The organism is Nocardia sp. NPDC051321 (genome assembly GCF_044455225.1).
GTDB lineage: Bacteria > Actinomycetota > Actinomycetes > Mycobacteriales > Mycobacteriaceae > Nocardia.
In genome coordinates this window covers 113,306-228,026 of the sequence record NZ_JBITEM010000015.1, presented here as the reverse complement: position 1 = coordinate 228,026, position 114,721 = coordinate 113,306, and the positions used below count along the sequence as shown (strand labels likewise).

The window sequence follows — 114,721 nt, the reverse complement described above, 5'->3', positions numbered from 1 at the left end:
GGCGCATCGACTCGAAATGTTCCATCGAGCTGATGTAGTCGGGATCGTTTCCGGTCATCGCGGGAGCCTCGATGCGACGGCGCGCAGGGCGGCGGCGTTGGCGGCGTCGGCTTCTTCGAGTAATCCGCCGCTGATCAAGAAGGCTTCTTTCATCCGGTAGGCGGCCTCGATGTAGTGATCTAGCAACGTAGCGGCATCCCGTGCTTTGTGATTGAACCCGGCCTGTAACTGTTGCGCCGACACGAATCCGCCGAATCCGCCCAGTTCCGCGGCGGTTTCGAGGCGCTGCTGGAGCTGGATCAGTCGTTCGGCCTGCTGGTCGTACATCTCGGCGCATCGTCGCGCCGCGGCCGGATCGAATTGGACGGTGCCTGCCTGGGCCGCTTGCTTGAACCGGACGATATCGGCTCGGCTGGTCTCGATCGTCATCGCACACCCCTGAGATGGTCGGTCAGCCTCAGACTAGCCCGTGGCCGCTGCCCGGGGCAGCAGTGGTTATCCGTCGGCATCGACGAACGAGTTCACGGCTGAATGCGTTTCTGCAGTTGCGCGCCGATCTGTTCGGCCGAGGCGGGCGTGATGTGTACTTCCTTGCCCGCCCTGATCAGGTAGCGCCCGTCGCCTTTGACGTCGAACCAGGTGTAGTGGATCGGCGGCGCGGGCGTCGGCTGGTCCAGCGCAGGCTCGATCCGGATATGCCCTTCCGCGCTGTGCGGTCTCAGCAGCAGCTTGCGGATGCGTGGCGCGATCGGCTGCCGCGCGACCACCGTCTCTTCGTCGCGCACGGCGTCCGTCGGCGCGACCCTGGCCGGTTCCCGCCCGGCCGGCGCGTCGGGCAGCAGGCCGGCGATGCGGGTGCCCAGCTTGCCACTGTGCCCGATCGAGAGCCGAACGCGCCCGCCGAAATCCGGCGTCGAGCCGGGCTCCTGCACGGCGAGCACGGCCCGGTCGAAGATCGCCGCGGCGAGCAGCCGGATCTCGCTGCCCGGCGTGTGGGTGCCGCCGATCGCGACGATCCTGGTGTGCGGCGCGGCGAGAATGCGCAGGCAGGCGCTGAGATCGGGGTCGGCGCGCAGCGGCAGCCGTTCGTCCAGTGTCGCGCGCAGCCGGTCGGCCTCGTGCTCGGTGCGCGGTGTCTCCAGTATCCGCAGCGGATACGGGTGCCGGTCCAGGTCGGTTTCGCGCCACAGGTGGGCGAACTCGTCCGGAGTGAAGGTCCAACTCACCGCCCGAATCACATCCTCACCGAACACCACCGAAACTGCTTTGTAGCTTAACGGTCATCGCGCACGGGGGCGGTTGCCGCACCGAGCACCTAGGATTGTGGGCTAACGCTGCGCTGAATTCTCGGATATATCCATACAACCCCCTATGTTGCTCGGCTCGACGTGCCGGAGCGCTGTGCTGCGACACATGATCACGGGGTGATGGGAGCATGCCGTGCAGGTGCTAGGACCGTGGACCGATATCGCGACGATCGCCGCAGTCGGCGGCGGTAAAGCGCGCGGTCTGCACCGCTTGCGGCAGTGCGGGTTTCGGGTCCCGGAGTGGACCGTGCTCGGCACCGAGGTCTTCGCGCGGTTCACCGCGGAGACCGATCTGCTGCGAAAAGTGACCGAGGTCACAGCCCTGGATGACCTGGGTAAAGCACTCGCGGCCGCTACCGCGTTGCGTGCCGAGATTGCCGCGACCGCACTGCCCACGGAGGTTCGCGAGTTGATCGCCGACGCCTACGCGCGGCTCGGGGGCCCGGTCGCGGTGCGCTCGTCGGTGGTCGCCGAGGACGGCCCTGAGCACTCGTACGCGGGCCAGTTCGATTCCTTTCTGAACGTCAACGGCATCGACGCGGTGCTCGACCGGGTGCGCGACTGCTGGGCGTCGGCGTTCTCGGAACGATCACTGCGCTATGCCTTCGCCAATAAGCAGCCGAGGGCGGGCGCGGTCGCCGTCGTGCTGCAACGCTTGATCGCGGCGCGGGCCAGCGGGGTGATGTTCACGGCCAACCCGATCAGCGGCGCCCGCGACGAACTGGTCATCAGCGCGGTCTACGGGCTCGGCGAGGGCCTGGTGTCGGGTGCCGTTGACGCCGATTCGGTGGTGGTCGACAAGTCCTCGGGCGCGGTGCTGGAGAGCGTGCTCGGCGACAAGGACCGGTCCTATATGGCCGAGGGCGATCAGGGTTGCGCGATCAGCGAGATCGACCCGGCGCGCCGCGAACTGCCCGTGCTGACCGATGCCGAGATCGCCGAGGTCGCCGAGCTGGGCCGCAAGGTGGAGGCCGAGTTCGAGGCCCCGCAGGACGTGGAATGGGCGATCGACGAAGGCGGACTCTGGTTCCTGCAGTCGCGTCCGATCACCACGGCCCTCGGTGCTCGACCCGGCGCGATCATCCGCGGCGCCGGCGAGGTAGTCCCCGACGGCGAACAGCGAATCTGGGACAACTCCAACATCATCGAAAGCTTCAACGGCCTCACTTCGCCGCTGACCTACACCACCGCCGCCGACATCTACGGCCGGGTCTACCACGGCTACGCGAAATCCCTCCGAGTACCCGTTGCGCAACTGCGACAGACCGAGCGGTGGACTCCGGTGCTGCTCGGTTACTTTCACGGCCGCGTCTACTACAACCTGCTGCACTGGTATCGCATGGTGGGCATCGCGCCGGGCTATCCACTGAACCGCAAGGTGCTCGAGGCCGCACTCGGCGTAGACGAGCCGCTGGCAGACGACATCGCGAAGACGTTGCGCCCGTTTACCTTCCGGAACCCGCTGAGCCGACTGCGGTCGCGGTCGGTGACCACGTTCACCTACCTGCGCCGCCTGTTCGGCATCGACGACATCGTCGAACAGTTCATGACCGACTTCTACCGCGTCTACGACGAATACGACGCCATCGACTACACCGCGCTGTCCGGCGCCGAAGCCTATGCGGCATACCGAAAGGTGGACCGCGACCTGGTCGAACGCTGGGGCCCGCTGATGGTGCTCGACGCCATCCTGCTCACCTGCACCGGATTGATGTTCCTGCTGACCAAGCTGCTGCTTCCGAAGGCACCGGAGTGGTTCCTCTACGCGGTGGTCGGTCCCGGCGCCGACGTCGAATCCGCCGAACCCGCCCGCGCGATGAAGGCACTGGCCGACGCGGCCCGCGCCGATGCCGGGCTGACCGCCCTGGTGAATTCGACAGCGCCGGAACAGATCTACCCGGCGCTCGCCGATCACCCGGACTTCCGGGACAAGGTCGACGCCTACATCGATCGCTACGGCTATCGAAGCCTGGACGAACTCAAACTGGAAACGCCGGACCTGCGCGAAGATCCGGCCAGCCTGTTCGTCATGCTGCGCAGCGCCCTGCCCGACGCACCGCTCGGCCACCACGACGAGGCCGAGCAATACCTGGACGCCCACCTGCACGGCTTCCGCCGTCGAAGCTATGAACGGTTGCGCGGCAAGGTTTCCCGCTGTGCCGCGCACCGCGAACGGCTCCGGTTCTGCCGGACCAGGGCCTTCGGCATGGTCAAGCGGATGATCCGGGTGATGGGCCGCGACCTGGCCGAGCGCGGCGTCATCGACGAGTTCTCCGACGTGTTCTCGCTGACCGTGCATGAGCTGCGCGGCTGCTACGACGGTGCCGACACCGCGGACCTGCGCGACCTCGTCGGCACGCGAAAGGCGCAGCGCGCCAAGGACGCCGGGCTGGTCGCGCCGGCCAGGTTCGTCACCACCGGTTCGACCTTCGGCCGGGCAGAGCTGGCGAGGCAGGGCTGGGTGCCGATCACCGATACGCCTGCTGCCGAGGCGGGGACGGTGCTCGCGGGCACCCCGTCGGCCTCCGGGATCGTCGAGGGGACCGCGGTCGTCGTGGACGAGCCGCGCGACGTGGCGGGTGGCATCCTGGTGGCATATCGGACCGATCCCGGCTGGGTGGCCGCGCTGCCCTCGGCGTCGGCGCTGGTCATCGAGCGCGGCAGCCCGCTCACCCATGTCGCGATCGTGGCGCGGGAGCTCGGGGTGCCGACGGTGGTCCAGGTCAAGGACGTGACCAAAAAGGTACGGACCAGTATGCGGATTCGGGTCGATGGCACACACGGAACCGTTACTGTGCTGGCCGAAGGAGATGTCCGCGATGGATCATGACAAAGACGTTGCGGCCGTACGTGATTGGCTAGCCCGCCCGGCCGGGCAGGCCGGCCTCCGCTTGGCCGACGAGGCCGACGGCTGGGACTATCGAAGCTACCCCGAACTGGCCGAACAGACCTGGTCGATCGCCGCGCTCATGCGCCAGCACGGGATGGGCAGCGGCGACGGCGCGTGCGTGATCATGCCGACCGGATTCCCCTGTGTCGCCACGTTCTACGCGGTCTGGGCCTGCGGCGGGGTGTTCACGCCGGTCGCGCCGCCGATGTTCGGTGACCTCGACCAGATCATCGCGCACATCGCCGCGATTCTGATCCAGGCCGAGCCCCGGCTGGTGGTCACCTCGACCGAATTCGAGCAGTTCGTTCGGCAGGCGGCGACGGCCGCGGGACGCGCCGATGAGCCGCTGGTGATCGACGCGTCGACGTTGCGCCCGTGCCCGCCCGGTGCGCGCGAGTTCGGCGAGCCCGCCGAGTGCGCGCTGCTGCAATTCACCTCCGGTTCCACCGCCGCCCCGCGCGGGGTGCGGGTGAGCTGGCACAACCTGGCCAACAACATCGCGATGATCTCCCGGCTGGTCGAGTGGCGGCACGGCGAGGCGATGGTGTCCTGGCTGCCGCTCTATCACGACATGGGTCTGGTCGGCGCGTTCCTCACCACCGTCACCAATCAGGGCGATCTGTATCTGATGCGCCCGGACCAGTTCGTCCGCGAGCCCGCGCGCTGGCTGCGGGCGATGGCGCACGCTCAGCATTCCCCGTCGCCGTCGTTCGCGCTCGGCTATGTGGCACACCGGGTTTCGCCCGAGGAGATCGCCGACCTCGATCTGTCCGGGTGGCGCACCCTCGCCGTCGGCTCCGAACCGGTCGAGGTGGCCGATCTCCAGTCGTTCGCGAACCTCACCGCCCCCCTCGGCTTTTCGATGAACGCCTACACGCTGGCCTATGGGTTGGCGGAGTCGACGCTGATGGTGACCTCCTCGGCGCGGCATCGCCCGATCACCGCCCTGCGCATCGACACGCCGACGCTGCGTTTCGGCGAACCCGTCACCATCCTCGACCGGGAGCTACTCGACGACACCCACCGTGTCGACGGCGCGGGCTGGATCACCGGCCTCGGCTACTCGACCCCCGAATCCACGGTGCGGGTGGTCGATGCGGACGGCAACGAGCTGCCCGACGGCACCCTCGGCGAGATGGTGGTGGTCGGTGACTCGGTGGCGCTCGGCTACTCCGACGACTCGGACGGTGCGTCGACCAGGATCGTCGACGGCACGCTGTACTCGGGTGATGCCGGATTCCTGCACCGCGGTGAGGTATTCGTGCTCGGCCGGATGGGGTCGAGTGTGAAGGTGCGCGGGCGTTCGGTGTTCATGGAGGACATCGAATCTCGCGTCGCGCAGGAAACCGGGATCACCAAGGGCAAACTCGCCGCCGTCGCGATCACCGAACCGGGTGCGCAGGGCATCGCGTTGTTCGCCGAGTCCGCACCCGGCGGCTGGATTCCCGAGGCGCGCAAGATTATTCGTGGCGAGTTGGGGCCCGCGCAGACGGTCACCATCGTCACCGGCCCGCGTGGCATCATCCGCCGTACTTCGAGTGGCAAGCCGCGCCGGCGGTACATGTGGGAGCAATTCCGCAGCGGGGCTTTGGCGGACGCGGTCGTGCATGAGGCGGACGGCCCTTCCGGTGCGGTCGTGACCCCCAGTTCTTCCGGCGAGGGCCGGAATCGATTGGCGCCCGACGTGTTCGACCTGCCTGAGCCGACGCTGGCCGCCGAACGCGTGCGTCAACTGCTCGATAGTGCGCTGGAAAGCGTTGCGATTCCAGCGGATTCGACCGTGCTCTTCGAGGGTTCACTGGCCGAGGGCTTCGGCAACGAGGGGTCCGACGTCGACTTCCTGGTACTCGCGCCCGGCGACGAGGAGTTACCCACGCTGCCGACCGTGCTGTTCATCGACGGCCGTCGAGTCGAGGTGCGCACCCGTTCCGAGTCCCAACTCCAGCGACAGCTCGAACAGGTGGCGAAGGCCGCGACTGTGACCGAGCTCGACGAGGATCTACTCAACCGATGCCAACGATTCCTGCGGGCAACGGTAGTCCGGCCCGGCGTCCTCGATATCGACGAATTACGCACGCTGCTTCCGCATTCCACGTTCACGACGCTGATCGCGGACTGGTGGACCGCCCGAGCCGAGCAGGCTCTGCGATACGCCATCGCGCTGCGCGCGCTGAAGGCGCGCGACGAGGCGATCGACTGGGCGCGCGACGGCCTGCTGCAGGCCATCAAGGGCTGGGCCGCACGGCGCGGCGAAAGCTATCTGGAGACCAAATGGCTGCCGCGGCAACTGGATCGGATCGGTACCGACGAACTCATCGACCGCTACCGCGATCTCGCTGATCCAGATGCCTGGGCAGGCAACGACTCGACGCGTTCCTACGGCGACGCCCGGCCCGGCGTGCTCGGTGCCGCGAAGGCGCGAGCGCTGTCCGAGCAGGCGACCTGGGCGCAGGTCTTCGAGCTCGCCAGCGACCTCGGCGTCCGGGACGTCGTCGACGATCCCGACCAGATTCTGTTCGCGCGGGTGCCCGGCGTCACCACCTGGGCGATCGGCGAGCGGGTGCACGTCATCCGGGGTGACAGCGACGTTTTCGTCCTCTCCGGCAGCGGTGCCCGCGCTTGGCGCTCGGTGGTGTTCCGTCATTCGCTCGCCGCGGTACTGGCCCGCCAACAGCACGACAGCAGCGCCGAACTGGCCGAGTTCCTCCGGCTCGGCTTCGTCGGATTGCAGTGGCGGCGAGGCGAACTCCTGACACCCGCACTCGCGATGTGCAAACCGGTGCGCCCTTACACGCCGGTGCCATCCGTGCTGGCACCCGCGCTCGGCGTGACCGGCGCCGCGCGCGATGACGCGATCGCGACGCTCTCGCCGCTGCCCGCGCGCCGTTTCACCGAATGCGCGATGAACCTGGTCTGGTCGAACATCGTGCTGGAGAACGCGCGCGAGGACCTGGCCGGTGCCGTCAAGAACGGTCAAGGCGCCGTCGCCGATATCGCGGCCCATCGGATGATCGCGATGGGTGTGCGGGTGATGTTGTCCGCCTTCGGCATTCACCCCCTGCCCGCCGATGTCGCACCGTCGGCGACCCTGAGCAGGCTGCTGCCGCCGCACGCACATCGCCGTGCCGACCTGCTCGCACGGCTGGAATCGGCTCGGCAAGTGCGGTTCTCGGAGACCGGCGACGCCATCACCGGCATAGCGGTTCTCGACGACTTCGTCGCACTGGTGCGTTCGGTCGCCGCGGACCCGGCCGCCGCCAACTTCCCGGCCTCGTTCGATTCCCGCGAACAGTGGCGGCGCACACTGGCCATCGGCTACGACTGGCTGCGCATCGCGGGCTATCTCGACACCGACCTGCCGCTCGACGAGGCCCGCGACCTGCTGGCCTCCGGCGGGCAGCAACCACACCTGCGCGACGACGCGGTGCCGTCATGACCGCCGAGGTGGCGCAGCGGGTGCGCACACTGGTGCACGCCATGGCACCCGACCCGCAGGCACAGACCGGTGACACCCAACGACTCATCGAGGACCTGGGCTTCGACTCACTGCGGTTGATGGAGCTGACCGTCGTGCTGGAGCGGTCGTTCGGCCTGCCGCGCTACCAGCCGGAGCAATTGGTCGGCGTGCGCCGAGTCGGCGAGGTCATCACCCTGGTCGCGACCACACTGGCCGCTGAGGGTCAATCGTGAGTGCGCGCGACACCGTATTGGTCACCGGCGCGACGGGACTGGTCGGCGCGGAGGTCGTTGCCCGGCTGGCCGCCGCGAGCCGCCCGGTCGCCGCTGTGCTGCACAGCAATTCGTCCATCGTCCGCAACGACGGCACCGCCCTCGGCGCGGGCAGCCCGGTCGCCGGTGACATCCGCAGCCCCGGATTCGGCCTGTCCCAGCGTGATTGCGCCGACCTGTCCGAACGCGTCGGCATGATCGTGCACTGCGCGGCCACCACGGCATTCGACGCCGGGGACACCGACTACCACGAGCTCAATGTGCAGGGCACCGCCAACGCGATCGAGCTGGCCAGGACCTGGGACGTTCCGCTCGTGCACGTCAGCACGGCCTACGTGTGCGGACGGCGCGGCGGCCCCATCGCCGAGGACGAACTCGACGCGGGCCAGTCCTTCGGAAACGGCTACGAGGAGAGCAAGTTCCGCGCCGAACAACTGGTACGTGCCGCGGGTGAGCAGGGCATGCGCTGGGCCATCGTCCGGCCGGGCATCGTGACCGGCGCGACCGGCACCGGCGTGATCCGTGAGTACAAGAACCTCTACACCGTCGTCAAGCTCATGGTCGAGGGCAAGCTGCGGTCGCTGCCCGGCCGCTACGACGCGACGCTCTCGCTGGCACCGGTCGACCACGTCGCCGATGTGATCGCCGCGGTCGTCCTCGATTTCGACTCGGCCACCCACCGCACCTTCCACGCACTCGGCCGAGACACGCTCTCGCTGCGCGAGGTGTCCGACGTGCTCGCCGAATACCCTTCGTTCGAGGTCGCGACCTTCGTGCCCGCGGCGACGTTCCGCGAAGACGATCTCGGCGCCATCGAGCGGGAGTACTACCGGCGCATCGGCTCGCTCTACACCAGCTATTTCGAGCGGCGACTCGCCTTCGGCACGGCGAATGCCGAAGTGCTGCTCGGTAAACCACCACCGTCGACCGGCAAGGAGTATCTGCGAGTGCTGCTGGACTACTGCCTGGAATCCGGCTATCTCGGCGTGCCGTTGCCGTCGATCGAGGAAGTGCTCGCGGGCAATGACACCGGTGGGGCGGACCGGTGAGCGCCCCGCTCGGCGAGCTACTCGCCGCGCTGACACCGCAGCGGGAGAAGGTGACGGCCTACGCCGACGACACCTACCTGCAGGAGACCGTCGACCAACTCGACCGCCTCGGCGTCGACGCCGCGAAGTTCGCCAGGGAGCACTCGCTGCTGCTGCTCAAGCCGGACGCGATCGTCGCCAGGGCCGTCGAGCCGACACTGAACTGGCTGGCGGACAATGACTTCCGCGTTGTCTGCGCCTTCCGGGTCGCCGTCGACCGGCACGTCGCCCGCGCGCTGTGGTATTTCGCCTGGAACATCGCCTCACCCGAACGCCGACGCCTGGCCGATCTGCTCGTCGGTATTTCGGACGTGCTGGTCTTCGTCGTCCGCGGCGCGGACGCGGAACTGCCTGTCGCCGTGCGCCTTACCGAGGCCAAGGGCGCGACCGACCCCCGGAAACGCAAGCCCGGCGAGCTCCGCTATCTGCTCGGCAGGCACAGCTATCTGCTGAATCTGGTGCATTCGCCCGACGATCCCGCCGATGTGCTGCGCGAGCTCGCCATCTACCTGGACGAGCACCGCCGGGCGAGGGTGATCGCGGAGGTAGGCGAGGGTATCGATCGCTCGTCCCAGGCTCTCGCGATCGCGAACGACCTGTATGCGCAGGCACCCGCGCGCAGCTTCGACCGTGCCGCCGCGGTCGAGCGGATACTTGGTGATCTGGCGGCGGCCGGTGCCCCGGCCGAACCCGCTTTCGACCCGGCGGCGGACGCGGCATGCGCCCAATTGCTGTATGCCGCATGGGCCGACGGGCGGGAACTCGATCCGTGGTCGGTGATCGTGCTCGGGTCCTATGTACTCCCGATGCGGGTCGGTACGCAGCCGCAGGCGCTGCGACCGGTGACCGCGAAAGACTGGCTGGAGGTACGACCGTGACGGCGAACGTGGAAACGGTGAAGACAGCGACCCATCTCCGCACCATCTCGCGTGCGCTGGCGCACCGGTGCGCGGTGTCCGAGGTGTTCGTCACCTCGCTGGACGCGGTGGCCGAGAACGAGTTCGTGGTCGGCGCCCAATTACCGCGGATGCACGCCTATTACAGCGACCACACCGGATCGCTTGCGCTGCGGCACGATCCGCTGTTGGTGATGGAGGCCGCCAGGCAGGCCGCCATCGCGCTGAGTCACGAGTTCTACGGCGTCCCCGCCGATATGGCGTTCGTCGTGCGCACCTTCAACGGCACCGGCGCGGACACCCCGGCGTGGGAAATCGGCACGGCCCCTGCCGATCTCGTGATGCGCGCTCGGGTGCCGCGGCGGCATGCGCGCGGCGAGACGGTGCACGGCGTGGACATGGTGCTCGAAATCGACTGTGGCGACGAATCTATGATGACCGTCGACGGCTCGTTCTCCTGGATGACGCCGCGGCAATGGACGGGGTTGCGCGCCGCGTTCCGGAAGAGCCTTGGCCTCGGGCCGTTTCTGGGTGCATCGGCGCTCGCCGACCGCGCGGTCTCGGCCGAGGTCGGGCGGGAGAACTGGCGCAATGTCGTGATCGCCGCGCCGAGCCTGTCCGGAACCATCGCCCGCGCCACGCTGGTCCCGGATCTCGGTCACCCGTTCCTGTTCGATCACGAGCTCGACCACGTTCCTGGCAGCCTGCTGATCGAGGCGTGCAGGCAGACCGCGCTGGCCATGGTGCTGCACCGGTCGCCCCGATTGGAATGTGTTGGAAGCGCTTTCGAGCGGTTTGTGGAGTTGGACCGTCCGGCGGAGTGTGTCGCGGAGATCACCGGGCAGCAGGCCGACCGCACGGTGATCCACTGCGAGATCCGCCAGTGCGACGCGGTCGCGGCCGAGGTCGACCTCGAATTCGCCGACGACGAGCTGGGTTTCGATGCCGAGGAACCGGAGGCCGCTCGCTGATGAGTACCGAACTGCTCACCACGACCCGATCGTTTCGCCGTCGTCTCGATCTGACGCGGCCGGTCGAGCGTCGAGACCTGCTGGAGTGCCTGGATATCGCGGTGCAAGCACCGAGCGGCAGCAATCGGCAGCCGTGGCGATTTCTCATCGTGCAGGACGGTGAAACCAAGCAGCAGATCGCCGACTACTACCGAAAGGGATTCGCCGCCAACTTATCCGGGCGCACGCCGCGGCCCGATCAGCTCGGTGATCTCGCCTCCGGCCGGTATCTCGCGGATCATCTGGCCGAGGTGCCCGCGCTCGTGCTCGTCTGTTCGCTCGGCCGCCTGCCAGCGGCGTCGTCGCCATCGCGGCTGGCGAGCTTCTACGGCTCGATCTATCCCGCGGTGTGGAACTTCATGCTCGCCCTGCGCGAGCGCGGCCTCGGATCGTGCCTGACGACCGCGCATCTGGCCTACGAGCGCGAAATCGCCGACCTGCTCGCTATCCCGTTCGACGAGGTGACCCAGCTGGCCATGGTCCCGGTAGCGCGGCTGTTGCCCGGCAGCGATGGACCGGCCCGGCGCGCGCCCGCCGCCGAGGTGACCATGTGGGATCGGTGGGCGTGACACATCCGCTGGTGTCGGCCGCGCGCATCGCCCGGTTCACCGCGGTGATGTACAAGCCGCACTATCTGCTGTACGGCGTGCTGTGGGTGCTTGCGCTCGAAGGCACGGCTTCGCTTGTGACGCGGCCTGATTCGGCATGGCGGCCGACCTGGTCCACCGTGGTCCGGATCGTCGTCGTCGCCTTCGTCCTGCTGTATCTCCGAATGGTCGACGAGCAGAAGGATCTCGAGTACGACCGCGTGCACAACCCGGACCGCCCGCTGGTGACCGGCGCGGTCAGCGCCGTCGAACTGCGGGTCGCCATGGGCCTCATCGCGATCGGCGCCATCACGGCCAGCCTCGCGCTTTCCGTGGGTTCCGCCGTAATGATCACTGTGGCAATGGCTTACGGGCTGGTGCTGTGGGGTCTGGAGCGGTTGTTCGCCGTCGTGCGCACCAACATCCTGATCAATCTGATTGTCACCTATCCGGTGCAACTGCTCGTCACCGGCTACATCGTGGTCTCCGCGATCGATACGGGTGAAGTCCGCGCACACTGGCAGGCGGCGGCGGTCGCTGGAATCTTCGCCGGTGCGTTCCTGCAGTTCGAGTTCGCCAGAAAGACATCCCGTGAACGTCGGCCGGATGCGTTGCTGTACTCGAATGCCTTGGGCGCCACGGGAAGTATCGCGGCCTCCCTGCTCTGCGCGGTCGCGGGGGTGCTGTGCGACCTGCTGCTCGTCCGGCCGTGGGACTATTCGCCGCCGTCCTCGCTGCTCGCCTGGCTGCCCGTTGCGCTGCTGTTGATCCCCGCCTTCGGCGCACTGCAGTTCCACCGCTCGGGCCGCACGGACTACCCACCCCTTCCTGCCGTCGTCTTCATCCTCGCGCTCTACCTCACGCTGATCGGCCAGGCGCTGACCTTGCCGTAGCCGACCTCGGCAAACGGTGGCACGGCCGCCGTGCGTGTCCCGCACGAGTAAGCCTCGTGTCTGGTGGAATAGCGCTGGGGAGAGACCTACCCGCCGATATGGCGACGCACCGGACGATGGATTACCGAATCGCGCTGAGGAAGGGATTCATGTGAGCATGCGGCGAATCGTGGGAGCTGGCGGCCTGCTCGTGCTCGCCTGCGGCCTGGTGATCGGTGGCGCCGATGCGGCGGCCGACCCCGGCGGTTGCTTCGTCGACCGAGGCCTGACCGACGCTGTCGCGCTCTGTCATGAAGGCTACGGATCCTCCATCCTGGAGGTCGAATGCCTCGGCATCAGCGTTCCCGCAACCCCGGACGGCCCGATTTTCGGCCCGTACTCCGGCTCCGATTCCGCCTCGGCCGCGGTCGGTCAGTCGATGCGCGCCTCCTGCGTGACGCGCACCGGGCTGGGCATCACTACCAGCGCTTTTGTAACACCCACTTAGCCGTAGAGACGGATGAAATCCTGGGTGGGATCCACGGCGGGCAGCGTGTAGGTCGAGAAGGTCGGGTCGATCAGGGTTTCCTCGACATACCGGGCGGGCTCAGCGGGGAGATGGCGCCACCGGGCGCGTGGATCGAGTACCGGGTCGTCGTCGTTCGACATCAGCCGCACCTTCCGAAAGTGTGTCACGCCAAGGATATCCGGAAATCGTGGACCGGGTCGGCGGCCCGTCGAGCAGGTCAGGTGGCGAGTCGTGCCGCCGTGACCATGACCGCCGTGTACTGCGCGGTGAAGCTGCCGCCCACTTCGTCGATGGCGTTGCCTAAACCGCCGAGCACGTCGTCCAGTGCGGCCTGCGGGAGTTGGGTGGCGACGCCCGTGGTGGCTGAGAATTCCAGCCACTGGTCGCGGGTGTATCGCTGCTCCCACTGGAATTGCCGCTGCTCGGGCTCACCGAAGCCGCCCGCCGCGCGGAGGCCGTCGGCGGCCTTGTCGCACCCTGCCAGGTAGATCCGCACCGCGTCGGCCGCGAGCCCTCGGGTGATGGGGGAGTCGGGGAGCAGTCGCCGGTAGACCTCCGCGAAGGCCGCCACGAGTTCGGTCGGTGGCTGCCCGGCGTTCCAGAACAAGGCCAACCGGCCGCCGGGCCGCAACACCTCGGCCGCCTTGGCCGCGCCGGCGACCGGATCCACCCAGTGCCACACCTGCCCGGCAACGACGAGGTCGAAGGTGCGGCCTGCGGGATCCCATTTTTCCAAGGTGGACACCTCGACTTCGGTGCCGTGGCGTCGCGCGAATTCGGCCATCCGTTCATCGGGGTCGACGCCGAGGACATTGCAGCCCGCCGCTTGGAACTGCCGGGCGACGATGCCGGTACCGGTGCCGACGTCGAGGACTTCGCGCCCAGGACTTGCTGCGATGGTCGCCTGCACCATCGCCTCGGGATAGCGGGGCCGGGAGCGGTCGTAGCGCGCGGCGTCCACGCCGAACGACTCCGCCATGGCGCGGGCTTGATGAGATTCTTGGTGCGGAGCCGACGAGGGCTCCGGCGGTAGAGTGGGCATGCGCCCACTATAAGTGGGCACATGCCCACTCGACAACCGATTCGGGCTCGACGACGCGAGGAGAAGTACACGGTGCCAACGGGAGTGGCCATGCGCGACGTGCGCGAGCAGTTGTTCGACGCCGCGGAACGCATTCTGCTGCAGGACGGGCCGAGCGCGCTGACCAGCCGCGCGGTCACCACCGAGGCAGGCTGCGCAAAGGGCGTGCTGCACCGGCACTTCGCCGACTTCGATGATTTCCTCGCCGAACTCGTGCTCGACCGCATCGCGCGGATCGACCACCAGGCCGCCGCCCTGTGCGCGGCCGCGGGCACCGGCACCGTCGTCGGCAATCTCAGCGGCGCGCTGACGGAGGTGTTCGGGACGGTCGCCGTCTCGATCGTCAGTCTCGTCACCTTCCGGGACGAGTTGCGGGCCAGGCTGCGTCGGACCAGGCCGACCGGCGTTCCGCTGCTGGCCGAGGCTACCCAGATGATCGCGGCGTACCTCGGCGCAGAGCAACAGCAGGGTCGCGTCGTCGCGGTGGCCGACGTAACTGTGTTGGCGCCCACGCTGATCGGTGCCGGGCATCTGCTGTTCGCCGACCGTAAAGGCACGCCGCCGGAGTCGGCGGCGGTCAGCCGGGTCGTCAGCGCGGTCGTCGCGGCGGCGTTGACACCTTAAGCGGGCTCGGCCTCCAGAATGTTGTCCGGTGAGACGGTCGGGACCACCCGACGCAGCCTGAACCCATAGCGCGCCAGGAACTTTCGGTACTCATCGACGGTGCGCTCCCGGCCGCCGGTATTGACCAGCATTTCCAGATCGATGAACTTGCCGGGGTGCGGCCGGGCGTTCTCCGGGACGACCAGTTCGATAATCAGCAGGCGGGCATCAGGTTTCATCGCCGCGCGAACCGTATCCAGGATCCGGCCAGCGTCGTCCGCCGGCCAGTCGTGCAGGATGTGTTTGAGGATGTACGCGTCGCCGCCCTGCGGGACCGCGTCGAAGAACGATCCCCGCTCGACCGTGCACCGGTCGGCCAAGCCGAGCTCGGCCAGCCGATGGGTCGCGGTCTCGGCCACCGCCGGCAGTTCGAACAGAATTCCCCTGGATTGTGTTGCGCGGCAGAGAACTTCGGCAAGCATCGTGCCCTCGCCGCCCCCGACATCGACAAGCGTCTCGAATCGCCCGAAGTCGTAGGCCGCGAGCAGTGGGGCAAGGCCGAGGCTGCCGATACTGGTCATCGCGTTGTCGAACAGCGTGCCGAGCGTCCGGTCCGTTTGCGCGTGCTCGAAGAACGACATCCCGTGCAGCGCTTCGCCGACCGGCTTACCTGTGCGTACCGCGTCGACCAGGTGCGACCAGTTGTCCCGATGGATCGGCGAGCCGAAGAACAGCGCCGCATCGCGCAGTGATACATCGGCGTCACGCCGCAGCGCCCGCGCCATCGGAGTCAGCGCGTACTGGCCGTCCCGGCGCCGCCTGAAGATGCCGTGTCCGATGAGCAGCCGCAGCAACCGATGCAAGGCGTCCTCGTCGGCGCCCACCGCCTGTGCCAATTCGGCTCCGCTACGCGGCCCTGCGGCCAGCGCGTCGGCCACCCCGAGCTCGGCGGCGGCATGAATCGCCTGTGTCAACCACCCGGCGGCAAGCAGCTCCATCACCGCGAGCTGCCCAGGAACCATCTTGCGATAAGCGACAGATAGGCCGTTGCGTACCAACTCGACCGCGCGAACCAGCCGTGGCGGGGGCATTCTCGGGTAGTCGGCTGCCACCGGGCGACTCCCCTTCCACTCGACGGTCGGCACTGTGCGCCACTCAGCAGGGTACGGGCCTGCGATGCGCCGCATGCCGAACCGGTCGGTGGATCCTCAGAAACGCCAGCGCGTCGCGCCGCCGGGCTCGACCGTGCCGAGGGCCATCGCGGTGCTCGCGGTGATGCGGTAGACGTGCCAGGGCGGCGGGCCCGCGGACGGGGCGCTGTACTCGGCGGTGAGAGCCTGGCCGGTGTCGTCGACCTTGGCGGGCCAGCCGTCCGCGGCGTAGCGCGCGGCGATCTCGGCGACCGCCTTCGGGTCGGTGACCTGCGCCGCGGTGCCGTTGACGGTGAGGTCGAAGTCGTGCACGGCAATGCTGATCGCGCAGCGCGGGTCGCGGGCGAGGTTGCGGCCCTTGCGTGATCGCGCGCCGGTGGTGAACCAGAACGCGCCGTCGAGCCACAGCGCGCCGAGCGCGGTCATGTGCGGGCTGCCGTCCGGGTTGATCGTGGTCAGCCAGTAGGTGTGGCGGTTCGGGCCGCCGGTGCCTGGGGCTTGGGGGATGTTCGCGTCGAGGGTCTTCCGGACGTTCGTCCAATCCAACTCCGGCAACGAATAGAGGTCAGCGAGATTCTTGGTGTCCATGTCTGTGCTGACGACCCGGCGGCGCGGAAATCATCGGCGGCGCCGTCATTCGCGCACCTGATGCCGGGCCTGCAGGACCACCGGCAGCCGGGACGGCGCGGCGACGAAATCACGGTTCGACGGTTTCACCCGGTAGCCGGGGTCGGCGACCGGCTGCCAGCGGGCGAACAGGGCTGCGGTGGCGAGCGTGATGGTGAGCAGCGCGAAGTTATTGCCCGGGCAGTGCCGGATGCCGACGCCGAACGGCAGGATCGCCTTCTTGTCGATCTCCTCGGCGCGGCCGGGAAACCAGCGATCGGGGTCGAAGGTTTCCGGGTCCGGGTAGTAGTGCGCGTTGTGGTGAATCATGTACGGGCTGAACACGACCATGGCGCCGTCGGGGAGCGTGGTGCCGCCCAGCGTGACCGGGCCGTCCGCGGTGTGCGTGCTCACCCACGGCCCCCAGAACCGCAGGGTCTCCAGCACGGCCAGGCGTAGATAGGGCAGCTGCGCGACATGGTCGGGGGTGACCGGGGCATCGCCGACGAAATCGTCCAGCTCGCGGCGCAATTCGGTAGCGATGTCCGGATTGCGCATGATCTCGTGCCATACCCAGCCGAGGATGGACGCGGTCGAGCCGACCCCGGCGGCCAGCATCAGCAGAAGTTCGTCGATGATCTCCTCGTCCGACAGCCGGGTGCCGGTCTCCGGATCGCTGTGCCGCACCAGGGCGGAGAGCACATCGTGGAAATCGCGGTCGGCGCGCCGGTATTCGGCGACAACGGCGCCGATCTCGGCACGCAGCCGACGGGATTTGGTGGTGAACCGGCGGTTGGCAAGCACCCGCAGGCGGCGCACCGGCGGCGGCAACGCGGCGCGCTGGATCACCTGGCCCAGCAGCCATGGAATGTTCTGCTGGACTTCCCGTTTCGCGTCCGCGCCGAACTCGGCGGTGAACAGCGTCGAGGAAATGGTGTCGAGGACGAGCCGGTGCGCCTCGTCCACCAGGTTCAACTGTCGGTCCGGCCGTAGCGATTTCGACCACGTGTTCGCGAGATCGGCGGCCACCACGGCGTATTCGTTCAACCGGCGCTGCCGTAGCGCGGGCGCGATCATCCGGCGGCGCAGCTCGTGCGGCTTGCCGCTGAGCACGTTGGACGCGCCGCGAATGACCTCCTGGATGGCCTCGCGTAGTTCCTCGCGATGGAATTCGCCTGCCTCGCCGAAGCTCACCTCGCGAATGAGGTCCGGGGTGGTGAGCACGTAGGCGGGGCGCGGCCCGAGATAGATCCGGACGATAGGCCCCACCTCGGCCAGCGACGTGACGAACTTCAGGCCGTCGCGCAGCGCCACCACGCTGTGGCCGAGCATGGGGAGCCGTCCCGGGGCGGTCGGTACGTTCGGAACAGACTGCGGCATAGCGGGTCTCGTACCTCCGATGAGGTCGGTGTAGATCGACAGGATCGAATCGGTGAGGCGTGACTGCCGCGCGGCATCGGCCCGGTCGGTGAGGATCTCGCGCATCGGCGCCAATTGTGCTGGGTGCGCGGCGAGTTCGCGCAACGAATCGGCGATCGCCGGCACCGATGGGTCGCGGGTGCAGACGCCGCCGCCCTCGGGCACCGTCTCGGCCAAGTCCGGATCGCAGTAGACGACCGGCAGCCGCATCGCCACCGCCTCCAGCAGGGCCATACCCTGGGTGTCGAAACCTGAAGAGGGAAAGAGCAATACATCGTGCGTCGCCATCGCGGCAAGGCAGTCCGCTTGACTGACCGCACCGTGCAGCCGGACACGATCGCTCAGTCCGCCTGTTTCGATCGCCGTCTGTGCTCGCTCGCGCAGGTCGCCGGTGCCGTAGATGTCGAACGTGCAGTTCGCTACCTGCCGCACCGCCTCGATGGCTTCGAGCAGCCGCTTCTCGCCGGACAGCCTGGCGCACCAGAGGATTCGCAGCGGGCCGCTGTGCGTCGCGCCGCGCTCGGTCGCCTGCGCGCGATCGAGCAGTTCGTCGTCGATGCCGTTGGAGATCACCTGAAGCGGCCGGTCCAGCCCGTGCGCGAGGATGCGCCCGGCGAAGTGCTCGGTCGGCACGATCACCCGATCGGCGGCCTGCGCCTGAGCGACCATCGTGCGCCAGGCGTGCCGCGCCGCGCGGGATTCGTTGTTGCGCGGCAGCTGTCCCCGATGGGAGACGAAGCGGCCGTGCATGGCACGCATGGTGAGCGCCGACAGATACGGGACAGGGGAGGTGTTGGCGATGAACACATCGTCGCGACTGTGCACGGTGTGCACGACGGGAATGCCGTGACGGCGCGCCGCGCGGAGTCCGGCGATGGCGACCCCGTAGGTGGTTTGGGTGTGCACGATGTCGAACGGGCCGCGCTCGGCGAAGGTCGCATCGATCAGGCGGTTGTTCGCCGGGGTCGGCAACACCATGGCGAAACCGTTCACCAGCACCCCGCCGAGTGCGGAAAGGACCACAATGTCCCGCTCGGATTCGGTAGATTCCGGCGTGGGCGCGGTGAACACGGTGACGCGATGACCACGCAGCTCGAGCCCGCGACGCTGGGCATGGACCGAGGTCTGGATCCCGCCGAGGGTCGCGGGATGAAAGTCCGTGAACAGCGCGACGTGCATGGGACCACGGTACGGACATGTGCGCCGCGCGCACGCTGGGAAGAAAGACGAGTCGCCGACGCGCGGCGCGACGAGCGCGGGGCGGCCCGCCGAGTACAGGAGCTGGCATGAGAGTGGCGATTCCGTTGACGGGCACCCGCGGCGACGTCCAACCCGCGGTGGCACTCGGCCTCGAGCTGCGCAGACGCGGGCACGACGTGCTGCTCGGCGCGCCGCCGAACCTGGTCGACTTCGCCACCCGCACCGGCCTGTCCGCCGTCAGTTGCGGTCCTGACGTGCAACAGCTCTACTCCTCCGACGAAGGCCAGCAGGCGCTGGCCGCGGGCAGCAGCTTCCGGCTGATGCAATTGGTCGGCAAGCAGATGGCCGACTACGCCGAGCAGATGAACCGCGAGGTGATCGACGTCTGCGCGAACGCGGACATCATCGTGTCGACGATGCTCACCGAGGATCGGGCCGCGTCGGTCGCCGAGGCGATGCGGGTGCCGTTGGTGTCGTTGCATGGTTTTCCGTGCCGGAAGAATGCCGCGTATCCGTTTCCCGGCGCGCTGCCGTCGCAGTGGCGGCCGCCGGGCGTGGTCAATCAGGCCACCTGGCTGCTCGCCGAGAACCTGCGCCGCGTCGTCTTCATGAAGTACCTCAACCAGCTCCGCAAGCAACTCGGCCTGCCGCGCTCGACCGCGAGTCCCGCCGCCGTGCTCGCCCGCGAAGGAGTGCCCGAGGTGCAGATATATGACCCGGCCCTGGTGCCCGGCCTGGCCGAGGAGTGGGGCGAGCGCAGGCCGCTCGTCGGCTTCCTGCCGCTGGAACGAACCGCGCGCGAAGCCCTCGGCGAGCTGGCCGCAGACCACGGCGAGGTGATCGCCTGGATCGCGGAGGGCGAGCCGCCGGTCTATTTCGGCTTCGGCAGCATGCCCATCCGCGACACCCATGCCGTGCTCGCCATCGTCGAGCAGGTGTGCGAAAGCCTGGGCATCCGCGGGTTGGTCAGTGCCGGCTGGAGTGATCTGGCCGCCGCCGACGCGGAAACCGGTGCGCGAGTCAAGGTCGTCGGCCCGGTCGCGCACGACATCGTCTTCCCGGTCTGCGCCGCCGCCGTCCACCACGGCGGTATCGGCACCACCTTCGAAAGCCTGCGCGCCGGTCTGCCGACGCTGGTCTGCTCGGTGTCGTTCGATCAGCCGATGTGGGGTGCTCAGGTCGAACGCCTCGGCGTCGGCGCGCATCTCGGTTTCCGCAAGCTCGACCGCGACGGGCTGGCGGCGGGGGTGCGCACCCTGCTCGAGCACGGCACCGCGCAGCGCGCGAAAGCTCTTGCGGGAGAGCTGCAATCGCATGCGGACGCGACTCCTCGAACGGCCGATATCATCGAGGCAGCCGCCGGGTGAGCAGGCGCGTGCTCAGCGGTGGAACCGCGGCATGAGTCCGCTGGCAACGGTGTACACCGATTCCGCCGTCATGTTCCGGCGCGCGGTGCGGCACACCCTGCGCAGCCGCGACACGCTGCTGATCTCGCTACTGCTGCCGGTGCTGATCATGCTGCTGTTCGTCTACGTGTTCGGTGGCGCGATTCAGGTGGACGGCCCGTACATCGACTACGTGATCCCCGGAATCATCCTGCTGTGCACCGGCTTCGGCGCGTCGATCACCGCCACCTCGGTAGCGACCGACTTACGCACCGGCGCGGTCGATCGCTTCCGCACCCTGCCGATCTACCGGCAAGCCCTGCTGGCCGGTCATGTGGGCGAAGGTGTCCTCCGCAACATGATCGCCGTCGCCATCGTGCTCGTGGTCGGCGTGCTGCTGGGATTCCGCCCCACCGCAAACCTTTTCGCGTGGCTTGGCGCACTCGCGATAATCGTTCTCTTCGTCCACGCGATCACCTGGATAGCGGTCGCACTGGGCCTACTGGCGCAAAACCCGGAGGCCGCAGGTGGATTCACTTACGCGATCATGTTCATCCCCTACATCAGCAGCGCGTTCGTGCCCACCGCTTCCATGCCGTCCTGGCTACGCCGCTTCGCCGAACACCAGCCCGCGACCCCGGTGATCGATACGCTGCGCGCGCTGCTCTATGGCACCGAGAGCGGCGCGCTATTGGCCGTGCTCTGGTCGATCGGCCTCGCCATCGTCGGATATCTCTGCGCCGCAATGCTCTTCGCCCGGCGATCACGCAACTGAGGCTCGTGTGCAGAGCCGCCTAAGTGGAGGTGTCGGGACGCGAATCCGTTCGGGCGCGTTCGCGTTCGGCCGCGGTGGCGAGGTAGTCGCCGAGTTCGTGGCGCAGGGTGACGTCCAGCGAGCGGGCGAGGGTGGAGTGCACCGAGGCGACAGCCAGCTCGCGCATCTTGCTCAACATTGTTGTGGTGTCGGCGATTTCGCTGCTGGTGTCGGGGAGCCAGCCGGCACCGTGTTCATCGATGATGTGCTGCTTGGCGGCGGTGATCATGATGTGGGTGATGTCGTCGATGCGGTCCGCGACCTTGGCGTATATCTCGATGAGAGTGCGCAGTTCCAGGCCGTACTCGTGCAATTCGGCGAACGAGGTGAGCAGCTGGGTTTCGGTGAACACCACGGTGTCACCCTCGAGCCGGACCAGTTTCATCTCGCGCAGGCGGTCGACGAGTTCGTCGGCCTCGGCGCCGAGGATGGTGCCGATCAGCTCGCGCGGGACCTCGAACGTTTCGTCCTTGGACCAGGACGCGGTCACCGCGTGCTGCAGGCCGAGCACCTCGGTGAGGTCCTTGCCGGTTTCCCAGCTGGTGATGAAGTCGCCGATATGCGCGGTGGTGAAACCACGCTGCAGCAGGGCGTCGATCAGCCGCAGTCGCTCCAGGTGCGAATTGTCGTAGATGCTGGCCCGGCCGTCCTTGCCGACGGGCGGGGGCAGCAGGCCACGTTCCTGGTAGGCGCGCACATTGCGGGTGGTGGTGCCCGCGGCGCGCGCGAGATCATCGATGCGGTACTCCACCGATTCCACCTCCTCGCCCACCGCGGCGCCGGATTGCCGACGGCCGAACAGCACGGTCAATGCTCAATTGCGGCGTGCACGGCCCTCGAGCTACCGCCTCCGGGCCCGTCGCTCACGCCGCGTGATCGACTGAGTCTATCGCCAAGGCCGTCGGCAACCGTCATCTAGGAAACCGCCGCGATCCGGGGCGTCCGTACGTTCCGGTCCGCCGCGACCACCGTGTAGTCGGCGAGGTCGACGGTCCGCAGCTGATTGACATACTGCGTAGCGAACCCCGGATACATGGTCGCGTTGAAGCCGTCCTCGGTGAGGTACCAGCTCTTGCAGCCCGAGTTCCAGGTGGTGCTGGTGAGCCTGCGTTGCATGCCCGCGTTGTAGCGGTCCTGCCGGTCCTTCCTGACGTCGAGGACGCGCAGATCCTGCTCCAGGATGGTGCCGATGGCACTGACCAGGTAGTCGATCTGGGCCTCCATGTACACCAGCGCCGAGTTGTGGCCCGGCCCCGAATTCGGTCCGAACGTGAGGAACATGTTCGGGAATCCCGACACGGCGACACTCTTGTAGGCGTACGCGCCGCCCGACCATTCCTCGGCGAGCACCCGGCCGTCCCGGCCGGTTACCGGGATCGGCGTTCCGGTCTTGGACACGTCGAAGCCGGTCGCGAAGACGATGCAATCGGCTTGGTGCTCAACACCTTCCGCGGTGCGGATGCCGCGCTCGGAGAGCGTGGCGATGGGCCAGGTGATCAGCTTGCAGTTGTCCCGTTGCAAGGCCGGGTAGTAGTCGTCGGTCATCAACAGCCGCTTGCAGCCCGCCCGGAAGTCCGGGGTGAGCTGGCGACGCAACCAGGGATCCTTGACCTGCCTGCGCAATTGGGCCTTGCCGACCAGCTCTACGACCCTGGTCAGCGGCGTGTTCCAGACGACGCCCAGCGCGACCGACTCGTGTCCGTAGAACCAGGCCTGCCTGGCAAGCTGTTCGGCGGCGGGCACCCGGCGGTAGATCTCCTTGGTCACCGAGTTGGTGCGCCGGTTGACCCTGGGCAGCACCCAGCCCGGCGTGCGCTGAAAAACCTTGACCGAGGCCGCTTTATCGACCAGCTCGGGAATGATCTGCACCGCGCTGGCCCCGGTGCCGACGACCGCGACCTTCTTGCCGGTGAAGTCGTAATCGTGATCCCAACGGGCACTGTGGATCTTGTGCCCGGCGTACTCCGCTATGCCTCGGATGTTCGGAAAGCTGGCGTTCGCCAACGGTCCGGACGCGAGCACCACGGCGCGGGCGCGCACCGTGCCCTGGCCGTCGATCGTGATCTCCCATTGCCCGGCCGCTTCGTCGAACACGATGCCGGAAACGTTGCTGCCGAACCGGAAATGCGGCCCGAGCCCGAACTCGGCCGCCATCGACTCGATGTAGCCCAGGATCTCGTTGCTGCCCGAGTAGGTGTGCGACCAGTCCGGGTTCGGCGCGAAGCTGTAGGAGTACAACCGCGACGGAATGTCGCACGCCGCACCGGGATAGGTGTTGTCGCGCCAGGTGCCGCCGATCGTGTCGCCGCGCTCGAAGATGGCGAAACCGTCGATTCCCTTCTGTTTCAGGCGAATCGCGGCGCCGATCCCGGCGAACCCGCCGCCGATGATGGCGACGTCTAATGTCTTGTTGCTCATATGCCTATGCCGCCGGCTCGTAGGTGACTTCCTTGACCCAGGTCGGGTCCTTGCGCAGCAGCGCCTTCGGCACCCTGGCGGTGATCTTCACCAGCGCGTCGGCGACCAGGTGGTACGGGTGGCCGCGGTCGATCACCCAGCCGCCCTGCAACTTCACCAGCTGATACATCGGCAGCCTGCGCGCGAATTCGCTGCGCTCACCGACATTGGCGTAGCGCTTGAGCGCCGAGTACAGCTTCTCCTCGTCGACGCCCATCTCGACGATGTTGTCGCGCATCTTGTTCAGCAGCGGCACGTAACTCAGCACGCCGATGATCAGCGAAGGCTTCAGCCAGCCGCCGACGAGATCGGTGGCGAGCTTGCGCGCCCGTGCGTGACCGAGCACATCCATCACCGCGAAATCGACGGCCAGATGCCGGGATTCGTCGTTGTTGATCTTCTTGAAGACCTCCTGGCAGACCGGGTCGTGGATCTCGTCCATGATGAACTTGACCAGCGCGCCGTCCAGCGCGACCTCGAGCATCGGAATGACGGTGCCGAGGAACGACAACGACATGCCGTCGGCGTACTTGTCCAGGAAGTCGATCACCAGCTTGACGTTGATGTTCGGCTGCGGGATCTCGTCGCCGTCGAGCATGCCCCAGCGGCGCATCAGCGCCAGTTCGGCATTGGCGTGCCGCTGCTCCTCGGCGTGGAAGTAGCGGTAGATCTCGCGCAGCGTCTCGGTGGGCGCCTTCTTCGCCATGGCGGCGAAGCCGCGCGCGCCGACGTTCTCGATCCACATCAGATCGGCCATGAACGGCTTGAGCTTGGCGTGCAGCTCGGGCGAGATCGTCTCGGCACCCGGTGCGTCCCAATCGATATCGGCAAGTGCCCACTGCCGGTCTTTGATCTTGGTGAGCATGTCGTCGAAGTCCATCGTGATGGCCATGTCAGACTCCTGTCTTGTCGGTGACCGAGGTGCGGTCGGTGGCGGGGGAGTTGTCCTGGGGCAGCACTCGATCCAGGAGGCCGAGGACATAGGTGTACTGGGCGGGGAAGTAGCGCTTGAGCCGCCAGACGACGTGGGCGTCCAGCTGCGGCAGCACATACAGCTGGCCGCGGTCGTGTGCGTCGAGGGTGTTGCGGGCGACGTATTCCGGGGAAAAGCCGGTCCAGCGCATAAGGGTGTCGGCCAGGCTCGCGGACTGCTGGGTGATCCGGCCGTCCTTGGCCACATTGGTCTTCACGAAGGTGGGGCACAGCACGGTCACCGCGACTCCGGTGCCGCTGAGCTCGGCCGCCATCGTCTCCGACAGCGACATCACGCCCGCCTTGGACACGTTGTAGACGGCCATCGAGGGCGCTGCGGCGAACCCGGCGGCGGAGGCGACATTGATGATCCCGCCCCGGCGCGCGGCGCGCAGCTGCGGCGTGAACACCTCGCACCCGTGCACCACACCCCACAGGTTGATGCCGAGCGCCCACTCCCAGTCCTCGAATCCGACCTGGCCGACGCGCTTTCCGCCGATGCCGACGCCAGCGTTGTTGATGACCAGGCTGACCGGGCGTTCGAACAGCGATTCGGCAAAGCGCGCAAGGTTTTCCACGTCCTCGCGGTGCGCCACATCGCAGCGGAAGGCGTGCGCGGTGCCGGGATGCTTGCGCTCGATCAGCGCGACGGTCTGATCGGCGCGGGTCTCATCGATGTCGGCGCAGATCACCTGGCCGCCGCGCTCGGCGATCTCCAGCGCGAAGGCCCGGCCGATACCGCTGCCCGCGCCGGTCACCACCGCTCGCGCGCCATACGTGCGCCGGGGCCGGTTGCCAAGGGGCAGCAGCTTTTCCAGTCCGAACATCGTCAGCTCACCTTCTCGGAGACAGTGCGGTCGGCCAGTGCGGCGCGCAGGAACTCGGCCGCGCGGGTCAGGGCCTGATCGGCTTCTGGCACCAGCGTCGGCAACGCCTGGAAGACGTGCACCTGACCCGGCCACACCTCCAGTTCGCAGCTGCCGCCCGCGGCGCGGACCATCTCGCACAGCGCTCGCGCGTCGGCCCTGAGCATTTCGGTGCCGCCGACCTGGACGAGCATGGGCGGCAAGGGCATTCCTGCCGGCACCGTCAGCCGCAGCCGGGGCAGGTCATCGGGCAGGCCCTGCGTGTACTCGCGCGGCATCCGGCTCGCGGCCTCGGCCGAGATGAGCGGATCACGGTGGCGCCGTTCCTGTTCGGCGGCCAGCCGCAGGGTGAGGTCGAACAACGGCGAGAACATCGCTACGGCCGCGGGCTGCGGGATGCGGTGGCGGTCGTTCTGGATGAGCAGGTCGAGCGCGAGGTGCCCGCCCGCCGAGTCGCCGGCGATCACCAGATCGTCGGCGGCATAGCCGCGTTCGAGCAACCAGCGGTAGCCCGCCTCGATATCGTCGGCTGCCGCCGGGAAGCGGTGTTCCGGCGCGAGGCGGTAGTCGGTGACGAAGACCGGGAGTCCGGTCTTGCGCGACAACTGCGCGGCCAAACCGCGATGGGTGCGCGCCGAGCAGATGACGTAGGCGCTGCCGTGGATGTAGTAGATGGCTTGCCTGCCGAAGGAGACCCCGGCGGCACGGACCCATTCGCCACGCACCGGCCCGGACCGAACCGGGGTGACGGCGGTGCCGCGGGGGACCGGACCGCCCACGGCCATGAAGGTGGCCACCAGCTTGCGGGCGAACCAGACGCCAGGGGCGTTCATCGGCACCGCGTTGTTCAGCGGACGTAACCCGATCTGGGTGGCCGCCGCGGCCAGCGTGGACCGTGCGGAGGCGGTGGTCGGTACCCCAGGTATCGAGGTCTTCGTTGACCTTGTCATGCGTTCAGCATCAGCGATGAATGTGCCAGTTGTCAATGGCACATTTGTTGCAGGCTCATCGCGATGCGGGTTGACCTGCGACGACGACCGCGGCATCAGCTGGGGTGCTGGTGCCGCGGTCGTCGAGGTTATTCAGTTATCGGTGGTTTACCGCGCTTTGCGCAGGCCCAGGTACTGCATGGCGGCGAAACCACCGACGGTCACCGCCTGTGGTGGTCATGGCAGGGGTTCCTTCGGTGAATAAGCTTGTGGCGGAGCGGGTTCGGTCAGGCTGCGGCGGGGACCTTGTCGAGGAAGCCGTACACGTTGGCGAACCGGCCGTCCTCGACGATGGCCACGTCGAAGCCGACGACCACGGCCGGGGCATCGGCGGGGCCGAGCTCCCAGGTGAACCGGACCTGATCGTGGTGGGCGTCCACCGGCCCGGCCAAGCGGAACGTCCAGCCGGGGAATTGTGCTTGCGCCGCGGCGATTCCGGCGTCGATGGCGTCGTGCCCGGCGACCGCCATCAGCGGGTCGGTGTAGCCGGCGGTCTCGGTGAAGACCCGGGCGACGGCGGCCTTGCGGTCGGTGGCGTCGGTGGTGTTCCAGGCTTCCAGGTACTGGGCGACGATGTTGTTCATGATGGGCTCCTTCGGGGCTGTGATCTGCGGTTTCGCTGTCGTTCTTGCTGACAGGAACTACGTTATGGCCGCAGGGGGGTGCCCCGAATCAGTCATCTATAAGTACTTTTCGCCGTCGGATACGTACGCCGGCGGTCTGGGAGTCAGTAGCCTCGGTCCGGATCGATGGGGGCCAGTAGGTCTTTGCCGGTGACGAACCGTCCGACGTTCGCGCACGCGTGGTCGGCGAAGGCGGCGAGCCGTAGCTGTGGTGGGTTCGAATCATGCGGCGTCACAATGGCATTCGGGAGCACCCAGAGCGGATGGCCGTCCGGCAACGGCTCCGGATCGGTGACATCGAGCCCCGCGCCCGCGATCGCGCCGGAGGCGAGCGCGGTGACCAGGGCGTCGGTGTCGATCAGGCTGCCGCGAGCGATATTGATGACCCACGAGTGTGGCTTGAGCCGGGCGAGCACGTCCGCGCCGATGAGACGGTCGGTCGCGGGGGTGGCCGGCGCGGCGACGACCACGTGGTCGGTGCGCGGCCACACCCGGGAAAGGTGATCGGTCGAGATCGTCTCGACCGTGTCGGGGATGCCAGGCCCGGTGACCGGTCGGCCGGACCGGTTGACCGCGATCACGTGCGCACCGAGCGGTGCGAGCATCGGAATCAGCGCCCGCCCGATGCCGCCGGCACCGACGATGGTGACCGTCTTACCGCGCAACGAACCGATGTGCGGGATGAAATCCTGCTGCCGCCAGCTGGCCGCCCGCAGCTGTTCGGGCAGATAGCGCACTCCCGCCAGCAACAGCATCAGCGCGTGCTCGGCCACGCTGGCCGCGAAAGCGCCTGCGGCCGAAGTGAATTGCACCCTCGGATGGGCGGCGATAATGCCCGCGTCGAACCACTCCTCTACCCCAGCCGCGGGCAGCTGCACCCATTCGATCGTCGCCGGCAACTCATCCGGGAACTGCCCCGGGGTCCCCACCCAGATCAACCCACGCGCCTCGCCCAGTCCGGCCACCCTCGCCCCGGCATCCGCGACCGCCTTCGCCAGCAACGCAGGAGGCGGATCAGCGGGCGCGATCGCTATCGCTACTGCCGGTCGGCTCATGGATAGACCTCCTTCGGAGCAGTACAGCGGGTGCGCAATGCGCTGGTGACAGCGCCGCAGCGACGTTATCACTGCCCCCGGTCCGCACCCCGCCTGCCGGGTGGGGTGGATCAGTCCTCGTCGAGGTCGGTTTCCTGGTCGAGGTCGGCGTCTACTTTGTCGCGGTCGGCCCATTCCAGTAGTTGATCTATGTCGAAGACCGCGTCGTCGATGCCCGCGTGTAAATCGCCTAGCTCGGCGAAGCGGGCGGGGACGGTTTTGATGGTGAAGTCGCGGGGGTCGACGTCGGGGATCTCGTCCCAGCGGATCGGGGCGGAGACGGTGGCGGTCGGCACGCCGCGGACCGAGTAGGCGGCGGCGATGGTGTGGTCGCGGGCATTCTGGTTGTAGTCGACGAACAGCATCTCGGGGTCGCGGTCCTTGCGCCACCAGGTGGTGGTCACGTCGTCGGGTGCGCGGCGCTCGACCTCGCGGGCGAAGGCGAGCGCGGCGCGGCGTACCTCCTTGAAACCCCAGTTCGGTGCGATGCGGACGTAGATGTGTAAACCCTTGCCGCCGGACGTCTTCGGCCAGCCGACCGCGCCGAGCTCATCGAGCACCTCGTGCGCGACACCGGCCACTCGCTGCACGCGCGACCACGGGCAGTCCGGCATCGGATCCAGATCGATGCGCCACTCGTCGGGGCTCTCGGTGTCGGCCGCGCGCGAGTTCCACGGATGGAACTCGACGGTCGACATCTGCACGGCCCAGATCACGTCCGCCAGCTCGTGTACGCACAGTTCGTCGGCGTGCCTGCTGTAGCGGGGGAAGAAGACGCGCACCGTGTTGATCCAGTCCGGCGCGCCCGCGGGCAGCCGCTTCTGGTGCACCTTGGCCCCGGCCAGACCCTTCGGGAAGCGATGCAGCATGCACGGCCGATCGCGCAGCGCGCGGACGATGCCGTCGCCGACGCTCAGGTAGTACTGCACCAGGTCGAGCTTCGTCGCGCCGGTCTCCGGGAAATACACCCGGTCCGGGTTGGAAATGCGGATCGTGCGGTCGCCGACATCCAGTTCGATGGCCGACGCCGCAGCCTTGCTGGCCACGCGTCCGACGATAGCCGACCCGGCACCCCGCCCGCCGTGTGAAAACGCGCTTCACAATATGCGGCACTCTGGTATGCATGACGGTATGAGTAAGGCGACGCGCGTGACCGTGACGCTGGATCCGCAGGTGGCCGAGTGGGCGAAACAGGCGGCCGACCAGCAGAATCGCAGCCTGTCCTCGGTGATCAACGCCTCGCTGCGCACCGCGCTCGTACACGACAGCCTGGCCAAGCTGGCCGTCGACGATGCCGCCGAGCAGAGCGCGGCCTACGACGACTTGAACGTCACCGAGGCGGCCGAGACCGACGCCCGCGGCGCCGCATGAGACGCGGTGAGGTCTGGCGTTATTCCCCGGCATTGCGCGACGGCACCCCGCTGCCGAGACGCATGTCGGTGGTTCTGGTTTCCGACTCCGCGGTGATCACCTCGCCGTACCGCTGGCTGCACGTCGTTCCGCTGCGCGACGCCGACCCCGGCCACGTGCTTGCCACATTCACCGAACACGGCTGGGCCGACACCCTCGAACTACATCGCGCCTACCGTCCCTGGCTCGCCGAGCAACTCGGCGAACTGACGACCAGCGAATCCGAATCACTCGACGCCAGGTTGCGCGCCACCCTCAGCCTGTAACTTCGCTCCTCGCGAACACCATTGTGACCGCCCGTCCGGCGAGCACACTGGACCTCATGAGAAAACTATTGCGAGCCATCCGAAGATTGTTGGGCGGCAAGGTGACCCCCGGCGGCGGTCGACCTGGACGCGAAGGCGGCGGCGGCACCGCAGGCGTCCGCGAACCCCGCCGCCCCCTACCCCCAGACAACCACCTGAGCGCAACCCGACGAATCGAACCCGACCCACCAACCATCACCCTCCCCGACCCCCGCCGCTGACCCGCACCTCCGCCCGGCACCCGAACCACAAGCAGGTGTGCGAAGAAGTCTCGGTTCAACGGGCTCAGGTTACCGACGCGAGGGCGAAGGGGAGTACGGCGTCGGCGCCTGCGGTGCGGAGGGCGTGGGCGGCGAGGGTTAGGGTCCAGCCGGTGTCGGAGAGGGTGTCTACCAGCAGGATTGGGCCCTCGATGTTGGTCAGGTCGGGGACGTCCCAGGAGTCGAACAGGCCTGCGACGCGGTGTGCCGAGTTGGCGGCGGACACCGGGGGGCGGTCCGGGCGTTTCGGTAGCGTGCCCAGGTCGTTGAGGCGGCCGATCTCGGCGAGACCCGCGGCGAGGGTGGCGGTCAGCACGGGGTAGCGCGCGGATTCCAGGGCCATTACCGAGGTGGGCCGGGTGGTCCATTTCCAGTCGCGCAGCACGGCGACGCAGGCTTCGAAGACCTTCTCGGGGATCGGATCATCGGGGCCGTCGAGCAGGGTGCGCAGGCGCTGACCCCAGCCGAGATCGGTGAGCCTGCCGAGCACGCGACCGGTCTCGGCACCGTTGGTGATCTTGCCGGACAACGGGATACCGAGCTTCGCCATCCCGGTGGGCCACTGCTTGCGTGGGCTCAGATCCAGTCCGGGACGGTCGAGACGGGCCCGGGTGGCGGCGACCGCCTCGGCGTCCACCGAGACGTCGGGCCGGGTGCCGGTGCAGTTGTCGCAGCGGCCGCAGCCGGGCGAATCCACTTGCCCCGCAGGCAATCCCGGGTCGTCCAGCTGGCTGCGCAGGAACACCATCCGGCAGGCGCTCGTCGACTGATAGTCGACCATCGCCTGCTGCTCGACCTCGCGGGCCTCGGACAGCCGCGCATAGCGTTCGGTGTCGTAGGTCCACGGCTGGCCGGTGGAGATCCAGCCGCCGCGCACCCGGCGCACCGCACCGTCCACGTCGAGCACCTTGAGCACCATCTCCAAGCGGGAGCGGTTCAGCTCGACCAGCGGTTCCAGCGCGACCGTGGACAAGGCCCGGTCGGTGTCGAGCGCGTCGAGCACCGAGCGCACGATGTGTTCGCGCGGAAACGCGACGGAGGCAAAGTAACTCCAGATCCGCGCGTCCTCCGGTCCGGGCAGCAGCACCACCTCGGCGCGCTCGGTGCCACGGCCCGCACGACCGACCTGCTGGTAGTAGGCGATCGGCGAGGAGGGCGCGCCGACGTGCACGACGAAGCCGAGATCGGGCTTGTCGAAACCCATGCCGAGCGCCGAGGTGGCGATGAGCGCCTTCACCTCGTTGTTCAACAGCGCCGACTCCAGCGCCTCGCGTTCGGCGGGATCGGTCTGGCCGGTGTAGGCGGCGACGGTGTGTCCATGCGAGTTCAGCACGTCGGCCAGGTCGTGCGCGGCCGCGACGGTGAGCGTGTAGACGATCCCCGAGCCGGTGAGCGTGCGCAGGTGTCCGCTGAGCCACGCGGTGCGTTCCACCGCGTCGTCGAAGCGCACCACCGACAGGTGCAGCGACTCGCGGTCCAGCGTGCCGCGCAACACCAGGGTGTCGGTGCCGATCTGGGTGGCGACGTCGGTGACCACCCGGTCGTTCGCGGTCGCGGTGGTGGCAAGCACCGGCACGTCCGAGCCGAGGTCGGCGATGAGCGTGCGGATCCGCCGGTAGTCGGGCCGGAAGTCGTGACCCCAGTCGGAGACGCAGTGCGCCTCGTCGATCACCACGAGTCCGGCGTCGGCGGCGAGCTTGGGCAGCACCTGATCGCGGAAGTCCGGATTGTTCAGCCGCTCGGGGCTGACCAGCAGCACGTCGACCTCGCCGGACGCGACCTGGCTGTGGATTTCGTCCCATCCGGTGACATTGCCCGAATTGATCGTGGCGGCAACCACACCCGCCCGTTGCGCGGCGGCGACCTGGTTGCGCATCAGCGCGAGCAGCGGCGACACGATCACCGTTGGCCCGCGCCCGGCCCCGCGCAGCAGCTTGGCGGCGATGAAGTAGACCGCCGACTTACCCCAGCCGGTGCGCTGCACCACCAGCGCGCGGCGCCGCTGCACCACCAGCGCCTCTATTGCCGTCCACTGATCCTCTCGTAGCCGAGCATCGGGCCCGGCCAGCTCGCGCAGCAGGTGTTCCGCGCGCTCGCGAAGGTCGGGTGCGGTGAGGTCGATCGCCGGGACATCGGTCGCCGTGGTCATGCGCTCCATCGTGCCCGACGGTACCGACAGCAACCGCGCGCGTCGCGCCAACCCGCCCCGGCCGTGCTTGTCGAAATCGATACCGGTCGGACTCTCGGTAACCGCCGCGATGTGTCCTACACTGCGTGAATCGCCGCGATGACACCGTGATCACCGGCTTCCGCGGCGGCGTTCACCACAAGTGAGCGCGGTTCGAAACGATTACGAGGGTTCCTGGTCGACGCCGAGGACGAGTCGAATGACCGAGCGTAGCGAGCGAACGATAGACACAGCCGAGCACTCGCTCGGCCCGGAGCCGTGGGTGACCGGGGCGCGGTCATGAACGGCTACCTGCGATTACTGCGGGATTGGTGGCAGGACGGCGTCGACTACCGCTGGGTGGTGAACGCCCTCGCCGACCGCTCGGCACTCGGCGTGGTGAAGTACGCCATCGGACTGTGCGGACTGGCGACGCCGCTGATCAGCGTGCTCACGGTGACGTCGTCGGCGGGTCCGCAGCACGTGCTCGGCCGGGCGGTGCTGTGGTGCATCGTGGTGGCGGCGGTGCTGTGGGTAGTGCGCTGGTGGTTGCTGCCGTGGCCGAGCAGAGTGGAATCGCTGACCTTGGTCGCGATCGGTGACGTGTGCATCACGCTGGTCTGTGTGCTGAGTCCGGGCAATGTCGTCCGGTCGGTCGGGATGATGCTGCTGCTGATCGTCGGCATCTATGTCAGCGCCTTCCACAGTCCGCAGGTGCTTGCCGGGCACACGGCGTGGTCGTTGGCGTCGGCGGTGGTGCTGTCGATTCCGCTGTTCGGTGTCGGCGATGCCGCGTCGGCGGTGATCATGATCCTCGGCATGGTCGCTGCCACGGTGGTGCCGCCCGGCCTGCAATTCTGCTACTGGGTGCTGCGCAGTGACATGCTCTCCGATCCGTTGACAACGCTGTTGAGCAGACGCGGATTCGAGTACCACTCCGCGATGACGGTCGGTGGCTCGGGGCCGGTGCCGGTCTGCGTGATGATGGTCGATTTGGATCGGTTCAAAGGGGTCAACGACGCGTTCGGGCATGCCGCGGGCGACAAAGTGCTGGTTCACACGGCGGATCGGTTGCAGCGCGTGGCCCCCGAGCACAGCATCGTCTCCCGGCTCGGCGGCGAGGAGTTCGCGATCGTCGCGCGCTTGCCCGTCCCCACCGCTGTCGATGCCGCCGAGCGACTACGCGGCGCCGTCGCCGAACCCATCGGATCGATTTCGGTCACCGCCAGCATCGGTATCGCCGTCGCCGACACGGGTGCCGACGGCTACCGGCAGAGCCGCCAGCTGGTGCAGGATCTGATCAGGTGCGCCGACAGCGCGATGTATCAGGCGAAGCAGCGGGGCGGCAATACCGTTGTGGTGGAGCACATCACGGTGCTGCAGGGTATCGACAACCATGACGTGACGCGGTCGGCGTGAGGATTACGCTCCGCCACAACAACATCCGTCAGTGCGTTCAAGCCGGTGCGGTCTCCGCCGCGAGGATGATCAGCCGGGCCCGGATCAGGTCGGGGCGTTCCTCGGCGATGAAGTGACCGCAGTTCGCCACCCGCTCCAGCGTGTAGTCATCGGCTTTCGCGGTCTCGGCGGCGGCAAGCGAGTGGTGCACGGCACTGTCGTCGACACCGAACAGGGCTCGGATCGGGATGGTGGCGCGGCGGGTTTCCCCATGACGGGCACCGCGCGGAAGTTCACGAAGCAAGAAGGTGCGGTATGTATCGACACCGGCGCGTGCGACGCCCGGGTCGCGGAACCGATCGGCATACGCGCGAACCACTTCCGGACCGAACTCCGCGCGATTCTTGACGCCCTTGGCGAGCATCACCTCGAGCAGCCGGGTGCGCTGCAGGTACTGCCCGAACGTGGCGACGACCGGTTGGTAGACCAGGAACCGCCACAGATGCGGTAGAAAACCGCGCGGCGTCTGCCACGGATGAGCGATATTCAGCACCAGGTATCCGTCGAACCGCTCGGGCTCGCGCAACACCATGAGGTGTCCGATGTAGCCGCCCCAATCGTGGCCGATCAGCAGCACGCGGTCGAGCCCGAGTTCATCGAGCAACGCCAGTACGTCGGAGGCGACATCGTCTTTGGCCCACCGGTGTGGCGCCGGACCGGACCAGCCATAACCCGGCAGGTCCGGCACGATGATGCGCAGTCCCGCAGGCGGATCGGCCAGCAGATGGCGATAGGCATAGTGATGCTGCGGCCACCCGTGCAGCGCGAGTACCGGCCGACCGTCCGAGGGCCCGGCCTCGGTCACATGGAAGTCGACGCCGCGTGCGGTCGCGAAGTAGCGGCGAACACCTGGAATGGCCGGGGGCTCGGTGGCCGTCGCGGTGTGCGTTGTCGAGCCCGAACCTCGTTGTTGCTGGCGCATACCCGATGGTAACCAGACCTGACGTGCACGTCTCTCCGATCTCGTCGGAAGCGCGACCGCAACCGCCCCGGCGCGGCATTCGACGCGAAATGACCATGAACGGCGGACAATAGGGGCCGAGAGGATCCCCGACAGTGGGGTCCGCGCAGGAGGACAACCATGTCGAGCCAATACCAGCCGCCGGCGGGCTGGTCGCCGCCGGGCTCCCAGTTCCAGAGTCGCAGCGGCTTCGGCCGCACGCTCACCGGCACGCTGATCTCGCTGGTGATCACCCCGATCGGGATCGGCCTATCCGCGCACGGCGCGCTCGACACCAGGCAGTGGGTTATTTTGGGCAGTTCGGCGGACCGCTGGGGTTCGAACTTTCAGATCATCGGCGGCGCGGTGTTGCTGTTCCTGGTGGCGGCGCTGGCCGCGTTCTCCCCGGTTGGCACGGCGATCGCCGGCCTGGTGTGGGGCGTGATCCCCGGGATCCTGCACATTGTCTTCCCGGACGACACCTACCGGCAGATCGAGAACCTGCCGGAGCTGTCCGACGATTTCCATCTCGCACTGCACAATTGGATACTGAACGGCTTCGCGCTGCTCAGCGGCATGTTCTTGCTAGGCGCGGCGTTCGCGGCCACCTTGCGGCGCAAGTGAATCGAGGCCGCGCCCATCGGTGGCGGGCGCGGCCCGAAGTCAGCCCTTGACGCAGAGCACCTGGCGCAGCGTCGCGACGACGTCGACCAGGTCGCGCTGTGCGGCGATGACCTCGTCGATGTCCTTGTAGGCGGCCGGAATCTCGTCGACAACGCCCGCGTCCTTGCGCGACTCGACGCCCTCGGTCTGCGCGACCAGATCGGCGACGGTGAACTGCTTCTTCGCCGCGTTACGACTCATTCGCCGCCCGGCGCCGTGCGAGGCAGACTGGAACGAGGCCGGATTTCCCTTGCCGCGCACCACATATGAACGGGTGCCCATCGAACCCGGGATCAGCGCGAGATCACCCGCGCCCGCCCGGACCGCCCCCTTGCGGGTCACCAGCATCGGGATGCCGTCGATGAGCTCCTCGGCCACATAGTTGTGGTGGCAGCTGATCGGCTGATCGAAACGCACCGGGCGCTCGGCGAATTCGTCGCGCACCGCACGGCAGACCAGGGCAAGCATTACCGCGCGGTTGCGTGCGGCATATTCCTGTGCCCAGGTGAGGTCGCGCCGGTAGGCATCCATTTCCGGTGTGCAGGAGAGGAATACGGCTAGATCACGATCCGGCAGATCGACGTTGTGCGACAGCGTCCGTGCCACGGCCATGTGCCGCTCGGCGAGCTCCTTGCCGATATTGCGGCTGCCCGAATGCAGCAGGATCCACACCGCGTCGTCCTGGTCGAGGCAGACCTCGATGAAGTGGTTGCCGCCACCGAGTGTGCCCATCTGCTTGTGCGCCTTGGCCTCTCGGTTGCGCACGCCATCGTCGAGCGAGGCAAACGAGCCCCAGAAGGTGTCCCAGCCCGCCCGCAGCGTCGCGGTGCTGGCGCCCAATGCGGACACTTCGCCGCCGAGCTTGGTCACATTGACCGCGCTGTCGTGCGCGCTGAAACCGACCGGGACCGCGGCCTCGATCCTGGACCGCAGCGAACGCAGGTCGTCCGGGAGATCCGCGGCGGTGAGGTCGGTCTTGACGCTCTCCATGCCGCAGCCGATGTCCACGCCGACCGCGGCCGGGCAAACCGCGTCCCGCATCGCGATCACCGAGCCGACCGTTGCCCCCTTGCCGAGGTGCACGTCCGGCATCACGCGGACGCCGTGGACCCATTTCAGCGCGGCGATATTCCGCAGCTGCTGCAGCGCGGACTGCTCGACCGCGTGCTCTTCGGCCCACATAAGCGTCTGCGCGCGGGTGCCGCGCAGCTCGACGGGAAACATTGTCGATCCTTTCGTTGGTTTTCCCGATCAACGGTAAAGATCGACGCGAATAAGCGCACTCGAATAAATACGCGGGCAGCTCGAGTATTTTCCCGTGGTGTTACTTGCTGCCCGGGTACGCGTCCTCGGCGTTGATGTGGGCGACGCCGGTGGCCAGGCGTTCGGCGTCGGCGGTGGTGATCAGGTCCTCGGCGATCCATTCGTCGAGCAGCCTGCCGAGGCCGCGCCGCCACCAGAATGCGCCGAGGAAATGCAGTTCCGGCAGGCCGTAACCATCGGACGAATAACACAGCGAACGGAACGGGGCGAGTTCGAGCGTCTCGGCGAGGACCGCCTCGGCGCGGTGTCCGACGTACGGGACGGTGAGTCCGATATCCATCCGTGCATGCGCGAAGGCGTGCGCCAGGTAGGCGGCATTGCGGTGGAACGGCCAGCAGTGCAGCAGCATCACGGTCAGGCCGGTGTTCGCGGTTTTACGGAGAAAGTCGGTGAGCAGCAAGGGATCCGCGCGATGTAGCCGCAGGTCGGTATCGCCGAAGCCGGTGTGGAATTGCAGGGGCAGGCCGCATTCGGCGCCGATGCGCGCGCCGAGCCCGACCAGCCAGCCGAGCAGATCCGGGTCGGTGAGGCGGTGTTCGGGGAACACGGATTTCGGTGGTCGATCGCGCAGCGGGAAATCCAGGCCGCAGCGGTAGGCGACGATGGTCTTGAGTCCGACGGCATTTCGGGCGCGTTCGCGCAGCCGGGCCTCGATCTGATCGAACACCGACTTGCCCGCGCCTACCTCGGCGATGACCTGTTCGGCGACCTGTTCGATCCGCACCACCTCGCGCACTTCGCCGTCGGTGAGCGGACCGAATTCCGCTGTGCCGCCGCCGAATCCGGTGTCGAGGAACCAGCTGGTCGTACCGGTGGCGGCCAGCAGCCGGACGGCGGCCTCGCGCCAGCCGAGCTCGGCTCGGTGGGTCAGGTAGGCGTCCGGGCCGACGTGCGGCGGCAGGTCGAGGGCCGGTGCGCACCAGCGGCGGACCGCAAGCCCGATCGCGGAATCGAAGGTACCGGTGGGTCCTTCGCCGAGGAGCCGCTCGAACCCGGCCCGGTCCAGATCGTGCGGGACGACGCCGTGACAGTGGTGGTCGGTGAGCGTCAGACCGTCGGTCAGCACTCAGAACCGCCAACGAGTCAGCGCCACAAGTTCTTCGGGGCTCGTGTGCTGATAGCGCTCGGCTTCGGCGCGGCGCACGGTGATCAGCGCGTCATGCAGTTCGGGACCCATGGCCTCGGCCAGTACCGCGGAGTCCGACAGTCGATCAGCGGCCTCGGCAGGGGTCGTCGGCAGCCTGCGCACGCCGGACATCAGCAGCTGTTCGGCGTCGAATGCGACCGGGTCGCCGCTGATTTCGGCGGGCAGCCGCAGCTGCTCGGCCACGCCGGCCAATCCGGCGGCGATCACCGAGCCCACGATCAGATACGGATTTCCGGTCGCGTCAAAGCATTTGACCTCGGCGTTGGCCGCCCACTCCTCGGTGCCGCGCACGCCGGTGATGAAACGCAGTGCCGCCTCCCGGGTTTCCCTGCCCCAGCATTGCCAGACGCCCGCCCATCGTGACGGCACCAGGCGCAGGAAGCTCGCCGGATTGCCGGCACCCACCGCGACGAGCGCGGGCAGCTCGCGCAGTATCCCGGCGAGGAAGGCCTCGCCGGTCCGGCGCATGCCGTACGGGCCGTCGCCGGTGGCGAATAGCGGGCCCTGCTCGTCCTGCGCCGAAAAGTGCAGGTGCGCACCGGAACCGGTGCCACCTGGTTCGAGACAGGGCGCGAACAGCGCGCGCCAGCCGTACTGCAGGCTCGCCTGGCGGATCGTGTGCCGCACCAGTACCGCGTCGTCGGCGGCGCCGACCGGATCGGACGGTTGGACGGACAGTTCCAGTTGGCCCGGTGAGTATTCCGGGTGGAACTGGTCGACGCGGATGCCTTGCCGATCGAGTATCGCGACCAGTTCCCGCGCGTAGTCGGCCACCTGCCCGAGCCGCACCAAGCCGTACGCGGGCCCGTAGGCGGCGGGGGTGAAGTCTTGTGTGTCGCCCTGCCCAACCGCCCATTCGGTCTCGAACGCCATGGACAGCCGGAGTCCGGCCTGCTGCGCCGCCTCGGCCTGCCGGGTCGCGAACCCGCGCTGGCAGGCGGCGAAGGGCGTCCCTTCTTGGGTGTATTTGTTGGTAGGCGCCCACGCCCAGCCCGGCTGACAGGCGAGCTCGGTCAGCGCCGACAGATCCGGGACCAGCCGCAGATCACCGTCCGGCCCGCCGAGGTATTTCCCGGCCGTCATCAGATCATCGAAGGCGAACGTCTCGAAGCAGGGCGACACCCCGACCCCGTGCCGCGCCGCCTGCGCGAGCCGCCGCATCGGCACCGTCTTCACCCTGGTGATTCCGGCGTTGTCGACAAAGGTCAGTGCCACGATGTCGGCATCCAACCTGCCGATGACCGCGTCGTTGTCGTCGTCGGACGGAATGCGCTCCGGCATGGTGGGCATGAACATCAACGATAGTCGGCGGGTTGCTGTTCGGCGTGAACTTTCACCGGCGGCGGTTCATCGTGCTGCTGCGGGATGGTGAACCGACAAGGCACTGGCCGCCGAGCCGATCCCAGTGCGCGCCATCGCATTTACGCAATGGTCAGGAAGGCGCGACTCGCGGTACGGGTGTTGCGGCGATCGCTAGTTCTCCGGGAGGGCGGCGCGGATCTCGTCCTCGGTGGGGATCGAGGTGCTCGCGCCGAGCTTGGTGGTGGCCAGTGCGCCCGCGGTGCCTGCCCAGCTCAAGGCGTGTTCGGGGCCATGGCGCCAGGCGGCAGCCAGTGCGCCGGTGAAGGTATCGCCCGCACCGGTGGTATCGATGACGTCGACCTCGGGGCTCGGCTGGGACAGCCGTTTGCCCCCTGGCCCGCGATAGGTAGCGCCATCCGCGCCGCGGGTGACGACCACGTGGGCGACCGGATCGAGGGCGGCCCCGAGCTGATCGGCCTCGCCCGAATTCACCACCGCCACATCGACATTCGCCCACAGGTCGGCGGGTAGCTGCTGGGTGGGGGAGGGATTGAGCAGCACCGTGGTGCCATTGGCGCGCGCGTGCCGTGCCCCGGCCAGCACCGTGTCGATCGGAATCTCCAACTGGCACAGCAGAATATCGGCGGCGGCGATGGCGTCGAGGTCCGCCTCGGTGAGCTCGGTCATCCGAGCGTTCGCCCCGCCGACCACGATGATGCTGTTCTCGCCGCCACCGTCCACCACGATCGCGGCGACCCCGCTCGGCCCGTCCACCGTTCGCAGCCGCTCGACATTCACCCCCGAATCGGTCAGCGCACGCCGCAATTCGGCCGCGAACACGTCATCGCCGACCGCCCCGAGAAACCGCACCGCACCACCGGCCCGCTGGGCGGCGATCGCCTGATTCGAGCCCTTCCCGCCGGGCACCATCGCGAACCCGGTACCGAGCACCGTCTCACCGGGTACCGGCCGCCGATCGGTGGTCGTCACCAGATCCATGTTGATACTGCCGAGCACCGCGATCGAGGGAACGTCCGTCTTTTCGGCCATGCCGTCCAAGGCTAGTAGAGGCGCCGCTGCGTCTGCGGTGTCCACTGCTGCCCGTCGAACCAGCGGACGAGGTTCGGATCTGCCGGGTCGGGATACCAACCCGGACCCGGGACCGGCGGTGGCGCGGGCCGGGAACCGGACTTCACGGCGACCACGAGGACACTGGCGAGCACGACGATCAGGACGAAGGCCACGACCCCGAGCAGACCCAATTCCATCACCTGAATATGTGACCACGAACCGGACGGCGGGCGATGTGCGGTGCTGGATTATGCCTTGGACCGGGTCAGTAGGCTGTACCCATGACGGTAGGAACGACGACCGAGCCGGATGTCCGCGAGCTGGTGCACGATGCCGCCCGCAAGGCTCGGGTCGCGTCGCGTGTGCTGGCGCAGCTGACCACGGCGCAGAAGAACGAGGCGCTGCATGCCGCGGCCGACGCGCTGCTCGCCGCGGCCGACGCGGTACTCGACGCCAATGCCGAGGACGTGCTCGCGGCGCAGTCCGCCGACGTCGAGGAATCGCTGATCGACCGGCTGCGGCTCACCAAATCGCGGATCGACGGCATCGCCTCCGGCCTGCGCCAGGTGGCCGGGCTGCCCGATCCGATCGGCGAGATCGTGCGCGGCTCGGTGCTGCCGAACGGCCTGGAAACCCGCCAGGTCCGGGTACCGCTCGGCGTGCTCGGCATGGTCTACGAGGCAAGGCCGAACGTCACCGTCGACGCGTTCGGGCTCGCCCTCAAGTCCGGTAACGCCGTGCTGCTTCGCGGTTCCTCCTCGGCGTCGCACTCCAATGCCGCGCTGGTCGCCGTGCTGCGGGAATCCCTTGCCGCCCAGGGACTTCCGGCCGACGCGGTCCAGTTGCTGCCCAGCGCCGACCGGTCGAGCGTCACCCACCTGATCCAGGCCCGCGGCCTGGTCGACGTGGTCATCCCGCGCGGCGGTGCGGGCCTGATCAGTGCCGTGGTCCGCGACGCCACCGTGCCGACCATCGAGACCGGCACCGGCAACTGCCACGTCTATGTGCACGCGGCGGCCGACCTGGACATGGCCGAGCAGATCCTGCTCAACGCCAAGACCCGCCGTCCCAGCGTCTGCAATGCCGCCGAGACGGTGCTCATCGACGACGCGATCGCCACCGTCGCGGTGCCCAAGCTGATCGAGGCGCTGGAACGGCACGGCGTCACCGTGCACGGCGACCTGCCCGGCCTGGTACCCGCGAACGACAAGGACTGGGGCGAGGAGTACCTCACCCTCGATATCGCGCTCAAGGTGGTCGACGGCCTCGACGCGGCCATCGAGCACATCAACACCTGGGGCACCGGGCACACCGAGGCCATCGTCACCGGTGAGCTGGCCGCGGCCCGCGAATTCACCAGCCGAGTCGACGCCGCGGCCGTCATGGTGAATGCTTCAACCGCGTTCACCGACGGTGAGCAATTCGGCTTCGGCGCCGAGATCGGCATCTCCACTCAGAAGCTGCACGCCCGCGGACCCATGGCGCTACCGGAGCTGACCTCCACCAAGTGGATCGTGTGGGGCGACGGCCAGATCCGGCCGGTATAGGTAATAGGGAGCGAGCGGCGCTCGTTGCCAAGGAAGGACTGCACGTGGCCCCCACCCCCGAGACGACCCAGGAGCCGATCTTCGCCTCGGTCGACGATGTGATCGATCAGCTGGCGACCACCGGCTATCTCGCCGACAAGGCCACCGCCACCTCGGTGTTCCTGGCCGACCGGCTCGGCAAGCCGCTGCTCATCGAGGGTCCGGCCGGTGTCGGCAAGACCGAGCTGGCCAGGGCGGTCGCGCAGACCTCCGGCGCCGAACTGGTCCGCCTGCAGTGCTACGAGGGCGTCGACGAGGCCCGCGCGCTCTACGAGTGGAATCACGCCAAGCAGATCCTGCGCATTCAGGCGTCCAGCGAAAACGATTGGGAAGAAACAAAAGCTGACGTCTTCACCGAGGAATTCCTGCTGTCGCGCCCGCTGCTCACCGCGATCCGGCGCAGCGATCCGACGGTGCTGCTGATCGACGAGACCGACAAGGCCGACGTCGAGATCGAGGGCCTGCTGCTCGAGGTACTCAGCGATTTCGCGGTGACCGTTCCCGAACTGGGCACCATCGTCGCCACCCGTAAGCCGTTCGTGGTGCTGACCTCCAACGCCACCCGCGAACTGTCCGAGGCGCTCAAGCGCCGCTGCCTCTACCTGCACCTGGACTTCCCGGACGAGGAGCTGGAGCGCCGCATCCTGGCCAGCCGGGTGCCCGAACTGTCCGCCGCGGTCGCCGCTCAGCTGGTGCGGATCGTGCACGTGCTGCGCGGCATGCAGCTGAAGAAGCTGCCCTCGGTGGCCGAGTCGATCGATTGGGGTCGCACGCTGCTCGCGCTCGGCATGCACGACCTGGACGATTCCGCGGTGCGGGCCACGCTCGGTGTCGTGCTCAAGCATCAGAGCGATCACCAGCGTGCGCTGGCCGAGCTGAAGCTGGCCTGAGCCGTGGCAGCGCGATCGCAGCCCGCGCCGGATGCGGAAATGACCGCGCCGCACGGTCTGCCCGGTCATCTCGTCGGGTTCGTCGAAGCGCTGCGCGAGCGCGGCATCCCGGTGGGTCCCTCGGAAACCGTGGACGCGGGCCGGGTGGTGACCGTGCTCGATCTGCTCGACCGGGACGTGCTGCGCGAGGGTCTGGCCTGTTCACTGTTGCGCCGGACCACCCATCGTGCGACCTTCGATCGGCTCTTCGATCTGTGGTTTCCGATCGCGATCGGGGAACGAAGCGGTGCTCGCGATGAGGTCGAGATTCCACGGACGCCGACGGGCGAGGTGGACATCGCGGCACTGCGGGAACTGCTCGCCGAGCTGCTGACCCAGGAAGCGGGCGATGCCCGGCTGGACGCGCTGGCCGCTCAGCTGGTCGAGCAGCTCGGTCAGTATCAATCCGCGAGTGGGTCGTCGTTCTCGGCCTATCAGGCGTTGAAAGATGTTCAGCCGCAAACGTTGCTGGCCAAGATCCTGGCCGGACTGGCGGCCGGGCCGGACACCAGCGCGTTCGACACCGAGATCGCCCGGCGGGCCGCGCGCGGTCGCATCGACGCGTTCCGCGCGTCGGTCGAAGCGGAGACCCGCCGGCGGGTGGCCGAGCGGATCGGCAAGGAACGGGTCGCCAGTTACGGCGTGCCGCGGCAATCCGAGGACGTCGACTTCCTGCGTGCTTCGGAATCGGAGCTGATCGAGATGCGGCGCAGCACCCAGCGACTCGCGCGCATTCTGGCCTCGCGACTCGCGGTGCGGCGCAGGCATTCGCGCCGCGGTGAGATCGACCTGCGCAAGACGCTGCGTAAATCGATGTCGACCGGCGGCGTGCCCATCGACCTGGTGAACCGCAAGCCGCGGCCGGGTCGGCCGGAGCTGGTGCTGCTGTGCGACGTGTCCGGCTCGGTGGCCGGGTTCAGCAACTTCACCTTGCTGCTGGTCAGCGCGTTGCGCGAACAGTTCTCGCGGGTAAGGATTTTCGCGTTCGTCGATCAGACCGATGAGGTCACCCAGTTCTTCGATCCGCGCACCCAGCTGGACAATGCGATGAACCGGATCTTCACCGAGGCGCGCGTCGTCGGGATGGACGGGCACTCCGACTACGGCAACGCGCTGGCCGGATTCGCCAGGGACTTCCCGGATGCCGTCACCGCGCGCAGCTCGCTGCTGATCCTCGGCGACGCGCGCACCAACTATCGTGACCCGGAATTGGCGACTTTGCGGTCGCTGGTGCGGACCGCCAAGCACGCGCACTGGCTCAATCCGGAGATGCAAACCAACTGGGGCTCGGGCGATTCCGCCGCCGACAAGTACCGGCAGGTGATCGAGATGCACGAATGCCGCTCGGCCAGCCAACTGACGGCAGTGGTGTCGATGCTGCTGCCCGTGTGAGGAATAGACATGAATGGCAAGCAGCTGCTGAAGTACTGCCTCGCGAAACCCGGTGCCTGGCAGGACGAACCGTGGGAAGGCGATGTAGTCGCGAAGGTCGGCGACAAGATTTTCGCATTCCTCGGGGAGACCTCGGTCGGGCTCAAATGCGGGCGCACCCGGGAGGAGGCCGACGAGCTGATCCGGGTGTATCCGAACGATGTGACGGCCTCGGCGTACATCGGGCGGTATGGCTGGAACGGCGTCAAGCTCAACGGCGCGATACCGGACGACGAGGTGCGCGAATTGATCGATCAATCCTATGCGGCGGTGGTCAGCAGGCTGCCGAAGTCCAAGCGGCCGCAGGTCTGATCGGCGTCATCAGCGATTGTTAAGCGAACCATTGGGGCGTGCGGCAAGGATTGCGCACCATGGTGGAGCGAACGCCCAATGGTGTGGCGGCGGTGCAAGACAGCTATACGTTTCAGGTGGATCTGCGGGGGATCGTCGACTTACTCTCTCACCACCTGTATTCCAGCCCTCGGGTGTACCTGCGCGAGTTATTGCAGAACGCGGTGGACGCCGTCACCGCGCGTGCCCAGCGTGACCGTTTGGCGCCAACCGCGATCCGGATCAGCGTCGACGCGACCGGCTTGCGGATCGCCGACCCCGGGGTCGGCCTGACCGAGGCGGACGTGCACCGCTTCCTGGCGACCATCGGCCGATCGTCGAAGCGCGACGACATCGAAGGCGCGCGGCGAGAGTTCCTCGGGCAGTTCGGCATCGGACTGCTCGCCTGCTTCACCGTGGCCGAGAAGATCCGCGTGGTCACTCGGTCCGCCGACAATCCCGCGGCCGCGCCGGTCGAATGGCTGGCCGCGGCGGACGGCACCTACTCGGTACGACTGCTGGAGCCGGTGGAGTATCCGGAGCCGGGAACCACGGTGCACCTGACGCCGCGCACCGGCGCCGAGTCGTGGTTCGCGCCGCGCCGGGTGATCGAACTCGCCCGTGAATACGGTTCCTTGCTGCCATATGCGGTGACGGTCGAGTCCGACGGCATCATCGTGCCGGTCACCGACGGCCCGGCCGTGTGGCATCGGCACTACCCGTCCGCCATGGAGCGGCGCGAGGCACTGCTCGAATTCGGTGAGCGTACACTCGGATTCGATCCACTCGACGTCATCGACCTGGACGCGGAACTGGCCGGCGTCAGCGGCGTCGCGTATGTGCTTGCGCAGCCGGGCAATCCGGCCGAGAGCAGCGCGCACCGGGTGTATCTGAAGGGCATGCTGCTCGGCGACGCGGTGCGCGGACTGCTGCCGGACTGGGCCTTCTTCGTGCGGTGCGTGATCGACACCGACTCGTTGCGGCCGACCGCGTCTCGCGAGGGGCTCTACGAGGACGAACGGCTCGCCATCGTCCGCGAGGTGCTCGGCGACCGGGTGCGCGACTGGCTCACCGAGATCGCGGCCGAGCAGCCGCAGCGGCTGGCCGCGTTCCTCGCGGTGCACGCGCTCGGCGTCAAGGCGATGGCCAGGCATTCGCCGGAGCTGTTCCGGATCATGCTGCCGCACTTGACGTTCGAGACCACCGACGGGCGCGTCCCGCTGACCGAATTCGCGCGAAAACACCCGGTCATCCGGGTGACCGCGACGGTGGAGGAGTTCCGTCAGGTGGCGTCCACCGCGGCGGCGCAGGGAATCGGGATCGTCAACGGCGGCTACGCCTACGACCGAGAACTTGCCACCCTGCTGCCGCAGCTGCTACCCGGCGTCGAGGTGATCGACCTCGACACCGACGCCATCACGGCAGCACTCGACCCGGTCGATCCGGCCGAGGAACTGGCATTGACCCCGGTCCTTTCCATTGCCCGCGCCGTCCTGGATCCGCTGTCCTGCGACGTGATCGTGCGTGCCTTCCACCCGGTTTCGGTTCCCGCGCTGTACCTCGAAGGACGCGGCGCGCGCAATGAACGCACCAGGGCGGAGACCGCGCTCGGCGCGAACGAACTATGGAGCGAGATCCTCGGCGCGCTGGACGCCGCCGCGCCGCGCGCTCAGCTAGTGCTGAACCAGCACAGTCCGGTCGTCCGCAGGCTGACCCGCATCAACGACCCAGCCTTCCTGAAGACCGCGGTGGAATCGCTGTACGGGCAGGCGCTGCTGATGACCCACCGTCCGCTGCGGGCGACCGACACGGCGCTGCTCAACCGCGCGTTCGGCGAATTCCTCAGCTGGGCAACGCAACGTGCCGCGGGCACCGGCGAAGAGACGGAGTGAGACGTGGACCCCGTCGAGATCGATCATGCGCTGGCACAGGTCTACTCGTTGCCGCACGGCCGACTACGCGTCGAGCGGTTGGAAATGCTTGCGGCGGCGGCGAAGTCGGGCCCGAACCGGAATCTGGAAGGACGCGTGCTGCTGGAACTCGCCGAGTCCTACACCTACGCGGGTGAACGCGACCTGGCGCCGGTCGCCTACGGCAGGCTGTTGCGGATCTATGACGAGTTCCCCGCCGAACTCGGCCCGCTCACGCATTCGCTGCACTGGTACCTCAAGTGGATGACCTGGGGGCTCATCGACAACCCCGCGATACCACTGCCGACCGTGTACCGCTGGTTCGACGAGCTCGAAACCCGTTACCGCCAGCGCGGTTACAGCCTGCGGCCGGTGCTGGCGCTGCGCGCCCAGCTGGCGCGGAAGCTGGGGGATGTCGAGGAGGGTGCGCGGCTGCAGGAGGAAGCCATCGGTGCGCCGCGCGACGGCCTGTCCGACTGTGAGGCGTGTGAGCGCAACGAATGGGGCGCCAGCAGAGCGGCTTTGGGGGATGACACGGATGCCCTCGCGCATTGGCAGGTGGTCATCGACGGCGATCGCACCTGCGCGGAAGAACCGCATCGGGTACTGGCCCAGGCGCTGCTTCCGTTGCTGCGTACCGGACGATTGGCCGATGCTCGCGGCGCGCATCTGACCGGGTACCCGCTGGTGCGGCACAGCGAAAGCTTGCGGCCGTCGGTCGCCCTGCACATCGAGTTCTGCGCGCTGACCGGCAACGAAGGACGCGGGCTCGAGATCCTGTCCGAACACGCCCGCTGGCTCACCGACCCCGGCGCCGACGTCGGCGCGCGCCTCGCGTTCATCACCGGCGTATGCGTGCTGCTTCGCAGGCTCGTCACCCTCGGCCTCGGCTACCTGCAGGTCGCGGGCGAGACGGTGGATTCGCTACTGGCGGAGCTCGATACGGAGATCGCGGGACTGTGCGCGCGATACGACATCCGCAACGAGAACGTGGCGGTGAGCACTGAAGTCGCGACTCGATTGGCGAGACAGCCTCTAGTGGAACGACTTCCACTCGGTCTGCGCAGCAGACTGCCGCAAGCCACCGGGATCACCGGTGTTGATTGCGTTCCTGCGGATACGGCCCGTGCCGCCACAGACGGTGAGATCTCGGCATCCAGCACCGCTTCGAACGGTGTAGGGGTAGCAACCAGCGATGGAGTCCCCGCGGGCACTGACGTGGCTGCGGGTGCTGTTGGACCATCTGCGGCAGCTGCCGTTCCTAAGGGCGATACGGCTCCCGGGGCTGGTTCTGCTCCCACCGGCGCTGCCTCATCCACCGGAGGTACTGCTTCAGCGAATGGCGCTGACGCCAGTGGTGAAGCTCGTGCTAGTGGTCCTGCTCCGGCAGCCGAGGGCGATGGCGTGGCTTCCGCGGCCAGTGGACTTCGTTTCCTCGCCACCGCACGCGGTGCGGTACTCACCGCCACAGTGGGACGAACGGTGGCCACCTTTCCTGAGGAGTGGCCCGAGAGCGTTGCCTCCGACGCGGACCGGATCGCCGAGGTGCAGCGGCTGGCGGAGCTCGGCGCTGCCCGGCTGGCGGATGCGCCGGAGCATGCCGAGGCGAGGCTGCGGGAGGCGTTGTCGGTCGGTGCCGGAATCCTGCCCGCCGAACAGCTGGCGCGGCTCAGTTCGCAGTTGGTCATCGCGATCGCCGGACAACCGGATCGGGAGCTCGACCTAGCCGATGCGGCGGTACGTGCCGCCGCGCGGTGGGAGGGGTTGTCCGAGCCGGATCTGCTGCACCACACCGTGATTGCCGCGCGAGCGTTTCATCGCGCGCGACGGCACGGCGAGGCCGCCGCGCTCTTCGAGGAGGCGATGGTGGCGGACAAGGTGCCCTATCCGCCCGCCGAACTCGCCGCGGTCCGTGCCCAATTCGGCGAATCATTAAACGCGCTGCACCGATATCAGGACGCCGCACCGCAATTCGCGCTGGCAGCCCAACTGGTAGAGCACGATCTCGACCGACGTGAACTACACGCCGATCTCGCCATGGCCGCAGCCACCGCACTCGGCTACGGCGATCAGGACGCGGCAGCGGTGGCCGCTTATCACCGAGCCGCCGAATTGTTCGGCGATCTCGGCAACGTGGTGTCGCGCGCCCGCTGTGTGCGGTCGGCGGCGTGGCTGCAGTTGTGGGGCTCCGACGAGGGGCCAGGCCGACCGTGGGTGAGTGCGATGCAGGCGTTGATCGCCGAGTTGGCGGATAACGGCTCGTCGGCCGCGATAGCCGAGGAACTCGCCCAGACTCGCAGGGAGCTGAGCGAGATGCTGGACGCGGAAGATGGGTACGGGCTGGCGGGCGAATAGCGGACCAGGCGCTGGTGGGGCGGTCCGCGGCAGTCGAGGTGACACTCGGCTTGCCGCCCCTGGCCGCCTGAACTCGACCAGTTAAGCTCGGCACTCATGCAAGAGACAGGTCGGCGCGGCCGCAAACTGGGCGTGATGGGCGGCACCTTCGACCCCATCCACCACGGTCACCTGGTCGCCGCCAGCGAGGTCGCGAATCGGTTCGCGCTCGATGAAGTGATCTTCGTCCCCACCGGTCAGCCCTGGCAGAAGGCCGATAAACAGGTCAGTTCGGCGGAGGACCGATACCTGATGACCGTCATCGCGACCGCGTCGAATCCGAGTTTCTCGGTCAGCCGGGCCGACATCGACCGGGAAAAGGTCACCTACACCGTCGACACGCTGCGGGAGATGCGCGACCGGCATCCGGATGCCGAGCTGTACTTCATCACCGGAGCGGATGCGCTGGCCAACATCCTGACATGGCAGGATTGGGCCGAACTGTTCGAACTGGCGAGGTTTGTCGGGGTGAGCCGTCCGGGGTACGAGCTGAATACCGATCATCTCGAGGAGCATCTGCGCGATCTTCCGGCCGATGCGGTGACCATGGTCGAAATCCCGGCGCTGGCGATCTCGTCGAGCGAATGCCGTCGCCGCGCCGCCGAGAACCGGCCGGTGTGGTACCTCGTCCCCGATGGCGTTGTGCAGTACATATCTAAGCGGCACCTCTATGTGCCCGCAGGAGCGGAAGGTAGCTGAGTGAGCGAGCGTAGCGGGGGGCAGGCAATGGTTGGCCGCATCGAGGTGCGCCGATGAGCGCCTCTGTGGAGTCGGTCGAGATCGCGCAGGTCGCGGCACGGGCGGCGGACGAGAAGTTGGCGCTCGACGTGGTGGTGCTCGACGTGTCCGAGCAGTTGGTGATCACCGACTGCTTCGTCATCGCCTCCGCGCCGAACGAGCGTCAGGTGAACGCCATCGTCGACAACATCGAGGACAAGCTGCGCGAGGCCGGGCACAAGCCGGTGCGGCGCGAGGGCACCCGTGAGGGCCGCTGGGCGCTGCTCGACTACGTCGATGTGGTGGTGCACGTCCAGCACAACGACGAGCGCAATTTCTATGCGCTGGAACGGTTGTGGAAGGACTGCCCGGTGGTGCCGGTGGACGGCATCGGCGGACCGGACGCGCGGGCCGCGGCGGTGAACGGTGACGCGGAGAGCGACACCGAGTGAACGAGCGAGTCATCGGTAAGGCAGCGTCGAGCGTCAGAAAGGCGCGACCGTGAGTAAGTACGCCCACGTGCGCAACCTGATTCTGTTGCGGCACGGGCAGACCGAATGGAATGCCGCCGACCGGATGCAGGGCCAGATCGACACCGATCTCACCGAACTCGGCCGCCGTCAGGCGAAAGAGGCAGCGCGCGAACTGGTTTCGCATAATGCGATCGCCATTATCTCGTCGGATCTGCGCCGTGCCTTCGAGACCGCTTCCGCGCTTGCCGAGCACACCTCGCTCGATGTGGTGCCCGATCCGCGGCTGCGCGAAACCGATCTCGGCGACTGGGAGGGGCTGACCCACCTCGAGGTCGACGCCGACTATCCCGGTGCGCGCCAGGCCTGGCGGCTCGATGCCACCTACCGGCCGCCGAACGGGGAGAGCAAACTCGAGGTCGGCGCGCGGTCGCTGCCGGTGGTGCGGGAACTTCTTGTCGACCGGCAGGACTGGCCCGGCCGGACTATCATCCTGGTGGCGCACGGCGGGCTGATCGCCGGTCTCACGGCCGCGCTGCTCGATCTGCCGCCAGCGAACTGGCCCGTCCTCGGCGGACTGGCCAACACCAGCTGGGTGCAGCTCAGCAGTCACGGTCCGAGCATCGACCAGCCCGGCTGGCGCCTTGACGTGTGGAACGCATCGGCGAAGGTGGCCCCGGATGTCCTCTGAAGATCCGATTCGGCAGGTGCCGGATGAACTGTTCCGGAAGGCGTCGGCCAAACCGGAACGTTCTGTCCCGGACGCGCTGTTCGGCCCGCCCCCGGCACCTCCGGTGGTCGAGCCCGAACCTGCCGAGTCGGGCACGGACGAGGGGGAGGCGCCGTCCGAACCAGAGGGCTCCGCTCCCGCCAGTTCGGTTGACCCGCCTCCTGATCGGGCGGCTCCTGGCGAAACTTCCGCTGTGGCTAGGGAATCCGTGGTGCGGGCGGTCGAGGGTGAAGCGGCCGCCGAGGCGGGCGCGGCTGACGACCGAGTCGATGCTGCCGAATCCGCAGCCACAGTTGCTGTCGCTGGTGTGCAGGCTGCCTCGGATTCCGTGTCTGATGAACCGGTCGTCGAGTCGGCCGAATCCGCTGTCGGAGTTGGCTCCTCACAGGCCGGCGGCGAGTCTGTCGAAGCTGTGCGGTCGCCCGTGCGGGCGGATTCCAGCGTTTCGGAGCAAGCATCGACTTCCGGACGGCCCGTGCTGCTGGTGATCGCGGATTCGTTGTCCTACTTCGGGCCCAAGGGCGGACTGCCCGCTGACCATCCGCGGATCTGGCCCAACCTTGTTGGGGCCGAGCTGGATTGGGATGTCGAGGTGGTCGGGCGGATCGGCTGGACCTGCCGGGACGCGTACTGGGCGTTGATCGGTGATCCGCGGGTCTGGGCGGCGGTGCCGCGGGCCGGTGCCGTGGTGTTCGCCGTCGGCGGCATGGATTCCCTGCCGTCGCCGCTGCCGACCGCGCTGCGTGAGCTGATCCGTTACATTCGCCCGCCCGTCCTCCGCCGCGGCGTGCGAGCGACCTACACCTGGCTGCAGCCCAAGCTGTCGAAACTCGGTCGCCCCGTAGCGCTTCCGCCGAAGGTGAGCGTGGATTACCTGGAGCAATCGCGAGAAGCGTTGGCGCACTTGCGTCCCGATCTGCCGTTCGTCGCGGTGCTGCCGTCGGTGCACAACTGCGACGCCTACGGACGCGTGCATTCCGGCCGCGAGCGAGCGGTGCGGGCGTTGCGCGCGTGGTCGGCCCGCACCTCGGTGCCGCTGGTCGATCTCAGTGAAGCCGTGCGCGACAACATCTTCTCCGGCGAGGCCAACCCGGACGGAATCCACTGGGGCTGGGCCGGACATACCGCCGTGGCCAACGCGATGGTGAAGACCCTGCAGGAGGTTCGGTAGTCCGTGGCCGTCGTGGTCGTGACAGATTCGTCCGCCAGCCTCCCTGCCGAACTCGCCGCCGAGCTCGATATCGCCGTCGTACCACTGCATGTCCTGATCGGTGACCGCGCGATTCGCGAGGGCGTCGACCCCGTCGACATCGACTACGCCTCGGACACGGTCACCACGTCGGCCGCATCGCCGGGCGAGCTGCGCGCCGTCTACGAACATGCCTTAGCGCTCAGCGGCGGCGAAGGTGTTGTCGCGGTGCATATTTCGCGCCAACTCTCGGGCACCTGGGAGGCGGGCAGGCAGGCCGTCCGCGACATGGACGCCGCCGACCGGGTTCGTCTCGTCGATTCGCTCGGCGCGGGTCTGGCCACCGGTCTGCCGGTGCTGGCGGCGGCACGCCGGGCACGCGACGGAGCGTCGCTGGATGTCGTCTACGACACCGCGGTCGCCGCGTCGAGCCGAGCGCGCACGTTCATTCTGGTGAACCGCACCGAACAACTGCGTCGCGGCGGCCGGCTGAGCTCCGCCGCTGCGTTTTTCGGCAGCGAACTGGTGACCAAACCCTTGCTGCAGATCGTCGAGGGTCGCCTCGAACTCAGGGAGAAGGTGCGCACCCGCTCCAAGGCGTTCGCGAAACTCGTTGCGGCAGCGGTTGATGCGGCGGGCGAAGACGGTACCGCTGTCGCCGTTCAGCACCTCGGTGCCGAAGCGGCCGCGCAAACCGTCGCCACTCAACTCCGCGATCTGATCCCTGGTATCCACGAACTGATCGTCGCCGAATTCGGTCCCGCCCTTGGCGTTCACCTCGGCGTCGGCGCGGTAGGCGTCCTGGTCCTGCCAGGCGGCGCGGCAGCCGGTCAGCGAACCGCGGGAGAGGATTGACGGAGGGCGCGGGCGCCGATGCGGACGGCAGCCCAGTCGGTGTCCGGTCGACGTTCCAGCGCCTGTGCCAACCAGTTCGCTCGATCTTGTTGCTCCTGCTGGAGCAAGGGCAGATCGATCTCGATACCCGCGGGCGGACCGAGTAGTTCGAATTCCCGCAGGCGTTCGTTCATCGCGGCCAGTAGCGTGCGATCGAATTCGATTACGGCCGTGCGGAATTCGTCGGTCGGCACGTTCACCCGGCCGGTCGGCGGCGCGGTGAATTCGATCTCGCTCTCCGGATCCGGCGGGTAGTGCCAGGCGATGGTGACGGAATCGCCGCCGCCGTCGACTGTGCGCCAGCACCGCACATGCGGGCCGAACCACAGGTATCCGGTGTCGAGGGTGCGGTCGCCGTACCAGGTCGACGCGGCGTCGACCTCCCGTGTGTCCGCCAACGACCAGCCCGTGGATTCGCTGCCTGCGAAGTCGATCAGGTCGCTTGGCACCGGCTCCAGCGCGCTGGGCAGCAACGTCAGCATGTCCTCCCAGAGGCGGGCGACGTAGTACTCGACGTAGCAGTCGTGCGCAGCCGCACGGTGTCCGGCCTGGGTTCGTAGTAGCTCGGCCGTGCGTTCGGAAACACGCAGCAGGTCATGCCCGCCGACGTCGATGTAATACCAGCCTTCGGTGAGCGCGAACCAGGGCAAAGTCCGGTACTGATCTCCGCACTGGCCGACTCGGTCCAGTGGCGTCAAGCCGAAACGGAATCGGATCACGCGCCCAGTTTTACACTTCGCGGTCCGCCACGCCCACCGACCGATCCGCGCGGCACCGGCGAGTTGTGCACACCCCGGAGTTATCAACAGGGCTGCCGAATTACCTGCTCGGCCACGGTCTCTCGGCGCCCGCCGGAACTAGCGTCGCCGCCATGCCACGACAGGACGAACGCGAGCGGATGCAACAACGGCTCGGCGCACTGACCACCCGCGTCGGCGCCAGCCGGACAGGGATCGCAGGCGCGGCCGAAGCCTCCCGTCCCCTCGGCGGCCGCCGAGCCCACCTGGCGAGTGCCTTGCCAGCGGCTACTCGGAGCTCGAGCGGGCTTCGTGAACTAGCACGTGACCGGCTGAAAGAGCGGTCAGTACGGTCATCGATCGGCCTGGCGCATGGCACCGGTCGGCGATCGGCGGGGCCGGGCACCGAAGACGGCCTCGTGCTGTCCGATGGCACTGGGTTGCGAGTTCGAAATGAGTCCATGGCCATTGCCGAAGCGGAATCGGATCCGCGCGCGGGGCGGTGGGATCTTGCGGAGTTGCCGTCCGAGGACGAGGACGGCGACGACGATATCGGAGAGGTGCGTTCGCCGGGATGGTTGGCTGAGCCCGCCGAAGGCCGAGGGTGGCGGGATCGGCTGGTGCCGGAGCGGTTTCGGGGGATGCGGCTCGATCCGGGCCGACGGGGACTGTGCACGCTCCTGGCGATCGGGCTGGTGGCGATGGTGGTGGCCGCTGTCGTCATATTCCGGGAGCGACCCGTTGCTCGACCCGTGCCGCCGCTGGCCGCGGTGCGGACGACTACGGCTCCCGCCGTCGCGCGGATGCCGGGTACGGAACCGGCGAGCGCGGCCGCATTGTCCGGTGCCGCAGCGGTACCCCCTCAGGCAGGCGGTACGGCCGCAGCGCACGGCGACGCATCGGTGCCCGCCGCACCAGGCGGCGAACTGGTGATCAGCGTGGTCGGGTTGGTGCACCGCACCGGCTTGGTGCGGCTGCCCGGCGGATCACGCGTTGCCGATGCGTTGGTCGCGGCTGGCGGTGCGCAGGACGGCGCGGATCTGGCCGGGCTCAATCTGGCGCAGCGGCTGGTCGACGGCGACCAGGTGCTCGTCGGCCCACCCGGACCGAACCCGGGCCCGCCACAACTCGGCAGCGCGACCATCAACGCGGGCGCCCGCACCCCGGCCGCGCCGTCCGGATCGGCCCACCCGACAACCCCTTCCGGCCGTGTCGACCTCAACACCGCGACGGAATCCGAACTCGAGGCCCTCCCCGGCATCGGCCCGGTGATGGCGAAGGCCATCATCGCCTGGCGCACCGCGCACGGCCGCTTCACCGACGTCACCCAACTCGGCCAAGTCGACGGCATCGGCCCCACCCGCCTGTCGCGCCTGCGCGAGTTGGTGAAGATATGAGCTCGGCGGAGCGGCCGACTCGGCGGGTGCGGAATTGGCTCGCCCCGAAGGATCTCGGCGAAGTGGTGGCGACATGACCGCGCGCGGCCGGGATGGCGGGCCTCGCGATGGGCAGCGCAGCCCCGACGGTAATTCGAACGTGCCGGAGCGGAGTCGGCCGGGTCGTCGGGGTGCTGATCAGGAGCGTGATAACGCTGACGACGAGGCCCAGGTGCTGGATGCCCGGTTGCTGCCCGCGGCGGTGTGTTGTTGGGCGGCAACGATTGTGGCGATTTCGGCTGGCTGGGTGGCGGGGTTGTTGCTTGCGGGGGCGTTGGTGGTGTTGGCGATCGGGTTGTGGGTTTTGTTGATGTGGGCGATGGCGCATCGGGCGGAGCGGCGGCGGGCTGTCGCGGTGGTTGCGTTGGCTGCGGTGTTGTTGGCGGCCGGGTTCGCGGCGGCCGCGGCGTGGCGGGAGCATCGGGTGGCGACGCATCCGTTGCGGGCGGCGGCGGGCTTCTCGCTGCGGGTGGTGGTAACGCCGAGTGGTGATCCGAAGCCGATGCGTGGCAGCTCATTCGGCGGTAGTCGATGGATTGTGCGGGGCACCTTGGACGAGTATCGACTCGGCGAGACGACGATGCGTGCCGGTGGGGCGGTGGTTGTGCTGGCGTCCGGCGAAGAGTGGGCCGAGTTGGTGCCGGGGCAGGCGGTCGAGTTCCAGGCGCGGGTGGATGTACCGGGGCGGCGCGATCTCACGGTGGCGATGCTGCTCGCGCAGGGATCACCGCGGGTGGTGGGCAAATTGCCGTGGTGGCAACGGGTAGCTCGTTCGGTGCGTACGGATTTCGCGACCGCGACGTCCCGGGCGTTGCCCGCGGAACCGGCCGGATTGTTGCCCGCGCTGGTGGACGGTGACACTTCCATGCTGCCCGACGACCTGCGCGAGGAGTTCGAAATCGCGGGTCTGTCACACCTTTGCGTGGTCAGCGGCGCCAATTTCACCATTTTGCTCGGGGCAGTGCTGTTGGCGGTACGGGTGCTGACGCTCGGTCCGCGCGCCGCAGCGGTGGTCGCGGGGGCGGCGCTGGTGCTGTTTGTGATCATCGCCCGGCCTGATCCGAGTGTGTTGCGTGCCGGCGCGATGGGCGCGATCACCTTGCTGGCCTTGGTGACCGGGCGTCGCAAACAGGCGCTACCCGCGCTCTGCGCGGCGATCATCGGCCTGCTCGCGGTGTGGCCCGCGCTTGCGGTGTCGGCCGGCTTCGCGCTATCGGTCTGTGCGACCGCCGGATTGATCCTGCTGGCACCGAGTTGGGCGGACTGGCTGCGGGCGCGGGGTTGGCGGCACCTGCCCGCTGAGCTCGTCGCGGTGGCATCCGGTGCGTTCGTCGTCACCACGCCGCTGGTGGTCGCCTTGGACGGAAAGCTCAGTCTGGTCGCGGTTTTCGCGAACGTTCTGGTGGAGCCGGTGATCGCACCGATCACGGTGATCGGCGCGGCGGGTGCGGTGTCGGCCAGCGTCTGGATACCGTTGGCCGAGTTGATAATACGTTGTGCCGCACCACCGATGTGGTGGTTGCTGTTCGTCGCCGAACACGTGGCCGACGTGCCCGCCTCGTCGGTAGCGGTGCCCGGCGGAATGCTGGGTGGGCTGGTCGCCCTCGTGGTAGTCGCCGTTGGCATCCTCGCGTTGCGGTTCGCCGCGATCCGAAGGGTGATTCTGACCGTGGCGTTCGGCGTGGCGGTGGTAGCGATCCCGGTGCGGATCTGGCATCCCGGCTGGCCGCCCGCAGGGTGGGTGCTCGCTGTCTGCGACGTGGGGCAAGGTGACGGGCTCGCCTTGTCGGTAGGTGCGGATACAGCGGTGGTGATCGATGTCGGACCGGAGCCGCGTCCGATCCGAAACTGCTTGGACCGCTTGCATATCTCGCGGGTCGCGCTGCTGGTGCTGACCCATCCGCACGCCGACCATATCGGCGGCATCAGCGGCGCGCTGGACGGACGAGCCGTGGCCGCGGTGGCGGTCGGCCTGCATGAGCTCGAGGGCTTGCCGCCGAGCGGCGATGGAACGGCAGTGGCCGAGGAGGTGCGGTCGGTCCGGACTGCGCAACCAAATTCCGCCGCGGTGGGAGGTCGTGAGTTCGGGAACGGGTCAGCACGCTGCGGATCGCCGGAGGCTCAGCGTGATTCGGCAAAGGGTGAGAGTGATACTGGGAGTGACAGATCGGGTGTCGCGGCCGGTGCGGTAGAGGTGCAGTGCCCGCCGGCCACTAGTTCGTGCGAGCCGACTGGCGATCACTGCGGCCCTGCAGTCGATGGTCACTCATCGAGCGACCCGCCTGGCGCGGCACCGCAGCACGGCACGCGAGTGGAAGGATTGGCGAAGGTCGTGGCGGTTACCGGGGAGGCCGGGATTCCGCTGATGGAACTGTCGGCCGGACAGGTATTCCGCTTCGGCGCAGTCAAATTGGCGGTCCTCGCACCGGAGGTGGACGGACCGCGGCCGACGCCCGGCGCCGAGGCCGACGAAGCCAACGATCGCTCGATCGTGCTCGCCGCGACGACGCCTGCCGGACGAATCCTGCTCACCGGCGACATCGAAGCCACCGCGCAACGTGCGTTACTACAGTCCGGCGCTTCGTTGCAGGCAGACGTGCTGAAGCTGCCACACCACGGGTCCCGCACCACGACAACGGAATTCCTCACCGCCGTACATCCGCGTCTGACCGTGGTCAGCGTCGGTGCCGAGAACACCTTCGGACATCCGAATGCCGGCGTTCTCACCGTATTGTCCGACCTCGGCAGCACCGTGGCACGCACCGACCAGCGCGGCGATGTGCTGGTGCTAGGCGATAAACAATCGCTACGCGTGGTGACTTCCCGATGATGCATTCACATCGCGTAAACCAACGCCTCTCGGCACGGCGGTGGAAACACCCTTCGGTGTGGCGCTCGCGGACCGGCTGCTGTGGCTGCCGCGAACGCGAGTGGGAGAACGTTTCGACCGACTCGACGCGAGCTGACCTTGCGCATCGTCGATGCGAGTTGCCGGGTTCTGCGTGGTGCTCGGTGAACACGCGGAACCTGCGGCGCGGGTCTGTCGGTGGGGGACCGTAGGATCGCTGCCGTGACCGAGCCCAACGAGCGTGAGCGAGTGGACCATCGACATGGCGTGCCTTCGCCGCTCGCGGAGGCGAGCGTCGGCGAGGTGGCGTCATGACCGAGCGGCCCGCGCTGCACCTGGCACTGGGCGATGAGGAACTGCTGGTCGAGCGTGCGGTGGCGGAAGTCACCGCGCAGGTGCGTGCGCTCGCGCCCGATGCCGAAGCGGTGCCGGTCGACCGGATGCGGGCAGGCGACGCGAGCACCGCGGAACTGGCCGAACTGTTGAGTCCATCGCTGTTCGCCGAGGACCGGGTGATCATCCTGGAATCGGCGGCCGAGGCAGGCAAGGACGCGGTCGCCGTGATCACCGCCGCTGCGAGTGATCCGCCAGAGGGCGTGGTGCTCGTGGTGCTGCATTCCGGCGGCGGACGAGCCAAGGCATTGGTGCCCGCGCTGCAGAAAGCCGGTGCGGTAGTGCATGACTGCGCCAAGATCACCAAGTCGGCCGAGCGCGTGGAGTTCGTGCGCGGCGAATTCCGCAACGCCGGAGTGCGCGTCGCGGGCGACGTCGTCCAGGCGATGCTGGAGTCCGTCGGTTCCGACCTGCGTGAGCTCGCCGCGGCCTGTTCCCAGCTGGCCTCCGACACCGGCGGCAAGATCGACGTCGCCGCCGTGCACCGCTACTACTCGGGCAAAGCCGAGGTCTCGGGTTTCGACGTGGCCGAACTCGCCGTCGCGGGCGACCGTCCCGGCGCAATGGAGGCCCTGCGCTGGGCCAACGACCGCGGCGTCCCGCACGTGCTGCTCGCCGACGCCCTGGCCGACTCCGTGCACACCATCGCCCGCGTCGGCTCCGCAGGCCGCGGCGACCCGTTCAAGCTCGCCCAGCAGCTCGGCATGCCGCCATGGAAGGTCAAAAAGGCGCAAGCCCAGGCCCGCAGCTGGACCCCAACCACCATCGGCTCCGCCCTCCAGGTAGTCGCCGCACTGAACGCCGACGTCAAGGGCGGCGCCGCCGACGCCAACTACGCCCTGGAACACGCCCTCACCCGAATCCTGGACCTGCACGCCGCGGGCTGACGCCGCCACCGGGCGCCCGCGAAACACGAAAATGGCGGGCCCGCACAGGAATTGGCTAGCAAGATCGCGCTTACCGCGACTTTCGTGTTGGATCACTCCGCAAGCGGCAGCGGCTGGGGTGCGCACGGAATAGTCTCTTGCAAAGCGAATTTGTCAGCAATCTTGTGCGCGTGTCGACGAAATGTGCGCGGGCTGATCGGCGGCGCGCGGCGACGGCAATGGATGGGATCGCCGCACGCTGTTTCACCGGGCTGCCTTCGGCAGCAAGGGCGAGCGACCACGGAGGATGCGCTGATCATGGTGTGGCCGCGGCATTTGGCTGCATGGCGGACGGGCCATGGGGTGATGCTGAATGTGTGCTGAGACACATGTGGTGGAGAACTCAATGAGCCGGACTGCGCAGCGCGTGCTGACACAAATGTTTCTGGGTTTAGCGGGTTGTTGCAATAGATCGCAACGTCAGGCGAGGTTTGTCCGGCCTTGACAGGTCTGCTCAGAGTATTCGATAACGGACTCGAGTGTGCTCGCAGGAGCCTGGCCAGCGTTTTTCCGTGAATTCGGCGAATTGCTAGCTATTGAAATCGTGCCAAACTGGGTTTGGTTATGGACGAGCGAACTGCACCGGTCTTTCCGGTCGATGAATCCCGGCGGACCGGTGCTTGGCACGGTCGACGGCGGCGAGGCGGTGTGCATCGACGGCCGGAACGGCGGGTGGGGCTCACCGTGCTGAAAGTAGTGGCCGGGGGATTATCGGCGGTGGTTTTGGCGGGGACGGCTTTCGGGTGGGCGACGGCGGGGCGGTTCGACAAGGGGTTCACCAGGTCGGCGGCGTTGGGGGTGGACGCGCCCCGATCGCTGGCCGGCGACGTGAATGTGTTGTTGATCGGGCTGGATACTCGCAAGGACCAGGACGGGAATGATCTACCCAAGGCGATCCTCGATCAGCTGCACGCGGGGGATGGCGAAGAGGGCGGGTACAACGCGAATACGTTGATCCTGGTGCATATTCCTGCGGATATGAAAAGAATTGTCGCGGTGTCGATTCCGCGCGACGACTACGTCAAGGTGTCCGGCATTCCTGGCTACACCAACGTGAAAATCAAAGAAGCGTATGGGCTGAAGAAGGCCGCCGTCCAGGACCAATTGATCAATCAGGGCGTGACCGATGGCAAGGCGCTGGAGCGTGCGGGGCGGGAGGCCGGCCGGGCGTCGATCGTGCAGGCGGTGCGCGACTTGACCGGGGTGCCGATCGATCGGTTCGGCGAGGTTACGCTGGCGGGCTTCTACGACCTGGCCAAGGCGCTGGGCGGAGTCGAGGTCTGTCTCAACAAGCCGGTGAACGACAGCTACTACTCCGGCGCCGATTTCCCCGCGGGCAGGCAGCGGCTCGACCCGGCTCAGTCGCTGGCCTTCGTGCGGCAGCGCCACGGTCTGGAGAACGGCGACCTCGACCGGACCCACCGTCAGCAGGCATTTCTCACGTCGGTGGCCCTCGATCTGCGCAAGGCGGGCACGTTCACCGATGTCGGCAAGCTATCCGCGCTGATGGATGTCGCGCACCGCAATATCGTGCTGTCCGACGGCTGGAACATCACCGACTTCTTGCGGACCCTCGGCACCGCCGAGAGCCCAGCCGTCGAATTCCGCACCCTTCCGGTACTTCGCTACGACAACATCAACGGTCAGGACGTCAACATCATCGATCCGGCGGCCATCCGCCGCGAGGTCCGCGCCGCCTTCGGCGACCCGGATCCCACTGTCGTGCTGTACAACCCACCCCGCCCGCAGACGCTGTCGACCACCGACCCGCTCGCTACATCCGCGATGCCGACACCAGATGTCGGAAAGCCGGTGGACGCCACCATCACCGGCGACACCATCCCATGCGTCAACTGAGAAGTGGGATGGCGCAGCCGGTTCCGTGCTAATCGCGCCCAGCGACAGCTGGTCGGGGCAAATCCCGGCCGAAGTAGTAGCTCTCGGATTGGCCGAGGTACAGGCCGAAGCCGGGGATCGACAGGTAACCGGCGGAGGTGTAGAGGTTGATGGCTTCTGGCTGCATGTTGGCGGTTTCGAGGACTACTCGCCGGCGTCCGGTGGCGGTCGCGCTCTGTTCGATGGCGGCTAGCAGTTGCCTGGCCAGACCGCGACCGCGGGCCTCTTCGGAGACGTACATGCGTTTGAGTTCGGCGTCTCCGTCGCGGAATCCGGGCTCGTCGCCGTCGTGGGAGCGCCAGCCGGCGCAGGCGACCGGTATTCCGTCGAGATAGCCGACGAGGAAGGTGCCGAGGGGTGGTTCGAATTCGGCTGGATCGGTTGGGGTTTCGTCTGGGCCGCCGTAGCGCGCCACGTACCCCTGTTGCAGCTCGGCGATCAGCTTCTGCGCATCCGGGCTGCTGTAGGCCCGTGCCACAAGATCCATAGTGTGCACGCTAGCGCGCGTGTCGAGCCAATTTTCAGACCCTCACCGCGTGTATTGACGTAGCGAGGCACCGAATCTCATCGCAGCAGTGCGCGGCGGTGCGGGCAATGCCGGCACCGCCGCGTCGCCAGTCGCTCAGGCGCGCCCTTGAACCTTCAGGCCACCGGAGACGACCGTTTGGGTCATCTCCCGCGCCAGCATGTCGTGCGGGAAGCCGAGTTCGATGGCGCTCGCCTGCTCCAGCCGATTCAGTTGTGCGGCATCGAATTCGACGTCGAGCGCGCCGAGGTTGTCCTCCAACTGGGCGGTGGTGCGGGCTCCGATGATGGGCGAGGTCACCCCGGGGTTGCGCAAGGTCCAGGCCAGCGCGACCTGCGCGGGCGACTTGCCGATCTCGGCGGCGACCTCGGTGACCACGTCGGCAATGGCCAGCGACTTCTCGGTGAGCGAACCCTGTGCCGCGACCACGTTCTTGCGGGTGCCCTCGGGCGAGCCCGCCGCCTCGTGGCTCAGGTCCGCGCGGGTGTACTTGCCGGTGAGCACGCCGCCACCGAGCGGCGACCACGGGATGACGCCGAGACCGAGCTCGCGCGCCATCGGAATGAGGTCACGTTCGACGGTGCGCTCGATCAGGCTGTATTCGACCTGCAGGGCGATCAACGGTGACCAGCCGCGCAGGTCGGCGATCGTCTGCATGCGGGAGACCTGCCAGGCAGGCGCGTCGGAGATGCCGACGTAGAGCACCTTGCCCTGACGCACGAGATCGTCCATGCCACGCAGGATTTCGTCGACGGGGGTCATGAAATCCCAGGCGTGCAGGTACAGCACGTCGATGTAGTCGGTCTTCAGCCTGCGCAGGCTCGCCTCGACCGAGGCGAACATGCTCTTGCGGTGGTTGCCACCGGAATTGGGGTCGCCCTGGCGGCGCAGCATCGTGTATTTCGTTGCCAGCACCAGGCTTTCGCGGTTGTCCGCGGTGAATTCGCCGAGCAGTTGCTCGGAGCTGCCGTTGGTGTACTGGCTCGCGGTGTCGATGAAGTTTCCACCGCGGTCGAGGTAGGTGTCGAGAATCTTGCGCGCCTCGTCTTTATCGGCACCCCAACCCCAATCGGCGCCGAAGGTCATCGTGCCGAGAGACAGCGGAGACACCCGAAGGCCCGAGCGGCCGAGCAGCCGGTAGGTATCGAGGGTGCGGGCTCCGGACATGTCCAGCTCCTTGTCGTTGGTGCTTCTTGTTGATGGAACCCAGTGTGGAACGGGGCAAGCAGATGGGTAAGGGAAGCTTCTTCCTGGGAAAGCCAGTCCTAGGCAGCCGTAATATCGAGGGCGATGACTGGAATGGTGAACGCGACAGGCGGCGCACGAACCGGCGGCCGCGGTGGGACGGTGAGCGCCGCGAATCCGACTCAGGAACTGGCGGCGTTCCTGCGGGACCGGCGAGAGCGCCTGATGCCCGGTGACCTCGGGCTGCCCGTGCGCAGGCAGGCACGCCGCACGCCGGGGCTGCGGCGCGAGGAGGTCGCGGAGTTGGCGGGGGTCAGCACCGACTACATCGTCCGGCTGGAGCAGGGGCGTGGCCTGCGACCGTCGGCAGACGTGCTGGAGGCCTTGTCGCAAGCGCTGCGGCTCGATACCGACGAGCGCGCCTACCTGTTCGATCTGGCTCAGCAGCGGCCGCCGAACGCGGGAAAACCGGCCACCGTGCCCGCGCCCGCACTGGCCATGCTGGTGCACGATCTGTCGCCCTTACCGGCGATGCTGGTGAACCACCGCTACGACATCCTGGCCTGGAACCGGGAGATGTCGCGGCTGGTCATCGACTTCGACACGCTGCCGCCGCGGCATCGCAACGCCATGTGGCTGTGCCTGCTGGAGCCGAGCATGCGCGAGTTCTATGTGGAGCGTGAGCGCATCATCCGCGAAGGCATCGCGGATCTGCGCGCGGCGTGGGCCGCGCATCCGGAGGACCAGGTGCTGAGCGATCTGATCGCCGAGTTCACCCAAAGCGCGGAGTTCGAGCGGGCGTGGGCCCAGCACGACGTGAAGGTGAACGGGCGCGGGGCCAAACCGCTGCGCCACCCGATCGTCGGACAGTTGGTGGTCAATTACGAGGTGCTGATGCCGGTGCAGGACCCTGACCAGCGCATCGTCATTTATCGAGCGGCCGACGCGGATTCTCAGACGGCGCTGGACCGGCTTGCGGCCGATCCGGCGCCGTTGGTCGATCGGGCACCAGGACTCACTCCACAGAGCTGAGTACTAGCTCCTCTTCGTCTTCCTCGGACTCCTCATAGCGGCCCTCCCAGTCGTCGTAGACGGGGACTTCGTCGTCACGCGTGACGACCCACTCCAACGAGTGATTGCCCTCATCGTCGATGGGAACCATCACGTTCTCGATCTTCACCCCGATGCCGAGGACCTCGGCGGCCCGAATCACGTCGGGCAGATCCTCGCCACGGACCACAGTCTGATTGGCGTAAACGGTAACCATGCGCCGAATGGTAGCTGGAACCACCGACAGGCTGTGGCCCGATCCAGAATCCTTGGTGATGAACACTGGGCTGACCGGCTGTATGCATGAATCCGACCAGCTGGACCCGCCTGACCGCTCATAGGCACGACAAAAGCCGCCGTGGTCGTCGAGGCCACGGCGGCTGCGTCAATGCCTGCGGTACCGGATCGGTACCGGAAAATCAGATCTTGTTCAGAGCCAGCGCGAGGGCCGACTTCTTGTTGGCGGCCTGGTTGGCGTGGATGACGCCCTTCGAGGCAGCCTTGTCGAGCTTGCGGCTCGCGGTCAGGAGCTGCGCGGCGGCCTTCTCTTTGTCGCCGGCCGCGGCAGCTTCCCGGAAGCTGCGGATCGCGGTGCGCAGCGCGGACTTGACCGACTGGTTACGCTTGCGCGCCTCCTCGTTGGTACGGATCCGCTTCAACTGGGACTTGATGTTGGCCACGCCTGTTTCCTCGTGTTCCTGTCGCTGAGTGGTTTGTGCTGGAAAAGTTCTTACGCGTGCGTCGCACCCTCGATAAACGGGTAACGCAACGCCGAAGGTCGAGAATACCAGCCGCCGCTCGGCGCACGAAATCAGCACTGGGCCGCCTCGGCGAAGGACACCGACCGGTCGGTGTCAAGACCGGGCATATCGCCGGTAGCGGACTAGTGATGCGAGAAATTTACCTGTGTCACACACAGCATTGCCGCTGCGTGTAGCACGATTTTTGCATGACTCCCGCCTCGCCGCCACGCTCGGCGCGATCGGCCGCGTCCAGACCGGTCGGTATGAACGGGCGGGCCGCCAGCAATGGCAAGGTCGCGCCCCCAGGGCTATTCGAAGGTTATCGACCAGGCCGGTACGCGGACGCCTTCGACGAGATGTTCGACGGCGCAGGCCGGGTGCGGCAGCCGTACAAGGGGCTGTTCGCCGCGCTCGCGCCGATCGACGTGTCCGACCTCGCGGCGCGTGCGGCCGCGCTGGACCGCGCGTTCATCGATCAGGGCATCACGTTCTCCTTGTCCGGGCAGGAACGGCCGTTCCCGTTGGATCTGGTGCCCAGGGTGATCGCCGCCGCGGAGTGGGCCAAGCTCGAGCGCGGCATCAAGCAACGGGTCGTCGCGCTGGAGCTTTTCCTCGCCGATGTGTACGGCGAGCAGAACATCCTGCGCGACGAGGTGATCCCGAAACGCCTGGTCACGTCCTGTCAGCACTTCCATCGCGAGGCCGCGGGGCTGGTGCCGCCGAACGGGGTGCGTATCCATGTGGCCGGCATCGACCTCATTCGCGACGAGCGCGGCGACTTCCGGGTGCTCGAGGACAACCTGCGCTCGCCGTCAGGTGTGTCGTATGTGATGGAGAACCGGCGCACGATGGCGCGGGTCTTCCCCGATCTGTTCTCCTCGCACCGGGTGCGGGCGGTCGGCGACTATCCGAGTCATCTGCTCGCGGCGCTGCGTGCGTCGGCCGCGCCGAACGAGGCCGATCCGACGGTGGTCGTGCTGACGCCCGGCGTGTACAACTCGGCATACTTCGAGCATTCGCTGCTGGCCAGGCAGATGGGCGTGGAACTGGTCGAGGGGCGTGACCTGTTCTGCCGCGACAACGTCGTCTATATGCGGACCACCGCGGGCGAGCGTCAAGTGGACGTGATCTACCGCCGAATCGACGACACCTTCCTCGATCCCATGCATTTCCGGCCGGATTCGGTGCTCGGCGTCGCGGGCCTGCTGAATGCGGCGCGGGCGGGCAATGTCGTCATCTCCAGCGCGGTCGGCAACGGTGTCGGCGACGACAAGCTGATCTACGCCTACGTGCCGACGATCATCGAGTACTACCTCAACGAGAAGCCAGTGCTGCCGAACGTCGACACCTACCGCTGCTGGTTGGCCGACGAACGCGACGAGGTGCTCGATCGGATCGCCGATTTGGTGGTCAAGCCGGTCGAGGGTTCCGGCGGGTACGGCATCGTGATCGGGCCGGACGCCTCGCCGCGGGAACTGGAGGCGTCGCGCCGCCGGATCAAGGCGGACCCGCGCGGGTGGGTCGCGCAGCCGGTGGTGCAGTTGTCGACGGTGCCGACGAAGGTCGGGAATGAGCTGGTGCCGCGGCACGTGGACCTGCGGCCGTTCGCGGTCAACGACGGTGACGAGATCTGGGTGCTGCCCGGCGGGTTGAGCAGGGTCGCGTTGCCTGAGGGTTCGCTGGTGGTCAATTCCAGTCAGGGTGGTGGCAGCAAGGACACCTGGGTGTTGTCCGGACGGGATTCGTTGGCTGATCGGGAATTGGCCGGTGCGGAGCTGGTCGGTGAACCGCCGCAATCGGATTCGCGTGAGGTGGGGCGGGATCTGACGGCGTCGCAGGCGAATCAGCAACAGCAGCAACAGCAGCAGGAACAGCGGCAGTCGCCGGGTGGGCGACTATCGAGGGTGGTGCTGCGCTGATGCTGGCCCGCAACGCGGAATCCCTGTACTGGATCGGACGTTACGTCGAGCGCGCCGACGACACCGCGCGAATCCTCGACGTCGCGGTACATCAGCTGTTGGAGGACGCGACCGTCGATCCCGACCGCACCTCCCGAGTCCTGTTGCGGGTGCTCGGCATCGAACCGCCGGAGGGCACCCTGGACGTCTGGTCGGTCACCGATCTCGTCGCCTTCAGTCACGACGGCGGCTCGATCATCGACTCGATCGCCAACGCCCGCGAAAATGCCAGGGGCGCAAGGGAAGTCACCTCCAGCGAGATGTGGGAATGCTTGAATGCCACCTACATCGGGCTGGCGGTCGCGGAGAAGGCGGCGCGCAGTCTCGGGCCGCACGAGTTCTTCCACTATGTGCAGGACCGTGCGGCCATGTTCGCCGGACTGTCCGACTCCACGCTCAGCCGCGACGACGGCTACCGCTTCCTGCTGCTCGGCCGCTCCATCGAACGCGTGGATATGACTGTGCGACTGCTGCTTTCGCGTGCCGGTGACCGTACGTCCTCGCCCGCCTGGGTGACCGTGCTGCGCTCGGCCGGTGCGCACGACACCTACCTGCGCACCCATCGCGGCGCGCTGGACGCCCATCGGGTCGCCGAATTCATCCTGCTCGACCGGCTTTTCCCGCGATCGGTGTTCCACTCGGTGCGGGTGGCCGAAACCTGTCTTGCCGAACTGGATCAGCGGCCGAGCAGCCGGGTCGGGGCCAGGCACGAGGCGCAACGTCTGTTGGGTCGCGCGCGCAGTGAGCTCGAATTCCTGCCGCCCGGTGTGCTGTTGGAGGATCTGCGGAACCGGCTGATGGAGTTGCAGAAGACGTGTCGCGAGGTGAGCGAGGCGATCGCGCTGCAGTACTTCCACGCGGCGCCCTGGGTGGCGTGGACCGATCTGCACAGCAAACGGGACGGTCACGCGCAGGTGGAGGGGGAGGTATGAGCTGGCGAATCCGGGTGGTGCACACCACCGGTTATGTCTACGACGCGCCGGTCACCCGGTCGTTCAACGAGGCGCGGCTCACGCCGCGCGCGGACAGCAGGCAGAACGTGATCCTCAATCGCGTCGAGACCGAGCCGTCTACCCGTTCCTACCGCTACACCGACTACTGGGGCACCGCGGTCACCGCGTTCGACTTGCACGCTCCGCATACCGAATTGGAGGTCACCGGCTCGTCGGTGGTGGAGACCGAGCCGTTCGCAGGGCCGGCCGAGGAGCTGGACTGGCATCGATTGCGCACGGATCGGATCGCCGACCGTTTCGACGAAATGCTCGCGCCCACTTCCTATGTGCCGAGCGATCGTAAACTGGCCGGTATCGCCACCCAGTTGGCGAAGGGTCTGCCACCGGCGAAAGCTGTTGTCCGCGCGGCCGAATGGGTGCACCGGGAGATGAACTATCTCGCGGGCACCACCTCGGTGCATACCTCGGCGGTGCAGGCATTCGCTGAAAGACAAGGTGTCTGCCAGGATTACGCGCACCTGACCCTGGTGCTGTTGCGCAGCATGGGCATTCCAAGCCGATACGTCTCCGGCTACCTGCATCCCGATCCGGCCGCCGAAATCGGCGTGACCGTGGCGGGCCAGTCGCATGCGTGGGTAGAGGCATGGACCGGGATGTGGTGGGGCTACGACCCGACCAACAACATCGCCGTCAACGAACAACATATTTCGGTCGGCGTCGGCCGGGATTACGCGGATGTGCCGCCGTTGAAAGGCATATTTTCCGGAGGTGGCTGCACCGACCTGGAGGTCGTTGTAGAGATCACCCGACTCGCGTAAAGACACGCTGCAAAGGTCATTGTCGCAGGTAATTCGGACGCGTAGCGTCTCGAAGGGATGATCTCCTCAGTACATGGGTAACTCGCCGGGTACGTCCGAGTTGTCGCGCACCTGACGTTGGACCTGTGACCAAGTCTCGCGGCCGTGACTGATATGGCCTAAATACGCGGAGAGGCGGGTTAGCAGATGTCGACGGCTCAAGAATTCGTCGAAGAGGTGGCCGAATATGGGCCGATTCCCGACACCAAGAAGTGGGGCGCGGAGGCGCTCGGCACGTTTGTGCTGGTGATGGGCGGTGTCGGTACCGCGGTGCTGGCGGGGGACCGGGTCGGCGCGCTCGGGGTGGCGTTGGCCTTCGGGCTCTCGCTGTTGTTCCTGGTTTATGCGATCGGGCCGATCTCCGGATGTCACGTGAATCCCGCGGTGACGGTGGGGCATTTGCTGCTCGGGCGGATCAGCGTGGTCACGGCGGTCGGGTATTGGATCGCGCAATTGATCGGCGGATTCCTGGCCGGGCTCGTCTTGTTCGCGCTGGCGAAGAATTTGCCATCCTATGACCGCGAGGTCAATGGGCTCGGCGCGAACGGCTGGGGGCAGCACAGTCCGTCGGCGCAAAAGGGTCCAATGGGCGAGATCGTGCTGCAGAACGGGTACGGGATGGCCGCGATGATCATCATCGAGGTCATGCTGACCGCGCTGCTGGTCTTCGTGGTGCTCGCCTCGACCGACCAACTCTCCGATGTGCCGCTGGCCGGTCTGTCGATCGGCGTCACGCTGGCGGTCATCCACCTGATCTCGATCCCGGTGGACAACACCTCGGTCAACCCGGCCCGCAGCCTCGCCGTCGCGCCCTATCAGGACGGGGCGATGGGGCAGGTCTGGGCCTTCGTGGTGTTCCCGCTGATCGGCGGCGCGCTCGGCGCGCTGGTCTACGGCCTGCTGTTCGGCCGTTCCCGCAACCTGCTCTCCTGAGTTGAGCCGCCGGGCCCGCCGACCATGTCGGTGGGCCCGTTGCTATTCCGCCCCTTCAGTTGCCGGCCAAGGCGGTGGCCAGCCCTATTCGGCTCAGTGCCAAGCGTATTCGGCGCACAGTCGGTGGGCGACGAGGTCGAATGTCTTGCGGGCCAGGATCGCTCCCTCGCGGCGGATGCCGTCCTCCGGCACGTCGAGCACCCGATCCAGCCGAACCCAGCTCGGCCTGCCCTCGGGATCCCAACTGCCGCTGCCGATCCCGACCCAGTTTCGGTCGTGTGCCCGGTCCGCCTTCGAGGAAAGCATCAATCCGAGCAGCGTCCGGCGATCGCGTCCGACCACCAGCACCGGCCGATCCTTGCCGTTGCTCGGATCTTCCTCGAACGGCACCCAGGTCCACACGATCTCGCCGGGATCGGCCCGCCCGTCCAGCTGCGGCGAGTACACGATCTGGCGGGCGCGCTCGGCCGTCGGCACCGGGGTGGACGCGGTCGGCCGCACCTTCACCGGCGGTGTCCGTCGCGAAGACAGCGACCCGACCAGCCGCTCCACCAGCTTCGGTCCCTGCTGCCTGACGATCTTGGGACCCTGCTCCTTCGCGATAAGTCCGAGCTGCTTGCCGAGGGAGTTCCAACTTCGGGCCATATTCGCAATATAACGGCGCCCCGCCGTCTTCTCACCTGCCCCGCGCCAACTACGAATGTGCTGTTTTGGGCTCCTGCTGCCGCGCCGGCGGGCCTAGTCGGGCAATGGCCCTCGCGAGCAGGCAGGAGGCCCGGTGCTGTGGGATCCCGCTCTCATAGCGGACGGCATCGAATGTGTGAGTCCTCACTACATCCGTGGTTCCGCGATCACGACAAGTGACTGTCCAACAGTTCGAGCCAGGCATCTAAATGGGGGCATTGGTTCCGGAGCTCCACAACACCGAGGTCGGCTATCGCCAGCGGGCCGTCGTTTGTTTTCGAGTACTGCGGGCAGTAGTTGAAGATCCGCTTGGACGGCGCGGTGTCCGGGCCGTCGTTGACCAGTTCCGGGCCACCCGCCAGGTGCACGTCTTTGACCAGTTGCTCAGTCAACCCTGGCAATAGGCAGCCGACTTGCTCGGCGGCGGCGAACACTTAGGTCTCCAGCTCGTGCAGGATCAGATGCGGCACGAACCGGCGATCGGCTGTGGCGGCCGCGAGAGACTGTTCGACATGCACGACCCGGCCAAGTGGCGGCAGGCCGGGCGGGATGTCGGCCATTCCGGGAGCGTCTGGCGGGAACGCATAAAAGTCGAACAGCGTCGTCAGAACTTCGAGGCTCGAATCTCGCAAGAGGAGCTTGATCTCACGTTCGACCTTGGACCAACTGCTGACACCACCGCGATGGTTGGGCCCACCTGCGGGGCGCCTTGTTGTGACGATGGACTGCGTCACCGTCCAGCCGCGGGCGGCGAGGTAGGGGCCGAGCACATTGTTGACGACGATTTCCTCGCTCTGCCCTTCCACCAGGAAGTGCAGCCGGTGATAGTTGGCCGTCATGCCTGGTCGAGATCCTCCCTGGCGGGGCGACCGCCGAGCAGGTTCTTTTCCCACAACTCGCCGAGCGAGTACTCCGCCAGCCAGGCTTCCAGCTCGGCGGCGTCCGGCCGCGAGAAGGACGATGCTCCGGCTTTGCGCTCTACGACAATAAGGTCATCGACCTCGAATTGGTTCATCAAGGTGACCGATTGGGTGGCGATCAGGACTTGACTGCGCACCGAGGCCTGCCGAAGTAAGTTCGCGAGTTGCACGATGGCGAAGGGGTGTAGCCCGAGTTCGGGTTCGTCCAGGACGACGAGCGCGGGCAGCTCCGGTTGCAGCAACAGTGTTGCCAGACAGACGAACCGAAGTGTGCCGTCTGACATCTGGTTGGCCGAAAAGACAGCGTCGGAGCCTTGCTGTTGCCAGCGGAGGCGGATGCGATCGTTGTTCTCGGGTTGCAGCACGAAATCGCGGAAGAACGGTGCCACCAGCTGGATCGCACCGACAATTCGGCGATAGGCGGCCTGGCCGGTGGCCTCGTCGCTGGTCTGTAACCGGTACAGATAGGGGGCGAGGTTTCCGGCGTCCGAACGCAGATTCAGGTTGTCCGCAGTAGAGACCATCCGCTTCACCGGCGCGTCCGCGCTGGTGTCGTGGAAGTGAAAGACCTTGCAGCCTTCGAGAAGTGCGAAGACGTACTTGGCGATACCGCCGCGCGGGCCGCCGACGTCAGCAGCCAGTCGGGTCTCTCGATGCCCGCGTCCAAGCGATTTGCTGTACGGCCGGTCATATTCTGGCTCGTGGTAGTAGACGATCTCGGATTCGAAGATCAGTTCGTCGTTCGCTGCCGGGACGAGGACGGCCTCATACGAGTTGGGTTCCGCGTCGAGTTCGAGACGAATCCGGGAGGTACCGTCCCCGTCGGTGAGCAGCGCCGAGGCACCGCCGTTGAGGCCGACGAACAGTCCGAGTTCGCAGTCGACGATCCGCCCGAGTAGGGCGAGCGCCTGAACGAAGTTGCTCTTCCCCGCCCCATTCGCACCGACCAGGATGTTCAGTTTCCGGAGCTCGACCGTCGCCGATCTGATCGAGGTGAATCCCTCGATCTGGATTGTTTTCAGCGGTTGGCCAGGCATGGCCTAACTCTACGATGAGCCACCGACGTTCCTGGGATTGCTCGCGACTGAGCCCCGTCGGCAGTCGCTCGCGAATCGACAGGGAATCGGCACCAATGCCAGCCCGGATCGCGCTCGGGTACACCGCTGGCGGGAGCTGCGCACTACACGTGGGACGATAGACGGCAGTTTGCCGATACCCATGAGGAGTGGAGTGCCCGCCAGCTTCGCCGACACGACGTTCACCGATCCGTCCCGGATCCGGAACTTTTGCATCATCGCGCACATCGATCACGGGAAGTCGACGCTGGCCGATCGGATGCTGCAACTGACCGGTGTGGTCGAGGAGCGGCAGATGCGCGCCCAATACCTGGACCGGATGGACATCGAGCGCGAGCGCGGCATCACCATCAAGGCGCAGAACGTGCGGCTGCCGTGGCAGGTCGACGGCACCGATTACGTGCTGCACCTGATCGATACGCCGGGCCACGTCGACTTCACCTACGAGGTGTCGCGCGCGCTGGAGGCTTGTGAGGGCGCGGTGCTGCTGGTCGACGCGGCGCAGGGCATCGAGGCGCAGACGCTGGCCAACCTGTATCTGGCGCTGGACAAGGATCTGACGATCATTCCGGTGCTCAACAAGATCGACCTGCCTGCCGCCGATCCGGATCGCTACGCGGGCGAGATCGCGCACATCATCGGCTGCGAACCAGACGATGTGCTGCGGGTATCGGGCAAGACCGGCGTCGGCGTGACCGAGCTGCTCAACGAGGTCATCAAGACGGTGCCCGCGCCCGTCGGTGATCCCGACGCGCCCGCCCGCGCGATGATCTTCGACTCGGTGTACGACACCTACCGCGGCGTGGTCACCTATGTCCGTGTGGTGGACGGCAAGCTCACGCCGCGCGAGAAGATCAAGATGATGTCCACCGGTGCCACGCACGAGATGCTGGAGATCGGCATCGTCTCGCCGGAGCCCAAGCCGACCCAGGGTCTCGGCGTCGGCGAGGTGGGGTATCTGATCACCGGTGTGAAGGACGTGCGCCAGTCGAAGGTCGGCGACACGGTGACCTCCGCGCGAAACGGTGCCACCGAACCGCTTGTCGGCTACCGCGAGCCGCGCCCGATGGTGTACTCGGGTCTGTATCCGGTCGACGGCTCCGACTACCCGGACCTGCGCGACGCATTGGAGAAGCTGCAACTCAACGATGCCGCACTCACCTACGAGCCGGAAACCTCGGTGGCACTCGGCTTCGGGTTCCGGTGTGGCTTCCTCGGCCTGCTGCACATGGAGATCACCCGGGAGCGGCTGCAGCGCGAGTTCGACCTCGACCTGATCTCCACCGCACCCAACGTGGTCTACACCGTAGAGATGGAAGACGGCAGCGAACATGTCGTCACCAATCCGTCGTACTGGCCCGAGGGCAAGGTCCGGCACGTGTACGAACCGATGGTGAAGTGCACCGTCATCTCGCCGAGCGAGTTCATCGGCTCGATCATGGAGCTGTGCCAGGGGCGTCGCGGCGAGCTCGGCGGCATGGACTACCTGTCCGAGACCCGCGTCGAGCTGCGCTACAGCATGCCGATGGCGGAGATCATCTTCGACTTCTTCGACTCGCTGAAGTCGCGCACCCGCGGCTACGCCAGCCTCGACTACGAAGAGTCGGGCGTGCAGGACGCGGCGCTGGTCAAGGTCGACATCCTGCTGCAGGGCGAGGCGGTGGACGCGTTCAGCGCGATCGTGCACAAGGACGCCGCGCAGGCCTACGGCAACAAGATGACCACCAAGCTGCGCGAACTCATCCCGCGCCAGCAGTTCGAGGTGCCCATCCAGGCCGCCATCGGCTCGAAAATCATTGCCCGCGAAAACATCCGCGCCATCCGCAAGGATGTGCTCGCCAAGTGCTACGGCGGCGACATCAGCCGCAAGCGCAAGCTGCTGGAGAAGCAGAAGGAAGGCAAGAAGCGGATGAAGACGATCGGCCGCGTCGACGTCCCGCAGGAAGCGTTCGTGGCGGCGTTGTCCTCGGACGCGGCGTCGGACAAGCCGAAGGGCAAGTAGGGTCGACCGCACGCTGACCGCGAAGGAGTTCGCTGATGTCGCTGCCTACCTGGGCCACCGATCCGTCCAGTCTGGTTGTCACAGAAGAGCAGTACGAGGCGCTGCCTCCCGAGGTGTGCCGGACGATCGAGGTGGTCGACGGGCGAGTCGTGTTCTGCGAGTCTCCGACGCCGGGGCATCAGCGGGTGTCGCGTAACTTGACGATGACGCTGTTGGTGGCACGGCCGGACGGGGTCGATGCACCATGCATCGACGTCTTGCAGGACACCGATATGCGTTTCCGGAGCCGAAACCCGCATTCCACGCGAGACGGCAAGAAGTTCACCTTTCGGCGTCCGGATATCAGCGTGCTGCGGTGCTTGAAGCCAGGCGAGCGGCTCTGGTCGGACGACGTTCTGGTCGCGATCGAGATCACCTCGTCTGATGTCGAGGTGGACTTCAACGACAAGCGGGCCGAATATGCGGCGCAGGGCATTCCGGTCTACCTGATCGTGGTCATGGACGGTGATCGCATCCACTCGATCGAGGAGTACCGGCTGGACTGGAGCGGCCGCAACTACCAACTCGTTTTCTCGCATCGAGGCTCACTGGTCACGGATCTGCCGGAGGCAATGAAGGTTAGCGTCTCGTTCGAGGACCTCGAACGGATCTGAGATCAGGTCGGCTCAATCTCATTCCGAGGGCTGCATGGCGATTCGGACCTGGAGACGGACGCCGCCTAACGGGCTGCGGGTGAGTTCGGCTGTGCCGGAGTGTAATTCGGCTTGTTGACGGACCAGGGCCAGGCCTAGGCCGGAGCCGGGGGAGCCGGGGCCTTTGACGAAACGGTCGAAGGCGTTGGGGCACACGGATTCCGGGATTCCTGTGCCGTCGTCGTCGATGAGAATTTCCAGCTGGCCTTCGGCTGCCTGGCCGACCGAGATGCGGACGGTGTCGGCGTGACCGTGTTGGACGGCGTTCGCTACCGCGTTGGTGACGATCAGCATGAGGCCGCCGGGGAGGCCGGTTACCGTGACGGGTTCGCAGTCGGTGAGGACGATGCGGACGTCGGGGTGGCGGCGTTGGGCGTCTTGGGCTGCGCGGTCGAGGGTTTCGCAGAGGTCGAAGGGTTCGAACACGTCGGGCTCGGTGAGTTCGCCTACCGCTAGTCGTTCGAGGTCGGTCAGTGTGTTCTCGATCTGCTTCTCGGCGAAGAGCACCTCGGTGAGGATGGTGCCGCGCTGTTCGGCGGGAATCTCCTTGGTGGCCAGCACTTGTAGGTCGGTGCGCAGCGCGGTGAGTGGGGTGCGCAGTTCGTGGGCGCAGACGGCGGCGAAGTCGCGGGCGCTGGTGAGCGCGTGGTTGGTGGCGCGGTGGGCGGCTTCTAGTCGGGCGAGCATGCGGGTGATGGCGTCGGAGAGTTCTTCCGCTTCCCTAGCGCCTTGACCGGACAGCGGCGGGAGTTCCTCGAGGGTGTCGATGCCGTGGGTGGCGGCGGCCAGCCTACGCAGCGGGCGGGCGGCATAACCGGCCAGGAACCAGCCGAGTAAGGCGGCGATCAGCGCACCGGCGACGCCGATGCCGAGGCCGATCAGCTGGCTGCGGTGGATGGCCGAGGCGACCACGTCACGGTTCGGGTCCAGCGAGACGAGCACCCCGGGCAGACCGTCGACGCGCGTGATCGCCACGTCGGGTGGCAGGTCGTTCGGAACGGGGGCGGTGCCCGCCTCGGGGCTGCCTGTTGCCGCATAAGGCGCCGGGATCGGGTAGTCGGCCGTCCCGCCCGGCGCCGCGGGGGGCGACGGCGCCGCATATGGTGGCCCGGGAGACGCGGGTACGGCGTTCGGCGGCATGGACGGAACCCGGTCCATCGGAAGAGTTTTCAGCGGCGGGGCAACCCGGACCGCCATCGACGAGACAGTGTCGTCCAACTGCCGCTCACCGGTCGCGTTCAGCAACGCGGCGAAGGTGATGGTGAGGGTGAGTGCGACGAGTGCGGCGACCACGCCGGAGACCACCGCAACCCGAGTACGCAGCGACGGTGAGCGTTTCACGGCTGCTCCCGTAAGACGAAGCCGACACCGCGCACCGTGTGCACCACCCGCGCCGCGCCGGGCGCCTCCAGCTTGCGCCGCAGGTACGAGACGAACACATCAACCACATTGGTGTCGGTGGCGAAGTCGTAACCCCATACCGTGGAAAGGATTTGCTCGCGGCCGAGCACGATGCCCGGGTTGTCGGCGAGCATGGCGAGTACCTCGAATTCTCGTTTTGTCAGGTCTACCGGGGTGCCCGCGGCCAGCACCCGGTGCCCGGCCAGGTCGATCTGCACCTGACCGATCCGCACCTGCGCGTCCGGTCGTTCGGTGGTGACCCGGCGGCGCAGCAGCGCGTGCAGCCGGGCGACGAGCTCGCCGAGGTCGAAGGGCTTGGTTAGGTAGTCGTCGGCGCCGCGTTCGAGGCAGGCGATGCGGTCGGTCACGGCGCTGCGCGCGCTCAGCACACAGATCGGGATGTCGTTTCCCATCGCGCGCAACGCCGTGACCACGCCTTCACCGTCCAGCGTCGGCATGTTCACGTCCAACACCATGGCGTCGGGTGTCGCGTTACGCACCATCGCCAGCGCCTCGGCACCGTCGGCCGCGGTGACCACCTCGAAATCGGAGAGTTCCAACCCGCGTCGCAGCGACGCGAGCACACGAACCTCGTCGTCCACGACCAAGATCCGGTGTCCGGTCATGGATCAACATTAGTCCCGGCCGGTCAGCGAACGCTGGCGACGACGCACCCCGGCTCGGCCGGGTAGGCGGGCACCGCGTCGGCCGGGACGCCGGGGACAGTGACGGAGGGGATACCGGGGTCGGCCGGGACGCCGGGGGCGGTGACGGAGGGGATACCGGGGTCGGCCGGGACGCCGGGGGCGGTGACCGACGGGACGGTGTCGAGCGGGGTCGCGGGCACAGCACCCGGCGGCAGGTCGCGTTCGATGGTGACCCACGGTCCGTCTTCGCCCTCGCCACGGGTGATCAGCACCGACCCGTCCGGACCGATCTCGGGACACACCATGGGCTCGCCGGGAGCCGGATCGATCGCGATGCGGGGGCCGGGCTGCGTCGGCATGGGCGGTGGTCCCGGCTGGGCCGAGGCGGCGCCCGCCATGCTCGCGACCACGGCGGCGGTGAGCGCGGTCCCGCTGAGCACGGCCGCGATGCGGCGCCCGATGAGTGCGGTCATGAGGGGTGACTCCTTCAGATCGATGCTGTCGGCCCGGCTGGTCCGATGAAATCGACGGTAGGCAAAGGATCTTCACCACTTGTTGAGCAATCGTTAGAGAACTCTTAGGGTCTGGTCGGCCGCCGCGCGACGCGGCCGGGCACCGGCAGAATCTGACCTGGTCATGGCGCATATTGGTGGCCGCGACCAGTTTGCTAACCCACTAGAAATAGGGCTTTCGTTCTGGTTTTCGGGATGGCAAGGTTGTGTTGCTCGCCTCCAGCGGAGTCTCTACAGTCCTGGAGAATGTGACAGTCGGGTTTTCCCGAAATAGTGTTAGGTGATCTTCACTCGGCCTGGCCGGCATGTGAGGATGGTTGCTGGAAACCCGAGATGGAGCTTTCATGACGCGTGACCTGCCCTTCGATGACGAGACCACCGAGGCAGCTGAGCGCACGGGTGACACCGCCTATCGAGTAGCCACGGGCGTCGCGCGGGTCGCGCGGGCCGGTGCGTACGTCACCGGTGGTGCACTGGTGGCGGCGAACGGTGGTGGCGTCCCGGCACACCCCAACTCTTCCCACGCGGACAGCAGGAACGCGGGCTGGGCGCACAACACCGACCCCGACTCCGACATCCCCTCGCCGGTGATCACCTTCCCGGACCTGGTCGTCGAGCCCGCTCCGATCACTTCACCGCACGCGAGCAACTCGACGGTCGCGCACCCCAACCCCGGCTTCGGCCTGCCCGGCACCGATCACGGCGGTGCGAACCTGCCGCTGCCAACCCTCAACGGCGACTACAACGGCACCGACGCGGGCTTCGCGCTGCCCGGCACCGACGGTGGCCAGTCCGGCATGGGACTGCCGAGCCTGCCCGGCGGTGGGTCCGGCCAGCAAGGCATGGAGCTGCCAGGGACATCGGGCCAGCCCGGCTTCGGACTGCCCGGCACGTCCGCCACGCCGGGCCAGTCGGGCATGGGACTGCCGGGCACAACCGGCGGCATCGGCCTGCCCGGTAGCGACGCCGACGCGTCCAACGGCCTGCAGCTGCCGGGAACCGGTGGCGGCGGCGTCTCGAACGATCTCGACCTGCCCGGCGGCCACGGCTTCGGCCTGCCCGGCCACGGGCTCGGTCAGGCCGGGCACGGTTTCGGCCTGCCGGGCACCAACGGGTTCGTCGCGCCGGGTTCCGGCGCCTTCGACCTGCCCGGATCGCACGCCGCGTCGACCGCGGCCGGCCCGTTCGACGGTGTCGGTGACGGCGGCGCGGACCCGCTCGGCGTCTTCGTCGGCACGCAGTGGTCCGTGGACTTCGGCATCGGCCCGCAGGGCGTCTACTTCAACTCCGAGATGAAGGTGGACGTCGGCGCCGGTCACGTGGGCGACCAGCTCGACCAGTTCACCGACTTCCTCGGCACCGGCCTCGGTCACGTGCCCGACGGCACCGGGCGTTCGGTGCTCGATCCGGCCATGAACGGGCACAGCCAGCACAGCCACCCCGGCGTTGTCGGGGGCCTGACCACCCCGGGCTCAACCACCTCGTCGACGGCACCGGCCGCCACCGTGCAACCCGTCGTGCAGCCGCTCGCCGCGCCCGCACCGGTCATGTCGGCCGCGGTCGCGCCAGTGGCGCCCGTCGCGGCCGCACCAATTGTCGCGGTCGCGCCCGTGGCGAGCGCCGCGCAGCCGGTGGCGGCCACCCCGCTGCAGACCACCATCCAGCCGGACGCCGCGACCACGCCGATCGCGAATGTGTTCACCGCGCCGGAGGGCCCGTCGGTGCTCACCGTGCCCGCGGCCGCCACGCCGCTCCTGTTCGATCATGCCCGGCCGACGCCCGTGCTGAAGCCGACCGCTCCGGCGACGGACCCGACGAAGCACTCGGACGGCTCGGTCACCACGCCGAACGTGCCGACCACCATCACCAAGACCGTCCCGGTCCCGGTGGTGCCGACCGACGTCGCCACCCCGAGCGTCCCGAAGACGCCGGATGTCACGACGAAGGTGCCCGGCGCGGGCCAGCCCTCGACCTCACACGGCGGCATCAGCACCGGACCGGACGTGCCGACCACCAAGATTCCGCCGACCACCGGCAGCCAGCCGACGCACGCCCCGACCACCGCGCCGGATGACGACGACGTGTCCGCGCCGGGCACGGGTACCGGACCGAGCACCGGGACCGGACCGAGCACCGGCAACGGCGGCACCTCCGGCGGGGTCACCACCCAGCCGACCGTGCCGACCAAGGACGTGCCGACCGCGACCCAGCCGGATCCGACCGTGCCGACTCATGACATACCGACCGCGGACGTGCCGACCCACGATGTCCCGGTCCCGACCCAGCCGAACGTGCCGACCCACGATGTCCCGACCTACCAGGCCCCGACCCAGGCGCCGGCGCCGACCTACAAGCCGCCGACGACGTTCGACCCCAAGCCGCACGCGATCGCGGATCCGATCAGCAGCGCGCACATGGTCGACTCGTCGATGGTCCCGATCCAGGACCATGCCTTCTACGCCGACCACTCGACCCTCGCGGTCGCCGCGGGCGGCGGTCTTTCCGGCGGACTGATGCCGGAGTCGACGATGGCCGAGACCCACCACATGGTGCCGGGCGGCTTGGACATAGCGTTGATGTAATCGGAGCTTGTTGTGTGGTCAAGGGGTGCAGGGGGCGTCCATGTCGATCGATAGCAAACACATGTAAGGAGGCAGGTTGTCTGCCGCAGCCGGGCTGAAGGCCGCGACGGTGAAACATCCGGACGCGATGGCGCCGCTGATCCGGATTCTGGACGAACTGCGGGAGATGACCCGATTCGCGGGCCGCGACGATCTGGGCAGCCGCCTGAGTATGGTCCGGGCCAGGGTCGGTGACCCGAGGGTTCGCCTCGTTGTCGTCGGTGAGCCGAAGAACGGCATGAGCACGCTGGTGAACAGCCTGGTCGGTGCGTCGGTCAGCGCGACAGACAGCGACCTGAGCGTGCCGGTCATCGTCGAGTACGGGCCGGAACCGACTGCCACACTGGTGCGTTCGGTCGACGGCCGGACCGAACGACAGTCGGTGGATCCGCTCGATCCCGGGCCTGCCATCTCCGGCTTCGGCGTGATCCGGGCCGAGTTCACCCAGCCGAGTTCGCTGCTGGCCGACGGGGTCGTGGTGATGGACGCGCCGGGTGCGCGCGGCGCCGACAACACCACCTGGTCGATGGTCGCCGCCGCCGACGCCGTGCTCTATGTCACCAACGCGGCCACCGAGCTCACCGTCGATCAGATCGCCTACCTGCAGCGCATCCAGCAGATCTGCCCCACCGTCATCTGCGTGCTGAACAAGATCGACCAGTTCTCCCACTGGTCGCACACCCAGCAGCGCAACCGGGAACTGCTCGACGCGGCCGGACTCGGCTTCGCGGTGGCGCCGGTGTCCGCGGAACTGCATCGGCAGGCCGGACTGTCCGGCAACTACCAGCGCGACATCGAATCCGGTGTGCCACAACTGATCGACCACCTGCGCGACTACGTGGTCGCCCGCGCGGACAGTGTCGCGCTGGAAGCGGCGGTGCAGGATATCCGGCTGGTCAGCGACCATCTCGGGTTGACGTTGCGCAACGAGGTCGAGTCGCTGCGTGATCCGCGGATGCGTGCCGAGATCACCGACAAGCTGGTCCGGGCGCGCGACGACGCGGAACAGCAGCGCCAGCGCACGTCGAACTGGCAGGTCACGCTGGTCGACGGCAGCACAGAACTGATGGCCGACATCGAACACGATCTGCGGCACCGGCTGCGCAGTCTGGTGCGCGACGCCGAGGCCGAGATCATGCAGCACGATCCGGCGCGCCGCTGGAAGGAATTCGGCACCGACCTCGACGCGCGGATCTGTGAGGCGGTCGAAGAGAACTTCGTGATGGCGCACTACCGTTCGGTCGAGCTGTCCGAACAGGTGGCGTCGAAGTTCCTGGCCGACAACCGCGCCGCGCCGCTGCCCAACATGCGGCTGGAGAACCCCGGTGAGGTGCTGGCGGCGGTGCAGCCGCTCGAGCCGTTGGAGAGCGCGAAAGCGCGTGTGGGGCAACAGTTCCTGTCCGCGCTGCGCGGCTCCTACGGCGGCATCCTGATGGTCGGTCTTGTTACCAGCATCCTCAAGATGTCGCTGGTGAACTGGTACTCGATCGGCGCCGGTGTGCTGCTCGGCATCAACGCCCTGTGGGACGAGCGCAAGAACCTCAAGGCGCGTCGCCGCGCCGAGGCGAAGGTCGCGGTGGCCCGTCTGATGGATGACGTCATCTTCCAGGTGAGCAAGGAATCACGAAATCGGTTGCGCGCCATGCAGCGAGTACTGCGCGATCATTTCACCGAGATCGCGGGCGACAACGCCAAGCAGGCGGACGAGGCACTGCGCCTGGCCGAATCGGCCTACCAGAAATACGGCGATCACAGCGGCGACCGGATCAAGGATGTCGACGGGCAACTCGGCAAACTGCGCGGCCTGCGTGAACAGGCCGACAGTCTGACCGTCTGACGAAAAGCCCTGCTACCCAGGGTTGTTCGCGGGGGTGTGCGCGGGTTGGAAGCCGCCGGCTTGCCGGTTGTCTTCGGCTCTGATCACGTGGGTGACGGCGTTGATCAGGGCAAGGTGGGTGAAGGCCTGCGGGAAGTTGCCGAGGTGGCGGCCGCTGCGCGGGTCGATCTCCTCGGCATAGAGGCGCAGCGGGCTGGCGAAGCCGAGTAGCCGCTCGCACAGGTGCCTGGCGCGCTGGAGCTCACCGATCTCCACCAGCGCGGACACCAGCCAGAACGAGCAGATGGTGAAAGCGCCTTCCTCGCCGGTTAATCCGTCGTCGGTGGTCTCGGTGCGGTAGCGCAGCACCAGGCCGTTCTCGGTGAGCCGGTCCGCGATGGACAGCACGGTGGCCCGGATCCGATGATCGTCCGGCGGCAGGAAGCGGGTCAGCACCGCCAAAAGCAGTGAGGCGTCCAGGGTGTCGCCGCCATAGGTCTGGGTGAGCACGCCGTTGGCGTTCACCCCGTGCACGAGGATGTCGGCCTTGATCTCATCGGCGATGGTGTACCAATTGGTGGCGCTCTCGTATTGGCCGTGCAGTTCGGCGAGTTTCGCGCCGCGGTCGAGCGCGACCCAGCACATCACCTTGGACGAGGTGAAATGCTGTGGCTCGCCGCGCACTTCCCAGATGCCGCGGTCGGGCTCGTGCCAGTGCGCGATGGCCGCGTGGACCTGGTGTTCCAGCAACGGCCACAACGTTTCCGGCACCTGCTGGCGCGACTTCACGTGCAGGTACACCGCATCGAGCATGGTGCCCCAGATGTCGTGCTGGTCCTGGTTGTACGCGGCGTTGCCGATGCGCACCGGCCGCGATCGGTCGTAGCCGCTGAGATGGTCGAGGTTCTCCTCGGCGATCTCGCGTTCGCCGCCGATGCCGTAAAGGACTTGCAGCGGAACGGCATCGCCGTTCGCGTCGGTGGTGGCATCGCGCAGGAAGGCGAAGAAGTCGTCGGCCTCCCGGTTGAGTCCGAGCGTGTACAGGCCCCACAGCGCGAAGCTGGAGTCGCGCACCCAGGTGTAGCGGTAGTCCCAATTACGTTGACCACCAGGGGTTTCCGGAAGGGAAGTGGTGGCAGCGGCGAGCAGCGCGCCGGTCGGCGCGTAGGTGAGGCCCTTGAGGGTCAGCGCGCTGCGCTGTAAGTAGTTGCGCCACGGGTGATCCGGGAAGTTGCCCTGGGTGATCCACTGCCGCCAGCTCTCCGTGGTCTGCCACATCTTCTGCGCCGCGTCCGCATAGGACTTGGGCGCTGGCAATTCCGACCACGTCAAGGCGATGAATTTCTCGTCACCCTCCGACATCCTGGTGTGGGCGCGTGCCTCCCGGCCTTCGAGTCCGAGCCGCAGGTCGGTGGTCAGCATGAGGCTCGGGCCCGCGCTCGGGTCGTCGGTGCGGACCGCGGTCGCCTCCTCGTAGACCTTGCCGGTGTACTCCCAGCGGCTCACCGCACGGTGGTAGTCGAAGGATGGCTCGCAGCTCATTTCCAGCTCCACGGTGCCGTTCACGCACTTCACCGTGCGCAGCAGCATGTGCTCGGCATCCCAGTCCATCGGGGTGCGGCGGTGTGTCTTGGAGCGCTGGTCGTTGTTGTGCCACGGGCCGAGCACGAGCGCGTCGCGCACGATCAGCCAGCCGGTCTCGGTCTGCCAGGTGGTCTCCAGGATCATTCCGCCAGGCAGGTAGCGGCGCGCGCTCGGCACGTTGACGCCGTACGGGCCGAGCCGGAAGTGGCCCGCGCTACGGTCCAGCATCGCGCCGAAGACGCTGGCGGAGTCCGGGCGGGGGACACACATCCACTCGACGGATCCGTTGCTGGCGATCAGGCAGCTGGTTTCGCAGTCGGACAGAAAGGCATAGTCGTCGATCGGCGGGAAGGCGCCGCGCCGCTTCGATTCGGTCAGGTGGCTGAGCACCGGCAGGTCATACGGCTCGTCGACGGTGAGATCGGCGGAGGACTCGGGAGACGCCATCCCCACATCTTCGGGCCCACCGCGGCCTTACGTCCACTGTGTCTATTGTCGCGTCCGCTCCCTCGGCGCGTCCGTGACCGAATATTGACCTTGCCGAGCTCTCAGGTGGACGCACTAGGCTGGGCTGGTGCATCAGATCGCAGGTTGGTGGGACAGCTTCGAGCTGTGGGTCGCGGGACTCCCGTTCATCCCGCAGTTCCTCGTCGTGCTGGTAGGCATGGTCCCGGTCAGCTTCGCCATCGCCTACCTGCTCGACCGGACGCTGCGCGCCCTGCTGCGCGTGCTCGACCGCAAGCACGGCGTCGAGGAGGCGCTACCCACCGTGCCCGACACCGTGCCCGCCGATCTCGCTACCGGCGATGCCCGCCCGACCGTGCAGAGCGGTGCCCACTGATGCCCCGTTCGCGCGTCCAGCTGGCTTTGATCGCCCTGCTCGTCCTCGTCGTGGTCGCCTGGCTCGTCACCCGCTAGTTCTCCCCGGCCCGCCAGTCGTTGAACCGCTTGCCGATCTTGGAGACGGTCTCGCCGACCTCCTGGCCGACCGTGTTGACCGCGGAGCCGACGTCGCGGCCGAGGTTGCGCACGGTGCGGATGAGCGGGTCCTCGGACTGGTCGAAGTTGTTGCGGTAGGTCCGGGCCGCTTCCTTGATCTCGTCGGTGATGCTGGTGTTCTTGTCCTGGTCCCGCCGCGGGTAGTCGCCGGCCAGCACGCGGTCGTATGCACCGCTCTGGATCCAGCGGCGCAGTTCGGCGGCGCGCAGCACGGAGAACGGGTGGCTCTGCAATTCCAGGTTGAGCAGCTTCAGCACGCCGTCGCGCAGATCGCCGGAGCGTTCGTAGTCGTCGGCCTGGGCCAGGAACGCGCCATGGTTCATTTCCTTGATCCAGGTGCCGCCCGCGGTCTTCATATGCACCCGCACCGAGGCGTCGACATCCTGGACACAGAGCAGCCCGGCCCGGTCGCCGGACAGCTCGGATTTGCGGCTCCATTCCATCAGCGCGGCGACGATCGCGCGTAAAGCCCAGCCGCCCACCGGCATCCAGCCGATGCTCGCGGAGATGCGCAGCAAATGCATGAGCATGGTGCGGTACACGGCGTGCCCGGACAGCGCGTGGCCGAGCTCGTGACCGACGATGAAACGCAACTCCTCGGTATCCATCAGATCGATCAAACCTGTGGTCAGCACGATGAACGGCTGGTCCATGCCGATGGTGAAGGCATTCACGTGCGGGCTCTGCAGCACGAAGATCTCCGGCGTGGTGCGGGCGTCGAGCACCGCGACGCAGTCTTCGCGCAATTGATGCAGCGAACGGAACTGTCGTTCGTCGACCCGAACGGCCGTCGCGAGGTACAGAAGTCGATGCTGGCGTTCTTGCAGCAAACCGGACAAAGTGCGCAGAATTGCGTCGAATCCGGATAGCGTCCGCAGCGCGACCAACGCGGAGCGGTCGGCGGGGTGTTCCCACGCGCGAGTGCTGATGCCTGGAAACCTCGTGCGTACGCGATCCGGGCTGTTAGTCATGGGATGAAACCCCCCTCTTCCTGGAACTCTGTGATTCGAACTCGGGCCGTGGCCTCTGCTACAGTCTGCCCGTGTCTTCGAGTTGTGTCCCGCGGGTCCGCCATGAACTGGCGTTGATCGCGGTCGGCAATCTCGCGGTCGCCGACATTCTCTGTCGCTGATCGGCTACCGGGCACGTTTGCGCCTTCTCCTCTCGTAGACTGGCGTGCAACTTTTTCGCAGGCGTGCCCGAACTTCGACGGCCTATCCGGCCGACAGTCACGCCACCACTCGCATCGATGCGGCGGCAGGTCTACCGATCCAACAGCATTTTCTTTGCCGCTCGAGGTCCCGAGCCGGCGGTCCGTAGGAAAGGTCCACCCGATGTCCAGCAAATCTTGGCTCTCCCCGCGCCGACGCTCGGTTTACCCACCCCGTCGGCTTCGCCTCCTGCCGACCCCGGTTGCGATCGCCGCCCTCACCGCGTTCGCGGCGGTCGCCCTCACCGCCTGCGGTGGCGGAGCCAGTGACACCGTCGGGGGTGGTGGCGCCGACGGCAGTGGCGGCACGCTGAACCTCTATGGCTACGCCGTCCCGAAGCCCGGCTTCGACAAGGTGGTGCCCGAGTTCAACAAGACCGACAAGGGCAAGAACGTCGTCGTCAACGGCTCCTACGGTGCCTCGGGCGATCAATCCCGCAAGGTCAAGGATGGTGCCGAGGCCGACATCGTGAACTTCTCGGTCGAGCCCGACGTCACCCGCCTGGTCGACGCGGGCCTGGTCGACACGAACTGGAATGCCGACGCCACCAAGGGAATTCCGTTCGGCTCGGTCGTCGCGATCGTGGTGCGCAAGGGCAATCCGAAGGGCATCAAGGACTGGGACGACCTGCTGAAGCCCGGCGTCGAGGTAGTCACCCCGAACCCGTTCAGCTCCGGCTCGGCCAAGTGGAACCTGCTCGCCCCGTACGCGGCCAAGTCCGACGGTGGCAAGAACCCGCAGGGCGGCCTGGACTATCTGAGCCAGCTCGTGTCCAAGGATCACGTGAAGGTGCAGCCGAAGTCGGGCCGCGAGGCCACCGAGACGTTCTTGCAGGGCACCGGTGACGTGCTGCTCAGCTACGAGAACGAGGCCATCTTCTCCGAGCGCAACGGCGACAAGATCGAGCACTTCATCCCCTCGACCACGTTCAAGATCGAGAACCCGGTCGCGGTGCTCAAGAACAGCAAGAACCAGGAGAAGGCCGTCGCCTTCCGCGACTTCCTTTACACCACCGAGGGCCAGAAGGCTTGGGCGGCAGCGGGTTTCCGTCCGGTCGATCCGTCGGTGGCCGCCGACTTCGCCAAGGACTTCCCGACCCCGCAGAAGTTGTGGACCATCGCCGACCTGGGCGGCTGGAAGACCGTGGACAAGGAGCTGTTCACCCCGAACACCGGCTCCGTCGCGGTGATCTACGACAAGGCGACCAAGTAACCGGGTTCGGCTCACGGGATACTGGACGACTGTGACTGACAGCAGCACCGCCGCGAGCTCGCCGACTCCCGGCGGTTCCCCAACCCCAGAGCGGTTCAATTGGTCGTGGCTGCGGGTGACCGGCTCGGTGGGCCCGCTCGGCATCGCCACGGCGGTGCTGTGGCTCAGCATCATCGTGCTGCTCCCGCTGGCCGCGCTCACCGTCACCTCCTTCGACGAGGGCTGGTCCGGCTTCTGGGCGGCGATCAGCGCACCCGCCGCGGTGGACTCGCTGCGGATCACCGTGCTCGTCTCGATCGTGGTCGCGGTGATCAATGTGGTGATGGGCACGCTCATCGCCTGGGTGCTGGTGCGTGACGATTTTCCCGGCAAGGGCATCGTCAACGCGCTGATCGATCTGCCGTTCGCGCTGCCGACGATCGTGGCCAGCATTGTGCTGCTGTCGCTTTACGGCCCGCAGAGCCCGATTGATATCCACCTCAACGCGACTCAGCCCGGCCTCATCGTCGCGCTGGCGTTCGTCACGCTGCCGTTCGTGGTTCGCTCGGTGCAGCCGGTGCTCATCGAGGCCGATCGCGAGGTCGAGCAGGCGGCGCTCTCGCTCGGCGCGGACAACTGGACCACCTTCCGCCGCATCGTATTACCCACGCTCGGCCCCGCGATCATCTCCGGCGGCGGGCTGGCTTTCGCCCGCGCCATCGGCGAATACGGTTCGGTGGTGCTCATCGGCGGCGCGATTCCGCGCAAGACCGAAATGGCCTCGCAGTACATCCAGAAGCAGATCGAGATCGATCGGCCGATCAACGCGGCAGCGGTTTCGGTTGCGCTGCTGGTCATTTCGTTCGCGTCGCTGCTGGTGCTGCGCCTGCTCGCCGAGCGAAGCGTGCGAAAAGAACAGGAATCCCGATGAATTTGTCTTGGCCTACCCGTATTTCGTTGCGGGTTGTCGCGCTGGGGTACCTGTTCGTGCTGCTGGTGTCGCCGCTGATCATCATTCTGCTGCGGACCTTCGAAAAGGGTATCGGCGCGTTCGTCGATTCGATCACCACGCCCGCGGCGATCTCGGCGTTTCAGTTGTCGATGATCATCGTGGCGATCGTGGTTCCGTTGAACGTCATCTTCGGCATCTTCACCGCGCTCGCGCTGGTGCGCGGTAAGTTCCCGGGCCGCACGCTCGTTCAGGGCATCGTCGACCTGCCGTTTGCGGTCTCGCCGGTGGTGGTCGGGGTGGCGCTGATCCTGCTGTGGGGGGCGCACGGGTGGTTCGGCGGCCTGGAGGGTCTCGGCTTCAAGGTGATCTTCGGCCTGCCCGGCATGGTGCTTGCCACCATCTTCGTCACGTTGCCGTTCGTGGTACGCGAGGTCGAGCCGGTGCTGCACGAGATCGGCGACGAGCAGGAACAGGCCGCCGCCACCCTCGGCGCCACCCGCTGGCAGACGTTCTGGCGGATCACCCTGCCCGCCATCCGCTGGGGCCTCACCTACGGCGTTGTGCTCACCGTGGCGCGCGCACTCGGCGAATTCGGCGCGGTGATCATGGTTTCCTCCGCGCAGCCGGGCAAGTCGCAGACCTTGACGCTGCTGGTGCACGGTCGATACATCAACGACCACAACACCTTCGGCGCCTACTCCGCCGCGACCCTGCTGATGGGCCTTGCCCTCGTGACACTCCTGTTGATGACCCTCCTCGAACGCAAACGGGGCACTAAATGATCACCGTGACCAACGCGAAGAAGAACTACGGTTCGTTCGCCGCGCTCGACGACGTCACCATCGATATCCCGTCCGGCGAGCTGACCGCGCTGCTCGGGCCCTCGGGTTCGGGCAAGTCGACGCTGCTGCGCTCGATCGCCGGACTCGAATCGCTCGACTCCGGCATCGTGCTGATCGCCGGAAACGACGTGACCAGGGTGCCGCCGCAGAAGCGCGACATCGGGTTCGTGTTCCAGCATTACGCCGCGTTCAAGCACATGACCGTGCGCGACAATGTGGCGTTCGGCTTGAAGATCCGCAAGCGTCCCAAGAACGAGATCGCCAAGCGGGTCGACGAACTGCTCGGCATCGTCGGGCTCGACGGCTTCCAGCATCGCTATCCGGCCCAGCTGTCCGGTGGTCAGCGGCAGCGGATGGCGCTGGCCCGCGCGCTCGCCGTCGATCCGCAGGTGCTGCTGCTCGACGAGCCGTTCGGCGCGCTGGACGCCAAGGTCCGCGCCGATCTGCGCACCTGGCTGCGCAGGCTGCACGAGGAGGTGCACGTGACCACCGTGCTGGTCACCCACGACCAGGAGGAGGCGCTGGACGTGGCCGACCGGATCGCGGTGATGAACAAGGGGCGCATCGAGCAGATCGGCACGCCGGAGGACGTGTACGACCGGCCGGCCAACGAGTTCGTCATGTCCTTCCTCGGCGCCGTGGCGCGGCTCAACGGACATCTGGTGCGCCCGCACGACATCCGGGTCGGCCGTGAGCCGAGCATGGCGCTGGCCGAGCACGAGGGCACCGCCGATTCGGTCGGTGTCACCAGGGCGACCGTCGAACGGGTCGTGCACCTCGGCTTCGAGGTGCGGGTGGAGCTGCGCAACGCGGCCACCGGTGATCTGTTCGCCGCTCAGGTGACCCGCGGTGACGCGGAGGCCTTGCGGCTGTCCGACGGTGAAACGGTGTATGCGCGGGCCACCCGGATCCCGGAGTTGCCCGCGCACTGATGGATGGTGCGAAAGGCGGCAATTCTCCACTGCCGCAGTCGAAACCAGTAGGTTTCGGTTCGGCCATTAGCTCCTGGGTTCGAAAGCGGTTGTGCCGGAACGGTCGATCAGTCGATGGTCCGAAGTCTGTGAACGCCTGGGTTTTTCGCGCACCGGGCCTTCTGGATCGGCTGCTCCCGTAATCGGCGTAGCACCCCCGCCGCTGTACGTGCAGTGGTGGGAGTGGGCCGCAGAACTTGCGGGGGGCCACCAGTCGGTCGGCATGGATTCGGGCGGATTTAGTCCGGGAGATCATCGGCTGCTGAGACGTTGCTGATCTTGTGCTGGCGCAAGGAAATCCGTCGGTTCTCGCGGGCGGGCAGCGCCATCACAGCGGGTACGAAGTTGCGCTGGTGTCCGATCGGGCCGGTCGTCCAAGGTGTCGGCAGTGCGGTGTGTCGTCGTCTCACCCCGCGGTTGCGGACAGTATCCGCCTCCGGCGGTCGATTGTCCGGCGTTCGGGGGATTGTTAGGGGCTATCACAGCATGTGAGAACGTGTATTCGCGTGCGGTGCCTGATGTCGGGGCGGTTGTTCGGAGCTTCCGCAAACACCGATGGGACACCGTCGAATATCGGCGTGTCGCAGTGCGATCCGGCTGCCGTCGCATTCGCCGCCGTCCAGGGCAGGTGACCAGGATGGATGCTTGTGCTATGCAACCTGTGCCAAAACAGGCGGGCTGCGGACAACAGGGTGTCCGGTGGTTGGCAGGCAGGTCGCGGAGTGGTTGCGTGGAGAGAGTTCGAAGCAAATCGGCTCGGCGATCAGAGGATTGCGATGGCGGTTGGTCTCGGTTTGAGCATCGGCACGGTGAACACGGTTTCCGCTCTCGCGGAGGAGGGTTCGGACGGCGCCCACCCGCCCCGCTGGCTTCGCCAGCTGCCGTCCCCGGCGGCTCCGCCCGGTCGCCGCTGGGCGCAGCGCTCCCAAACCATCACTCGCCGAACAACACTCACCTTCGACAGTACTGGTTTGGCCAGGGTCGGCATGATTCCGCGGCACGGGCGCGCGATCATCGAATTCGCCGATCTCACGCAACGTTCGATCATGTCGGCGCGGGTCGGTCACCGTGCCCTTTCGCCCGCGGACCTGGTGGCGGTGGTCGCCGAGAGCCTGATCACCGAGACACTGCTCGACCATCCGCACTACGACGCGCACAGCAGCGAGGTCGGCATCGCGCTGACCTACCCGGCGCGCTACACCGAGACGCACATCGGCGACCTGCGGGCCGCGCTCGACGCCATCGGTCTGGACAATGTCGAGCTGGTCGCCGAACCCATCGCGGCGGCCACCTGGCTGGAAGCCGACCGCGGCCCGCTGATGCCCGGTCTCGCGCTTGTCTATGACTTAGGCGGCGCGAGTCTCGACGTCACGCTGGTCCGCGTCGGCGCGGGTTGCCCGGACAACCCGATCGTCGGCCAGCCGATGTACTCCGCCGAATACGGCGGCCGGGCCTTCGGCGCGCTGGTCGCCTCGCGCGCCGGGCACGGACTGCCGTCTGCCTCGATCTCCGGTTCGGTCACCGGCACCACCGCGGACGAGTTACGCACCAAACACGTGCGGGCCTCCTTGGAGCTCGTCTACCGATGCCTGCGCGCCGCGGACGTCACCATGGCCGACGTCGACTGTGTCGTCGTGGTCGGCGGCGCGGCGCGGCCGGTCGAGGTGGCCCAGGTGCTCGCGGGCGAGCTGGCCCGGCCCGTGATCACCCCGCCCGATCCGGAGCGAACCATCGCCGACGGCGCGGCGATCATCGGCCGCAGGGCCGCCGTCGCCGCCGAGGAGTCGGCGGGCAAACACCACGGCAAGCGCCGCCCCGGTGCGCACCGCCGCGCGGCCACCAGGGCGATGGTGCTGTCGCGGCGGACCAAGCAGCGGCTGACCAGGGTGGCGCTGGCCGCCGGGCTGTCCGTCGCCGGTGTCGGAATGGCGCTCGCGCTGCCCGCCGACGGGGTGGTCGTGGGATTGGCGCAGCTCGGGCTGCGTTAGGGGCGATCCGGTGGCGGTCGCGACGAGGGCGGCCGCCGCTGGACCCCTGACCGGTTAGCTGCGTCGAGTGAGGCCGCAGCCATCGTGTTACCCGACGACGGGGGACTGGTGGCGGCGGCCTCTCGCTTGGATTTCCCGTGATCAGCCGTCCAGTTGTTGTCTTCGCGTCTTGACGTGCCTGTCCATAGGTGTAACTATTGGATACAGATAAACGTCCAACTAGGAGAGGCAGCGACGACGATGTCTACAGCTGTGACGCCCCCGATCGATACCGATCTGGAGAAGGCGCAGGAGTACGCCTCGAAGCTGCTGCTGCTCTCCGAAGGTTCGGTCAACAAGCACTTCGACCCGTTCGAGGACATCGACTGGGACAACCCCGACTTCGCCCCCGAGGCGGGGCCGGAGCGATGGATCCTCCCGGTCTCGGCCGACCCGCTCGGTCGCCACCCGTGGTACCTCGCGCAGACCGACGAGCGCAAGATCGCGATCGGCAAGTACCGCCAGGCCAACGTCGCCAAGGTGGGCCTGCAGTTCGAGACGATCCTGATCAGCGGCATGGTCACGCACAACTTCGGCCTGCCCAACGGTTCCCCCGAATTCCGCTACTGCTCCCACGAGATGATCGAGGAGCACAACCACACCCTGATGTTCCAGGAGATGGTGAACCGGATCGGTGAGGACGTGCCGGGCATGGGCCCGCTCGTCCGCAAGTTCAAGTACTTCGGCGCTCCCGTGGCCGCGCTCTTCCCGAACCTGTTCTTCATGGCGGTGCTGGCCGGCGAGGAGCCGATCGACCACATCCAGAAGGCGATCCTGCGCTCCGGCGAGGACGTGCACCCGATCATGCGCGGCGTGATGGCCATTCACGTGGCCGAAGAGGCGCGGCACATCTCCTTCGCCCACGAATTCCTGAAAATCCATGTGCCGGAGGCGAAGCCGGGCAGCAAGTTCGTGCTGTCCATCGCGATGCCGATCGTCATGTACATCCTCGGCCGCTCGATCTTCACCCCGCCGCGGTCCTTCTGGCGCGAATTCGACATCCCGGACTACGTCCGCAAGGAACTGTTCTACGGGTCGAAGGAATCCAAGCAGGAGTTCAGCGACTTCTTCGGTGACGTGCGCACGCTGGCCAAGGACATCGGCCTGATGAACCCGATCTCCAAGGCCGTCTGGAAGCTGCTGAAGATCGACGGCCACACCACCCGCTACCGTTCGGAGCCGTTGCGCGCGGCCAAGGCCGGCTGACGTGCCCTATCTCATCACCCAATCATGTTGCAGCGACGCGTCTTGCGTGTACGCCTGCCCGGTCAACTGCATCCATCCCACGCCGGATGAGCCCGACTTCCTGACCGCGGACATGCTGTACGTGGACCCGCAGGCGTGCGTCGACTGCGGCGCCTGCGCCACCGCCTGCCCGGTCGACGCGATCGTGTCGTCGAAGAAGCTGACCGAAGAGCAGAAGCCGTTCATCGAGATCAACGCCGACTTCTACCGGCAGGCCCGGCCGCGGCCGCTGCTGGCAAAGCCGGTGCCCGCGGCCGAGATTCGCACCGAGCGCAGGCCCATGCGGGTGGCCATCGTCGGGTCGGGCCCGTCGGCGATGTACGCCGCCGACGAGCTGCTGACCCAGCCCGACGTGTCGGTCACCGTGTTCGATCGGCTGCCGGTGCCGTACGGTCTGGCCCGGCACGGCGTCGCGCCGGATCACGACAAGACCCGCAAGGTCAGCGAGCTGTTCGACATCATCTCGGCCCAGCACGGCTTCGGTTCGTACCTGAATGTCGAAGTGGGCGGACATGTTTCGCACGAGGAGCTGCTCGATCACTTCCACGCGGTGATCTACGCCGTCGGTGCGTCGGCCGACCGCAAGCTCGACATCCCCGGTGAGGGTCTCACCGGCAATATCTCCGCCACCGACTTCGTCGCCTGGTACAACGGGCATCCCGATCACGTGGACCGCGTCTTCGACCTGTCGCAGCAGCGAGCCGTCATCGTCGGCAACGGCAATGTCGCCCTCGATGTCGCGCGCATTCTGACCAGCGACCCGGACTCGTTGGCGGGCACCGACATTGCGCCGTACGCGCTACGGGCGTTGCGGGAGAGCAAGATCGAGGAGGTCGTCATCCTCGGCCGCCGCGGCCCGCTCGAATCCGCTTTCACCGTGCCGGAATTCGTCGGCCTGCTCGGTGCCGACGTGGACATCACGATCGAGGGCGAGCTGCCCGAGGTCACCGATGGCCTGCCGTATCAGGTCGAGCAGAAGCTGCGGCTGCTGCACACCGTGCGCAATCGGCCGTTCGGTGAACGCAAGCGGGTTGTGTTCCGCTACTTGGCTTCGCCCACCGAGATCCTCGGCACCGATCGAGTCGTCGGCATCGAGGTGAGCCGAAACGAGCTCGTCACCGACCCGGACGGCCGCACCCGCGCGGTCGCCACCGGCGTCACCGAACGCCTCGACGCGGGGCTGGTGCTCACCTCGGTCGGCTACCGCGGCGTTGCGATCCCTGGCCTGCCATTCGACGCCGCGGCGAGCGTGATCCCGAACCAGGACGGCCGCGTCCTCGAACGCGTCAACGGCGCCGTCCTTCCCGGCACCTACGTCACCGGCTGGATCAAGCGCGGGCCGACCGGCTTCATTGGCACCAACAAATCCTGCGCCCAGCAGACGGTGCAGCAGCTAGCCGACGACTACAACGCCGGCCGCCTTCCCGAACCCGCTGGCACCGCAACGGAATTCGACCGCCTGATCCACCAGCGCCAGCCCGAGGTCCGGACCGCGGGCGCCACCAAGCGCCGCAGCCCGGTCCGTCGCCTCCTGACCCGCTCCTGACGATCTCCTCGCGGGACTACGTAGTCCCGCGAGGCCGCCACCATCGACGCCAACGTCGCCGTCGATGGTGCCCGCACCGGTCGCGCGATGAGGGTGTGACCGCACAGGGCCTTACTGCGCGGTGAAACCGCCGTCGATGGCGAGGGCGGCGCCCGTGACGAAGCTGGCTTCGTCGCTGAGCAGGTAGGCGCAGAATGAGGCGGTTTCCTCGGGCTGGCTGATCCGGCCGAGCGGGTGCAGCGCGGCGATGGCGGCTTCACCCTCGGGTGTCGCGCCCATCGAGTTGCGGAACGCCGGGGTGTCGATCGCGCCGGAGACGATCGCGTTCACCCGGACGCCCTGCTTGGCAGACTCCAGCGCGACCGCCCTGGTCAGGCCGACAACGCCGTGCTTGGCCGCCACGTACGGTGCGACCGAGCCCATCCCGACCATGCCGAGGTTCGAGGCGTTGTTGAGGATCGCGCCGCCGCCGTTGGCAACCATCGCGGGCACCTGGTGGCGCAGGCCGTAGAACACACTCGTCAGGTTGAGTTCCAGGTCGGCCCGCCAGCCCGCCTCGTCGATCTCGCCGATCGGGCCGAAGGCGTTGAGCGCGCCCGCGTTGTTGAAGGCGGCGTCGAGTCTCCCGTATTCGGTGAGCGCGGCCTGGGTGAGGCGGGCCACGTCCGCTTCTACTGTCACGTCGGTCGGCACGAACAGCGCCCGCCCGCCTGCCGCCCGGATCTCGGCCGCGACCTGCTCTCCCGCGTCCTTGCCGCGTGCGCCGAGCACAACGGCGGCCCCTTCGCTCGCCACTCGCAGCGCCACCGCCTTGCCGACACCTGAGCTGGCGCCCGTGATCAGTACGACCTTTTCCGCGAACCGTGTCGCCATGGTCTCCATTTCCCTTCTCGGTCTTGCGATCTCACCTTGGTGGTGCGGTCGCAGAACCAAGTCAAGCCGGAGCGGGTCGGCCGTGCTGGCGGGAAACGGACTTGGAGTTGATGCGTCATGTATCCAGGGGGTTCGTTGGTGGCGTGGTGAAATCTGTACTACTGGCTATGATTTAGTTACCGACCAGTCAGTGTCTTTATGTGACGCGTAATTCTCGAGGGAATTCGGGGTGTTGATCATTTATCGGAGCATTGTCCGGATCGCTGTATGGTAACCGGATCGGGCGGGGCGCTACCGAATCGACGCCTGTCGAGAGGGCTGGACAATTCTGATGCCGGAGCATAGTCCCAGGTGATACGGATCATTGCCGTGCCGAGCTAAACGTTTCACGCCATTCTCTTGCCGTTCATATCTATTCCACATCCTTCCAGCTAGCCGAACAGCTAATCTGTGCTGGCTGTTTGGAAGACGACCGCGGCCACATGGATCTCTGTGTGATGGACGTGGTCTCGGTACGTTGACGGGATAGCATATGACCACAGGTCTGGGTTTCAGCATCGGCGCAGTGAACTCTATGACTGCCTCGGCGACCGGTGTACGAGCCCGGCCCGTCGTGCGCAGTCGACGCACCGCGGTGACGTTCGACAGCGCGGGCGGGCTACGCATCGGGGGCATCCCGCAATTCAGCATGGCCATAACGGATTTCGCCGACCTGAGCCGCGATCCGGAGCCGATGATCGTCGGTGGTCGCATCTGGTCGCCCGCCAACCTGGTCGCCGCCGTGGTGAACGGACTGCGCGACGCCGAGGCGGCTGCCGACGAGTCGGGTGCCGTAGCCACCTATCCCGCAACGTATTCCGACAAAGAGGTGTCGCTGCTGCGGCAGGCGCTCGACCTGTCCGGCGCGAGTGACGTTGCGCTGGTGCCGGAACCGGTCGCCGCCGCGGAATGGCTGGAGCACGAACATGGCCCGCTGGAGCCTGGCTTCGTACTCGTCTACGACCTCGGCGGGACCAGTCTCGACGTCACCGTCGTGCGGGTCGGCCCCGACTGGGACAACCATCCGATGGTTGGAAAACCCGTGCGCTCCTATGACTTCGGCGGCCGGCCGCTCGGCGCGATGATCGCGCGCTACGCCCACGACGCCAAGCCAGGCGCGACCGTACCGACGTCGACGCTGTCGATGGTCGACATCGACAGCCTGCGCACCTCGCACGTGCACGACACCCTCGAGGTGGTGCGCGCCGCGATCCGATCGGCCGACCTCACGCTGTCCGACATCAGCCGGATCCTGGTGATAGGCGGCGCTTCCCGGCCCGCCGAAGTCGCCCGCACCCTCGCCGAACTCGGCCGCCCCCTGGTGGTCTCGGCCGACCCGGGCCAGACCGTCGCCGCGGGCGCCGCGCTCATGGCCGCGCGGACCATGGCACTCGCCGCGTCCGGCGGCAAGCAGCACGCGCCGCGAGTAGCCGTATTCTCCAGTGCCGCTGTCGTTTCCGCGGTCGCTATGTCGGCGGTGACGGTCTTCGGCAGTCCGTCTGCCCCCAGCGCGTCGCCGGTGCTCGAACATTTCCCCGGTCTCGACGCGCCCACCACCGACACCCTGCTCTATGACTCCAGCGCCGACCTGGCCAGTCATCGAGACGCCTGGGTGGCGACACCGGCCGGCTGGACCACCTCGCGAACCCTCGCCGCCAGCGCGGCCATGCCGAGGCCCTCGGCCTACGGCCTGTTCATCACCCCCGCGTCCCACACGACCAAGCTCGGCCCCAGCGTCGCCGAATCCCGCCCCGGCTCCCACACTGAACCCCGAATGCCAGGCGCTACAACATCGCACGGCGGCACCTACGCCGATCCGGCGTACTTCATCAACCCCTTGCCCTTCGGCCAACTCATCCCGCAACCAGGGCAGCCCGCGCCAGGCTTGCCCGCGGCGGCCCCCATCGCCGGCGCACCCGTAGCCACCGCCCCCGGTTCCATACCTGCTGCGCCCCCAGCCAATTCGGCTCCCGCGATACCGGACCCGGCGGCCACCGCGCCCGCAGCGAGTACTCCAGTCACCGGTGGCGTAGTCGACACCCCGGCCACCGGAACCACCCCCGGCACCGGTACCACAACCGGCACAACAGCTTCCGAATCCACAGGTGGATCGACGTCGGGCAGTACATCGTCCGGCGGAACCACAGGCGCATCCGCCGGCGAGTCCAGCGAAACCTCCTCCGGCAACACCTCAACGGGCGGCACCACATCCAGTGGCAGCACCGGCGGTTCCGCGGACACCTCGTCATCCGGCAGCACTTCTTCCAGTGGCTCGACTTCGGCCGGAACCTCTTCGGGCGGAAGCACTTCCGGAGGCACCTCCACCGGTGGTACCTCGAGCGGCACCTCCGCCGGTGGCAGCACCTCCGGCGGCTCCACGTCGGGCGGGTCCACGTCGGGTGGCTCGACCTCCGGCGGCGCCTCCACTGGCGGTTCCACAGGCGGCACAGGCGCCCACTAGCCCGACCGCTGCGCCCGAGGTTGCGTCTGCCGCATGGGTGGTCCGAAGCCGACTCGATAATGTGGTCGGATGCGGAGCGCCGATCGCCCTGGCCGAGTCATTTTCCTCAACGGGACATCGAGTGCGGGCAAGACGACCCTGGCTCGGAGCATTCAGGACGAGAGTGATGTGCCGCCTTCAGGGCCCTAGAGTCGGTGCGGATCCCGAGAGAGGGTGCGGTTCGGCGGACATTCGGTCCTTGCTTGCGGTGCGGTGAGCGCTTCGTACTTGGTGACCACGCCGAATCATCGGACGTGCGTGGCGGTCTCGGTGCGGTTGATCGGCGGGCGGGTGCGTTGCCGACGGGGCACAATGGGCTGGTGGCAACTGGGGGACCTCGGCTGATAGCGCTGGATGTGGACGGAACGTTGCTCGACACCGGTAGTCCGGTGAGCGAGCGCGTGGTTGCCGCTGTGCGTGCGGCCGTCGCGGCGGGTGCGCATGTGGTGGTGACGACGGGGCGGACTGTCCTGGTCACTCGTCCGGTGCTGGCGGAGCTCGGCCTGATCGAAGGGCATGCGCTGTGCTCGAACGGTGCGGTGCACGTCGACGTCGCCAAGGGGCAACCGCTGACGGTGCAGGAGTTCGATCCGGCGCCCGCGGTCGTCGCGTTGCGGGCGCTGATCCCCGAGATGGTCTTCGCCGTGGAGAAGGTCGGCGTCGGTTACTGGGCCACCGGCGTCAGCCCTGGCGGGTTCTCGCTCGGCGAATACCTGCTCGTCGACCACACCGCCTTGAGCAGCGAGCCGACCCCGCGGCTCAACGGCTGGTGGCCCGAGGGCTCGCTGGAGGAAATGCTGAGCCTGCTGCGGGAGCTCCAAGTCCCGGGCGCCAGCTGGGTGCACGGCGAATTCGGCCCGTGGCTCACCGTCTCCCGCCAAGGCGTCTCCAAGGGCTGGGCCCTCGAACGCCTCCGCCAGTCCCTCGGCGTGCCACGCACCGCCACTCTCGCCATCGGCGACGGCTACAACGACCGCGAAATGCTGCGCTGGGCAGCACATTCCGTCGCCATGGCCAACGCACCGGCCGAGGTCAGAGACTTGGCCGACGAGGTCACCGGCGATGTCCGGGAAGACGGCGTCGCCACCGTGCTGGAACGTTGGTTCCGTCCCTGACTGGTGCCGCGCCTGCTAGGCGGTCCCCGATGGTCGACCGAAGGGCTCCTTCGGTTTGTTGTACGTGCTGAAGGTGGCCTTCGGTCGGCGCGTGGGCAGCAGTTGGATAGCTCAGTTCAACGGAATTCGCGCCACGATCGGTGTCGTCGGCTGAACCGACCCATTACTCGGTTCGGCCGTGATCGCGAGCAGCGCGGTGTCTTGGGGCAGGCCCGCGGTCAGCTCGGTGCGGTCACCGGAGACGCGCATCATCCCAGCCGAACGCGGCGTGCCGTCGGCCGGGATGGTCCACAGCTGGTAGCCATGATCGTTGTCCGGCGCGGGCAGCCCGGTGACGGTGACGATCACCTTGCCCGCGCTCGCCGAAAACACCGCCGTCGCAGCACCTTCCGCCGTCGTCAATACGCCGCTCCTGGTGACAGCGTCGCGCGCGTCACGCACCTGATCCGCGGCGACCACGGTGCCGCTGTGCTCACCGCCGACAAGCGTGAGCCCGGTGATCAGCACAGCCACCACCGCGACCGCGGCCGCGACGCCGGCCGAGACTCGGATGATCCAACCCCGGCGCGTCGGCGGAAAGTGGTTGTCCGACAAGCCATTCAGGGCGGGCATGATATCGGTGCGGCCGAGCGCGTCCAGCGCGGGCAACAACTGCGTCTGCCCGAGCGCGTCATCGAGGCGTCGCTGCGGACGCGCCCGGATATCGTCCAGTACCCGATCCTTCATGCCCGCCGCGGGCAGCGGCGGCACGGCGACGGCCAGCTGGACGGCGACTTCGCTCAGCTCGTCGACCTCGCCGCGGCATGCCGCACAGTCGGTCGGGTGCTGCTCGAGGGAAACGCGCTCCGCGGTGGACAACTCCAATTGTCCTGCCAGGTTTTCCCGTTCGATGGTGGCGTGCTGGTAGCGCACCCGGTCGACGGCGCGCCGGTGCGCGATGGTCAGCACCCAGGCCAAGGCGCTGCGGCAGTGTTCGTCGAATTGTGCTGCCTCGAGCCAGATCTCCAGCAGCGCCTCCTGTGCGACCACCTCGGACTGGGCGTGGTCGCGCAGCACACCGGTGACGATGCCGAGCACCGAGCCCGCCACGATGTCGTAGAGCTCCGCGAAGGCTTGCTCATCGCCGCGGGCGACGCGGCGCAGCAATAGTTCCGGAGTCTTCGCTGGATCGGTCACGTCGTCGGAGGTGCGGGCGCCGGGTAGTGCTCGGGCGCGGCTGACCATAGGTGTCCTTCCAAGCCTGACCAAGCCGGAAGCCGTGCGCGGGGCAACGGCGGATGTGGGCCAGATCATATGACGTCCCGATTGCTGCGACGCCCTCGCTACCCGCGCGCCGCGGAAATCTGAACCAATCCGCGCGCCGGCTTCGACTTCTAGGCAGAGCCTGCCTGTCAGCGGCGGCTCGCGCGGTGCGGCGACCGGCCGGGCCGCGCGGCCGGAGATGGTGCCGGGCGAACGAGTCCCGTCCGGCACCATGTCACCGTTGCAGGTTATGCCGGGCCGGTTTTGGCGAGCACGTCGAGGTAGTGCGGGTTCGACATGAGACCGAGGATATTGCCGAAGGGGTCGATCACGGCGGCGGTCACGAAGCCGGTGCCTTCGCCGCGTTCGGTGATCGGGTCGTACTGCTCGGCGCCGAGTTCGAGCAGCCGGTCGAAGGTGGCCTGGAGGTCGTCGACGTGCCAGTTGACGATGGCGCCGCCCGGTGCGTTGCGGGCGCCCGCCGGTGCGTATGCGCGGTTGACGATGCCGAATTCGGCCAGGTAGTCACCGATCCGGAACTCGTAGTAGCCGCCGGGGACGGTGAAGTACGGCTCGATACCGAGGAACTCGCTGTACCAGGTCTTCGCGGCCTCCAGATCGTCGGCGTAGAACGTGCTCGTCGCCATTCCTCGCAGCATTTTCGCTCCTTCATCGGTTCGTACCTTGCTTGTAAAGACCATCCTCCGTCCTAAAGTGCTCACCGAATGAGCACTTTCTCGGGCAACATTGTGCGTATGCGAGCGGACAGACTGGTGGCGATCCTGCTGATGATGCAGACACGCGGACGGGTGACCGCCGCCGAAATCGCCGCGGAACTGGAGACGTCGGTCGCCACCGCGCGCCGCGACCTCGAGGCATTGTCGACGGCGGGGGTGCCGGTGTATCCGCAGCCAGGTCGCGGCGGCGGATGGTCGCTGGTCGGTGGCGCGCGCACCGATCTCACCGGTTTGACCGCGGGGGAGGCGCGGGCGTTGTTCCTGCTGGCGGGTCCGTCGGCCAGCGCGGTACCGGAGGTGAAATCGGCGCTGCGCAAACTGGTTGGCGCGCTACCGAAGCCCTTCCGCACCGACGCCGCCGTGGCCGCCGACGCCGTGGTGATCGATCCGGCCCGATGGGGCCAGGCGGATCGGGAATTGCCACCGGTGGTTGCGCTGCTGCAGCGAGCGGTGGTGCAGCGCAACAAGGTTCGCCTGCGCTACGCAAGCAAGAAGGGCGAACACACCGAGCGCCTTGTCGACCCGTTGGGCCTGGTCGACAAGGACGCCATCTGGTATCTCATCGCCGGAACCGAGCACGGCCAGCGCACCTTCCGCATCGACCGCATCACCGAAGCCGTACTCACCGACGAAACCGCCCACCGGCCGGCCGATTTCGATCTCTCCGCAACCTGGAACGAAGTAGTCGACGAGTTGGAGCAACGCCGCGCCGCCACGTCGGCGACCGTCCTCATCGCTGCCGGCCTGCTGCCGATCCTGCGCAACCAGCAGGGCAGACATTGCGTCGTCGACGGCCCCACCGACGACGGCCGTATTCGAGTCCAGGTCACTGCCCCCACCGCCTGGATGCTCGCCCAGCAGTTGGCGGGCTGGGGCGCCGCTCTCGAAGTCCTCGGCCCACCCGAAGTCCAGACCGAACTCGCCCGCATCGGCACCGAACTCGTCGACCGCTACCAGCCCTGACTCCCGGAAAATCGCCACGCTGATAGCTTCACTAGATGGAGATCGAAACCGCCTCTGCCGCCGACGGATTGGCGGACGAGCCATTCGTGTTGACGCCCGACTTCTACCGTGACCCGCATGTCGCCTATCGCGCGCTGCGTGACCGCGGGCCGGTGAACCGGGTGGTGTTCCCCGACGGCAGCAATGGATGGCTGATCACCGGCTACGCCGAGGTGAAAGAGGCGTTCGCGCATCCCGGTATCAGCAAGCGCCTCGGCTCCGACGGCGCACGGTCGGCCCTCGCGGCCAACAATGCCGCCCACCAGGTCCAAAGTGGGCCCTTCGCCAGCATGTTGGTGTTCTATGACCCACCCGAGCACACCCGGCTGCGGGCCTTGCTCAGCGGAGCGTTCGGCACCCGAACGGTGCGCGGGCTGGCTCCGCGCGTCACCGAGCTCGCCGACGCGTTGCTGACCGAAATGGCCACGGCGGCAGATGATGTCGTGGACCTACTGGACCGCTATGCGGTGCCACTATCGATGTCGGTGATCTGCGAACTGCTCGGCGTGCCCGACCGGGACCGTGCGAAATTTCAGCATTGGTCGACGATCATCGTGTCCGGCGAGCATGCTCCGCGCGAGCGGATGACGGCCGCCACCGAGTTCATCGCATACATCGATCACCTCATCCACGAGCGGACCACCGCACCGGGCGCTGACCTGCTCTCCGAGCTCATCGTGGCGGAGAGGGACGGGGATCGGCTCACGTCGCGCGAACTGCGCAGTATGGTGCTCGTGCTGCTGGTCGCCGGTTTCGAGACGGCCGCGAACCTCATCGGCAACGCGGTGGTGACGTTGTTGGGCAACAACGACTCTCGTCGGCGGTTGCGCGACGACCCCGCGCACATTCCGGCATTCATCGAGGAGGTGCTCAGGCATCGGTCACCGACGAGCGAAACGACCTTCCGCTATACGACCACCCCGATCAAGCTGGGCGGCATCGACATTGCCGCCGGCGAGCTGATCGTCTTATCCGTCGCGGCGACCGGTCGCGATCCCCGTAGATTCGCCGATCCGGAAGTCATCGAGATCGACCGGCCCGACAATGGTCACCTCGCCTTCGGCCACGGAATCCACTACTGCGTCGGCGCGCCCCTGGCTCGCATGGAGGGGCGCATCGGGCTGGCGCGATTGCTCGAGCGCTACCCCGATCTGGAACTTTCGCCAGGCTCTGAAACCGAGTGGCGGACGAGCTTCGCCATCCGAGGCTTGACCGCCTTACCGGTGCGCTTGCACCATTGAAGTACGACCGTACGTTCGTATTCGTGGGATTTCGTGGAAGAATGGCACCATGTCCGAGTCCACTACCGCCGCCAGTCGGCAGCAAGGCACCGATCAGCGTTTGGCCAAGGGAGCGCGATCCCGGGCGTCGATTGCCCGGCATGCCGCCGATGTGGCGTCCGTCGAGGGGCTGACCGGGGTGAGTATCGGCAGGCTCGCCGCCGATCTCGGGCTCAGCAAAAGTGGCATCGCGACCTTGTTCGGCAGCAAGGAGAGCTTGCAGTTGGCCGCGGTCAAGGCGGCCCGTGACGTGTTTCTGGACCAGGTCATCACGCCGAGCCTGGACGAGGACGGTGGCATGCCTCGCCTGCGTGTGCTCGTGGACCGGTGGTTCAGCCAGGTCGTCGAGCCCGCCTTTCCCGGCGGCTGCTTCCGAGTGGCCACCATCGCCGAGTTCGACAGCCGTCCCGGCCCGATTCGCGACGCGATCGCGGCGGACAACCGCGACTTCCTCACCTTTCTGGCCAACGAAATCCGTCGTGCCCAGGAGCAGGGGCACCTCGGCGAACGTAATGCCGACGTGATCGCCTTCGAACTGTCCGCCGTGATCGGTGCTGCCCATACCGCGCACCAGATGGGTGACGAGTGGGGCGTGGCGACGGCCCGCGCCATCGTCGACGACTTACTGAGCTGATACCCCGGCCGCTGCGGACACTTTGTGCGCTCGGTGCCCTGTTTTTGCCGGTTCGGGCTCGAAAGTGTCCGCGTAGGACGGCTTCTCGCGCCGCGAATCCACTGCTTGCCGTGACCCGCGCCCGATTAAGCCGACATCGTGAGCGACTGCGCGATCGCCGCGTCGTAGCGGTTCCAGACGATGTCGGTGAGGTCCTGGTGCGCGCCGATTACGTCGGCGTGGATTACCTCAGGGGCCGCCGCGACAAGGCGATCGGTGAGTAAGCCCGGGGCCAGGAACCAGGGGGCGACAAGGATGGATTCCGCGCCGCGGGTGCGCAGGCGGGAAAACGCCTGGGGCAGTGCTGGTTCGGTGGTGGCGAAGCAGATCTCGGTGAGATGACCGGTGTGTGCGGCGAGGCGGCGGGCCACCTCGGCGGTGCGCGCGTTGGCGGCAGGGGAGGAGGAGCCTACCGCGGCAACGGCGATACCTAAGCGACCCACTGGGGCGAACGCGGCCGACGCTTCGGACACCCGATCGCGCAGCGCGGCGACCAACCGGGCGTCAGGTCCGAGCACATCGGCCTGGGTCAACCGCAACTGCGGACGCCGGGCATGCGCCGCGGCTAGCAGCCCGGGCAGATCCACCCGAGCATGGAAAGCATTACCCAGCAACAGCGGCACGACTACCGCATGTGTATGTCCCTGCGCCGCAACAACATCCACAACTTGCTCGACCGAAGGCGCATTGAGATCGAGAAACGCCAACCGGACATCGAACCCCGGCCGCGCCGCCGCTAGCCCAGCCGCCACCGCCGCCACAGTAGCTGCCGACCGTGGGTCCCGACTCCCATGCGCCACCGCGATCAGCGCAGGACGGTTGCGCACCGGCGCAACGTCCATCGGCGCACCAACGATATTCAGCACCGCGGGCGGCGTGACCGGCGTCTGGAAGACGGGCCGCGTCGCGATGCGCGAAGTCGCTGGCGCGACCTCGCGCGGCGAGACCGTATCCCTCGCAGGCGTATCGGCGACGCCGATCGCCGCGGTTGCATGCGACTCCCTGCCCGGCACCGCGGCTGCGGCGACGGGCCGCGTCGCGGTGCTGAACGGGATCGCCATGTCAGACTCCGGTGCCGACCTCGACGGCCGACAGCACGTCGCCGACGAGGCCGGCGGCGAGAGTGTTGCCGCCGGCCGGGTCGATGAGCAGGAAGCTGCCGGTGTGCCGGTTTACTCGGTAGTCGTCGACCGCGATGGGCTCGGCGACGCGCAGCGAGATGCGGCCGATGTCGTTGAGCGCCAGGGCTTCCGGGTTGGGGGCGGCAATCAGGCGCTGTTCGTCGAAGCGCTCGAGCAGGCTGCCGACGATGGCCTGGGTGGTGCGGGTGCCGTGCTTGAGCAGCAGGCGGGCGCCGGGGTGCAGCGGCTTGTCGCCGAGCCAGCAGACGGTGGCATCGAAGGTGTCGATGGGCTCGGGGGCGTCGGCGACCGAGGTGATGATGTCGCCGCGGGAAATGTCGACGTCGTCGGCGAGGATCAGCGTGACGCTGCGCCCGGTCTGGGCCACCGCGAGCTCACCGTCGGGAGTGTCGATCCGCTCGACGGTGGTGCGAATCCCGGAGGGTAGCACCACCACTTCGTCGCCCGGCGCCACCGCACCGGCCGCGATCTGGCCGGCATAGCCGCGGTAGTCGGGGTAGTCGGCGGTGCGCGGACGAATCACGTACTGCACCGGAAAACGAAGTCCCAGTGTGTGACTGCCGGTGCTGTCGGCGTCGACCGGCACCGATTCGAGGTGCTCGATCAGCGAGGGGCCGCGGTAGTACGGGGTGCTGTCCGAGCGGGTGGCGATGTTGTCGCCGTGCAGCGCGGAGACCGGAATCTCCAGCACGTCGTCGTCGGACCAGCCGAGTGTCCTGGTGAGCCCGTTGAATTCGGCCGAGATCTCCGCGAACACGGATTCGGCATCGTCGACCAGGTCGATCTTGTTCACCGCGAGTACCAGCTTCGGCACCCCGAGCAGCGCGAGCACCGCCGCGTGCCTGCGGGTCTGCTCGATAACGCCCTTGCGCGCGTCGACGAGCAGAATCACCAGCTGCGCGGTCGACGCACCCGACACCGTGTTCCGCGTGTACTGCACGTGCCCCGGCGTATCCGCGAGCACGAAAGAACGCTGCGGCGTAGCGAAATAACGGTAGGCGACATCGATGGTGATGCCTTGCTCACGCTCCGCGCGCAGCCCGTCCACGAGCAACGAAAGATCCGGCGTGGCAAGCCCTTTGTCCACCGAAGCGCGGGTAACGGCGTCGATCTGGTCGGCCAGGACGGATTTCGTGTCGTACAGCAGTCGCCCGACCAGAGTGGACTTACCGTCGTCGACAGAACCGGCGGTAGCCAGCCTCAATAGCTGTGCTGATGGCTCGCTACGCAAGCTCCACTCGGCAGACATATCAGAAATAACCCTCTCGCTTACGGTCTTCCATCGCGGCTTCCGACACCCGGTCGTCACCGCGGGTAGCACCACGTTCGGTCAGTCGGGACGCGGCAACCTCGGCGAGAATCGACGCGTTGTCGGCCGCATCGGAAAGCACGGCACCGGTGGACGATCCGTCGCCGACGGTGCGGTACCGCACCGAAAGCGTTTCCAGTACCTCGTCTTCCCTCGGCCCGCCCCATACGCCCGGCGTCATCCACATGCCGTCCCGCTGATACACCGGACGCTGGTGCGCGTAGTAGATGCGCGCCAGATCGATGTCCTCACGGGCGATATAGCGCCAGATGTCCAGCTCGGTCCAGTTGCTCAACGGGAATACCCGCACATGCTCGCCCGGCGCGTGCCGCCCGTTGTACAGGTTCCACAGTTCGGGCCGCTGCCGCTTCGGGTCCCACTGCCCGAAGGCGTTGCGCAGCGAGAAGATTCGCTCCTTCGCGCGGGACCGCTCCTCGTCGCGGCGGCCGCCACCGAACACCGCGTCGAAGCGATGCTCGCTGATCGCGTCCAGCAGCGGAACGGTCTGCAGTGGGTTGCGGATGCCGTCCGGCCGCTCGGTGAGCCTGCCGTCGGCGAGGTAATCCTCCACCTTGGCGACATGCAGCCGCAGCCCGTACCGCTCGACGATCTTGTCCCGGAATTCCAGTACCTCGGGCAGATTGTGCCCGGTATCGACGTGCAGCAGCGAGAACGGCAGCGGCGCGGGCCAGAAGGCCTTGAGTGCCAGGTGCAGCAGCACCGTGGAATCCTTGCCGCCGGAGAACAGAATCACCGGCCGCTCGAATTCCCCCGCCACCTCGCGGAAGATGTGGATCGACTCCGACTCCAGCGCGGCAAGAGTGTCGAATTCGGTAATGCCGAAAGCACGTTCGGTGGTATTCGAGGACTCGTCTAGCAGTTCACTCACGATGGTCTCCGTCATGCTGTATCCAATCTGCCTGCCCGAGGGCCCTACGTAGTCACGTAGGCGGGCCTGACTCGGTCAGGCGGTGTGCAACCCGCATTCGGTCTTGGCGAGGCCGGCCCAACGCCCGCTGCGTGGATCGGCTCCCGGCTCCGGCTTCCGCGTGCACGGCGCGCAGCCGATCGACGGATACCCCTCCTCGACAAGGGGATTGACGAGAATGCCGTGCTTTTCGATGTAGTCCTGCATCTCGTCGTCGGACCAGGCGGCGATCGGATTGATCTTCACCAGCCCGAATCCCTCGTCGAACGAGATGAGCGGCGCGTTGGCCCTGGTCGGCGACTCGACCCGGCGGATGCCGGTGACCCACGCGTTGTACCCGGCCAGCGACCGCTTCAGCGGAACCACCTTGCGCAGCCTGCAGCACTCGCCCGGATCGCGCCCGAACAGGTCTTTGCCGAGCAGCTGATCCTGTTCGGCGACACTGTGTTCCGGCCGGACGTCGATCACATTCACCCCGTACACCGCCTCGACGGCGTCCCGGGTGCCCATGGTCTCGGCGAAGTGGTAGCCAGTGTCCAGAAACAGCACGTCGACGCCCGCATGGACCTGCGCGGCGAGGTGCACCAGCACGCCGTCCTGCATGTTCGAGGCGACGATGTAGCCGGACCCGAAATTGTCCTCGGTCCACCGGAGCAGATCGAGCGCGGACGCGTCCGTCCCGAGGTCGGCGGCGCCTTTTTCCGCGAGCGCCCTGAGCTCGTCCTCGGCCAGCTTCGTCACCAGTTCGGTTGTCACAGTTGATCTCCCATCGGATGCCCGGCACAAGCGAGGCTCATTTCAGATCGGCCTCTTCGGCACGAACGGCCCACTGGGCGAACCGTTCGCCGTCCTCGCGGTGCTTGATGAAGTTGCGCACCACCCGCTCGATGTAGTCACCGAGCTCGTCGCTGGTCACCTTGTGCTGACGCAGCTTGCGTCCGAAGGCGCTGTCGAAGCCGAGGCTGCCACCCAGGTGAACCTGGAAGCCCTCCACGTGATTCCCGCTGCCGTCGTCGACCAGCTGACCCTTGAACCCGATGTCGGCGACCTGCGACCTGGCGCACGAGTTCGGGCAGCCGTTGATGTTGATGGTGACCGGAATGTCCAGCTGCGCATTGAGATCCGCGAGCCGCTCCTCGAGTTCGGGCACCAGCACCTGCGACCGCTTGCGCGTCTCGGCGAAGGACAGCTTGCAGAACTCGATTCCCGAGCAGGCCATCAGGTTTCGCCGCCACAGCGACGGACGGGCTTGCAGCCCAAGGGGTGCCAACTCGTCGATCAGCGCGTCGACCTTGTCGTCGGCCACGTCGAGCACGATCAGCTTCTGATACGGCGTGAACCGGATCCGGTCCGACCCGATCCGCGCCACCGCGTCGGCGACCTTGGTCAGGATGGTGCCCGAGACCCGGCCCGCGATGGGGGAGAAGCCGACCGCGTTGAGCCCGTTCTTCAGCTTCTGCACGCCGACGTGGTCGATCGGCTTGGTCACCTGCTCCGGCGCGGGGCCGTCGATCAGCTTGCGCTTCAGGTACTTCTCCTCGAGCACCTCGCGGAACTTCTCGATGCCCCAATCCTTGACCAGGAACTTCAGCCGCGCCTTGGTGCGCAGGCGGCGGTAGCCGTAGTCGCGGTACAGCGATACCACGGCCTCCCACACGTCCGGCACCTCGTCCAGCGGCACCCACGCGCCGACCCGCTGTGCCAGCATCGGATTCGTGGACAGACCGCCGCCGACCCACAGGTCAAGGCCGGGTCCGTGCTCGGGATGGTTAACACCGACGAACGCGACGTCGTTGATCTCGTGCACCACGTCCTGCTGACCCGAGATCGCGGTCTTGAACTTGCGCGGCAGGTTGGAGTACTCCGGCTTGCCGATGTAGCGGCGCACGATCTCATCGATCGCCGACGTCGGATCGATGACCTCGGTCAGCGACTCACCGGCCAGCGGCGAACCGAGCACCACGCGCGGGCAGTCGCCGCACGCCTCGGTGGTCTTGAGCCCGACCGCCTCGATCCGCTTCCAGATCTCGGGGACGTTCTCCACCTCGATCCAGTGGTACTGCACGTTTTCCCGGTCGGACAGGTCCGCGGTGTCGCGGCCGAACTCGGTGGAGATCTGGCCGAGGGTGCGCAGTTGCTCGACGCTCAACGCGCCCGCGTCGCAGCGGATGCGCATCATGAAGTACTTGGCCTCGAGCAGGTCGAGGTTCTCGTCGCCGGTCCAGCTGCCGTCGTAGCCCTGCTCGCGCTGGGTGTAGAGACCCCACCAGCGGAACCGGCCGCGCAGATCGCCCTTGTCGATGCTGTCGAAGCCCTGCTTCGAGTAGATGTTCTCGATCCGGGCGCGGACGTTGAGCGGGTTGTCGTCCTTCTTGGACTGCTCGTTCGGGTTCAGCGGTTCGCGATAGCCGAGTGCCCACTGGCCCTCCGCCTTACGGCGCACCGGCTTGGTGCTGCGGGCGCGCGGCGCTGTCGCGGCTTCGGCGCGTGGGCGGTCGGGACGGACGCGGCGCTCGGAGGCGGGCCGGTCGGGCCGCGTGTGGTGACCTGGCCGGGATTCGGGGCCGGACTGGTCGGTAGGACCGGCGTCGGTACTCGACGTCATGGGGTCGCTCCTGCGGGGGTATGGGAATCCGTGCTGGAGGCGCGAGGGGCTGACTCGCACCTGCGGTGTCAGCGGACCGATGAAGTCGAAGATTCGCCGGGCCAAAAGGACCCGGGGATGGGCGTCGCTGAGCTACCGAGGGGATTCGGTCAGACAGCAGGCACTACAGACGCGCTTGTAGTCGACGTGGCGACGTGCCACAAGTCGTACTCCCGATGCGCGCATGCAGCCTATTGTGCCACGTCAGCGGCCGCCTTCCGACGGGGTGTCCGTATTTTCCGCACTTTTGCGGGAAATCCCCTGGACCGTTGACCTGATTTGTGACGCCAGTCATAGATCATTCCGCGCGGGCGGCGGTTGATGCAGCCGACCCTGTCGAAGTGAGCCGCGCCACGTTTGAACTAGGCCGGCGTTCCCGGTGGTCGTTTGTCCAGCGCGGGTGCGGGTCAGTGGCAGCGGACCTGCACACTAGAGGGGTGAGTTCACCTGCGGCTATCCCTGTCGGCACCGAGATGTCGGAACCGGTGCTCGGTGACTTCGGGGGCGGTCCGTTCGGGATCTACGTGCACGTGCCGTTCTGTGCGACACGGTGCGGATACTGCGATTTCAACACCTACACGGCGGGTGAACTTGGGACCTCCGCGTCGCCGCAGTCCTGGCTCGAAGCGCTGCGGGGCGAGTTGGCAACGGCGGCACAGCGGTTCGCGGCGCTGCCGACCGCGACACCCGAGGTGGCGACGGTATTTGTCGGCGGCGGCACCCCCTCACTGCTCGGTGGCGACGGGCTGTCCGCGGTGCTCGACGCCGTGCGCGCGAACTTCACCCTGGCCGCCGACGCCGAGGTGACCACCGAGTCCAACCCGGAATCCACCGCACCCGAATTCTTCGAGCGCCTCCGCGCGGCCGGGTTCACCCGGATCTCCCTCGGCATGCAATCAGCCGCCGCCCACGTGCTGAAGGTGCTCGACCGCACGCACACCCCCGGCCGTGCCGTCGCCGCCGCGAAGGAAGCCCGCGCCGCCGGGTTCGACCACGTGAATCTCGACCTCATCTACGGCACCCCGGGCGAAGGCGACAGCGATCTCGACGCCAGCCTCGACGCCGTACTCGCCGCGGGCGTCGACCACGTGTCCGCCTACTCGCTGATCGTCGAAGACGGCACCGCGCTGGCCCGCCGCGTCCGCCGGGGCGAACTCCCCGCCCCCGACGACGACGTGCTCGCCGCCCGCTACGAACGCATCGACGGCCGCCTCGCCGCCGCGGGCCTGACCTGGTACGAGGTATCCAATTGGGCCGCAAGCGAAGCCGCGGCCTGCCGGCACAACCTCGGCTACTGGGACGGCGGTGACTGGCTCGGCGCAGGCCCCGGCGCACACAGCCACGTCGGCGGCGTCCGCTGGTGGAACATCAAACACCCCGCCCGCTACGCCGACCGCGTCACGCTCGGCGGTCTTCCCGCGGCAGGGTGGGAAACCCTCACCGCCGACGAGCGCTACACCGAACGCGTCATGCTCGCCGTCCGCCTCCGCACCGGCCTGCCCCTCACCGACCTCGATCCCGCCGGGCTTGCCGCCGCCGACCGAGTCATCGCCGACGGCCTGGCCACCCGCGCGGCGGACCACCTCATCCTCACCGACCGAGGCCGGCTCCTGGCCGACGGCGTAGTCCGTCAGCTCCTTGTCCCCTGACGCGTAGGTCATGCGCGCTCGGTCAGGGCGCGGGGAGTACCGCGCGACTCGTAGGCGTTGGTGTGTGACGCAACGCTCATCACGCACCCGGCTTGTGGCAGCCGGACCTGTCGCCGATCGCCGCAGGCGTCAAGTGGGCTCGCCTGCTCCGTAACCGCCTCACCACCGGGGCGAGTGCGGCAGCTGACCCCGGCCGACGCGCCGCACCGGCGACTCGGTTGCCAGCTCTACGCCGCCCGACCGAGCCTGTTCAGCGAACTGCTGGGTCGGTTCGGCTGTCGCGGAGCGAGCCCGCCTTGTAGGCTTCGATCAACCCCCAAGGAGATTCATGTCCCCGGCACGACACATCACCCTCATCCACGAACCGGGCGAATTCGCCGAGGCGCGGGCAAATGAAAAGGCCGAAACTGCGCGACAGAGCGCGGTGGCCGCACGCACCGTAGCCAGCTATTCACAAAATGCCGACGATTGCCAGTCCCTATTGGCGATGCTCGGCTTGGACGCACTCGCCGGCAAGCAAGCCAGGGTCTGCGACTAGTCGAAAACCCTTCCCGCCGGCCGATGCCACTCGCGGGGAGACCGCCCGTACGCGGTGCGCGAGCGCCGGGCCGAACGGGTTACGAAAACCCCAGCGCCGCGCGATCATTGAGGTCGTGCGGTGTCTGCTGTCCGGACGCGTCAGCTGGTCCGGACCGCTTCGAGCCGCTGACTGACGAATTCACTGCCCGCCGCGTCGCGCAGCTCCCGTACAGCGCCGTCCTAGGAGGTTTTCGTGTCGAATCCCACCGCACGCCGTCCGGTTGTGTTCATCCACGGTCTATGGATGCACAGCAGCAGTTGGGGCGCATGGCTCGACACGTTCGACCGTGCGGGCTATCAGACGTTCGCACCCGGCTGGCCTGGCGATGCCGCAACCGCCGACGCCACCCGTAAGAACCCCGGCGCACTCAACAATCGCGGCATCGGCGAGGTCACCGAGCATTATGCGAAGTTCATCGCCGACCTGCCGATGCCGCCCGTCGTCATCGGACATTCCTTCGGCGGGCTGATCGCCCAGAAGTTGCTCGGTTCGGGTTCGGCCAGCGGATGCGTCGCGATCAATCCCGCCCAGTTCCGCGGCGTGCTGACCTTGCCGTTGGCCCAGGTCGCGAGTGTGCTGCCGGTGCTGAGCAAGCCTTGGCTGCGCGGTAAAACGTGGTCGCATACGCCGGAGAGCTACCACCGCGCCTTCGCCAACGCGATCCCCCGCGAAGAATCGGACAAACTGTTCGCCACCCACGGCATCCCCGCTCCCGCCCGCCCCCTGTTCCAGGCGGGCCTGGCCAACTTCGCGCCGAACAGCGAAGCCGGCGTCGACACCAAGCGTGCCCGTGGCCCCCTGCTGATGCTTGCGGGCGACCGCGATCGCCTTGTCCCGGAAGCGACAGTCCGCGCCGAGTACAAGATCCAGCGCAAAAACCCCGGCAGCACCGAGCTCGTCGTCTTCCCCGATCGCGGCCACTCCATGCCCGTCGACCGCGGCTGGCGCGAAATCGCCGACACCGCACTGGATTTCCTGGCAAATCAGAACCTGCCCGCCCACCTCGAGGACTGATCCGTCGACGCCCCCGAGTCTTGTCGTACCGGAACCGTCGACCTGCTGTATGCGGTGCGGCACGGCCAGAGCACCGCGAACGCGGCTGTCGCCGCGAACGCACCCATGGCGTGGGCCGACGACATGACTGTCGCCCTGACCGATCTTGGCAGGCGGCAGGCGACCGCTGTCGGCCGGTGGTTCGCCGCCCTCGACGCGGAAATGTTGCCTGACCTGGTGTTGTGCTCGCCGTACCTGCGAGCCGTGCAGACCTGGCAGCTCATCGAGCAGCAATTGCGGGCGGCGAATCGTGATCTGCCGGACCACCGCATCGATCAGCGCGTCTACGACCGGCACCGCGGCGAACACGAACGCCTATCGCCCGCCGCTGTGCGGAAGAACTTCCCCGAGGAAGCCGCGAAGGAAGCCCGCGACCCGCTCGGCTATCGGCCACCCGGCGGCGAATCGTTCAGGGACGTCGCCGACCGCCTGCGCTACGTTGCCGCCGACCTGGCAGCCGACCACCGACACCGCCGAGTGCTGATCGTGGCGCACGACGCGATCGTCCTGTTCCTTCGCCAACTTCTCGAAAACCTCACCGACACAGAGGTTCTCGCTCTCGCCGAAGCCGGTCTCGCGGGCAATGGCTCGATCACCAGCTGGCAGCGCACCGCCGACGGTTACCGCCTACTGGTCTACGATCAGCGCTCCCATTTGCCACACCCCTGAGGCATCGAGTCGTGTCCTGATCGAGGTCACCGCTCGATGATGTTGTCCCGCATACCTTGTGGCAGTCCAACCACGAGTTGCGACACATTCCGGCGAACCTGACCCACCCGCAGTTCCGGCGGCAGCGACTGCCAGACCTGCCGAATCTGTTCGCGCGCATGGTCCAGCTCGCCCTGCCGGGTCCACAACGTGGCCATGTCGAGATCGAGCAGCGCACGGCCGACCTGATCCTTCTCGGCCATCGGCAATTCGAGCATGCGATCACGGATCGACTCGGCCGCCCGCCAGTCACCGATCGAACTCAGCGCATGCGATTGATGCCAGCGCAGAATGTATTCGGAGGTGCCGAGATTGTCGTCGGTCGTCGCCGTGTCGGGCAGTGCGGCGAACATCCGGTCCGCCTTGTTGACCGCCTCCAACGCGTCCCGGCGCCGCCCGATTCTGGCCTGGATGCCCGCCTCGGCCAGCAGCCCGAACACGCCGGCCGCCGTCGGGCCGCGGCCGCTGGCCGCCTGCGCCGAACGGGCCGCGGTCAAACCCTGATCGAGGGCATGCCGATAGCACTCGTGGGTGTGCGCCATGTGTCCGGCCAGCCAGGCCTCGAGCGTCGGGTCGCCGGCCTGCCTTGCGGCGCGGCGCGCCTTGGCGAACCACATGAAGGTGTCGTGCAGATCGGCGACATCGTTGAGCCGAAAGGCGATGAGCCCCGCGATAATTGCCTCGATGCGGTGCAGCCGCCTGCGCAGATCCGCGGAGTGGTCGGTCAGCTTCACCTGCTGGACCTGGGCCAGATCGCGCATCCGCGCCGGAATGTATTCCGAAGGGGGCTGGACGTATACGAGATAGCCGCTCAGTTCGAGGCCTTCTTCCAACGCGCGCACGGTATCTCGCGCGGTGGAGCCGACCTGGCCAGCGGGGGTGACGATCAGGCGGCTCGGCAGTGGTGCCGGCGCGGGATCGTCGTCGGTGTAATCATGTCCGAAACCGAGCCGGTCCGGCCGGGTGCGGTACAACTGACACAAGGCGTCGAGGAACTGATACGACGGCATGTCCAAGCCGGTTTCCCAGCGCGACACGCTCTGATGCGACAGCCCGCGGCACGACGAGCCGTC

The 114,721-nt window shown here is 67.4% G+C and carries 103 protein-coding genes and 2 pseudogenes (2 of these 105 cut by a window edge); 59 read left to right on the top strand and 46 right to left on the bottom strand.

The features are described from left to right. From ACIA8C_RS33365 to ACIA8C_RS33355, 3 genes are all read right to left on the bottom strand, one after another. Nucleotides 1-58 carry the beginning of a hypothetical protein gene (locus tag ACIA8C_RS33365; RefSeq protein ID WP_397141621.1) on the bottom strand. The gene continues 1,058 nt to the left of window position 1, outside the view, so only the first 58 of its 1,116 coding nucleotides appear in the window; it begins with the start codon at nucleotides 56-58; the stop codon falls past the left edge of the window. Next, entirely contained in the window at nucleotides 55-429 is a 375-nt protein-coding gene (locus ACIA8C_RS33360; protein ID WP_379282453.1) for a hypothetical protein, read from the bottom strand. Before ACIA8C_RS33360 ends, ACIA8C_RS33365 begins: the two co-directional genes overlap by 4 nt. A gap of 92 nt (nucleotides 430-521) precedes the next feature. Further along, nucleotides 522-1,226, bottom strand: coding sequence for an ESX secretion-associated protein EspG (locus tag ACIA8C_RS33355; RefSeq protein ID WP_397141619.1), 705 nt, complete (start codon nucleotides 1,224-1,226; stop codon nucleotides 522-524). 214 nt (nucleotides 1,227-1,440) lie between these two features. Here ACIA8C_RS33355 and ACIA8C_RS33350 point away from each other — a divergent pair, with 214 nt between their 5' ends. From ACIA8C_RS33350 to ACIA8C_RS33310, 9 genes are all read left to right on the top strand, one after another. Beyond that, the gene (locus ACIA8C_RS33350) at nucleotides 1,441-4,137 is read left to right on the top strand and encodes a phosphoenolpyruvate synthase (RefSeq protein WP_397141617.1); all 2,697 of its coding nucleotides are present in this window, start codon (nucleotides 1,441-1,443) and stop codon (nucleotides 4,135-4,137) included. Beyond that, entirely contained in the window at nucleotides 4,127-7,633 is a 3,507-nt protein-coding gene (locus tag ACIA8C_RS33345) for an AMP-binding protein (RefSeq protein WP_397141615.1), read from the top strand. The genes ACIA8C_RS33350 and ACIA8C_RS33345 overlap by 11 nt, the downstream gene beginning before the upstream one ends. Further along, nucleotides 7,630-7,887, top strand: a complete 258-nt coding sequence (locus tag ACIA8C_RS33340; protein WP_397141613.1) for an acyl carrier protein — start codon at nucleotides 7,630-7,632, stop codon at nucleotides 7,885-7,887. The genes ACIA8C_RS33345 and ACIA8C_RS33340 overlap by 4 nt, the downstream gene beginning before the upstream one ends. Continuing rightward, complete coding sequence (locus ACIA8C_RS33335; RefSeq protein WP_397141611.1) at nucleotides 7,884-8,975, top strand: SDR family oxidoreductase; 1,092 nt, start codon at nucleotides 7,884-7,886, stop codon at nucleotides 8,973-8,975. Before ACIA8C_RS33340 ends, ACIA8C_RS33335 begins: the two co-directional genes overlap by 4 nt. Continuing rightward, nucleotides 8,972-9,892 carry a nucleoside-diphosphate kinase gene (locus tag ACIA8C_RS33330; RefSeq protein WP_397141609.1) on the top strand — a complete coding sequence of 307 codons (921 nt, stop codon included), beginning with the start codon at nucleotides 8,972-8,974 and terminating at the stop codon, nucleotides 9,890-9,892. Before ACIA8C_RS33335 ends, ACIA8C_RS33330 begins: the two co-directional genes overlap by 4 nt. Further along, entirely contained in the window at nucleotides 9,889-10,881 is a 993-nt protein-coding gene (locus ACIA8C_RS33325) for a ScbA/BarX family gamma-butyrolactone biosynthesis protein (RefSeq protein WP_397141607.1), read from the top strand. The genes ACIA8C_RS33330 and ACIA8C_RS33325 overlap by 4 nt, the downstream gene beginning before the upstream one ends. Further along, entirely contained in the window at nucleotides 10,881-11,489 is a 609-nt protein-coding gene (locus ACIA8C_RS33320; RefSeq protein WP_397141605.1) for a nitroreductase family protein, read from the top strand. Before ACIA8C_RS33325 ends, ACIA8C_RS33320 begins: the two co-directional genes overlap by 1 nt. Beyond that, nucleotides 11,471-12,400, top strand: coding sequence for a hypothetical protein (locus ACIA8C_RS33315; RefSeq protein WP_397141603.1), 930 nt, complete (start codon nucleotides 11,471-11,473; stop codon nucleotides 12,398-12,400). The genes ACIA8C_RS33320 and ACIA8C_RS33315 overlap by 19 nt, the downstream gene beginning before the upstream one ends. 151 nt (nucleotides 12,401-12,551) lie before the next feature. Further along, complete coding sequence (locus ACIA8C_RS33310) at nucleotides 12,552-12,887, top strand: hypothetical protein (protein WP_397141601.1); 336 nt, start codon at nucleotides 12,552-12,554, stop codon at nucleotides 12,885-12,887. Here the strand turns inward: ACIA8C_RS33310 and ACIA8C_RS33305 are convergent. Both ACIA8C_RS33305 and ACIA8C_RS33300 read right to left on the bottom strand, forming a co-directional pair. After that, nucleotides 12,884-13,048, bottom strand: coding sequence for a hypothetical protein (locus ACIA8C_RS33305; RefSeq protein ID WP_397141599.1), 165 nt, complete (start codon nucleotides 13,046-13,048; stop codon nucleotides 12,884-12,886). The genes ACIA8C_RS33310 and ACIA8C_RS33305 overlap by 4 nt on opposite strands. A gap of 77 nt (nucleotides 13,049-13,125) precedes the next feature. Beyond that, nucleotides 13,126-13,950, bottom strand: coding sequence for a class I SAM-dependent methyltransferase (locus ACIA8C_RS33300; RefSeq protein ID WP_397141597.1), 825 nt, complete (start codon nucleotides 13,948-13,950; stop codon nucleotides 13,126-13,128). Nucleotides 13,951-13,971: 21 nt separating this feature from the next. Between ACIA8C_RS33300 and ACIA8C_RS33295 the strand changes: the two genes are divergently transcribed. Further along, on the top strand, nucleotides 13,972-14,613 hold the full coding sequence (locus ACIA8C_RS33295) for a TetR/AcrR family transcriptional regulator (protein WP_397141595.1): 642 nt from the start codon (nucleotides 13,972-13,974) through the stop codon (nucleotides 14,611-14,613). Here ACIA8C_RS33295 and ACIA8C_RS33290 read toward each other — a convergent pair. From ACIA8C_RS33290 to ACIA8C_RS33280, 3 genes are all read right to left on the bottom strand, one after another. Continuing rightward, the gene (locus tag ACIA8C_RS33290; protein WP_397141593.1) at nucleotides 14,610-15,704 is read right to left on the bottom strand and encodes a methyltransferase; all 1,095 of its coding nucleotides are present in this window, start codon (nucleotides 15,702-15,704) and stop codon (nucleotides 14,610-14,612) included. The two genes, ACIA8C_RS33295 and ACIA8C_RS33290, sit on opposite strands and share 4 nt — an antisense overlap. A gap of 96 nt (nucleotides 15,705-15,800) precedes the next feature. Beyond that, on the bottom strand, nucleotides 15,801-16,331 hold the full coding sequence (locus ACIA8C_RS33285; protein ID WP_397141591.1) for a pyridoxamine 5'-phosphate oxidase family protein: 531 nt from the start codon (nucleotides 16,329-16,331) through the stop codon (nucleotides 15,801-15,803). A 45-nt stretch (nucleotides 16,332-16,376) separates the two neighbouring features. Then, entirely contained in the window at nucleotides 16,377-18,947 is a 2,571-nt protein-coding gene (locus ACIA8C_RS33280; RefSeq protein ID WP_397141589.1) for a cytochrome P450, read from the bottom strand. A 107-nt stretch (nucleotides 18,948-19,054) separates the two neighbouring features. On the opposite strand from ACIA8C_RS33280, the gene ACIA8C_RS33275 reads away from it, so the two are divergent. Both ACIA8C_RS33275 and ACIA8C_RS33270 read left to right on the top strand, forming a co-directional pair. Next, nucleotides 19,055-20,335 carry a glycosyltransferase gene (locus ACIA8C_RS33275; RefSeq protein ID WP_397141587.1) on the top strand — a complete coding sequence of 427 codons (1,281 nt, stop codon included), beginning with the start codon at nucleotides 19,055-19,057 and terminating at the stop codon, nucleotides 20,333-20,335. A gap of 31 nt (nucleotides 20,336-20,366) precedes the next feature. Then, entirely contained in the window at nucleotides 20,367-21,128 is a 762-nt protein-coding gene (locus tag ACIA8C_RS33270; protein ID WP_397141585.1) for an ABC transporter permease, read from the top strand. Between the two features lie 19 nt (nucleotides 21,129-21,147). Here ACIA8C_RS33270 and ACIA8C_RS33265 read toward each other — a convergent pair whose 3' ends face one another. The 8 genes from ACIA8C_RS33265 to ligD form a co-directional block, all read right to left on the bottom strand. After that, on the bottom strand, nucleotides 21,148-21,972 hold the full coding sequence (locus tag ACIA8C_RS33265) for a MerR family transcriptional regulator (protein WP_397141716.1): 825 nt from the start codon (nucleotides 21,970-21,972) through the stop codon (nucleotides 21,148-21,150). A 110-nt stretch (nucleotides 21,973-22,082) separates the two neighbouring features. Then, nucleotides 22,083-23,585, bottom strand: a complete 1,503-nt coding sequence (locus ACIA8C_RS33260; protein WP_397141583.1) for a flavin-containing monooxygenase — start codon at nucleotides 23,583-23,585, stop codon at nucleotides 22,083-22,085. 4 nt (nucleotides 23,586-23,589) lie between these two features. Next, complete coding sequence (locus ACIA8C_RS33255) at nucleotides 23,590-24,510, bottom strand: ferritin-like domain-containing protein (RefSeq protein WP_397141715.1); 921 nt, start codon at nucleotides 24,508-24,510, stop codon at nucleotides 23,590-23,592. A 7-nt stretch (nucleotides 24,511-24,517) separates the two neighbouring features. After that, nucleotides 24,518-25,423, bottom strand: a complete 906-nt coding sequence (locus tag ACIA8C_RS33250) for an SDR family NAD(P)-dependent oxidoreductase (protein ID WP_396989244.1) — start codon at nucleotides 25,421-25,423, stop codon at nucleotides 24,518-24,520. A 2-nt stretch (nucleotides 25,424-25,425) separates the two neighbouring features. Beyond that, nucleotides 25,426-26,412 carry an alpha/beta hydrolase gene (locus ACIA8C_RS33245; RefSeq protein WP_397141581.1) on the bottom strand — a complete coding sequence of 329 codons (987 nt, stop codon included), beginning with the start codon at nucleotides 26,410-26,412 and terminating at the stop codon, nucleotides 25,426-25,428. 266 nt (nucleotides 26,413-26,678) lie between these two features. Further along, the gene (locus ACIA8C_RS33240; RefSeq protein ID WP_397141579.1) at nucleotides 26,679-27,035 is read right to left on the bottom strand and encodes a nuclear transport factor 2 family protein; all 357 of its coding nucleotides are present in this window, start codon (nucleotides 27,033-27,035) and stop codon (nucleotides 26,679-26,681) included. Between the two features lie 143 nt (nucleotides 27,036-27,178). Further along, the gene (locus tag ACIA8C_RS33235; protein ID WP_397141577.1) at nucleotides 27,179-28,129 is read right to left on the bottom strand and encodes a D-isomer specific 2-hydroxyacid dehydrogenase family protein; all 951 of its coding nucleotides are present in this window, start codon (nucleotides 28,127-28,129) and stop codon (nucleotides 27,179-27,181) included. 110 nt (nucleotides 28,130-28,239) lie between these two features. After that, the gene (gene ligD, locus ACIA8C_RS33230) at nucleotides 28,240-29,214 is read right to left on the bottom strand and encodes a non-homologous end-joining DNA ligase (RefSeq protein ID WP_397141575.1); all 975 of its coding nucleotides are present in this window, start codon (nucleotides 29,212-29,214) and stop codon (nucleotides 28,240-28,242) included. A gap of 85 nt (nucleotides 29,215-29,299) precedes the next feature. Here ligD and ACIA8C_RS33225 point away from each other — a divergent pair, with 85 nt between their 5' ends. Next, entirely contained in the window at nucleotides 29,300-29,539 is a 240-nt protein-coding gene (locus ACIA8C_RS33225) for a DUF6364 family protein (protein ID WP_379282483.1), read from the top strand. Beyond that, nucleotides 29,536-29,844 carry a hypothetical protein gene (locus ACIA8C_RS33220; protein ID WP_397141573.1) on the top strand — a complete coding sequence of 103 codons (309 nt, stop codon included), beginning with the start codon at nucleotides 29,536-29,538 and terminating at the stop codon, nucleotides 29,842-29,844. The genes ACIA8C_RS33225 and ACIA8C_RS33220 overlap by 4 nt, the downstream gene beginning before the upstream one ends. Nucleotides 29,845-30,168: 324 nt before the next feature. On the opposite strand, the gene ACIA8C_RS33215 is transcribed toward ACIA8C_RS33220, so the two are convergent. Beyond that, entirely contained in the window at nucleotides 30,169-32,292 is a 2,124-nt protein-coding gene (locus ACIA8C_RS33215) for a RecQ family ATP-dependent DNA helicase (protein ID WP_397141571.1), read from the bottom strand. 318 nt (nucleotides 32,293-32,610) lie between these two features. On the opposite strand from ACIA8C_RS33215, the gene ACIA8C_RS33210 reads away from it, so the two are divergent. Then, on the top strand, nucleotides 32,611-33,729 hold the full coding sequence (locus ACIA8C_RS33210) for a GGDEF domain-containing protein (protein ID WP_397141569.1): 1,119 nt from the start codon (nucleotides 32,611-32,613) through the stop codon (nucleotides 33,727-33,729). 37 nt (nucleotides 33,730-33,766) lie between these two features. Here the strand turns inward: ACIA8C_RS33210 and ACIA8C_RS33205 are convergent, their stop codons facing one another. Beyond that, nucleotides 33,767-34,690, bottom strand: a complete 924-nt coding sequence (locus ACIA8C_RS33205; protein WP_397141567.1) for an alpha/beta fold hydrolase — start codon at nucleotides 34,688-34,690, stop codon at nucleotides 33,767-33,769. A gap of 159 nt (nucleotides 34,691-34,849) precedes the next feature. On the opposite strand from ACIA8C_RS33205, the gene ACIA8C_RS33200 reads away from it, so the two are divergent. After that, entirely contained in the window at nucleotides 34,850-35,332 is a 483-nt protein-coding gene (locus ACIA8C_RS33200) for a hypothetical protein (RefSeq protein WP_397141565.1), read from the top strand. Nucleotides 35,333-35,371: 39 nt separating this feature from the next. Here the strand turns inward: ACIA8C_RS33200 and ACIA8C_RS33195 are convergent, their stop codons facing one another. The 5 genes from ACIA8C_RS33195 to ACIA8C_RS33175 all read right to left on the bottom strand — a co-directional run bounded on the left by ACIA8C_RS33195 (nucleotide 35,372) and on the right by ACIA8C_RS33175 (nucleotide 40,411). Next, nucleotides 35,372-36,595 (bottom strand): RtcB family protein, encoded by a 1,224-nt coding sequence (locus tag ACIA8C_RS33195; RefSeq protein WP_397141563.1) that lies wholly within the window; start codon nucleotides 36,593-36,595, stop codon nucleotides 35,372-35,374. 100 nt (nucleotides 36,596-36,695) lie between these two features. Next, the gene (locus ACIA8C_RS33190) at nucleotides 36,696-37,760 is read right to left on the bottom strand and encodes an amidohydrolase family protein (RefSeq protein ID WP_397141561.1); all 1,065 of its coding nucleotides are present in this window, start codon (nucleotides 37,758-37,760) and stop codon (nucleotides 36,696-36,698) included. Next, nucleotides 37,761-39,131, bottom strand: a complete 1,371-nt coding sequence (locus tag ACIA8C_RS33185; RefSeq protein ID WP_397141559.1) for a glutamine synthetase — start codon at nucleotides 39,129-39,131, stop codon at nucleotides 37,761-37,763. 183 nt (nucleotides 39,132-39,314) lie between these two features. Then, nucleotides 39,315-40,193 (bottom strand): ribokinase, encoded by an 879-nt coding sequence (locus tag ACIA8C_RS33180; RefSeq protein ID WP_397141558.1) that lies wholly within the window; start codon nucleotides 40,191-40,193, stop codon nucleotides 39,315-39,317. An 11-nt stretch (nucleotides 40,194-40,204) separates the two neighbouring features. Further along, the gene (locus ACIA8C_RS33175) at nucleotides 40,205-40,411 is read right to left on the bottom strand and encodes a DUF2510 domain-containing protein (RefSeq protein WP_397141556.1); all 207 of its coding nucleotides are present in this window, start codon (nucleotides 40,409-40,411) and stop codon (nucleotides 40,205-40,207) included. Between the two features lie 84 nt (nucleotides 40,412-40,495). Here ACIA8C_RS33175 and ACIA8C_RS33170 point away from each other — a divergent pair, with 84 nt between their 5' ends. From ACIA8C_RS33170 to ACIA8C_RS33120, 11 genes are all read left to right on the top strand, one after another. Then, nucleotides 40,496-41,761 carry a glutamate-5-semialdehyde dehydrogenase gene (locus ACIA8C_RS33170; RefSeq protein ID WP_397141554.1) on the top strand — a complete coding sequence of 422 codons (1,266 nt, stop codon included), beginning with the start codon at nucleotides 40,496-40,498 and terminating at the stop codon, nucleotides 41,759-41,761. Between the two features lie 44 nt (nucleotides 41,762-41,805). Beyond that, nucleotides 41,806-42,690, top strand: coding sequence for an AAA family ATPase (locus ACIA8C_RS33165; protein WP_397141552.1), 885 nt, complete (start codon nucleotides 41,806-41,808; stop codon nucleotides 42,688-42,690). A 39-nt stretch (nucleotides 42,691-42,729) separates the two neighbouring features. Then, nucleotides 42,730-44,121, top strand: a complete 1,392-nt coding sequence (locus tag ACIA8C_RS33160) for a VWA domain-containing protein (protein ID WP_397141713.1) — start codon at nucleotides 42,730-42,732, stop codon at nucleotides 44,119-44,121. A gap of 9 nt (nucleotides 44,122-44,130) precedes the next feature. Continuing rightward, nucleotides 44,131-44,472 (top strand): MmcQ/YjbR family DNA-binding protein, encoded by a 342-nt coding sequence (locus tag ACIA8C_RS33155; RefSeq protein WP_397141550.1) that lies wholly within the window; start codon nucleotides 44,131-44,133, stop codon nucleotides 44,470-44,472. A 59-nt stretch (nucleotides 44,473-44,531) separates the two neighbouring features. Next, nucleotides 44,532-46,382, top strand: a complete 1,851-nt coding sequence (locus tag ACIA8C_RS33150; protein WP_397141548.1) for an HSP90 family protein — start codon at nucleotides 44,532-44,534, stop codon at nucleotides 46,380-46,382. Between the two features lie 3 nt (nucleotides 46,383-46,385). Continuing rightward, a complete protein-coding gene (locus ACIA8C_RS33145) occupies nucleotides 46,386-48,755 on the top strand; it encodes a hypothetical protein (RefSeq protein ID WP_397141546.1) in 2,370 nt (789 codons plus the stop codon). A 96-nt stretch (nucleotides 48,756-48,851) separates the two neighbouring features. Beyond that, entirely contained in the window at nucleotides 48,852-49,493 is a 642-nt protein-coding gene (gene nadD / locus ACIA8C_RS33140; protein WP_397141544.1) for a nicotinate-nucleotide adenylyltransferase, read from the top strand. Nucleotides 49,494-49,546: 53 nt separating this feature from the next. After that, nucleotides 49,547-49,963, top strand: coding sequence for a ribosome silencing factor (rsfS, locus tag ACIA8C_RS33135; RefSeq protein WP_396967624.1), 417 nt, complete (start codon nucleotides 49,547-49,549; stop codon nucleotides 49,961-49,963). 49 nt (nucleotides 49,964-50,012) lie between these two features. Next, entirely contained in the window at nucleotides 50,013-50,672 is a 660-nt protein-coding gene (locus tag ACIA8C_RS33130; protein WP_396989268.1) for a histidine phosphatase family protein, read from the top strand. A 463-nt stretch (nucleotides 50,673-51,135) separates the two neighbouring features. Further along, nucleotides 51,136-51,882, top strand: coding sequence for a diglucosylglycerate octanoyltransferase (gene octT, locus ACIA8C_RS33125; protein ID WP_397141711.1), 747 nt, complete (start codon nucleotides 51,136-51,138; stop codon nucleotides 51,880-51,882). Nucleotides 51,883-51,885: 3 nt separating this feature from the next. Then, nucleotides 51,886-52,755, top strand: a complete 870-nt coding sequence (locus tag ACIA8C_RS33120) for a DegV family protein (protein ID WP_397141542.1) — start codon at nucleotides 51,886-51,888, stop codon at nucleotides 52,753-52,755. On the opposite strand, the gene ACIA8C_RS33115 is transcribed toward ACIA8C_RS33120, so the two are convergent. Then, nucleotides 52,731-53,513, bottom strand: a complete 783-nt coding sequence (locus tag ACIA8C_RS33115) for a DUF5984 family protein (RefSeq protein ID WP_397141540.1) — start codon at nucleotides 53,511-53,513, stop codon at nucleotides 52,731-52,733. The genes ACIA8C_RS33120 and ACIA8C_RS33115 overlap by 25 nt on opposite strands. Nucleotides 53,514-53,992: 479 nt before the next feature. Here ACIA8C_RS33115 and ACIA8C_RS33110 point away from each other — a divergent pair, with 479 nt between their 5' ends. The 4 genes and pseudogenes from ACIA8C_RS33110 to ACIA8C_RS33095 form a co-directional block, all read left to right on the top strand. Further along, nucleotides 53,993-54,928: a helix-hairpin-helix domain-containing protein gene (locus tag ACIA8C_RS33110; protein WP_397141538.1), complete on the top strand. Its 936-nt coding sequence runs from the start codon at nucleotides 53,993-53,995 to the stop codon at nucleotides 54,926-54,928. Between the two features lie 211 nt (nucleotides 54,929-55,139). Continuing rightward, entirely contained in the window at nucleotides 55,140-57,797 is a 2,658-nt protein-coding gene (locus ACIA8C_RS33105; RefSeq protein WP_397141536.1) for a ComEC/Rec2 family competence protein, read from the top strand. A gap of 329 nt (nucleotides 57,798-58,126) precedes the next feature. After that, complete coding sequence (gene holA / locus ACIA8C_RS33100; protein ID WP_397141534.1) at nucleotides 58,127-59,095, top strand: DNA polymerase III subunit delta; 969 nt, start codon at nucleotides 58,127-58,129, stop codon at nucleotides 59,093-59,095. Between the two features lie 603 nt (nucleotides 59,096-59,698). Beyond that, a pseudogene (locus tag ACIA8C_RS33095) lies at nucleotides 59,699-60,931 on the top strand (LCP family protein); the annotation flags it as partial. Between the two features lie 88 nt (nucleotides 60,932-61,019). Here the strand turns inward: ACIA8C_RS33095 and ACIA8C_RS33090 are convergent. Then, nucleotides 61,020-61,517: a GNAT family N-acetyltransferase gene (locus ACIA8C_RS33090; RefSeq protein WP_397141532.1), complete on the bottom strand. Its 498-nt coding sequence runs from the start codon at nucleotides 61,515-61,517 to the stop codon at nucleotides 61,020-61,022. A gap of 135 nt (nucleotides 61,518-61,652) precedes the next feature. Then, nucleotides 61,653-62,723 (bottom strand): aldo/keto reductase, encoded by a 1,071-nt coding sequence (locus ACIA8C_RS33085; protein ID WP_397141530.1) that lies wholly within the window; start codon nucleotides 62,721-62,723, stop codon nucleotides 61,653-61,655. Nucleotides 62,724-62,846: 123 nt separating this feature from the next. Here ACIA8C_RS33085 and ACIA8C_RS33080 point away from each other — a divergent pair, with 123 nt between their 5' ends. Beyond that, entirely contained in the window at nucleotides 62,847-63,773 is a 927-nt protein-coding gene (locus tag ACIA8C_RS33080) for a helix-turn-helix domain-containing protein (protein ID WP_397141528.1), read from the top strand. Here ACIA8C_RS33080 and ACIA8C_RS33075 read toward each other — a convergent pair. Further along, nucleotides 63,757-64,008 (bottom strand): hypothetical protein, encoded by a 252-nt coding sequence (locus ACIA8C_RS33075; RefSeq protein WP_397141526.1) that lies wholly within the window; start codon nucleotides 64,006-64,008, stop codon nucleotides 63,757-63,759. The genes ACIA8C_RS33080 and ACIA8C_RS33075 overlap by 17 nt on opposite strands. A 202-nt stretch (nucleotides 64,009-64,210) precedes the next feature. Continuing rightward, a complete protein-coding gene (rpsT, locus tag ACIA8C_RS33070; protein WP_396989280.1) occupies nucleotides 64,211-64,471 on the bottom strand; it encodes a 30S ribosomal protein S20 in 261 nt (86 codons plus the stop codon). Between the two features lie 326 nt (nucleotides 64,472-64,797). Here rpsT and ACIA8C_RS33065 point away from each other — a divergent pair, with 326 nt between their 5' ends. The 4 genes from ACIA8C_RS33065 to ACIA8C_RS33050 all read left to right on the top strand — a co-directional run bounded on the left by ACIA8C_RS33065 (nucleotide 64,798) and on the right by ACIA8C_RS33050 (nucleotide 69,235). Then, nucleotides 64,798-66,453 (top strand): circularly permuted type 2 ATP-grasp protein, encoded by a 1,656-nt coding sequence (locus tag ACIA8C_RS33065; protein ID WP_397141710.1) that lies wholly within the window; start codon nucleotides 64,798-64,800, stop codon nucleotides 66,451-66,453. Beyond that, nucleotides 66,453-67,424 (top strand): alpha-E domain-containing protein, encoded by a 972-nt coding sequence (locus tag ACIA8C_RS33060; protein WP_397141524.1) that lies wholly within the window; start codon nucleotides 66,453-66,455, stop codon nucleotides 67,422-67,424. The genes ACIA8C_RS33065 and ACIA8C_RS33060 overlap by 1 nt, the downstream gene beginning before the upstream one ends. After that, the gene (locus ACIA8C_RS33055; RefSeq protein WP_397141522.1) at nucleotides 67,421-68,263 is read left to right on the top strand and encodes a transglutaminase domain-containing protein; all 843 of its coding nucleotides are present in this window, start codon (nucleotides 67,421-67,423) and stop codon (nucleotides 68,261-68,263) included. The genes ACIA8C_RS33060 and ACIA8C_RS33055 overlap by 4 nt, the downstream gene beginning before the upstream one ends. A 186-nt stretch (nucleotides 68,264-68,449) precedes the next feature. Further along, entirely contained in the window at nucleotides 68,450-69,235 is a 786-nt protein-coding gene (locus ACIA8C_RS33050; protein WP_397141520.1) for an aquaporin, read from the top strand. 93 nt (nucleotides 69,236-69,328) lie between these two features. On the opposite strand, the gene ACIA8C_RS33045 is transcribed toward ACIA8C_RS33050, so the two are convergent. The 3 genes and pseudogenes from ACIA8C_RS33045 to ACIA8C_RS33035 form a co-directional block, all read right to left on the bottom strand. Then, nucleotides 69,329-69,880, bottom strand: a complete 552-nt coding sequence (locus ACIA8C_RS33045; RefSeq protein WP_397141518.1) for a type II toxin-antitoxin system PemK/MazF family toxin — start codon at nucleotides 69,878-69,880, stop codon at nucleotides 69,329-69,331. 206 nt (nucleotides 69,881-70,086) lie between these two features. Next, nucleotides 70,087-70,758 (bottom strand): annotated as a pseudogene (locus tag ACIA8C_RS33040) (DUF4276 family protein). Beyond that, nucleotides 70,755-71,876, bottom strand: coding sequence for an AAA family ATPase (locus ACIA8C_RS33035; RefSeq protein WP_397141516.1), 1,122 nt, complete (start codon nucleotides 71,874-71,876; stop codon nucleotides 70,755-70,757). Before ACIA8C_RS33035 ends, ACIA8C_RS33040 begins: the two are co-directional and overlap by 4 nt. A gap of 181 nt (nucleotides 71,877-72,057) precedes the next feature. On the opposite strand from ACIA8C_RS33035, the gene lepA reads away from it, so the two are divergent. Continuing rightward, a complete protein-coding gene (gene lepA, locus ACIA8C_RS33030) occupies nucleotides 72,058-73,917 on the top strand; it encodes a translation elongation factor 4 (RefSeq protein ID WP_397141514.1) in 1,860 nt (619 codons plus the stop codon). A gap of 35 nt (nucleotides 73,918-73,952) precedes the next feature. Beyond that, nucleotides 73,953-74,570 (top strand): Uma2 family endonuclease, encoded by a 618-nt coding sequence (locus tag ACIA8C_RS33025; RefSeq protein WP_397141512.1) that lies wholly within the window; start codon nucleotides 73,953-73,955, stop codon nucleotides 74,568-74,570. An 18-nt stretch (nucleotides 74,571-74,588) separates the two neighbouring features. On the opposite strand, the gene ACIA8C_RS33020 is transcribed toward ACIA8C_RS33025, so the two are convergent. Genes ACIA8C_RS33020 through ACIA8C_RS33010 form a run of 3 tightly spaced genes read right to left on the bottom strand, consistent with a single transcriptional unit; the run spans nucleotide 74,589 to nucleotide 77,130 of the window. Continuing rightward, nucleotides 74,589-75,950, bottom strand: coding sequence for a sensor histidine kinase (locus ACIA8C_RS33020; protein WP_397141510.1), 1,362 nt, complete (start codon nucleotides 75,948-75,950; stop codon nucleotides 74,589-74,591). Next, entirely contained in the window at nucleotides 75,947-76,636 is a 690-nt protein-coding gene (locus ACIA8C_RS33015) for a response regulator transcription factor (RefSeq protein ID WP_397141508.1), read from the bottom strand. Before ACIA8C_RS33015 ends, ACIA8C_RS33020 begins: the two co-directional genes overlap by 4 nt. A gap of 23 nt (nucleotides 76,637-76,659) precedes the next feature. Continuing rightward, complete coding sequence (locus ACIA8C_RS33010; protein ID WP_397141506.1) at nucleotides 76,660-77,130, bottom strand: hypothetical protein; 471 nt, start codon at nucleotides 77,128-77,130, stop codon at nucleotides 76,660-76,662. A gap of 383 nt (nucleotides 77,131-77,513) precedes the next feature. Here ACIA8C_RS33010 and ACIA8C_RS33005 point away from each other — a divergent pair, with 383 nt between their 5' ends. Together ACIA8C_RS33005 and ACIA8C_RS33000 are read left to right on the top strand one after the other, a co-directional pair. Beyond that, entirely contained in the window at nucleotides 77,514-79,751 is a 2,238-nt protein-coding gene (locus ACIA8C_RS33005) for a hypothetical protein (RefSeq protein WP_397141504.1), read from the top strand. 76 nt (nucleotides 79,752-79,827) lie between these two features. After that, nucleotides 79,828-81,627, top strand: coding sequence for a dynamin family protein (locus ACIA8C_RS33000; protein ID WP_397141502.1), 1,800 nt, complete (start codon nucleotides 79,828-79,830; stop codon nucleotides 81,625-81,627). Nucleotides 81,628-81,639: 12 nt separating this feature from the next. Here the strand turns inward: ACIA8C_RS33000 and ACIA8C_RS32995 are convergent, their stop codons facing one another. Further along, nucleotides 81,640-83,637 (bottom strand): glycoside hydrolase family 15 protein, encoded by a 1,998-nt coding sequence (locus ACIA8C_RS32995; protein WP_397141500.1) that lies wholly within the window; start codon nucleotides 83,635-83,637, stop codon nucleotides 81,640-81,642. Nucleotides 83,638-83,764: 127 nt separating this feature from the next. On the opposite strand from ACIA8C_RS32995, the gene ACIA8C_RS32990 reads away from it, so the two are divergent. Beyond that, complete coding sequence (locus ACIA8C_RS32990) at nucleotides 83,765-84,031, top strand: hypothetical protein (RefSeq protein WP_396989295.1); 267 nt, start codon at nucleotides 83,765-83,767, stop codon at nucleotides 84,029-84,031. 73 nt (nucleotides 84,032-84,104) lie between these two features. Here the strand turns inward: ACIA8C_RS32990 and ACIA8C_RS32985 are convergent, their stop codons facing one another. Then, nucleotides 84,105-85,160: a M48 family metallopeptidase gene (locus tag ACIA8C_RS32985; protein ID WP_397141498.1), complete on the bottom strand. Its 1,056-nt coding sequence runs from the start codon at nucleotides 85,158-85,160 to the stop codon at nucleotides 84,105-84,107. Between the two features lie 71 nt (nucleotides 85,161-85,231). Here ACIA8C_RS32985 and ACIA8C_RS32980 point away from each other — a divergent pair, with 71 nt between their 5' ends. The 8 genes from ACIA8C_RS32980 to ACIA8C_RS32945 all read left to right on the top strand — a co-directional run bounded on the left by ACIA8C_RS32980 (nucleotide 85,232) and on the right by ACIA8C_RS32945 (nucleotide 94,174). Then, nucleotides 85,232-85,321: an Ms4533A family Cys-rich leader peptide gene (locus ACIA8C_RS32980; RefSeq protein ID WP_317983926.1), complete on the top strand. Its 90-nt coding sequence runs from the start codon at nucleotides 85,232-85,234 to the stop codon at nucleotides 85,319-85,321. 202 nt (nucleotides 85,322-85,523) lie between these two features. After that, the gene (locus ACIA8C_RS32975) at nucleotides 85,524-86,612 is read left to right on the top strand and encodes a sulfate ABC transporter substrate-binding protein (protein ID WP_397141496.1); all 1,089 of its coding nucleotides are present in this window, start codon (nucleotides 85,524-85,526) and stop codon (nucleotides 86,610-86,612) included. A 31-nt stretch (nucleotides 86,613-86,643) separates the two neighbouring features. Beyond that, entirely contained in the window at nucleotides 86,644-87,522 is an 879-nt protein-coding gene (gene cysT / locus ACIA8C_RS32970) for a sulfate ABC transporter permease subunit CysT (protein ID WP_397141494.1), read from the top strand. Further along, on the top strand, nucleotides 87,519-88,325 hold the full coding sequence (cysW, locus tag ACIA8C_RS32965; RefSeq protein ID WP_397141492.1) for a sulfate ABC transporter permease subunit CysW: 807 nt from the start codon (nucleotides 87,519-87,521) through the stop codon (nucleotides 88,323-88,325). Before cysT ends, cysW begins: the two co-directional genes overlap by 4 nt. Then, a complete protein-coding gene (locus tag ACIA8C_RS32960) occupies nucleotides 88,322-89,317 on the top strand; it encodes a sulfate/molybdate ABC transporter ATP-binding protein (protein ID WP_397141490.1) in 996 nt (331 codons plus the stop codon). The genes cysW and ACIA8C_RS32960 overlap by 4 nt, the downstream gene beginning before the upstream one ends. Nucleotides 89,318-90,132: 815 nt before the next feature. Beyond that, nucleotides 90,133-91,344, top strand: coding sequence for an Hsp70 family protein (locus tag ACIA8C_RS32955; RefSeq protein WP_397141488.1), 1,212 nt, complete (start codon nucleotides 90,133-90,135; stop codon nucleotides 91,342-91,344). 240 nt (nucleotides 91,345-91,584) lie between these two features. Next, nucleotides 91,585-92,589: a diiron oxygenase gene (locus ACIA8C_RS32950; RefSeq protein WP_397141486.1), complete on the top strand. Its 1,005-nt coding sequence runs from the start codon at nucleotides 91,585-91,587 to the stop codon at nucleotides 92,587-92,589. 1 nt (nucleotide 92,590) lies between these two features. Continuing rightward, complete coding sequence (locus ACIA8C_RS32945) at nucleotides 92,591-94,174, top strand: FAD-dependent oxidoreductase (protein WP_397141484.1); 1,584 nt, start codon at nucleotides 92,591-92,593, stop codon at nucleotides 94,172-94,174. 111 nt (nucleotides 94,175-94,285) lie between these two features. On the opposite strand, the gene ACIA8C_RS32940 is transcribed toward ACIA8C_RS32945, so the two are convergent. Then, entirely contained in the window at nucleotides 94,286-95,047 is a 762-nt protein-coding gene (locus tag ACIA8C_RS32940) for an SDR family NAD(P)-dependent oxidoreductase (protein WP_397141482.1), read from the bottom strand. A gap of 574 nt (nucleotides 95,048-95,621) precedes the next feature. On the opposite strand from ACIA8C_RS32940, the gene ACIA8C_RS32935 reads away from it, so the two are divergent. From ACIA8C_RS32935 to ACIA8C_RS32925, 3 genes are all read left to right on the top strand, one after another. Next, nucleotides 95,622-97,547, top strand: a complete 1,926-nt coding sequence (locus ACIA8C_RS32935) for an Hsp70 family protein (RefSeq protein ID WP_397141708.1) — start codon at nucleotides 95,622-95,624, stop codon at nucleotides 97,545-97,547. A 69-nt stretch (nucleotides 97,548-97,616) separates the two neighbouring features. After that, nucleotides 97,617-97,736, top strand: a complete 120-nt coding sequence (locus tag ACIA8C_RS32930) for a hypothetical protein (protein WP_397141480.1) — start codon at nucleotides 97,617-97,619, stop codon at nucleotides 97,734-97,736. A 170-nt stretch (nucleotides 97,737-97,906) separates the two neighbouring features. Then, entirely contained in the window at nucleotides 97,907-98,701 is a 795-nt protein-coding gene (locus ACIA8C_RS32925) for an HAD family hydrolase (RefSeq protein ID WP_397141478.1), read from the top strand. 111 nt (nucleotides 98,702-98,812) lie between these two features. On the opposite strand, the gene ACIA8C_RS32920 is transcribed toward ACIA8C_RS32925, so the two are convergent. Both ACIA8C_RS32920 and ACIA8C_RS32915 read right to left on the bottom strand, forming a co-directional pair. After that, complete coding sequence (locus ACIA8C_RS32920; protein WP_397141476.1) at nucleotides 98,813-99,925, bottom strand: anti-sigma factor domain-containing protein; 1,113 nt, start codon at nucleotides 99,923-99,925, stop codon at nucleotides 98,813-98,815. Nucleotides 99,926-100,191: 266 nt separating this feature from the next. After that, a complete protein-coding gene (locus tag ACIA8C_RS32915; RefSeq protein ID WP_397141474.1) occupies nucleotides 100,192-100,602 on the bottom strand; it encodes a VOC family protein in 411 nt (136 codons plus the stop codon). A 96-nt stretch (nucleotides 100,603-100,698) separates the two neighbouring features. On the opposite strand from ACIA8C_RS32915, the gene ACIA8C_RS32910 reads away from it, so the two are divergent. The 3 genes from ACIA8C_RS32910 to ACIA8C_RS32900 are packed head-to-tail and all read left to right on the top strand — an operon-like array spanning nucleotide 100,699 to nucleotide 103,596. Then, nucleotides 100,699-101,643, top strand: a complete 945-nt coding sequence (locus ACIA8C_RS32910; protein ID WP_397141472.1) for a helix-turn-helix transcriptional regulator — start codon at nucleotides 100,699-100,701, stop codon at nucleotides 101,641-101,643. A 35-nt stretch (nucleotides 101,644-101,678) separates the two neighbouring features. Continuing rightward, the gene (locus ACIA8C_RS32905) at nucleotides 101,679-102,923 is read left to right on the top strand and encodes a cytochrome P450 (protein ID WP_397141470.1); all 1,245 of its coding nucleotides are present in this window, start codon (nucleotides 101,679-101,681) and stop codon (nucleotides 102,921-102,923) included. A gap of 49 nt (nucleotides 102,924-102,972) precedes the next feature. After that, nucleotides 102,973-103,596, top strand: a complete 624-nt coding sequence (locus tag ACIA8C_RS32900; protein ID WP_397141468.1) for a TetR/AcrR family transcriptional regulator — start codon at nucleotides 102,973-102,975, stop codon at nucleotides 103,594-103,596. A gap of 125 nt (nucleotides 103,597-103,721) precedes the next feature. On the opposite strand, the gene ACIA8C_RS32895 is transcribed toward ACIA8C_RS32900, so the two are convergent. From ACIA8C_RS32895 to ACIA8C_RS32870, 6 genes are all read right to left on the bottom strand, one after another. Beyond that, nucleotides 103,722-104,477 carry a sirohydrochlorin chelatase gene (locus tag ACIA8C_RS32895; protein WP_397141706.1) on the bottom strand — a complete coding sequence of 252 codons (756 nt, stop codon included), beginning with the start codon at nucleotides 104,475-104,477 and terminating at the stop codon, nucleotides 103,722-103,724. A gap of 220 nt (nucleotides 104,478-104,697) precedes the next feature. Next, complete coding sequence (locus ACIA8C_RS32890) at nucleotides 104,698-106,026, bottom strand: sulfate adenylyltransferase subunit 1 (RefSeq protein ID WP_397141466.1); 1,329 nt, start codon at nucleotides 106,024-106,026, stop codon at nucleotides 104,698-104,700. Nucleotide 106,027: 1 nt separating this feature from the next. Continuing rightward, nucleotides 106,028-106,990, bottom strand: a complete 963-nt coding sequence (cysD, locus tag ACIA8C_RS32885) for a sulfate adenylyltransferase subunit CysD (RefSeq protein ID WP_397141464.1) — start codon at nucleotides 106,988-106,990, stop codon at nucleotides 106,028-106,030. A gap of 60 nt (nucleotides 106,991-107,050) precedes the next feature. Then, on the bottom strand, nucleotides 107,051-107,770 hold the full coding sequence (locus tag ACIA8C_RS32880) for a phosphoadenylyl-sulfate reductase (protein ID WP_397141462.1): 720 nt from the start codon (nucleotides 107,768-107,770) through the stop codon (nucleotides 107,051-107,053). Nucleotides 107,771-107,807: 37 nt separating this feature from the next. After that, complete coding sequence (locus tag ACIA8C_RS32875; RefSeq protein WP_397141460.1) at nucleotides 107,808-109,619, bottom strand: nitrite/sulfite reductase; 1,812 nt, start codon at nucleotides 109,617-109,619, stop codon at nucleotides 107,808-107,810. 132 nt (nucleotides 109,620-109,751) lie between these two features. Further along, a complete protein-coding gene (locus ACIA8C_RS32870) occupies nucleotides 109,752-109,844 on the bottom strand; it encodes an Ms4527A family Cys-rich leader peptide (RefSeq protein ID WP_357382870.1) in 93 nt (30 codons plus the stop codon). A 287-nt stretch (nucleotides 109,845-110,131) separates the two neighbouring features. Between ACIA8C_RS32870 and hemW the strand changes: the two genes are divergently transcribed. The 4 genes from hemW (at nucleotide 110,132) to ACIA8C_RS32850 (ending at nucleotide 113,609) form a co-directional block, all read left to right on the top strand. Beyond that, the gene (gene hemW, locus ACIA8C_RS32865; RefSeq protein WP_397141705.1) at nucleotides 110,132-111,307 is read left to right on the top strand and encodes a radical SAM family heme chaperone HemW; all 1,176 of its coding nucleotides are present in this window, start codon (nucleotides 110,132-110,134) and stop codon (nucleotides 111,305-111,307) included. Between the two features lie 328 nt (nucleotides 111,308-111,635). Continuing rightward, complete coding sequence (locus ACIA8C_RS32860; protein WP_107654883.1) at nucleotides 111,636-111,845, top strand: hypothetical protein; 210 nt, start codon at nucleotides 111,636-111,638, stop codon at nucleotides 111,843-111,845. A gap of 234 nt (nucleotides 111,846-112,079) precedes the next feature. Continuing rightward, on the top strand, nucleotides 112,080-112,901 hold the full coding sequence (locus ACIA8C_RS32855; RefSeq protein ID WP_397141458.1) for an alpha/beta hydrolase: 822 nt from the start codon (nucleotides 112,080-112,082) through the stop codon (nucleotides 112,899-112,901). A gap of 54 nt (nucleotides 112,902-112,955) precedes the next feature. Continuing rightward, on the top strand, nucleotides 112,956-113,609 hold the full coding sequence (locus ACIA8C_RS32850) for a histidine phosphatase family protein (RefSeq protein WP_397141456.1): 654 nt from the start codon (nucleotides 112,956-112,958) through the stop codon (nucleotides 113,607-113,609). A 26-nt stretch (nucleotides 113,610-113,635) separates the two neighbouring features. On the opposite strand, the gene ACIA8C_RS32845 is transcribed toward ACIA8C_RS32850, so the two are convergent. Continuing rightward, a protein-coding gene (locus ACIA8C_RS32845) for a helix-turn-helix domain-containing protein (RefSeq protein WP_397141454.1) crosses the window boundary here: on the bottom strand, nucleotides 113,636-114,721 show its 3' portion. 192 nt of this gene lie beyond the right edge of the window; only the last 1,086 of its 1,278 coding nucleotides appear in the window; the start codon falls outside the window, past its right edge — the gene reads right to left on this strand; it ends in the stop codon at nucleotides 113,636-113,638.

Coding starts and splice junctions, on each gene's coding strand:
- ACIA8C_RS33025 (WP_397141512.1), top strand. CDS start 73,953: ATGTCGCTGCCTACCTGGGCCACCGATCCGTCCAGTCTGGTTGTCACA.
- holA (WP_397141534.1), top strand. CDS start 58,127: ATGACCGAGCGGCCCGCGCTGCACCTGGCACTGGGCGATGAGGAACTG.
- ACIA8C_RS33110 (WP_397141538.1), top strand. CDS start 53,993: ATGGCCATTGCCGAAGCGGAATCGGATCCGCGCGCGGGGCGGTGGGAT.
- ACIA8C_RS33045 (WP_397141518.1), bottom strand. CDS start 69,880: ATGGCCCGAAGTTGGAACTCCCTCGGCAAGCAGCTCGGACTTATCGCG.
- ACIA8C_RS33170 (WP_397141554.1), top strand. CDS start 40,496: ATGACGGTAGGAACGACGACCGAGCCGGATGTCCGCGAGCTGGTGCAC.
- ACIA8C_RS33345 (WP_397141615.1), top strand. CDS start 4,127: ATGGATCATGACAAAGACGTTGCGGCCGTACGTGATTGGCTAGCCCGC.
- ACIA8C_RS33220 (WP_397141573.1), top strand. CDS start 29,536: ATGAGACGCGGTGAGGTCTGGCGTTATTCCCCGGCATTGCGCGACGGC.
- ACIA8C_RS32895 (WP_397141706.1), bottom strand. CDS start 104,477: ATGGACGTTGCGCCGGTGCGCAACCGTCCTGCGCTGATCGCGGTGGCG.
- ACIA8C_RS33295 (WP_397141595.1), top strand. CDS start 13,972: ATGCCCACTCGACAACCGATTCGGGCTCGACGACGCGAGGAGAAGTAC.
- ACIA8C_RS33285 (WP_397141591.1), bottom strand. CDS start 16,331: ATGGACACCAAGAATCTCGCTGACCTCTATTCGTTGCCGGAGTTGGAT.
- ACIA8C_RS32940 (WP_397141482.1), bottom strand. CDS start 95,047: ATGGCGACACGGTTCGCGGAAAAGGTCGTACTGATCACGGGCGCCAGC.
- ACIA8C_RS33080 (WP_397141528.1), top strand. CDS start 62,847: ATGACTGGAATGGTGAACGCGACAGGCGGCGCACGAACCGGCGGCCGC.
- ACIA8C_RS33160 (WP_397141713.1), top strand. CDS start 42,730: ATGACCGCGCCGCACGGTCTGCCCGGTCATCTCGTCGGGTTCGTCGAA.
- ACIA8C_RS33005 (WP_397141504.1), top strand. CDS start 77,514: ATGACGCGTGACCTGCCCTTCGATGACGAGACCACCGAGGCAGCTGAG.
- ACIA8C_RS33195 (WP_397141563.1), bottom strand. CDS start 36,595: ATGTTTCCCGTCGAGCTGCGCGGCACCCGCGCGCAGACGCTTATGTGG.
- ACIA8C_RS32920 (WP_397141476.1), bottom strand. CDS start 99,925: ATGGTCAGCCGCGCCCGAGCACTACCCGGCGCCCGCACCTCCGACGAC.
- cysD (WP_397141464.1), bottom strand. CDS start 106,990: ATGACGGAGACCATCGTGAGTGAACTGCTAGACGAGTCCTCGAATACC.
- ACIA8C_RS32995 (WP_397141500.1), bottom strand. CDS start 83,637: ATGGCGTCTCCCGAGTCCTCCGCCGATCTCACCGTCGACGAGCCGTAT.
- ACIA8C_RS33055 (WP_397141522.1), top strand. CDS start 67,421: ATGAGCTGGCGAATCCGGGTGGTGCACACCACCGGTTATGTCTACGAC.
- ACIA8C_RS32950 (WP_397141486.1), top strand. CDS start 91,585: ATGTCTACAGCTGTGACGCCCCCGATCGATACCGATCTGGAGAAGGCG.
- ACIA8C_RS32985 (WP_397141498.1), bottom strand. CDS start 85,160: ATGACTAACAGCCCGGATCGCGTACGCACGAGGTTTCCAGGCATCAGC.
- ACIA8C_RS33275 (WP_397141587.1), top strand. CDS start 19,055: ATGAGAGTGGCGATTCCGTTGACGGGCACCCGCGGCGACGTCCAACCC.
- hemW (WP_397141705.1), top strand. CDS start 110,132: ATGTCGGAACCGGTGCTCGGTGACTTCGGGGGCGGTCCGTTCGGGATC.
- ACIA8C_RS33185 (WP_397141559.1), bottom strand. CDS start 39,131: ATGCCCACCATGCCGGAGCGCATTCCGTCCGACGACGACAACGACGCG.
- ACIA8C_RS32890 (WP_397141466.1), bottom strand. CDS start 106,026: ATGTCTGCCGAGTGGAGCTTGCGTAGCGAGCCATCAGCACAGCTATTG.
- ACIA8C_RS33340 (WP_397141613.1), top strand. CDS start 7,630: ATGACCGCCGAGGTGGCGCAGCGGGTGCGCACACTGGTGCACGCCATG.
- ACIA8C_RS33270 (WP_397141585.1), top strand. CDS start 20,367: ATGAGTCCGCTGGCAACGGTGTACACCGATTCCGCCGTCATGTTCCGG.
- ACIA8C_RS32900 (WP_397141468.1), top strand. CDS start 102,973: ATGTCCGAGTCCACTACCGCCGCCAGTCGGCAGCAAGGCACCGATCAG.
- ACIA8C_RS33215 (WP_397141571.1), bottom strand. CDS start 32,292: ATGACCACGGCGACCGATGTCCCGGCGATCGACCTCACCGCACCCGAC.
- ACIA8C_RS33305 (WP_397141599.1), bottom strand. CDS start 13,048: ATGTCGAACGACGACGACCCGGTACTCGATCCACGCGCCCGGTGGCGC.
- ACIA8C_RS33010 (WP_397141506.1), bottom strand. CDS start 77,130: ATGACCGCACTCATCGGGCGCCGCATCGCGGCCGTGCTCAGCGGGACC.
- ACIA8C_RS33090 (WP_397141532.1), bottom strand. CDS start 61,517: ATGGATCTTGTGGCACGGGCCTACAGCAGCCCGGATGCGCAGAAGCTG.
- ACIA8C_RS33200 (WP_397141565.1), top strand. CDS start 34,850: ATGTCGAGCCAATACCAGCCGCCGGCGGGCTGGTCGCCGCCGGGCTCC.
- ACIA8C_RS33205 (WP_397141567.1), bottom strand. CDS start 34,690: ATGCGCCAGCAACAACGAGGTTCGGGCTCGACAACGCACACCGCGACG.
- ACIA8C_RS33360 (WP_379282453.1), bottom strand. CDS start 429: ATGACGATCGAGACCAGCCGAGCCGATATCGTCCGGTTCAAGCAAGCG.
- ACIA8C_RS33155 (WP_397141550.1), top strand. CDS start 44,131: ATGAATGGCAAGCAGCTGCTGAAGTACTGCCTCGCGAAACCCGGTGCC.
- ACIA8C_RS33210 (WP_397141569.1), top strand. CDS start 32,611: ATGAACGGCTACCTGCGATTACTGCGGGATTGGTGGCAGGACGGCGTC.
- ACIA8C_RS33300 (WP_397141597.1), bottom strand. CDS start 13,950: ATGCCCACTCTACCGCCGGAGCCCTCGTCGGCTCCGCACCAAGAATCT.
- ACIA8C_RS33065 (WP_397141710.1), top strand. CDS start 64,798: ATGAACGGGCGGGCCGCCAGCAATGGCAAGGTCGCGCCCCCAGGGCTA.
- ACIA8C_RS33050 (WP_397141520.1), top strand. CDS start 68,450: ATGTCGACGGCTCAAGAATTCGTCGAAGAGGTGGCCGAATATGGGCCG.
- ACIA8C_RS33035 (WP_397141516.1), bottom strand. CDS start 71,876: ATGCCTGGCCAACCGCTGAAAACAATCCAGATCGAGGGATTCACCTCG.
- cysW (WP_397141492.1), top strand. CDS start 87,519: ATGAATTTGTCTTGGCCTACCCGTATTTCGTTGCGGGTTGTCGCGCTG.
- ACIA8C_RS32915 (WP_397141474.1), bottom strand. CDS start 100,602: ATGCTGCGAGGAATGGCGACGAGCACGTTCTACGCCGACGATCTGGAG.
- ACIA8C_RS33150 (WP_397141548.1), top strand. CDS start 44,532: ATGGTGGAGCGAACGCCCAATGGTGTGGCGGCGGTGCAAGACAGCTAT.
- ACIA8C_RS32975 (WP_397141496.1), top strand. CDS start 85,524: ATGTCCAGCAAATCTTGGCTCTCCCCGCGCCGACGCTCGGTTTACCCA.
- ACIA8C_RS33060 (WP_397141524.1), top strand. CDS start 66,453: ATGCTGGCCCGCAACGCGGAATCCCTGTACTGGATCGGACGTTACGTC.
- ACIA8C_RS32955 (WP_397141488.1), top strand. CDS start 90,133: ATGGCGGTTGGTCTCGGTTTGAGCATCGGCACGGTGAACACGGTTTCC.
- ACIA8C_RS33175 (WP_397141556.1), bottom strand. CDS start 40,411: ATGGAATTGGGTCTGCTCGGGGTCGTGGCCTTCGTCCTGATCGTCGTG.
- ACIA8C_RS33240 (WP_397141579.1), bottom strand. CDS start 27,035: ATGAACAACATCGTCGCCCAGTACCTGGAAGCCTGGAACACCACCGAC.
- lepA (WP_397141514.1), top strand. CDS start 72,058: ATGAGGAGTGGAGTGCCCGCCAGCTTCGCCGACACGACGTTCACCGAT.
- ACIA8C_RS33015 (WP_397141508.1), bottom strand. CDS start 76,636: ATGACCGGACACCGGATCTTGGTCGTGGACGACGAGGTTCGTGTGCTC.
- ACIA8C_RS32910 (WP_397141472.1), top strand. CDS start 100,699: ATGCGAGCGGACAGACTGGTGGCGATCCTGCTGATGATGCAGACACGC.
- ACIA8C_RS32905 (WP_397141470.1), top strand. CDS start 101,679: ATGGAGATCGAAACCGCCTCTGCCGCCGACGGATTGGCGGACGAGCCA.
- ACIA8C_RS32960 (WP_397141490.1), top strand. CDS start 88,322: ATGATCACCGTGACCAACGCGAAGAAGAACTACGGTTCGTTCGCCGCG.
- ACIA8C_RS33180 (WP_397141558.1), bottom strand. CDS start 40,193: ATGGCCGAAAAGACGGACGTTCCCTCGATCGCGGTGCTCGGCAGTATC.
- ACIA8C_RS33225 (WP_379282483.1), top strand. CDS start 29,300: ATGAGTAAGGCGACGCGCGTGACCGTGACGCTGGATCCGCAGGTGGCC.
- ACIA8C_RS32860 (WP_107654883.1), top strand. CDS start 111,636: ATGTCCCCGGCACGACACATCACCCTCATCCACGAACCGGGCGAATTC.
- ACIA8C_RS33320 (WP_397141605.1), top strand. CDS start 10,881: ATGAGTACCGAACTGCTCACCACGACCCGATCGTTTCGCCGTCGTCTC.
- ACIA8C_RS33260 (WP_397141583.1), bottom strand. CDS start 23,585: ATGAGCAACAAGACATTAGACGTCGCCATCATCGGCGGCGGGTTCGCC.
- ACIA8C_RS32930 (WP_397141480.1), top strand. CDS start 97,617: ATGCGGAGCGCCGATCGCCCTGGCCGAGTCATTTTCCTCAACGGGACA.
- ACIA8C_RS33245 (WP_397141581.1), bottom strand. CDS start 26,412: ATGACAAGGTCAACGAAGACCTCGATACCTGGGGTACCGACCACCGCC.
- ACIA8C_RS33280 (WP_397141589.1), bottom strand. CDS start 18,947: ATGCACGTCGCGCTGTTCACGGACTTTCATCCCGCGACCCTCGGCGGG.
- ACIA8C_RS32870 (WP_357382870.1), bottom strand. CDS start 109,844: ATGCGCGCATCGGGAGTACGACTTGTGGCACGTCGCCACGTCGACTAC.
- ACIA8C_RS33075 (WP_397141526.1), bottom strand. CDS start 64,008: ATGGTTACCGTTTACGCCAATCAGACTGTGGTCCGTGGCGAGGATCTG.
- ACIA8C_RS33085 (WP_397141530.1), bottom strand. CDS start 62,723: ATGTCCGGAGCCCGCACCCTCGATACCTACCGGCTGCTCGGCCGCTCG.
- rsfS (WP_396967624.1), top strand. CDS start 49,547: ATGAGCGCCTCTGTGGAGTCGGTCGAGATCGCGCAGGTCGCGGCACGG.
- ACIA8C_RS33235 (WP_397141577.1), bottom strand. CDS start 28,129: ATGAGCCGACCGGCAGTAGCGATAGCGATCGCGCCCGCTGATCCGCCT.
- ACIA8C_RS32875 (WP_397141460.1), bottom strand. CDS start 109,619: ATGACGTCGAGTACCGACGCCGGTCCTACCGACCAGTCCGGCCCCGAA.
- nadD (WP_397141544.1), top strand. CDS start 48,852: ATGCAAGAGACAGGTCGGCGCGGCCGCAAACTGGGCGTGATGGGCGGC.
- ACIA8C_RS32935 (WP_397141708.1), top strand. CDS start 95,622: ATGACTGCCTCGGCGACCGGTGTACGAGCCCGGCCCGTCGTGCGCAGT.
- ACIA8C_RS33250 (WP_396989244.1), bottom strand. CDS start 25,423: ATGTTCGGACTGGAAAAGCTGCTGCCCCTTGGCAACCGGCCCCGGCGC.